At 68.4% G+C, this 111782-nt stretch carries 111 protein-coding genes, 1 tRNA gene and 1 pseudogene (1 of these 113 running past the window's edge); 47 read left to right on the top strand and 66 right to left on the bottom strand.

What is annotated here, in order from left to right; all coding sequences use genetic code 11:
• Both KBZ33_RS08110 and KBZ33_RS21595 read left to right on the top strand, forming a co-directional pair.
• A partial coding sequence (locus KBZ33_RS08110; RefSeq protein WP_254952270.1) for a transposase occupies window positions 1-510 on the top strand: 510 nt, incomplete at its 5' end.
• Window positions 511-631: 121 nt separating this feature from the next.
• A complete protein-coding gene (locus KBZ33_RS21595; RefSeq protein ID WP_254952268.1) occupies window positions 632-1324 on the top strand; it encodes a transposase in 693 nt (230 codons plus the stop codon).
• Between the two features lie 97 nt (window positions 1325-1421).
• Here KBZ33_RS21595 and KBZ33_RS08120 read toward each other — a convergent pair whose 3' ends face one another.
• The 5 genes from KBZ33_RS08120 to cax all read right to left on the bottom strand — a co-directional run bounded on the left by KBZ33_RS08120 (window position 1422) and on the right by cax (window position 5905).
• Window positions 1422-2069, bottom strand: coding sequence for a hypothetical protein (locus KBZ33_RS08120; protein WP_254952267.1), 648 nt, complete (start codon window positions 2067-2069; stop codon window positions 1422-1424).
• Window positions 2044-3258, bottom strand: a complete 1215-nt coding sequence (locus tag KBZ33_RS08125; protein ID WP_254952282.1) for an integrase arm-type DNA-binding domain-containing protein — start codon at window positions 3256-3258, stop codon at window positions 2044-2046. The genes KBZ33_RS08120 and KBZ33_RS08125 overlap by 26 nt, the downstream gene beginning before the upstream one ends.
• Window positions 3259-3508: 250 nt before the next feature.
• Window positions 3509-3593 (bottom strand) — tRNA-Ser (locus KBZ33_RS08130).
• Window positions 3594-3611: 18 nt separating this feature from the next.
• Window positions 3612-4793 carry a pentapeptide repeat-containing protein gene (locus KBZ33_RS08135; RefSeq protein ID WP_254952265.1) on the bottom strand — a complete coding sequence of 394 codons (1182 nt, stop codon included), beginning with the start codon at window positions 4791-4793 and terminating at the stop codon, window positions 3612-3614.
• Window positions 4790-5905, bottom strand: coding sequence for a calcium/proton exchanger (cax, locus tag KBZ33_RS08140; protein ID WP_254952263.1), 1116 nt, complete (start codon window positions 5903-5905; stop codon window positions 4790-4792). The genes KBZ33_RS08135 and cax overlap by 4 nt, the downstream gene beginning before the upstream one ends.
• Before the next feature lie 178 nt (window positions 5906-6083).
• On the opposite strand from cax, the gene KBZ33_RS08145 reads away from it, so the two are divergent.
• The 4 genes from KBZ33_RS08145 to siaD all read left to right on the top strand — a co-directional run bounded on the left by KBZ33_RS08145 (window position 6084) and on the right by siaD (window position 9263).
• Complete coding sequence (locus KBZ33_RS08145; protein ID WP_254952261.1) at window positions 6084-7367, top strand: SpoIIE family protein phosphatase; 1284 nt, start codon at window positions 6084-6086, stop codon at window positions 7365-7367.
• Window positions 7368-7455: 88 nt separating this feature from the next.
• Window positions 7456-8004, top strand: a complete 549-nt coding sequence (gene siaB, locus KBZ33_RS08150) for a biofilm regulation protein kinase SiaB (RefSeq protein ID WP_254952259.1) — start codon at window positions 7456-7458, stop codon at window positions 8002-8004.
• Between the two features lie 4 nt (window positions 8005-8008).
• Window positions 8009-8404, top strand: coding sequence for a biofilm regulation phosphoprotein SiaC (gene siaC / locus KBZ33_RS08155; RefSeq protein WP_254952257.1), 396 nt, complete (start codon window positions 8009-8011; stop codon window positions 8402-8404).
• Window position 8405: 1 nt separating this feature from the next.
• A complete protein-coding gene (siaD, locus tag KBZ33_RS08160; RefSeq protein ID WP_254952255.1) occupies window positions 8406-9263 on the top strand; it encodes a biofilm regulation diguanylate cyclase SiaD in 858 nt (285 codons plus the stop codon).
• A 115-nt stretch (window positions 9264-9378) separates the two neighbouring features.
• Here the strand turns inward: siaD and nrdJ are convergent, their stop codons facing one another.
• Window positions 9379-11736, bottom strand: coding sequence for a ribonucleoside-triphosphate reductase, adenosylcobalamin-dependent (gene nrdJ, locus KBZ33_RS08165; protein WP_396108191.1), 2358 nt, complete (start codon window positions 11734-11736; stop codon window positions 9379-9381).
• Between the two features lie 77 nt (window positions 11737-11813).
• On the opposite strand from nrdJ, the gene KBZ33_RS08170 reads away from it, so the two are divergent.
• The 4 genes from KBZ33_RS08170 to KBZ33_RS08185 all read left to right on the top strand — a co-directional run bounded on the left by KBZ33_RS08170 (window position 11814) and on the right by KBZ33_RS08185 (window position 15249).
• Window positions 11814-12539 (top strand): class I SAM-dependent methyltransferase, encoded by a 726-nt coding sequence (locus tag KBZ33_RS08170; protein ID WP_315859170.1) that lies wholly within the window; start codon window positions 11814-11816, stop codon window positions 12537-12539.
• On the top strand, window positions 12539-14191 hold the full coding sequence (locus KBZ33_RS08175) for a peptide chain release factor 3 (protein WP_254952253.1): 1653 nt from the start codon (window positions 12539-12541) through the stop codon (window positions 14189-14191). The genes KBZ33_RS08170 and KBZ33_RS08175 overlap by 1 nt, the downstream gene beginning before the upstream one ends.
• A 107-nt stretch (window positions 14192-14298) precedes the next feature.
• Window positions 14299-14538 carry a hypothetical protein gene (locus KBZ33_RS08180; RefSeq protein ID WP_254952252.1) on the top strand — a complete coding sequence of 80 codons (240 nt, stop codon included), beginning with the start codon at window positions 14299-14301 and terminating at the stop codon, window positions 14536-14538.
• 24 nt (window positions 14539-14562) lie between these two features.
• The gene (locus KBZ33_RS08185; protein WP_254952251.1) at window positions 14563-15249 is read left to right on the top strand and encodes a CPP1-like family protein; all 687 of its coding nucleotides are present in this window, start codon (window positions 14563-14565) and stop codon (window positions 15247-15249) included.
• Here the strand turns inward: KBZ33_RS08185 and hslO are convergent.
• Together hslO and KBZ33_RS08195 are read right to left on the bottom strand one after the other, a co-directional pair.
• Window positions 15246-16163 carry an Hsp33 family molecular chaperone HslO gene (gene hslO, locus KBZ33_RS08190; protein WP_254952249.1) on the bottom strand — a complete coding sequence of 306 codons (918 nt, stop codon included), beginning with the start codon at window positions 16161-16163 and terminating at the stop codon, window positions 15246-15248. The two genes, KBZ33_RS08185 and hslO, sit on opposite strands and share 4 nt — an antisense overlap.
• 25 nt (window positions 16164-16188) lie before the next feature.
• A complete protein-coding gene (locus KBZ33_RS08195; RefSeq protein WP_254952247.1) occupies window positions 16189-16842 on the bottom strand; it encodes an ABC transporter ATP-binding protein in 654 nt (217 codons plus the stop codon).
• A 79-nt stretch (window positions 16843-16921) separates the two neighbouring features.
• Here KBZ33_RS08195 and KBZ33_RS08200 point away from each other — a divergent pair, with 79 nt between their 5' ends.
• On the top strand, window positions 16922-17368 hold the full coding sequence (locus KBZ33_RS08200; RefSeq protein WP_254952246.1) for a DUF3531 family protein: 447 nt from the start codon (window positions 16922-16924) through the stop codon (window positions 17366-17368).
• Complete coding sequence (locus tag KBZ33_RS08205) at window positions 17368-18171, top strand: 16S rRNA (uracil(1498)-N(3))-methyltransferase (protein WP_254952245.1); 804 nt, start codon at window positions 17368-17370, stop codon at window positions 18169-18171. Before KBZ33_RS08200 ends, KBZ33_RS08205 begins: the two co-directional genes overlap by 1 nt.
• On the opposite strand, the gene KBZ33_RS08210 is transcribed toward KBZ33_RS08205, so the two are convergent.
• A complete protein-coding gene (locus KBZ33_RS08210) occupies window positions 18137-18514 on the bottom strand; it encodes a hypothetical protein (RefSeq protein WP_254952244.1) in 378 nt (125 codons plus the stop codon). The genes KBZ33_RS08205 and KBZ33_RS08210 overlap by 35 nt on opposite strands.
• 91 nt (window positions 18515-18605) lie before the next feature.
• On the opposite strand from KBZ33_RS08210, the gene KBZ33_RS08215 reads away from it, so the two are divergent.
• Window positions 18606-19367, top strand: a complete 762-nt coding sequence (locus tag KBZ33_RS08215) for a TIGR00297 family protein (RefSeq protein WP_254952242.1) — start codon at window positions 18606-18608, stop codon at window positions 19365-19367.
• Here KBZ33_RS08215 and KBZ33_RS08220 read toward each other — a convergent pair.
• From KBZ33_RS08220 to KBZ33_RS08230, 3 genes are all read right to left on the bottom strand, one after another.
• Complete coding sequence (locus KBZ33_RS08220) at window positions 19291-20283, bottom strand: sigma-70 family RNA polymerase sigma factor (RefSeq protein ID WP_254952240.1); 993 nt, start codon at window positions 20281-20283, stop codon at window positions 19291-19293. The two genes, KBZ33_RS08215 and KBZ33_RS08220, sit on opposite strands and share 77 nt — an antisense overlap.
• Window positions 20284-20443: 160 nt before the next feature.
• Window positions 20444-21130 carry a GDSL-type esterase/lipase family protein gene (locus KBZ33_RS08225; protein ID WP_254952238.1) on the bottom strand — a complete coding sequence of 229 codons (687 nt, stop codon included), beginning with the start codon at window positions 21128-21130 and terminating at the stop codon, window positions 20444-20446.
• A 23-nt stretch (window positions 21131-21153) separates the two neighbouring features.
• Complete coding sequence (locus tag KBZ33_RS08230; protein WP_254952236.1) at window positions 21154-22332, bottom strand: pyridoxal phosphate-dependent aminotransferase; 1179 nt, start codon at window positions 22330-22332, stop codon at window positions 21154-21156.
• A 66-nt stretch (window positions 22333-22398) separates the two neighbouring features.
• Here KBZ33_RS08230 and KBZ33_RS08235 point away from each other — a divergent pair, with 66 nt between their 5' ends.
• The 4 genes from KBZ33_RS08235 (at window position 22399) to KBZ33_RS08250 (ending at window position 25990) form a co-directional block, all read left to right on the top strand.
• The gene (locus tag KBZ33_RS08235; RefSeq protein ID WP_254952234.1) at window positions 22399-23070 is read left to right on the top strand and encodes a uracil-DNA glycosylase family protein; all 672 of its coding nucleotides are present in this window, start codon (window positions 22399-22401) and stop codon (window positions 23068-23070) included.
• Between the two features lie 30 nt (window positions 23071-23100).
• On the top strand, window positions 23101-24354 hold the full coding sequence (ispG, locus tag KBZ33_RS08240) for a (E)-4-hydroxy-3-methylbut-2-enyl-diphosphate synthase (protein ID WP_254952232.1): 1254 nt from the start codon (window positions 23101-23103) through the stop codon (window positions 24352-24354).
• Between the two features lie 69 nt (window positions 24355-24423).
• Window positions 24424-25755, top strand: a complete 1332-nt coding sequence (locus KBZ33_RS08245; protein WP_254952230.1) for a S41 family peptidase — start codon at window positions 24424-24426, stop codon at window positions 25753-25755.
• A gap of 19 nt (window positions 25756-25774) precedes the next feature.
• Window positions 25775-25990, top strand: coding sequence for a DUF6737 family protein (locus tag KBZ33_RS08250; RefSeq protein WP_254952228.1), 216 nt, complete (start codon window positions 25775-25777; stop codon window positions 25988-25990).
• Between the two features lie 10 nt (window positions 25991-26000).
• On the opposite strand, the gene KBZ33_RS08255 is transcribed toward KBZ33_RS08250, so the two are convergent.
• The 3 genes from KBZ33_RS08255 to mfd form a co-directional block, all read right to left on the bottom strand.
• On the bottom strand, window positions 26001-26171 hold the full coding sequence (locus tag KBZ33_RS08255) for a hypothetical protein (protein WP_254952226.1): 171 nt from the start codon (window positions 26169-26171) through the stop codon (window positions 26001-26003).
• 59 nt (window positions 26172-26230) lie between these two features.
• Window positions 26231-26935 (bottom strand): hypothetical protein, encoded by a 705-nt coding sequence (locus KBZ33_RS08260; protein ID WP_254952224.1) that lies wholly within the window; start codon window positions 26933-26935, stop codon window positions 26231-26233.
• Window positions 26936-27279: 344 nt separating this feature from the next.
• Entirely contained in the window at window positions 27280-30882 is a 3603-nt protein-coding gene (gene mfd / locus KBZ33_RS08265; protein ID WP_254952222.1) for a transcription-repair coupling factor, read from the bottom strand.
• Window positions 30883-30956: 74 nt separating this feature from the next.
• Here mfd and KBZ33_RS08270 point away from each other — a divergent pair, with 74 nt between their 5' ends.
• The gene (locus tag KBZ33_RS08270; RefSeq protein WP_254952220.1) at window positions 30957-31838 is read left to right on the top strand and encodes a hypothetical protein; all 882 of its coding nucleotides are present in this window, start codon (window positions 30957-30959) and stop codon (window positions 31836-31838) included.
• Between the two features lie 22 nt (window positions 31839-31860).
• Here the strand turns inward: KBZ33_RS08270 and gap are convergent, their stop codons facing one another.
• Together gap and KBZ33_RS08280 are read right to left on the bottom strand one after the other, a co-directional pair.
• Window positions 31861-32856: a type I glyceraldehyde-3-phosphate dehydrogenase gene (gap, locus tag KBZ33_RS08275; protein ID WP_254952219.1), complete on the bottom strand. Its 996-nt coding sequence runs from the start codon at window positions 32854-32856 to the stop codon at window positions 31861-31863.
• Between the two features lie 378 nt (window positions 32857-33234).
• Window positions 33235-34014, bottom strand: coding sequence for a hypothetical protein (locus KBZ33_RS08280; RefSeq protein WP_254952217.1), 780 nt, complete (start codon window positions 34012-34014; stop codon window positions 33235-33237).
• Between the two features lie 75 nt (window positions 34015-34089).
• On the opposite strand from KBZ33_RS08280, the gene KBZ33_RS08285 reads away from it, so the two are divergent.
• The 4 genes from KBZ33_RS08285 (at window position 34090) to KBZ33_RS08300 (ending at window position 36970) form a co-directional block, all read left to right on the top strand.
• On the top strand, window positions 34090-34872 hold the full coding sequence (locus tag KBZ33_RS08285; protein ID WP_254952215.1) for a TerC family protein: 783 nt from the start codon (window positions 34090-34092) through the stop codon (window positions 34870-34872).
• Between the two features lie 13 nt (window positions 34873-34885).
• Window positions 34886-35233: a DUF6464 family protein gene (locus tag KBZ33_RS08290; protein WP_254952214.1), complete on the top strand. Its 348-nt coding sequence runs from the start codon at window positions 34886-34888 to the stop codon at window positions 35231-35233.
• A gap of 178 nt (window positions 35234-35411) precedes the next feature.
• Entirely contained in the window at window positions 35412-36668 is a 1257-nt protein-coding gene (locus KBZ33_RS08295) for a DEAD/DEAH box helicase (RefSeq protein ID WP_254952213.1), read from the top strand.
• A 92-nt stretch (window positions 36669-36760) separates the two neighbouring features.
• Complete coding sequence (locus KBZ33_RS08300) at window positions 36761-36970, top strand: hypothetical protein (protein ID WP_254952211.1); 210 nt, start codon at window positions 36761-36763, stop codon at window positions 36968-36970.
• Window positions 36971-37007: 37 nt separating this feature from the next.
• Here the strand turns inward: KBZ33_RS08300 and KBZ33_RS08305 are convergent, their stop codons facing one another.
• The 12 genes from KBZ33_RS08305 to KBZ33_RS08360 form a co-directional block, all read right to left on the bottom strand.
• The gene (locus KBZ33_RS08305) at window positions 37008-37205 is read right to left on the bottom strand and encodes a hypothetical protein (RefSeq protein WP_254952209.1); all 198 of its coding nucleotides are present in this window, start codon (window positions 37203-37205) and stop codon (window positions 37008-37010) included.
• A gap of 108 nt (window positions 37206-37313) precedes the next feature.
• Window positions 37314-38345, bottom strand: coding sequence for a methionyl-tRNA formyltransferase (gene fmt / locus KBZ33_RS08310; protein ID WP_254952207.1), 1032 nt, complete (start codon window positions 38343-38345; stop codon window positions 37314-37316).
• Window positions 38342-39739, bottom strand: a complete 1398-nt coding sequence (locus KBZ33_RS08315; protein ID WP_254952206.1) for a TldD/PmbA family protein — start codon at window positions 39737-39739, stop codon at window positions 38342-38344. Before KBZ33_RS08315 ends, fmt begins: the two co-directional genes overlap by 4 nt.
• A gap of 2 nt (window positions 39740-39741) precedes the next feature.
• Window positions 39742-41112 carry a TldD/PmbA family protein gene (locus KBZ33_RS08320; RefSeq protein WP_254952279.1) on the bottom strand — a complete coding sequence of 457 codons (1371 nt, stop codon included), beginning with the start codon at window positions 41110-41112 and terminating at the stop codon, window positions 39742-39744.
• 130 nt (window positions 41113-41242) lie between these two features.
• On the bottom strand, window positions 41243-42334 hold the full coding sequence (gene acsF, locus KBZ33_RS08325; protein WP_254952205.1) for a magnesium-protoporphyrin IX monomethyl ester (oxidative) cyclase: 1092 nt from the start codon (window positions 42332-42334) through the stop codon (window positions 41243-41245).
• A 117-nt stretch (window positions 42335-42451) separates the two neighbouring features.
• Window positions 42452-42916, bottom strand: coding sequence for a DUF2996 domain-containing protein (locus tag KBZ33_RS08330; protein ID WP_254952204.1), 465 nt, complete (start codon window positions 42914-42916; stop codon window positions 42452-42454).
• 77 nt (window positions 42917-42993) lie between these two features.
• A complete protein-coding gene (locus KBZ33_RS08335) occupies window positions 42994-43491 on the bottom strand; it encodes a hypothetical protein (protein WP_254952202.1) in 498 nt (165 codons plus the stop codon).
• A 9-nt stretch (window positions 43492-43500) separates the two neighbouring features.
• Window positions 43501-44151 carry a flavin prenyltransferase UbiX gene (locus KBZ33_RS08340; protein WP_254952201.1) on the bottom strand — a complete coding sequence of 217 codons (651 nt, stop codon included), beginning with the start codon at window positions 44149-44151 and terminating at the stop codon, window positions 43501-43503.
• A gap of 7 nt (window positions 44152-44158) precedes the next feature.
• Window positions 44159-46465, bottom strand: a complete 2307-nt coding sequence (locus KBZ33_RS08345) for an RNB domain-containing ribonuclease (protein ID WP_254952199.1) — start codon at window positions 46463-46465, stop codon at window positions 44159-44161.
• A 146-nt stretch (window positions 46466-46611) separates the two neighbouring features.
• Complete coding sequence (locus KBZ33_RS08350) at window positions 46612-46920, bottom strand: TMEM165/GDT1 family protein (RefSeq protein ID WP_254952197.1); 309 nt, start codon at window positions 46918-46920, stop codon at window positions 46612-46614.
• A 22-nt stretch (window positions 46921-46942) separates the two neighbouring features.
• Entirely contained in the window at window positions 46943-47281 is a 339-nt protein-coding gene (locus KBZ33_RS08355; RefSeq protein ID WP_254952196.1) for a TMEM165/GDT1 family protein, read from the bottom strand.
• On the bottom strand, window positions 47278-47637 hold the full coding sequence (locus KBZ33_RS08360) for a YkgJ family cysteine cluster protein (protein ID WP_254952194.1): 360 nt from the start codon (window positions 47635-47637) through the stop codon (window positions 47278-47280). Before KBZ33_RS08360 ends, KBZ33_RS08355 begins: the two co-directional genes overlap by 4 nt.
• Between KBZ33_RS08360 and KBZ33_RS21600 the strand changes: the two are divergent.
• Window positions 47609-47845, top strand: a pseudogene (locus KBZ33_RS21600) (hypothetical protein); the annotation flags it as partial. The gene KBZ33_RS08360 and the pseudogene KBZ33_RS21600 overlap by 29 nt on opposite strands.
• Here the strand turns inward: KBZ33_RS21600 and KBZ33_RS08370 are convergent.
• Together KBZ33_RS08370 and recJ are read right to left on the bottom strand one after the other, a co-directional pair.
• On the bottom strand, window positions 47744-49189 hold the full coding sequence (locus KBZ33_RS08370; RefSeq protein WP_254952192.1) for a chloride channel protein: 1446 nt from the start codon (window positions 49187-49189) through the stop codon (window positions 47744-47746). The pseudogene KBZ33_RS21600 and the gene KBZ33_RS08370 overlap by 102 nt on opposite strands.
• Window positions 49186-51102 (bottom strand): single-stranded-DNA-specific exonuclease RecJ, encoded by a 1917-nt coding sequence (gene recJ, locus KBZ33_RS08375; protein WP_254952190.1) that lies wholly within the window; start codon window positions 51100-51102, stop codon window positions 49186-49188. The genes KBZ33_RS08370 and recJ overlap by 4 nt, the downstream gene beginning before the upstream one ends.
• Window positions 51103-51190: 88 nt before the next feature.
• Between recJ and KBZ33_RS08380 the strand changes: the two genes are divergently transcribed.
• The 3 genes from KBZ33_RS08380 to KBZ33_RS08390 are packed head-to-tail and all read left to right on the top strand — an operon-like array spanning window position 51191 to window position 53227.
• Window positions 51191-51952 (top strand): HAD-IA family hydrolase, encoded by a 762-nt coding sequence (locus KBZ33_RS08380; RefSeq protein WP_254952188.1) that lies wholly within the window; start codon window positions 51191-51193, stop codon window positions 51950-51952.
• Window positions 51949-52296: a DUF565 domain-containing protein gene (locus KBZ33_RS08385; protein ID WP_254952186.1), complete on the top strand. Its 348-nt coding sequence runs from the start codon at window positions 51949-51951 to the stop codon at window positions 52294-52296. Before KBZ33_RS08380 ends, KBZ33_RS08385 begins: the two co-directional genes overlap by 4 nt.
• Window positions 52286-53227, top strand: a complete 942-nt coding sequence (locus KBZ33_RS08390) for a hypothetical protein (RefSeq protein WP_254952185.1) — start codon at window positions 52286-52288, stop codon at window positions 53225-53227. Before KBZ33_RS08385 ends, KBZ33_RS08390 begins: the two co-directional genes overlap by 11 nt.
• Here KBZ33_RS08390 and rpmF read toward each other — a convergent pair.
• On the bottom strand, window positions 53185-53367 hold the full coding sequence (rpmF, locus tag KBZ33_RS08395) for a 50S ribosomal protein L32 (protein WP_216908893.1): 183 nt from the start codon (window positions 53365-53367) through the stop codon (window positions 53185-53187). The genes KBZ33_RS08390 and rpmF overlap by 43 nt on opposite strands.
• 92 nt (window positions 53368-53459) lie before the next feature.
• Between rpmF and ftsH the strand changes: the two genes are divergently transcribed.
• A complete protein-coding gene (ftsH, locus tag KBZ33_RS08400; RefSeq protein WP_396108206.1) occupies window positions 53460-55331 on the top strand; it encodes an ATP-dependent zinc metalloprotease FtsH in 1872 nt (623 codons plus the stop codon).
• Here ftsH and KBZ33_RS08405 read toward each other — a convergent pair.
• The 3 genes from KBZ33_RS08405 to thrC all read right to left on the bottom strand — a co-directional run bounded on the left by KBZ33_RS08405 (window position 55269) and on the right by thrC (window position 57954).
• Complete coding sequence (locus KBZ33_RS08405; RefSeq protein WP_254952183.1) at window positions 55269-56267, bottom strand: cupin; 999 nt, start codon at window positions 56265-56267, stop codon at window positions 55269-55271. The genes ftsH and KBZ33_RS08405 overlap by 63 nt on opposite strands.
• An 89-nt stretch (window positions 56268-56356) precedes the next feature.
• Complete coding sequence (locus KBZ33_RS08410; protein ID WP_254943450.1) at window positions 56357-56632, bottom strand: MoaD/ThiS family protein; 276 nt, start codon at window positions 56630-56632, stop codon at window positions 56357-56359.
• Between the two features lie 41 nt (window positions 56633-56673).
• On the bottom strand, window positions 56674-57954 hold the full coding sequence (thrC, locus tag KBZ33_RS08415; RefSeq protein ID WP_254952181.1) for a threonine synthase: 1281 nt from the start codon (window positions 57952-57954) through the stop codon (window positions 56674-56676).
• Between the two features lie 175 nt (window positions 57955-58129).
• On the opposite strand from thrC, the gene KBZ33_RS08420 reads away from it, so the two are divergent.
• Complete coding sequence (locus tag KBZ33_RS08420; RefSeq protein ID WP_254952179.1) at window positions 58130-61018, top strand: UPF0182 family protein; 2889 nt, start codon at window positions 58130-58132, stop codon at window positions 61016-61018.
• 55 nt (window positions 61019-61073) lie between these two features.
• Here the strand turns inward: KBZ33_RS08420 and fba are convergent, their stop codons facing one another.
• The 10 genes from fba to KBZ33_RS08470 all read right to left on the bottom strand — a co-directional run bounded on the left by fba (window position 61074) and on the right by KBZ33_RS08470 (window position 69830).
• Window positions 61074-62147 (bottom strand): class II fructose-bisphosphate aldolase, encoded by a 1074-nt coding sequence (fba, locus tag KBZ33_RS08425; protein WP_216908898.1) that lies wholly within the window; start codon window positions 62145-62147, stop codon window positions 61074-61076.
• Window positions 62148-62251: 104 nt separating this feature from the next.
• Complete coding sequence (locus tag KBZ33_RS08430; protein WP_254952178.1) at window positions 62252-63334, bottom strand: Gfo/Idh/MocA family protein; 1083 nt, start codon at window positions 63332-63334, stop codon at window positions 62252-62254.
• Window positions 63321-63743: a hypothetical protein gene (locus KBZ33_RS08435; protein ID WP_254952177.1), complete on the bottom strand. Its 423-nt coding sequence runs from the start codon at window positions 63741-63743 to the stop codon at window positions 63321-63323. The genes KBZ33_RS08430 and KBZ33_RS08435 overlap by 14 nt, the downstream gene beginning before the upstream one ends.
• Window positions 63744-63751: 8 nt before the next feature.
• Entirely contained in the window at window positions 63752-64642 is an 891-nt protein-coding gene (gene accD / locus KBZ33_RS08440; protein ID WP_254952175.1) for an acetyl-CoA carboxylase, carboxyltransferase subunit beta, read from the bottom strand.
• A 36-nt stretch (window positions 64643-64678) separates the two neighbouring features.
• The gene (locus tag KBZ33_RS08445) at window positions 64679-65530 is read right to left on the bottom strand and encodes an A24 family peptidase (protein ID WP_254952173.1); all 852 of its coding nucleotides are present in this window, start codon (window positions 65528-65530) and stop codon (window positions 64679-64681) included.
• Entirely contained in the window at window positions 65527-65889 is a 363-nt protein-coding gene (locus KBZ33_RS08450) for a transposase (protein ID WP_254952172.1), read from the bottom strand. The genes KBZ33_RS08445 and KBZ33_RS08450 overlap by 4 nt, the downstream gene beginning before the upstream one ends.
• Window positions 65890-65941: 52 nt before the next feature.
• The gene (locus tag KBZ33_RS08455) at window positions 65942-66844 is read right to left on the bottom strand and encodes a phosphoribulokinase (RefSeq protein WP_254952171.1); all 903 of its coding nucleotides are present in this window, start codon (window positions 66842-66844) and stop codon (window positions 65942-65944) included.
• Between the two features lie 80 nt (window positions 66845-66924).
• Window positions 66925-68007 (bottom strand): 3-isopropylmalate dehydrogenase, encoded by a 1083-nt coding sequence (gene leuB / locus KBZ33_RS08460; RefSeq protein WP_254952170.1) that lies wholly within the window; start codon window positions 68005-68007, stop codon window positions 66925-66927.
• Window positions 68008-68035: 28 nt separating this feature from the next.
• Window positions 68036-69064: a UDP-3-O-(3-hydroxymyristoyl)glucosamine N-acyltransferase gene (gene lpxD / locus KBZ33_RS08465; protein ID WP_254952169.1), complete on the bottom strand. Its 1029-nt coding sequence runs from the start codon at window positions 69062-69064 to the stop codon at window positions 68036-68038.
• Window positions 69065-69101: 37 nt separating this feature from the next.
• The gene (locus KBZ33_RS08470; protein ID WP_254952167.1) at window positions 69102-69830 is read right to left on the bottom strand and encodes a polysaccharide deacetylase family protein; all 729 of its coding nucleotides are present in this window, start codon (window positions 69828-69830) and stop codon (window positions 69102-69104) included.
• Between the two features lie 103 nt (window positions 69831-69933).
• Here KBZ33_RS08470 and KBZ33_RS08475 point away from each other — a divergent pair, with 103 nt between their 5' ends.
• The 6 genes from KBZ33_RS08475 to KBZ33_RS08500 all read left to right on the top strand — a co-directional run bounded on the left by KBZ33_RS08475 (window position 69934) and on the right by KBZ33_RS08500 (window position 75873).
• Window positions 69934-72276 carry a S8 family peptidase gene (locus KBZ33_RS08475; RefSeq protein ID WP_254952166.1) on the top strand — a complete coding sequence of 781 codons (2343 nt, stop codon included), beginning with the start codon at window positions 69934-69936 and terminating at the stop codon, window positions 72274-72276.
• A 140-nt stretch (window positions 72277-72416) separates the two neighbouring features.
• Window positions 72417-72650 (top strand): DUF2282 domain-containing protein, encoded by a 234-nt coding sequence (locus tag KBZ33_RS08480; RefSeq protein WP_254952164.1) that lies wholly within the window; start codon window positions 72417-72419, stop codon window positions 72648-72650.
• A 28-nt stretch (window positions 72651-72678) separates the two neighbouring features.
• Complete coding sequence (locus KBZ33_RS08485) at window positions 72679-73503, top strand: DUF692 domain-containing protein (RefSeq protein ID WP_254952163.1); 825 nt, start codon at window positions 72679-72681, stop codon at window positions 73501-73503.
• Window positions 73504-73585: 82 nt separating this feature from the next.
• On the top strand, window positions 73586-74296 hold the full coding sequence (locus KBZ33_RS08490; RefSeq protein ID WP_396108226.1) for a putative DNA-binding domain-containing protein: 711 nt from the start codon (window positions 73586-73588) through the stop codon (window positions 74294-74296).
• Between the two features lie 210 nt (window positions 74297-74506).
• On the top strand, window positions 74507-75193 hold the full coding sequence (locus tag KBZ33_RS08495) for a phosphatase PAP2 family protein (RefSeq protein WP_254952159.1): 687 nt from the start codon (window positions 74507-74509) through the stop codon (window positions 75191-75193).
• Entirely contained in the window at window positions 75193-75873 is a 681-nt protein-coding gene (locus KBZ33_RS08500; protein WP_254952157.1) for a hypothetical protein, read from the top strand. Before KBZ33_RS08495 ends, KBZ33_RS08500 begins: the two co-directional genes overlap by 1 nt.
• A 166-nt stretch (window positions 75874-76039) precedes the next feature.
• Here KBZ33_RS08500 and proB read toward each other — a convergent pair whose 3' ends face one another.
• From proB to KBZ33_RS08530, 6 genes are all read right to left on the bottom strand, one after another.
• Window positions 76040-77185 carry a glutamate 5-kinase gene (proB, locus tag KBZ33_RS08505; protein WP_254952155.1) on the bottom strand — a complete coding sequence of 382 codons (1146 nt, stop codon included), beginning with the start codon at window positions 77183-77185 and terminating at the stop codon, window positions 76040-76042.
• Entirely contained in the window at window positions 77185-77694 is a 510-nt protein-coding gene (locus tag KBZ33_RS08510; protein ID WP_254952153.1) for a YqeG family HAD IIIA-type phosphatase, read from the bottom strand. Before KBZ33_RS08510 ends, proB begins: the two co-directional genes overlap by 1 nt.
• Complete coding sequence (locus tag KBZ33_RS08515; protein WP_254952151.1) at window positions 77694-78242, bottom strand: DUF3727 domain-containing protein; 549 nt, start codon at window positions 78240-78242, stop codon at window positions 77694-77696. The genes KBZ33_RS08510 and KBZ33_RS08515 overlap by 1 nt, the downstream gene beginning before the upstream one ends.
• Before the next feature lie 19 nt (window positions 78243-78261).
• Window positions 78262-78780 (bottom strand): Holliday junction resolvase RuvX, encoded by a 519-nt coding sequence (gene ruvX / locus KBZ33_RS08520; protein ID WP_254952149.1) that lies wholly within the window; start codon window positions 78778-78780, stop codon window positions 78262-78264.
• Entirely contained in the window at window positions 78781-79887 is a 1107-nt protein-coding gene (locus KBZ33_RS08525; RefSeq protein ID WP_254952147.1) for a hypothetical protein, read from the bottom strand.
• A 96-nt stretch (window positions 79888-79983) separates the two neighbouring features.
• The gene (locus tag KBZ33_RS08530; protein WP_254952146.1) at window positions 79984-81162 is read right to left on the bottom strand and encodes a F420-0:Gamma-glutamyl ligase; all 1179 of its coding nucleotides are present in this window, start codon (window positions 81160-81162) and stop codon (window positions 79984-79986) included.
• Window positions 81163-81247: 85 nt separating this feature from the next.
• Here KBZ33_RS08530 and KBZ33_RS08535 point away from each other — a divergent pair, with 85 nt between their 5' ends.
• On the top strand, window positions 81248-82627 hold the full coding sequence (locus KBZ33_RS08535; RefSeq protein ID WP_254952144.1) for a PhoH family protein: 1380 nt from the start codon (window positions 81248-81250) through the stop codon (window positions 82625-82627).
• A gap of 464 nt (window positions 82628-83091) precedes the next feature.
• Here KBZ33_RS08535 and fumC read toward each other — a convergent pair whose 3' ends face one another.
• The 5 genes from fumC to hisA form a co-directional block, all read right to left on the bottom strand.
• Complete coding sequence (gene fumC, locus KBZ33_RS08540) at window positions 83092-84474, bottom strand: class II fumarate hydratase (protein WP_254952276.1); 1383 nt, start codon at window positions 84472-84474, stop codon at window positions 83092-83094.
• The gene (locus tag KBZ33_RS08545) at window positions 84471-85064 is read right to left on the bottom strand and encodes a thylakoid membrane photosystem I accumulation factor (RefSeq protein ID WP_254952143.1); all 594 of its coding nucleotides are present in this window, start codon (window positions 85062-85064) and stop codon (window positions 84471-84473) included. The genes fumC and KBZ33_RS08545 overlap by 4 nt, the downstream gene beginning before the upstream one ends.
• 22 nt (window positions 85065-85086) lie before the next feature.
• Window positions 85087-86763, bottom strand: coding sequence for a DUF3685 domain-containing protein (locus KBZ33_RS08550; RefSeq protein WP_254952141.1), 1677 nt, complete (start codon window positions 86761-86763; stop codon window positions 85087-85089).
• A 26-nt stretch (window positions 86764-86789) separates the two neighbouring features.
• Window positions 86790-87179: a Fur family transcriptional regulator gene (locus tag KBZ33_RS08555; RefSeq protein WP_254952275.1), complete on the bottom strand. Its 390-nt coding sequence runs from the start codon at window positions 87177-87179 to the stop codon at window positions 86790-86792.
• Window positions 87180-87404: 225 nt separating this feature from the next.
• On the bottom strand, window positions 87405-88166 hold the full coding sequence (gene hisA, locus KBZ33_RS08560) for a 1-(5-phosphoribosyl)-5-[(5-phosphoribosylamino)methylideneamino]imidazole-4-carboxamide isomerase (RefSeq protein ID WP_254952140.1): 762 nt from the start codon (window positions 88164-88166) through the stop codon (window positions 87405-87407).
• A gap of 39 nt (window positions 88167-88205) precedes the next feature.
• Between hisA and KBZ33_RS08565 the strand changes: the two genes are divergently transcribed.
• Genes KBZ33_RS08565 through KBZ33_RS08575 form a run of 3 tightly spaced genes read left to right on the top strand, consistent with a single transcriptional unit; the run spans window position 88206 to window position 90223 of the window.
• Window positions 88206-88460, top strand: a complete 255-nt coding sequence (locus tag KBZ33_RS08565) for a hypothetical protein (RefSeq protein WP_255011629.1) — start codon at window positions 88206-88208, stop codon at window positions 88458-88460.
• 51 nt (window positions 88461-88511) lie between these two features.
• On the top strand, window positions 88512-89261 hold the full coding sequence (locus KBZ33_RS08570) for a hypothetical protein (RefSeq protein ID WP_254952137.1): 750 nt from the start codon (window positions 88512-88514) through the stop codon (window positions 89259-89261).
• Window positions 89262-89305: 44 nt separating this feature from the next.
• The gene (locus KBZ33_RS08575) at window positions 89306-90223 is read left to right on the top strand and encodes an NAD-dependent epimerase/dehydratase family protein (protein WP_254952135.1); all 918 of its coding nucleotides are present in this window, start codon (window positions 89306-89308) and stop codon (window positions 90221-90223) included.
• Here KBZ33_RS08575 and KBZ33_RS08580 read toward each other — a convergent pair.
• On the bottom strand, window positions 90195-90752 hold the full coding sequence (locus KBZ33_RS08580; protein WP_254952273.1) for a CDP-alcohol phosphatidyltransferase family protein: 558 nt from the start codon (window positions 90750-90752) through the stop codon (window positions 90195-90197). The two genes, KBZ33_RS08575 and KBZ33_RS08580, sit on opposite strands and share 29 nt — an antisense overlap.
• A 47-nt stretch (window positions 90753-90799) precedes the next feature.
• On the opposite strand from KBZ33_RS08580, the gene KBZ33_RS08585 reads away from it, so the two are divergent.
• Window positions 90800-91267, top strand: coding sequence for a CBS domain-containing protein (locus KBZ33_RS08585; RefSeq protein WP_254952134.1), 468 nt, complete (start codon window positions 90800-90802; stop codon window positions 91265-91267).
• Here KBZ33_RS08585 and pdeM read toward each other — a convergent pair.
• A complete protein-coding gene (gene pdeM / locus KBZ33_RS08590; RefSeq protein WP_254952132.1) occupies window positions 91224-91928 on the bottom strand; it encodes a ligase-associated DNA damage response endonuclease PdeM in 705 nt (234 codons plus the stop codon). The two genes, KBZ33_RS08585 and pdeM, sit on opposite strands and share 44 nt — an antisense overlap.
• A gap of 89 nt (window positions 91929-92017) precedes the next feature.
• On the opposite strand from pdeM, the gene KBZ33_RS08595 reads away from it, so the two are divergent.
• Complete coding sequence (locus KBZ33_RS08595; RefSeq protein ID WP_254952130.1) at window positions 92018-94138, top strand: 4Fe-4S binding protein; 2121 nt, start codon at window positions 92018-92020, stop codon at window positions 94136-94138.
• 27 nt (window positions 94139-94165) lie between these two features.
• On the opposite strand, the gene KBZ33_RS08600 is transcribed toward KBZ33_RS08595, so the two are convergent.
• The 3 genes from KBZ33_RS08600 to KBZ33_RS08610 all read right to left on the bottom strand — a co-directional run bounded on the left by KBZ33_RS08600 (window position 94166) and on the right by KBZ33_RS08610 (window position 96387).
• Window positions 94166-94618 carry a gamma-glutamylcyclotransferase gene (locus KBZ33_RS08600; protein ID WP_254952128.1) on the bottom strand — a complete coding sequence of 151 codons (453 nt, stop codon included), beginning with the start codon at window positions 94616-94618 and terminating at the stop codon, window positions 94166-94168.
• Window positions 94619-94729: 111 nt separating this feature from the next.
• Window positions 94730-95563, bottom strand: a complete 834-nt coding sequence (locus tag KBZ33_RS08605) for a PhzF family phenazine biosynthesis protein (protein WP_254952127.1) — start codon at window positions 95561-95563, stop codon at window positions 94730-94732.
• A 14-nt stretch (window positions 95564-95577) separates the two neighbouring features.
• A complete protein-coding gene (locus tag KBZ33_RS08610; RefSeq protein ID WP_254952125.1) occupies window positions 95578-96387 on the bottom strand; it encodes an NYN domain-containing protein in 810 nt (269 codons plus the stop codon).
• Between the two features lie 95 nt (window positions 96388-96482).
• Here KBZ33_RS08610 and KBZ33_RS08615 point away from each other — a divergent pair, with 95 nt between their 5' ends.
• Together KBZ33_RS08615 and KBZ33_RS08620 are read left to right on the top strand one after the other, a co-directional pair.
• Entirely contained in the window at window positions 96483-97493 is a 1011-nt protein-coding gene (locus KBZ33_RS08615; protein WP_254952124.1) for an esterase-like activity of phytase family protein, read from the top strand.
• Window positions 97490-99712: a PhoX family phosphatase gene (locus tag KBZ33_RS08620; protein ID WP_254952122.1), complete on the top strand. Its 2223-nt coding sequence runs from the start codon at window positions 97490-97492 to the stop codon at window positions 99710-99712. The genes KBZ33_RS08615 and KBZ33_RS08620 overlap by 4 nt, the downstream gene beginning before the upstream one ends.
• A gap of 460 nt (window positions 99713-100172) precedes the next feature.
• On the opposite strand, the gene KBZ33_RS08625 is transcribed toward KBZ33_RS08620, so the two are convergent.
• Window positions 100173-102017: a VWA domain-containing protein gene (locus KBZ33_RS08625; protein ID WP_254952121.1), complete on the bottom strand. Its 1845-nt coding sequence runs from the start codon at window positions 102015-102017 to the stop codon at window positions 100173-100175.
• 217 nt (window positions 102018-102234) lie between these two features.
• Here KBZ33_RS08625 and KBZ33_RS08630 point away from each other — a divergent pair, with 217 nt between their 5' ends.
• From KBZ33_RS08630 to KBZ33_RS08645, 4 genes are all read left to right on the top strand, one after another.
• Window positions 102235-102930 (top strand): substrate-binding domain-containing protein, encoded by a 696-nt coding sequence (locus KBZ33_RS08630; RefSeq protein WP_254952119.1) that lies wholly within the window; start codon window positions 102235-102237, stop codon window positions 102928-102930.
• Window positions 102931-102990: 60 nt separating this feature from the next.
• Window positions 102991-103158, top strand: coding sequence for a hypothetical protein (locus KBZ33_RS08635; protein ID WP_254952118.1), 168 nt, complete (start codon window positions 102991-102993; stop codon window positions 103156-103158).
• Window positions 103159-103375: 217 nt separating this feature from the next.
• Window positions 103376-104488: a UDP-2,3-diacylglucosamine diphosphatase gene (locus KBZ33_RS08640; RefSeq protein ID WP_254952116.1), complete on the top strand. Its 1113-nt coding sequence runs from the start codon at window positions 103376-103378 to the stop codon at window positions 104486-104488.
• 120 nt (window positions 104489-104608) lie between these two features.
• Window positions 104609-104842 carry a FeoA family protein gene (locus tag KBZ33_RS08645; RefSeq protein WP_254952114.1) on the top strand — a complete coding sequence of 78 codons (234 nt, stop codon included), beginning with the start codon at window positions 104609-104611 and terminating at the stop codon, window positions 104840-104842.
• Between the two features lie 32 nt (window positions 104843-104874).
• Here KBZ33_RS08645 and KBZ33_RS08650 read toward each other — a convergent pair whose 3' ends face one another.
• Together KBZ33_RS08650 and KBZ33_RS08655 are read right to left on the bottom strand one after the other, a co-directional pair.
• Entirely contained in the window at window positions 104875-106752 is a 1878-nt protein-coding gene (locus KBZ33_RS08650) for a ferrous iron transporter B (RefSeq protein ID WP_254952112.1), read from the bottom strand.
• A gap of 7 nt (window positions 106753-106759) precedes the next feature.
• Window positions 106760-107287, bottom strand: coding sequence for a ferritin (locus tag KBZ33_RS08655; protein WP_254952110.1), 528 nt, complete (start codon window positions 107285-107287; stop codon window positions 106760-106762).
• Window positions 107288-107779: 492 nt separating this feature from the next.
• Between KBZ33_RS08655 and pstS the strand changes: the two genes are divergently transcribed.
• On the top strand, window positions 107780-108787 hold the full coding sequence (gene pstS, locus KBZ33_RS08660) for a phosphate ABC transporter substrate-binding protein PstS (RefSeq protein WP_254952109.1): 1008 nt from the start codon (window positions 107780-107782) through the stop codon (window positions 108785-108787).
• Window positions 108788-108975: 188 nt separating this feature from the next.
• On the opposite strand, the gene KBZ33_RS08665 is transcribed toward pstS, so the two are convergent.
• Both KBZ33_RS08665 and KBZ33_RS08670 read right to left on the bottom strand, forming a co-directional pair.
• Complete coding sequence (locus tag KBZ33_RS08665; RefSeq protein ID WP_254952107.1) at window positions 108976-109125, bottom strand: hypothetical protein; 150 nt, start codon at window positions 109123-109125, stop codon at window positions 108976-108978.
• Between the two features lie 453 nt (window positions 109126-109578).
• Window positions 109579-111782, bottom strand: the 3' portion of a protein-coding gene (locus KBZ33_RS08670; RefSeq protein ID WP_254952105.1) for a magnesium chelatase subunit H. 1819 nt of this gene lie beyond the right edge of the window; 2204 of the gene's 4023 nt are visible here — the last part of the coding sequence; the start codon falls outside the window, past its right edge; it ends in the stop codon at window positions 109579-109581.

Genomic DNA, 111782 nt, shown 5'->3' on the forward strand with positions numbered 1-111782 from the left:
GAACGCTCCGGCGTCAGCGCCCCGGTGGGGCGGGATCTGCTGGAGCTGGAGAACCAGTTGTTCCATCAGTGGCATCGCTGGCGAGACGGCGAGATCGACAGGCAAGAACTGCAATCCCTCACGGCGCCGATCCGCCAGGCCTTTGAGAGCAAGCTGCAGGAAGCGAGCGATCTGGGCTTTCACAAAGGGGAGAAGACTCCCTGGGCCACCACGGTGCGCACCTGCCGGCAGATCCTCAACCTGGCGCCAGCCCTATGGACCTTCCTGGAGCATCCCGATGTGGAGCCGACGAACAACGCTGCGGAACGGGCGCTCAGACCGGCAGTGATCCACCGAAAACTCAGTTACGGCGTCCAATCTCGGCGGGGTGGCCTTTGCCAAAGTCGTCTATTGACAGTGACCACAAGCCTGAAACAGCAGGGCCGTGACGTGTTGGAATTTCTGGTTGAGGCATGGAATGCCCATTACCACGGACTGCCGGCGCCAAGCCTGCTGCCTCCAGCAAAATAGGGCACAGGCAGAGCGACCAGAGCAGTGAAAGGTGCGCGCTGAGAGGCTGAGCAAATGAGCTGTGCATCAATCATGAAGTGGTGACTGCCTACGTCATGTCAAGCTCAGGCCGGCACACCCCGTGAACGGTTACCTTGTGGAGATGATCCGCATGTTCAAAGTGGCCAAGGATTCGGCCACCGCGAACCGCACCGCGGCTCTCAATCAGCTGCACGCCATCGTGGTGACGGCGCCGGCAGCGTTGCGGGAACGGCTGCAGCGGCTCAAGAAAAAGGAGCTGGTCGAAAGCTGCGCAGGCCTGCGTTCTGGCGAGATCACCACCCCTCTGGCGGCCGCCAAAATGACCCTGCGCACCCTCGCCCGTCGCATCCAGCAGCTGGATCAGGAGCTCAAGGAAACCATCGCGCAGCTGGATCAGCTGACGATGCAGCTGTGCCCCGAGCTGCGCAACACCTACGGCATCGGTGTGGACATCAGCGCCACCCTGGTCGTGGCCGTCGGCGACAACCAGGAACGGATGAAATCCGAGGCCTCATTCGCTGCTCTCTGTGGCGTCAATCCCCTGCCGGCCAGCTCCGGCAAGGTGGTGAGGCACCGGCTGAACCGCAGCGGTAACCGCCAGGCCAACTGCGCTCTGCACCGCATCGTCGTCTGCCGGTTGCAGCGGCACCAGCAGACCAAGGAATACGTGGAGCGACGGACGGCAGAGGGCCGCTCAATGAAGGAGATCATTCGCTGCCTCAAGCGGTTTGTCGCCCGCGAGGTGTTCGGCATCCTGCGTGGGGGGCCCGCAGTGCGTACAGCAGCGGCCTGATGCGTAGAGGCTGCAGCAGCCCAGGCTCCCGCCAGATCCGTTGCCTGCCGCTCCACGGCGGGCAACGGATCTGGCGGAACGAGAGCCGGTCGGCGGTTCAGCTGTCAACGGGGATCAGCACGTCGAGTAGCTCGGTCCGCCGCGACTGGCCTGGCTGCTCTGGCACGACCAGAACGACGGCCTTGGCCTCGATCAGATCGCTGTCGTCAGCCGTGGCCTCGCCATCGGCCTCCCAGCTCTCCAGCGCCGCATCCAGCCAGCGGGTCTTTGTTTCCAGGAAGGCGATTGCCTCGTCGGGGCTCCAGCGGGCCTCGCTGCCGCGACAGGGATAGCGCTGCAGAAGCTCCAGGATCCCGATCTCCTGCAGCTCAGGGGTGCCGGTGGGATCGCGCACCAGAACGGTGTCGGCATCGGTGGCGTTGTCGATCAGCTTCTGGATGTCGCTGCGATCGTCGTCATCTTCCAGCTCCTGCCAGTCCAGGAGATTCAGCGCCCTCTCCTGAACGGCCTGCACATCGACCACAGGAATCTGCCGAGCGGCGCTCCCTTGGCTGGGATCGTCGGCCAGGTGCAGCAAGCCATCAGCCGCTCTGCAGATCTGCTGCAGCGACAGCGATGAACCGAGAGCGGCCATCACACACTCAGCCAGCTCATCCAGAGAGAGATCAGCACCGTCTTCTGCCCCACGGACTTGGTCGATGGCCTCCCAGAGCGGCAGCTCAGTGGAGGTGGTGACGTGTTCCACGGCGTGGCCAGCGCTGGTTCACGGCCATCGTGCCCGAGCTGGTCAGATCCGGCTTCTCCTGACCCATCAGACGAAGGGCACCCAGGGCTTGACAGTCCATAGGAGTGTCATCGGCATGGGCCAGCTGTTTTTCGGTCACCACCCTGGGAATCTTGAGCTGCTCGATGCAGTTGGTCTGCCCGAAGCCCCTGAATCCATGGGGTGTCTGCCGCCCCTGGAAGCCCATGCGCCGCAGCAGCATCGAGAGGCAGCCATTGCTCATCACCCGCAGTCCTCCATTGCCGCGGTGGTTGGGGGTGTGAAAGACCAGATCGGTGTGGCCACTGATCGGCCGCTGTAGGTCAAACAACAACCGCGCCTGCGAGGAGAGCGGCACGATGTAACGAACGCGGGTCTTCATGCGTTCAGCGGGAATGATCCACTGACGACCTTCGATATCAACTTCGCTCCAACGGGCTTCCCGGAGTTCACTGGGCCGCACCAGGGTGAGCATCATCAGGCGCAGGGCGATGAAGCTGCTGCGCTCGGCCAGGCGTTGACGCTCAAAGCGATCGATCACCTCCAAGAGCTCGGGCAGCTCCACCCAGCTGATGCGGTGGTAGTGGGTGACGCGGGTGGCGGCGATGACCTTGCGGGCTTTGACGGCGGGGTTGTCCTGCCGAAGTTCAAGATCGACGGCGTGCTCGATCACGCAACGGGTGACGTCGTTGCAGCGACGGGCCTGTTCATGGGCGCTCCTGGCGAGGATGGGTGCAAGTAGGCGGGTTTCAATGTCGCTGCGGGTGATCGCCTCGATTTCCAGTTGACCCAGTGCCGGGATCACGAAGTGATCAAGTTTCTCCCGCATGTCCCTGCAATAGCGGGGGCTCCAGCTGGCGCTGTGATGCTCAAACAAGGCCTGGGCGATCTGGACGAAAGGTCGACTGCTGATTTCGACCTGCTTGCGCTGCTGAGTTGGTGCCTGGGTGCGTGGATCGACGCCGGCTTTGATCCAGGTGTTCAGCTCTAGGGCCTGCTTGCGGGCATCGGCGAGCCGCATGGCCGGGTAAGCGCCAATGGTGAAGGTGCGGCGTGCTCCCTGCCAGCGGTAGTTCTTGCGCCAGGTCTTGGAGCCGGAGCGTGCCACCCAGAGGTAGAGGTCGTCCCGGTCGTGGTGCTTGGTGCCCGGGCGTTCCGGGTCGGGCCGCAGGGCCTAGATTGACTTGTCACTGAGCATGGCGGACAGCGCCGGAACGCTGGCGCGGGAGGGGATGTCGGCGGTTGGGCAAGCCAGGTGACGGTATAGACCCGGCCCCGGCTGGCTATACCGTCAAAAATACCGTCATCCGCAGCGGCTGTAGCGGGCTCTAAGCGGATCAGCCCGGACGACCCAAAAGCGCGGATCGACTGCACAGCAAGGGTTTAAGGATTTCCGCGGATCCCTTCGGATCCTATGAAAACGGAGGGGGCGGGATTCGAACCCGCGGAATCTTTCGATTCGCCGGTTTTCAAGACCGGAGCCATCAACCACTCGACCACCCCTCCAGGCTGGACGGCCCGACCCTACAGCCGGTTGGGCAGCCCCTTGCAACCTCCAGGCAGGGTCTGGCGGGAACGGGCGCCTGACCAGGCCGCCAGGTAGGCGCGATTGTCCGGATCCAGCTGGCGCACACCGCTGAGATTGACGTTCTCCACCTGGGCCCCGGTGCCGGCGCCTACGGCGTGGTCCGACTCCATCTGGGCCTGGTGCGGGGTGGCCTCCAGGGCGTCGCCATAGAAGAACCGAGCGGCCTGCAGACAGGCGCCCTGGAGATTGGCACCAGCCAGATTCACCGCCGCCAGATTGGCCTCGGCCAGGTCGGCGCCGGAGAGATCGGCGCCGGAGAGATCAGCGCCGTTGAAGTCGATGGCGCGCAGGTCGGTGCCGGCAAGGTCGGCGCCCCGCAGCATGCTCTGCAGGCGGATCACAGGAACTCCCCGCAAGCGGTCCTCCTCGTAGCTGCCTTCGCCGTCGAGGATGGCGCGCCCCAGGCGCTGGTCACGCCGCAGGGGGGTGAGCAACCTGGCGTGGGAAAGAAAGCGCAGGATCCTGGCCTTGCCGTCAGCATCGATGCTGCTCAGAACGGCGGCCAGGCGGCCCTCCGCCAGCATCCGCTCCAGGGGCCAGTCCTCCAGCAAGCCCTCCTCGTCACTGATCAGCTCGGAGATGCCATGGATGAAGCTGTCGATGGTCTGGGCCTGGGTGATGCGGTTCTGCTGGGTGGTGAGACGCTGATCCACCATCACCTGGCGCCAGGCGATCATCAGAGCGACCAGGGCCACCAGGATCTGGCCGACGGCACCGATGACCCCCTCCCCGAAGGCGCCGATCGCCTCCCAGTCCCCATTGCGGTAGATCGCCAGCAGCGGGTCGAGCCAGCCAAGGGCCAGGGGGATCGACAGCAGGGCCAGGACCAGGGACAGGGCCGCCACCAGCCGAACGGTGGGGGGGTCCTCAAGGTGCCGAACCAGAACCTGCCAGAGGGGTGGGAGCAACTGTCGCAGGGCCAGGGCCACGGTCAGCAGGGCCGCCGGCAGGGCCAGCCAGGCCAGTCCCAGCAGCAGGGCCGCCTGCAGGATCAGGAGCGTCAGCAGCAGCTGCAGACCGGCCCCATGGCGCAGACGCGTCCAGGGACCTCCAGCCCGCAGGGCCAGGGGCGGGGAAGCCGCCGCGGCGAAGGAGCGATCGTCCGGTTTCGTGGTCATGGCAGGGGGCTGGTCTGGAAGAAAAAGCCAGCCGCGAGGATGGCGTAGGCCGCCAGCAGGAGCACGCCCTCGAGCCAGTCGGAGCGTCCATCGAGGCTGACCAGATTGCTCACCAGAACGGCCGTGGCCACCGCGACCACCTCATAGACGTTGAAGCTGAGATCGAGGGGATGGCCGAGCAGGGGAGCCACCAGCAGCAGCACCGGCACCACCAGCAGACCCACCAGCAGGGTGGAGCCGAGGGCCACCGACACGGCCAGGTCCATCTTGTCCTTTCGCGCCATGCTCACCGCTGTGAGGTACTCGGCGACACCGCCCAGCAGGGGCAGCAGCACCACGCCAGTGAACAGGGCCGAGAAACCGAGGGATTCGGTGACGGTCTCCACGACGCCGACGAAGAGCTCGGAGGCATAGGCCAGCCCCACGGTGGCCGCCAGCAGCACGGCGACCCAGGGAAGCAGGGGCGGCCGGTGGGCACGTTCGGCGCCTTGGCCGGGATCCTCAGCATCGACGGTCAGGTCCGCTTCAGCCACCGCGTAAAGCGTGCGATGGGTTTTCAGAGAGAACAGCAGCGTGAGGCCATAGACAGCTAGCAGCACCCAGGCCACAAACAGCGAAAAGGACTCGGCGGCGGCCGCGTCCAGCCCCCCGGCCTCTCCCCCCACCATCCCCCGCAGGCTCGGGATCAGAATCGCCAGAACGGCCAGGGTCATGGCCGAGCCGTTGACCCGTGCCACCACGGGCTGGAAACGTTGCTCACTGCGCCCGAGGCCCCCCACCAGCATCGACAGACCCAGCGCCAGCAGCAGGTTGGCCATGACCGTGCCGGTGATGCTGGCCTTGACGATGTCCACCAGGCCGGCCCGCAGGGCCGCGATGGCAATGATCAGCTCGGTGGCGTTGCCGAACAGGGCATTGAGCAGGGCCCCGATCGAGGGACCGAGGGTGAGGGACAGCTCCTCGGTGGCGGTGCTCAGCAGGATCGCCAAGGGGACGATCGAAAGGATCGAGGTGACGAAGACGATCCCATCGCCCCACTGAAACCGGTCAGCGGCCGCTGCGACCGGCAGCATCGCCAGCAGGCCGATGGCGATACGCAAGCGAGCGGACATGGAGCAGCGCCAACAGCGTGACTCATTGTGACCGACTGTTGACCAGCGGGGCCATGGCCAGGGGCGCCATCAACGTGAACACACCAGAAATGGGTGGTGCCAACTCCCTGCACCGTCGTGCTGTAGACGGCACATCAGGACCTTTCGTCCCAGAATGTCTGCAGCAGCATTCTTCTGTTTGCCCGACACCCTGCAGGCCTCCATGGGCCCAAAGAATCCCCAGGCAATGACGCTCCAAGTCCTGCCACCTGATGCCGGGGAGTCCGAACCCAACACCAACATCGAGAACAAGCCACACAGACAGCATCCGCCATCGAGAAGAACGGTGGCCTCCATTCAGCGCGTCTTCACTCTCATTGCCATTGTCAATGGGCTCGTTTTGCTGTATTTGGTCGTTGCGGCTATCCAGCTGCTGATGGTTTCTGGTGCCCGATCAGCGGAGATCTATGTCTCACTGATTCTCACCCTGCTACTGGTCATCCTGGCGGTCATCTCTTATCAGATCATCACCAGGAGGATCGTCCGTCCGATCGCTCGACTGGTCCGCGAAGCCAGTGAGATCGAGAGCGGTGACAGGACCAGCCTGCTGACGATCAGAAGCAACGATGAAATCTCGAAGCTTGCCCAGACCTTCAACATGGTGCTCGTCAAGATGCGGCAGGCACTCATGGATGGAGAAGCCAGCAATCAGCAATTGCTGGAAGCTAATCGACAGATCGAAGCTTCCATCAACTACGCCGGGCTGCTGCAGAAATCGATCCTTCCGGATCGCCAGCTCCAGGACACCTTCGGCAGCAATCACTTCATCCTCTGGCTGCCCCGCGACACGGTGGGAGGTGACTACTACATCTTCCACTCGGAAGGCGGGCACTGCCTCGCTGGGGTGGCCGACTGCGCTGGGCACGGGGTGGCAGGGGCCATGATGACCATGCTCGCCAGGGCGGGAATTGATCGTTCGATCATGGAGGTGGGGATCACCTCCCCAGCCGCCATCCTGAGCTGCACCGATACGGCCATGCGGACCCTGCTGCATGGGGCCAAGACGAGCAAGTCCATCGCGACCAGCATGGACATTGGACTCGCGCGCCTTGATCTTGAATCCAGAACACTTAGATTTGCTGGCGCAAAAATCAGTCTCTATTGGACTGATGGGCAAACCATGCACATGCTCAGGGGAGACCATCGGGCGATCTGTGATCAACGCGTCGGCGCCTACACGGACCACGACATACCGTTGTTGCCGGACTTCACCTACTACCTGACCACCGATGGTCTGCTCGATCAATCAGGAGGCGAAGATGGTTTCTCCCTGGGCACCCAGCAATTCAAGGAGTGGCTGATTCAGCTGGCGCGCCAACCCCTGGAACACCAGCGTCAAGCCTTGGCCGATGCGCTGGAAGAGTTTCGTGGACGTCACCCGCAGCGGGACGACATCACGATCCTTTCCTTCCGCTTCTCCTAGGAGGTTCCTAGATGTCCCATCTGATCAACAACGCCCCCATGGCTGCTTTGACCATGACAACTCAAGTGGCCGCCTCGGACTTGAAGCGATGATCATCAGCACCACCAGCCTGATTTCGCTGAGAGAGTTTTTCAGCAATCATCAGATCCTCATCTGCTTCAACGGGCCCATCTCCACCAACGTGATTGGGGAAATCGGATCCGCTCTTAAGAAACACATTGAATCCAACCATGCTCCTGAACTGGAGGTGATGGATGTGTTCAGCGTCTATATCGAGATGAGTCAGAATATCAGGAATTATGCAACAAGCAACGGCTTCAGCGATTCCGAGTCCTCGGCCACGGTCGTCATTGCAGCCGTCGAGGCTGGCCATTACGCCGTGTGTGCAGGTAACCTCGTTGAGATGGAAGATGGTAAAGCCCTGCTGAAACGGATCCACGAACTCGCAGACTGCGACAAGGCCCAGCTGAAGCTGCTCTACAAACAGCAGTTGCGCCAGCCCCACACCCAGACCCCTGGCCAGGGAGCCGGCCTAGGACTGATCGAAATCGCCAGGCGCTCGAGCCAACCCTTGGAGGCCTCCCTTGATCCCCTTGGACCAGGGCGTGCCTTCTTCAGCCTTCGGGCCATCATCTGATCCCATGAGCAGCAGCGAAGAACTCAATCTCTCTGTGCCAGGCTCTCAGTCCAGCCCATCGATTCAGGCGGATTGGAAAGCAGGAGTCGTCGTCATGAGTGGCGAGTCGTATCCGGAGAATTCATTTGAGCTTTACGATCAGTTGATTCAATGGATTGAAGCCTACCTTTCAAGTGCCGAACATTCCCTTAGGTTGGAACTGCATTTGAATTATCTCAATACCAGCAGCATTCGATTCATGATCGATATTTTTGACTCGCTGCAAACAGCCTTTGAAAATGGGAAAGAAGTTTTGGTTCAGTGGATGTTTGACGACAGAAACCCACGCTCCGCCGAACTGGGCTCTGAGTTCAAGGAAGATTATACCTTTCCATTCTTGATTCTCTCTATCAACGCCTGAGATGGTTGAGCCTTCCCTCCCAAAGCCTGACGATCAATTGGAACAGGAGGTGATGGCAATTCTAGCCGATCATCGGTATGACAATGATCCCATACGTCATCTACTTTCTCGCTTGTGGCATCGCATCGAAGAACAGGTTGATCGGCTGGAGAGGGTGGCTGACATCTCTGATCTTTACCAGTCGCATGTTCTCGAAAACAACCGCAGTCTAGCGAATCGCTACGAGAAACAATTGCGACAGATCAAACGTGTAGTTAGAATTTCAGACCTGTATCAGTCTTCGCTGAAGGAACTGAATCTGTCGCTCTTTGAGGCCTCTACCCATGATTCACTGACGGGGGTTTCCAACCGACGTTTCATGGCAGAACGCTGCCTTGAGGAAGACCAGCGAGCCTCAAGACATGGCTCCACCTACTCGATGATCATTCTGGATGTGGATCATTTCAAATTGATCAACGACGAGTATGGCCATGCCACCGGAGATCTGATGCTGGTGGACCTCGTCAAGGCCCTCTCCAGCAGCTTGCGTCACTACGACATCATTGCCCGATGGGGAGGCGAAGAATTCATGGCCTTGCTGATTGATGCCGATCTTTCCACTGCCGAAATCGTGGCCAAGCGTATGTTGAGCAATATTCGTGATATGCGCGTTTCTATCGACGACATGGAATTGAATCTCACGGCCAGTTTGGGGCTTACCGAGCACAAGTCCGATGAAAATTACGACACCACTTTCCGTCGAGCTGACAAAGCCCTGCTCATGGCCAAGAACGGTGGCCGCGACAGGCTGGTGGTCATCGACCCAGCCGACCCCCTCAGCCATCGGGAAATCAGCGCCTTGGCGGCTGGAACTGATTGAGTCTTTTTTGGGCTGATCCATCCAGGGACTGCGCCTGAAACCTGAGCTAACCGCGCCGCTGGCCTGAGGAAAGGATTCCGTGCATCAAGATCGCTGCAGCCGCCAAGACCGCCGCTCAACTTTCTGGTTTGGCCAGAGGTAGGAGGCACTTATCAGAATCGCAACCGGCAGGACCGGCTTCAACCAGCTCACCTCCGTCATACTTCTGCAAAGCAAGGAAGAAATCGCCGCACTTACGACGCTGCTCAACGTCACGGACCATCTGGTGATAGGTGGCCTGATCGATCGGCTCAAAGGGCAATCGGGGGAACGTGGCATTGGCATCAAACCGAGCCAGAAGAGCAGCGGAGATGTATCCCTCACCATTCTCGATGGTCTGGTGGATCTTGGCGGCCAGTGCCTCGATTTCATGCTCACGAAACTCAACAGTGGCCGAGGTGTTGTGGGTGGTGAAGTGGCGTTGCACCTGCATGTAGAAATCAAACTGGGCCAGGGCGGAGAAGTTGTTGATCTCCACCTGATCGGCACCAGGCAGGTTGGCCCAGCTGACCTCGGTGGGGATCTCCACCAGCCACTCGGTGCAGCGCGGATCAAACGGATCGTTCAGCAGACATCCCTGCTCGTCCTTATCCGACTGGGACGGAACGATCGCGTAGCCATAGTCCATGCAGGCGAGGGCCACCGGATCGTTCTTGCGGAAAGTGATGCGCCGGATGAATCGCTGGGCCTTGGGAGGATGCCAGCCAGGGCTGGCGCCGGTGAGCAAGCTCTTGGTGCCAGCCGGTTGGACGGTGGTGCAGCGGTTGGGGCGACGCATGTCGTGGCGATCGCAGTAGTCCCACACCGCGTCGTGAACGCACTGCTTCCAGCGCGACAGATAGGCCGCTTCCTCGGCCCGGAAGGCACGCCCCTCTTCAGAGTCAGGACGGCCGGCTTCCCACCACTGCAGCCAAGGGGTGCCGAAGGCATGCACAAAGAAATCGAACAGACCGGTGAAGCTGACACCCACGATCGGATCCCAGGCCCGGCTCTGGCGGTAACGCTCGACCTCGAAGCGGTGATTCAGCAAGCAGGCCACGGCCAGGCCTCCGGCCTTGAAGGCATCCGCCTGGGCCTGGTGGTCGTGCGGATCGATCCGATTGAGGTGGATCTCGGCCAGGTTGCAGTGGAAGTCGGCCCCGAGAATCTCACCGCAAGGGTTGAGCCCGTAGCGGCCAAGCCGATGTTCGAGCTCGGCGTCGCTGATCTGGGGATGGTGCAGCTGCAGCCAGCGGCCGGCCTCCTGCTTGCCCTGGTCGCAGTAGAGGCCGATGAACTCGGTGCGCAACTCGGGGGTGGTGAGCAGGTCGGCATTGGAGCGGGCAATCGCCTCGGGGGCGAACTGGATGGCTCCCTCCCCCGACTGGAACTGCTTGTTGACCGCCTCTAACACCACCTCGCGGCTGGGCCGGACATGGAACACCCGGGTGTGGTTGGCCATGCGCAGGGCATCGCGCTCAGGGTCGATGCGCCAATTGCCCTGGGCATCCTGTTGCCAGAGGTTCTCCTTGGCACCGAGGGCGGAATCATCGTCGGCGCAGAACTGGCGCATGCCGGCGCTGCGGCGGATGTTGCCGGCCACGATGGTCACTGCCGCTTCATCGATCAGCAGACAGCACTCCACCGAGGTGAGCTGGCGGCCCCTGGCCTTGTTGAGGATCTGGGCGACACGGCCGTAGAGATCCCTCAACTTGACGGGGTTGGCCATGCCGCCAAAGCCCTTGAGGGTTTCACCCACGGGACGCACATCGGAGAGATCCACCGACACATGGACGGGGCCGTCAAAGCGCTCATCGCTGCAGAGTTTGAGCAGCAGCCGGTAGCTTTCCACCCAGCCGGCTCGGGTGTCGCCCACCCGCACGCTGACCTGCTGGCCCTCAATCCGGTGGCTGGTCTGCTGCTGACGAGAACCGATCGGCGTCACGCCGATGTCGGTGACCCCATCGATGACGAGGGTGTTGCGCACCTTCGGCAGACGGGCGATCAGGTGGGGCTCGATGATGGCCCCGGTGCCACAGCCCATCATCGCCAGATCCATCATCAGGGCGAAGGCTTCCCAGTCCACCAGATTGGTGGACGTGCAGTTGTAGGCACCGGAGAAGTTTTCGGGTTGCTCGATCCACTCGGTGCCGCCGATCCACAGCCAGCGGCCGGACGGCAGCGCCATCTGATGGCGCTGCATGCGTCGGATCAGTTCCACCTCGTCGGGTGCGAGGGAGCCGAGCACCCGCAGGCCTTCGAGGTTGCGCTCGGCCACCTCATGCCAACTCTCCCGACCGCCGCTGGCGGTCTTGCGGCTGTAAGTGCGATAGAAGACCGGATAGGCCGCCGGGGCGGTGAGCGGAAAATCAGCCGACGGCGTGATGATCCCTTCGCTTCCAGAGGATGTCGCCGCCGTGGCGGGCGTGGCTGGACGGGCGGCGGACAGGGTCACGGTGGGTACGGCCGAGGCGTGCTGGAAACCATAACGCCACCTGTAGGGTCTGCAACGGCACCCTCCCACCAGCCACGGTGCCTACAGAGGCGAACTGGGAGGGTGGCCAGATGGAGCGACGCTGCGAACCGGAGCTGATGGAGGACGCGCTGCAGGCCGAGGCCTATGCAGCGGCGGATTTCTCCCGTAGCGACCAGGCGGTCCTAGGCAGGATCGAAACCCTGCTGGGATCTCGGGGGGAAGGGGACGGGGAAGGTCTGCATGTGGTGGATCTGGGCTGCGGGCCCGGCAACATCGCCTTGCTTCTGGCCCGACGCTGGCCCGAGGCCAACGTGATGGGGATCGATGGCTCCGCCGCGATGCTGGCCATCGCCGAGCGGCGGCGACGCGCCGATCCCGCCGGCACGGGCCGCCTGCAGTTCCGCCAACTGGTCCTGCCCAGCCCACAGCTGGAGGGACCCGTCAGTGCCGTTGTCAGCAACAGCCTGCTGCACCATCTCCATGACCCCGGCGTGTTCTGGCAGAGCGTGCGGCAGCTCTCAGCACCGGGCACGAGCCTCTACGTGAGGGATTTGCGACGGCCCGCGAGCGACACCGAACTGGACGCCCTGGTGCACCGCCATGCCGCTTCGGCACCGGAGGTCTTGCGGCGGGACTATGCCCATTCCCTGCGGGCCGCCTTCACCTGCGCCGAGGTGGTGGGCCAACTTGAGGCCGCCGGGCTCGAAGGCCTGCAGGTGCTGGAGGTGGACGACCGCTATCTGGAGATCCAGGGCCCCAGCCTGCCTGGCAGGCTGGCTTGATGGTCACCAGCTCCTCGTCTGCCCCTGTTCCTGATTTCGACGCCGCGGCCCTGGCGGCGGCGGTGAGTCGGCGGCGCAATTTCGCGATCATTTCCCACCCCGATGCGGGCAAGACCACCCTCACCGAGAAGCTGCTCCTCTACGGCGGTGCCATCCAGCAGGCCGGGGCGGTGAAAGCCAAGGGGGAACAGCGCAAGGTGACCTCCGACTGGATGGAACTGGAGAAGCAGCGCGGCATCTCGATCACCTCGACCGTGCTCCAGTTTGATTACGCCGGCAGCACGATCAACCTGCTCGACACCCCCGGCCACCAGGACTTCTCCGAGGACACCTACCGGACCCTGGCCGCCGCTGACAACGCCGTGATGCTGGTGGATGCGGCCAAGGGTCTCGAACCGCAGACCCGCAAACTGTTCGAGGTCTGCCGAATGCGGCGGATCCCGATCTTTACCTTCATCAACAAGATGGACCGGCCGGGGCGTGACCCCCTAGAGCTGATCGATGAGATCGAGCAGGAGCTGGGCCTGGCCTGCTGGCCGGTCAACTGGCCGATCGGCAGCGGCGACCGTTTCCGGGGCGTGATCGACAGGCGCTCCCAGGATCTGCTGCTGTTCGAACGGGCTGAACGCGGCCGGCAGAGCCTGGAGCGGCGCCTGGCTCCCGGGGATCCCGACCGCGCTCAGCGGGTGGAAGCGGAGTTGCTGGAGCAGGCCCTGGAGGAACTGGAGCTGGTGGAGGGCGCCGGAGCGGCCCTGGATCTGGAGCAGGTGCACGCCGGTGAGCTGAGTCCGGTGTTCTTCGGTTCGGCGATGACCAATTTCGGGGTGCGTCCCTTCCTTGATGCCTTCCTGGGGCTGGCCCAGCCCCCGGTGGCCCGCGAGAGCGACCAGGGGCCGGTGGATCCGCTGCGGCCGGAGTTCAGCGGCTTCGTCTTCAAGCTGCAAGCCAACATGGACCCCCGCCACCGGGACCGGGTGGCCTTCGTTCGGGTCTGCAGTGGCCGCTTCGAAAAGGACATGAACGTGCGCCACGCCCGCAGTGGGCGCACCATCCGCCTGTCGCGGCCCCAGAAGCTGTTTGGCCAGGACCGCGAGGTGGTGGACGACGCCTACCCCGGCGATGTGATCGGCCTCAACAACCCCGGCATGTTCGCCATCGGCGACACCCTCTACACTGGTTCCCGGGTGGAATACGAGGGCATTCCCTGCTTCTCGCCCGAGATCTTCGCCTGGCTGCGCAATCCCAATCCCTCGGCCTTCAAGAGCTTCCGCAAGGGGGTGAACGAGCTGCGCGAGGAGGGGGCCGTTCAGGTGCTCTACGACATCGACCCCAGCAAGCGGGATCCGATCCTGGCGGCGGTGGGCCAGCTGCAGCTTGAAGTGGTCCAGTATCGTCTCGAGAACGAATATGGCGTCACCAGCCGGCTGGAACCGCTGGAATTCAGCGTTGCCCGCTGGGTGAGCGGCGGTTGGCCGGCCCTCGAGAGCGTCGGCCGTCTGTTCAACTGCAAGACGGTTCGCGATGCCTGGGACCGGCCGGTGCTGCTGTTCCGCAACGACTGGAATCTGCACCAACTGCAGGAGGACCATCCGCAGCTGGAGCTGCACGGGGTGGCGCCTGTGGTGAGTGGCGTGGAACCCATCGCCCTCTGAGCCAGGGTCCCGACGGCGCCACGGGAGGAGACCCTCCCTCGCGCCAGGCGATCGGAGAGGGCAGAATGAAGCAACAATTTGTCACGCCGCAGCGGACGGTCACAGCGATGCCTCGATCCGTGACGCCATCCCAGCTCTGGCTGGTGCGTCCCCGCAGCGACGGGGGCAGTGATTACGTCAGTTTCCAGCCCTCGCAAGGGGCCGTGGAGATGCGTGAGGGCAGCCACCTGCCGCCCCAGATGCCTCTGCTCAAACGGCGCCGTTCGCTGGCCATCGAGGAAGCCGAGGCCTGCACCCGCCGACTGCAACAGGAAGCGGGATATCACCGCAGTGAACCGCTTTTTTAGTCCTGGCTCGATACGATCGGTGGTATGAACCAAGGATCTGACCTGGCCCAGCCGTCCCCTGACGCCTCCGATCCGTATGAGCGGCTCGGCGTTGCTCCTGATGCTTCCTTCGACACTGTCCAGGAGGCCAAGCTGGCGCGGCTGGATGAGGCCGGTGACGACCCCATGGTTCGCTCTCGCATCGAGGCCGCCTACGACGCGGTGTTGATGGATCGCTTGAAGGAACGCCAGCAGGGCCGGGTCAGCAGCGCCGCCCGCTCCGCCTCCCAGAGGGAACAGGCCTCACCGCCACCGAGCCGTCCGGCCCTGTCCGCCCTGCCGAGCCTGCCCCAGCTCCCCCCATCCCGGCTTCCCCGTCCCAGCTTCTCCCTGCCCCAGCTGCAGTTGGCCACCGGCCGGGAACTCTGGTTTCCCCTGGCGGCCGATGGGGTGCTGCTGGTGTTGCTCGTGCTGATGCCCGGAGCCGCCCCCGAACTGCTGACGGCGCTGGCCACCGGGGTCACCCTGCTCAACCTGCAGCGGCGCCGTGGCAAGTTCCTGGCAGCGGTGGGCTGGTCCTTCGCCCTGCTTTGCCTGGGTCTGATCCTGGGCGGTCTGCTGGCGAGCGGATTCGGCCCCAGCCTCAGCCAATCCCTGCCGGTGACCAGCCTGCAGCTGCAGAGCATCCCGGCCATCCTGCTGCTGCTGCTCGGCGCCCTGCTGATCGCCTAACTCACAGGGGCCAGCTCATCGATCAGTTCCTGCAACTCGGCGGCCTCCACCCGGTACACCGCATTGCAGAAATGGCAGGTCAGCTCCGCTTGGCCGTCCTGATGGAGCATGTCGGTGAGTTCATCGCGGCCCAGCAGCTTCAGGGCGCTGACGCTGCGGTGGCGGCTGCAGGGACAGTGGAACTGGACGGTCTGCTCGATCGAACCTGCCTCGAGGGGCTGGGGATCGAGGTCCGGAAAGATGTCCTCGAACAGGGCATGGAGCTGGTCGGCATTGGCGGCGAGCCGCTCGCTGAAGCCACTGATTTCCCGGCAGCGCTCCTCCAACAGGGCCACCAGGGCCGGTTCCCGCGCCGCTTTCGGCAGCACCTGCACCAGCACACCCCCGGCGCAACGGACGCCGGTGCTGTCGATCGTCTCGCCGACGAACAGGGCCGAAGGGGTCTGCTCGGAGTGGAGCAGGTAGGAGGCCACGTCCTCGCCGATGCCGCCGCTCACCAGCTCCACGGTGCTGCTGAAGGGTTCCCCCTGGCCCCGGTCCCGCACCACGTGCAGGTAACCGGTGCCGGTGGCGCGGCGGAAGTCGAACTGGTGGCCCCCGGCCGCATCGCTCAGCAGATCCAGCTCCAGCTCGGGCCGGCCCACGTAGCCGCGCACCGTGCCATCCCGGCCCGCATCCACCATCAGACCGCGCAGGGGACCATCGGACTGAATGCGCAGGTTGACCCGACCATGGGCCACCTTCATCGAGCTGGCCAGCAGCAGGCCCGCGCTCATGGCCCTGCCCAGCAGGGCCGTTGTGAGGAAGGAGAGACCATGGCGTTGGCTGGCCTGGCGGCTGGCGGACGTGGTGGTGACCGCCACCATGCGAATGCCACCACCGGCACCGGTGGCCCTCAGCAAGCGATCCCCCATCAAGCCGTTCCCTGTGATCCGGTCGTCATCGTAAGGAGCCGGACTGCAGCGCCTCCAGGGGCCTCAGGGTTCCCTGCTCCAGACGCCAACCTCGCTCGATGACGCCCCGGAACAGTTCGGGTTCGTGGGTGACCACCAGCAGGGCCCGTTCTTTGGCCAGATCCCCCAGCAACTGGAGCACCTCTTCCCGCACGGTCCAGTCGAGGCCGGCGGTGGGTTCATCCAGCAACAACACCCTGGCCTCACGCACCAGCTGGACCGCCAGGGCCAGGCGGCGCTGCTGGCCGCCGCTGAGGCGTTCCGGCGCCTGCTGCAGGGAGAGCCTGCCGAGGCCCACCTGCTCCAGGACAGCCTCGGCCTTCTCGGCGGTGAGGCGGCGCTGGCCCAGCTTCAATTCCTGACCCACCGTCAGGCCGAGGAAATGGCGTTCCGGGAACTGGAACACCAGCCCGCACAGCCAGCGCCGCTGACGGCTGCTGAGGACCTCGCCCTGCCAGAGGAAGCGACCGGCGTCGGCGTCGGCCAAGCCGCAGATCACCTCCAGCAACGTCGTCTTGCCGCTACCGCTGCGGCCGGCCACCAGGGCCGGAGATCCCACCGTCAGCTGCAGCGACACGTCCGCCAGCACCGGCGCCGGCGCCGTGGCGGGGTGGTACCGCAGACCGATGACATCGAGCATGGCACCAGCATGCCGCCCGGCCCTGCGGCGGGGGAGCGTGTTGGATGGGAGGACGTGCGCGCCGTTCGCCCCTTTCCCCATGGATGTCCGATTTCGCGAGGTGGATCCGTTCAACTGCTGGATCTGGCTGCACTTCTCCGACCAGCCCGGTGGCGCCGAGCGGGGCTACGTGGAAACGGCCCTCGACAGCTGGTTCTTCCTGGGCAAGCTGGGCGCCTTCAACGCCGAGAACCTGCAGACCCATGAAGGGGGTGTGGATCTCGGTTGGCTCCCTTACGACACCGAGGCCGCCGAGCGCAGTCTGCCGGCCCTGATGCACAACATGGGGCCGATGGAATACCAGGACGACTGGGCGCGCTGCTGGGTCGACCTGGGCACCAGCGATGCCCTGGCCCTCGATGTGCTGATCAACGCCCTGCGTCAGCTCGACAATGACGTGCTGGAGATCACCGAGCTGGTGATCGGCGGGCTGAACGAGGACTGGCCGATCGAGGAGGAACCCGACAGCCCCTTCTCCAGGGACTGATGGGGCGGGAGTTACGGCGGCTGCTGATCGCCCAGGAGCGAATCGCCGCCCTGGCGGGCGATCGGCAGGAGCTGCCTTGGCTGGACCTGGAGCCCCAGGAAGGCCATTACCTGGAACGGGTGCTGCGCTATCACCCGGGCGATCGGCTGGCGCTGGTTGACGGCGTCGGCCAGCTCTGGACGGCGGTGCTCGAACCGGAGCGGCGGCTGCGGCTGGAGCAGCCGCCAGAGGCGCCCCTGCTGCGGGAGCCGGCCGTCACTCCGCCCCTGGTGCTGGCGATGGCCGTGCCCAAGCGGGAGGCGGATCTGGTCTGGCGCATGGCCACCGAACTGGGCGCCAACCAGCTCCAGCCCCTGCTGGCCCAGCGCAGCGCCCCTGGTGAGCGCTGCCCCCTGGACCGCTGGCGGGGGATCGTGCGGGAGGCCACCGAGCAGTGCGAACGGCTGTGGCATCCGCAGCTGGAATCCCCCTGTGAGACCAGGGCCTGGCTGGCGCGGCCGGCCCCTGGGATCTCCCTGCTGGCGACGACCCGCCGGGACGGCCTACCGCTCTGCAGTCAGCGCCTGCGGCAACTGGCCGAGGGGTCAAGCGACCGCGATCTCGCCGCCGGCATCCGGCTGGCGATCGGTCCGGAAGGGGGCTGGAGCCCCGAGGAAGAGGAACGGGCTGAATCAGCAGGCTGGCACCCCGTGAGCCTGGGGGGATCGATCCTGCGCACGGCCACCGCCGCGGTGGGCGGCTTGGCCTTGCTGGCTGACTGGCGCGCGCTCAGGAGCGCATCATGCCGGCCGCCATCTCCTTGAACACACCCAGATTGGCCCCGGGGGTGCGGCGCTTCATCGGCGTAGCCCCGCCCGCTGTGACGCAGTCGGGGGCGAAGGTGGCCAGCGACGGGGCCGGCCGAAGCGCCTCGGCAGCAGCCAGCTCGGCGGCAATCGCTTCCGCCGTGGTGAAGCCGGGAACGGGCTGGGGGGTTCCCTCGGCGACCGCAGCCATGGCGGTGGGCGCGGCGGTGGACGCAGCGGTCTGGGGAGCGGACGTCGCTTCGGGCTTGGGCTCGGCCTTGGGAGGTGCCACCACCACCGGGGGGGCGTTGCCTTCGCCGCCACCCAGATCGAGGAAGAACTTGGGTCGTTTGAAGACCATTCGCAGCACCACCGGATGCAGGGATTATCCGCCGAGGCCGGCACCCGGGAGCGAGTCGCTTAGATCTGTGCAACACATTCGGGTCCCCGCCATGGTGTCGTTGCCGCCCCAGGACCCTCTGCACTGGCTGGCGGCCCTGGCGATCAACGCTCTGCTGATCGCCGTCGCCCAGCGCCTGCCCCTGCTGACCCGGGCAGGCTGGGTGCACGCCGGCGTGCTTGGCACCCTGCTGTGGGGAAGCCTCGGCTGGCGTGGCTGGCTGGCGGTGGTGGCCTATCTGGCCCTGGGCAGCCTGGTGACCAAGCTGGGCTTCCGCCGCAAGCGGGAGCTGGGCCTGGCGGAGGCCCGCGACGGCAGGCGCGGCCCGGAGAACGTCTGGGGCTCGGCCCTGGTGGGAACCCTGCTGGCCCTGCTGGCCTGCCGGGCGCCAGCGGCCGCGTTGCCCCTGCTGCTGGCCGGCTTTGCCGCCAGCTTCGCCGCCAAGCTCGCTGACACCTTTGGCAGCGAGATCGGCAAACGCTGGGGCCGCCACACCGTGCTGATCACCAGCCTGCGGCCGGTGCCGCCCGGCACCGAGGGGGCCATCAGCCTGGAGGGCACCGCCGCCAGCCTGGCGGGCAGCGTCCTGATGACCCTGACCCTGCTGGCCCTTGGCCTGATCCGTGGCTGGCCCCTGGCGCTTCTGGTCAGCGGCGTCGGGCTGGTGGCCACCCTGGCGGAGAGCGTCGTGGGAGCCAGCCTGCAGCAACGCTGGGGCTGGCTCAGCAACGAGGTGGTCAACGGGCTGCAGACGCTGCTGGCGGCCCTGCTGGCCATGGGCCTGGTGCACTGGCTGGCGCCTGGGGCGGGCTGAGTCCCTGCTCCCGCCAGGCGAGGGCGGCACGGCGCAGGCGATCGAGGGCGGCATCGCAGCGGCGCTGGGCCTGGCGGGCAGGGATCCCAAGCTGCCGGCCCAGCTCCACCCAGGTGCAACCCACATCGATCCGGCCCACCAGCAGCTCCCGTTCCCGGGGGTCGAGATCCGCCAGCTGCTGGCGCAACCATTGTCGCTCGGCGCTGCGGGCTTCGCTGGTGCCCAGCGGCTCTTCCTCCCCACCGGGAGCCGCGGGGGAGGCCAACAGGTCCAGCAGGCAGCCGGCCGCGTCGACCTCGCCCCCACCCTGGCCAAGGGGGGCATCCAGACTGCGCACCCTGCCGGCACTGCGGAGCTGCAGGGCTTCCTCGAGCCTCTCCGGTTCGCAGGCCAGCCGATCGGAGAGGGCGGCCGTAGGCAAGGGATCCAGCCCCTGGCGGCGGCGAGCCTCCTGGAGACTGAGCACCTGCTGGTGCAGATCCCACAGGGGTCGGGGCGGACGTACCAATGCCTGGCGATCCCGCCGCTCCCGCCGCATCGCCCCCTGCACGTATGGCACCGCGAAGCTGCTGAGGCTGACGTTGCGATTGGGGTCGAAGGCCTCGACCGCCCGGATCAGGCCGAGGCTGCCCACCTGGGCCAGGTCCTCGAAAGCCAGGCCGGCTTCGCTGCTCTGGCGTCCGGCGATGGCGTACACCAGCGGCAGGTTGTCCTCCACGAGAAGATTGCGCCAGCGCAGCCGACTGAGGGGATCGGTGGCGGCAGCGAAGGCCTTGAGCCGGCGACGGTTGCGGGTGCGGCGATCCACGATCGCCTCGGGGATCTCGCGGCAGCCCAGGCAGAGATCCGGCTGCGGCGCCCGGCGGCTCGCCAGCAGCGCAGGGGCCGGAGGAGGGAGTGGCGGAGGTCGATCCATGGCAGTGGTTCCAACAGGGTCGGTTTCTTCAGAGTCGCGGCAGGCAGGCGGCACGGGTTCACCGGATGGGGGGAGTTCCCTTCCTCCGATCGGGTGATGCCATCAGAGCCAACTAGGTGCAGCGAACCAGGATCAGTGCGCAGGGATCACTGCGCCGCGATCACGACGCCGCTGTCACGCTGCTGTGGGGATCCAGCTCGGCCCAGTGCAACAGAGCGCCCCAGGCGCGCAGACGTCGGTAGAGCTGGCCGTGGCCGTCGCCATTGAGATGCAGGCCGTCGCTGCACAACCATTGCAACCAGTGAGGGTCGGCCAGCAGGCCATCGAGCAGGGGCAGGAACGGCACATCCGCCTCCATGCAGGCTTCCTCCAGCAGGCCTTCGTAGAGCCGCACGCTGGCCAGGTCGTACCAGAGCATCTCGGCGAAGGGCATCACGGCCTCGTCCACCGGTGTGAGGCCCAGCACGAACACCGGCGCGATCGCCTGCAACCGGGGCAACAACTGCTGCAGGCCGAACAGGAAGGCTTCAGGCGCCAGCTGGAAGCGGCCGTCGGGTCGCCCCACCCGGGCCGTGTCGTTGAGGCCGATCGACAGCAGGATCCCCTGGGGGCGCTGGCGGCGCAGCTCGCCCCGGTGGCTCACTTCCACCTCGGCGCGGGCGGCCAACCGCTCCAGGCCGTCGCCGCGCACCCCCAGGCCGTAGAGGACAGGCCCCTGGGGCAGGTCCATCCAATGGCGGCGCAGACGCTCGCACCAGCCCCCCTGCTCCGGATCACCCCAGCCATACACCCCGCTGTCACCCAGAACCACCAGCTTCCTGGGGACCTGCAGCGATGGGCCCGTCATGGAGCGAACATCCAGCGGGGCGCTCAGAGGCTCTCGCCGAAGCGCCGCAGCCGCTCCAGACCATCGTCGATCGTGGCAGGGGACGCGGCACAGGAGAGCCGGATGCAGCGGTCGTCGCCGAAGGCGGCCCCGGGCACCACTGCCAGGCCCACCTCCTCCAGCAGCCGGCCGCAGAGGCTCATCGAATCAAGGCCCCAGGCGCTCACATCAGGGAAGGCGTAGAAGGCCCCCTCGGGGGATAGCAGGTTCAGGCCCTGAATCGCCATCAGGCCATCGCTGAGCCTGGCGCGCCGCCGACTGAACTCGGCCGCCATCTCCTGGACACAGTCCCGCGAGCCGCTGATGGCGGCCAGGGCGCCGTACTGGGCGAAGGTGCAGACGTTGCTGGTGCTCTGGCTCTGCAGGGCGCTGGCGACGGCCACCACGTGGCGGGCCCCCGCCAGCCAGCCGATGCGCCAGCCCGTCATGGCCCAACCCTTGGCGAAGCCATTAACGATGAAAATGCGCTCGGCCAGGTCGGGGGCCACCGCCGCCAGGCTGTGGTGCACGTGTCCGGGCGACAGCAACATCTCGTAGATCTCGTCGCACACCACCGCCAGGCCGGGATGGCGGCGCAGCACGGAGGCGATCGCCTCCAGCTCAAGGCGGCTGAGCACCATGCCGGTGGGGTTGGAGGGGCTGTTGAGCACCAGCAGACGGCTGGCGGGTGTGATCGCCGCCTCCAGTTGCTCAGGGCTGAAACGAAAGCCGCCGCTGGCATCGGTGCTGAGGCAGCGAACGCTGGCACCGGCCAGCCGAGCCATTTCCGGGTAGCTCAGCCAATAGGGCGCCGGCAGCAGCACCTCGTCGCCGGGATCGAGCAGAACCTGGAACAGGTTGTACAGGGCCTGCTTGCCGCCGTTGGTCACCAACACCTGGTCGGCCCGGGTGGGGACAGCGTTCTCCTGGCTCAGCTTGGCGGCGATCGCCTGGCGCAGCTGCGGTTCGCCGGCTACAGGGCCGTAGCGGGTGTGGCCGGCTTCGAGGGCCTCGGCCGCCGCCTGGCGGATGAAGGCAGGGGTGTCGAAGTCGGGCTCACCGGCACTGAGGCTGCAGATGTCCTTGCCATCGGCGCGCAGCTCACGGGCCTTGGCGGTGATGGCGAGGGTGAGCGATGGCTGCAACGCCTGCGCCCGGGCGGAGAGCGACAACGGGGCCGGCATGGCGGTGGGCGGCGTCTGGAGGGCGCGATTCGGCAATCCGGCCATCTTGCCCTACGCCCCGCGGCCATGGCCAAGAATGGCGCGATGCCCGGCGACCCCCTGCAACCGTCCCTCCTGGGTGAGGCCGTCGCCGCCGGAGACGCGCCCGGCCTCGAGGGACTGCCGCGGAGCTGCCAGGACTGCCGCCGCTGCGGCCTGGCCGCAGGCCGCCAGCAGGTGGTGATCAGCCGGGGCGATCCGTCGGCACGGCTGATGGTGATCGGCGAAGGCCCCGGGGCCCAGGAGGATGCCAGTGGCCGACCGTTCGTTGGACGGGCCGGCCAGTTGCTCGACCAGATGCTGGCCAGCGTGGGGCTGGACAGCGAGCGCGACGCCTACGTCTGCAACGTGGTGAAGTGCCGCCCCCCCGACAACCGCAAACCGACGGCCCAGGAGATGGCGGCCTGCGCCCCCTGGCTCGCCGTTCAGATCGCCGAGGTGGATCCCGCCGTGGTGCTGCTCACCGGTGCCACGGCCCTGGAGGGGGTGCTCGGTATCAAGGGGGGCATCTCCAGGCTCCGCGGCCAGTGGCACCCCTGGCAGGGCCGCTGGGTGATGCCGGTGTTCCATCCCTCCTATCTGCTTCGCAATCCCTCACGGGAGCAGGGTTCGCCCAAATGGCTCACCTGGCAGGACCTCAAGCAGGTGCAGCGGCAGCTGGAGCAGGAGCAGGACCAGCCGCCGTCACCGACTTTGTGACAGGCTTTGGCCACCACCGGCCCACGCGCGATGACCGGCAGCCTGGCCACACCCACCACCACCGCCCCGGGGACCGCCCCCCTCCCGGCCGACTGGGCCCGTGATCCCCGCTTCGAGACGGTGATCCGTCGCCGGCCCACCCGCAGCGTCCGGGTCGGCGCCATGTGGGTGGGCAGCGACCACCCCGTGGTGGTGCAGTCGATGATCAACGAGGACACCCTCGATGTGGAGGGGGCCACCGCCGGCATCCGCCGGCTGCACGAGGCGGGCTGCGAGATCGTGCGCCTCACCGTGCCGAGCCTCGCCCACGCCAAGGCGGTGAAGGAGATCCGCCAGCGGCTGGAGGACAGCTACCAGCCGGTGCCCCTGGTGGCGGACGTGCACCACAACGGCATGAAGATCGCCCTGGAGGTGGCCCAGCACGTCGACAAGGTGCGCATCAATCCGGGCCTGTACGTGTTCGACAAGCCCGATCGCCACCGCACGGAGTTCACCCCGGAGGAGGTGGCGGCGATCGGGGCGCGCATCCAGACCACCCTCGAACCGCTGGTGAGCCTGCTCAAGGAGCAGGACAAGGCCCTGCGCATCGGCGTCAACCACGGCTCCCTGGCCGAGCGGATGCTGTTCACCTACGGCGACACCCCCCTGGGGATGGTGGAGAGCGCCATGGAGTTCATCCGCCTCTGCGACCGGCTCGCGTTTCACAACATCGTCGTGTCGATGAAGGCCTCGCGGGCCCCGGTGATGCTGGCGGCCTACCGGATGATGGCGTTCCGCATGGACGCCGAGGGTTTCCACTACCCCCTGCACCTGGGGGTCACCGAGGCGGGCGACGGGGACTACGGCCGCATCAAGAGCACCGCCGGCATCGCCACCCTGCTGGCCGAGGGCCTGGGCGACACGATCAGGGTGTCGCTCACCGAGGCACCGGAGAAGGAGATCCCCGTCTGCTATTCGATCCTGCAGGCCATGGGGCTGCGCAAGACGATGGTGGAGTACGTGGCTTGCCCCAGCTGCGGCCGCACCCTGTTCAACCTGGAGGAGGTGCTGCATGTGGTGCGCAACGCCACCGCCCACCTGACAGGGCTGGATATCGCCGTGATGGGTTGCATCGTCAACGGCCCCGGCGAGATGGCCGATGCCGACTACGGCTATGTGGGCAAGACCCCCGGCACCATTTCCCTGTATCGCGGGCGGGAGGAGATTCGCCGGGTGCCGGAGGCCGAGGGGGTGGAGGCGCTGATCGCCCTGATCAAGGAGGACGGTCGCTGGGTCGACCCCTGAACGGGGGGCCCTGCCCCGGCAGCGGCGCTACGTTAGATCTACATTTCTGCCCTCTTGAGGATCCCCACCATGGGAAGAGCTCGCGCCACCGTCGTGGTGCTGGTTGGTCTCGGTGCCTGCGCCGCCACCGCGGTGATGGCCCGGGAGATGGTGCTGGCCCCCACCGGAACCGTGTCGATCAGCGACAGCCCCAAGGAGGTGATGGACCAGGCCTGGCAGATCGTCTTCCGCGACTACCTGGACACCACGGGCAAGTACACACCAGAACAGTGGCGCAAGCTGCGGCGCAGCCTGCTGTCCAAGAGCTACAGCACCCCCAAGGATGCCTATGAGGGCATCCGCGGCATGCTCGGCACTCTCGATGATCCCTACACCCGCTTCCTGGATCCGCGGGAATTCAAGGAGATGCAGATCGACACCTCCGGGGAGCTCTCCGGAGTGGGCATCCAGTTGAGCGTCGACAAGGAGACCAAGGAATTGGTGGTGATCTCGCCGATCGAGGGCTCACCCGCCTCCCGGGCCGGCGTGCAACCCAAGGATGTGATCGTCTCGATCGACGGCAAGAGCACCAAGGGGATGAGCACCGAGGATGCGGTGAAGCTGATCCGCGGCAAGGCCGGCACGACAGTCAATCTGGTGCTGCGCCGCAAGGGCCAGAACCTCGACACCCCCCTCACCCGGGAGCTGATCGAGATTCATGCGGTCAACCACCAGGTCAACACCGCCCCCGACGGCAGCAAGATCGGCTACATCCGCCTCAAGCAGTTCAGCGCCACCGCCACCAAGGACATGCGGGCGGCGGTGCGGGACCTGGAGGCCCAGGGGGTGCAGGGCTACGTGCTCGACCTGCGCAGCAACCCCGGTGGTCTGCTGGTGGCGAGCGTCGAAATCGCCCGCCAGTGGATCAATGAAGGAATCATCGTCTCCACCAAGACCCGCGACGGCATCCAGGACATCAAGCGGGCCACCGGCCAGGCCCTGACGACCAAGCCGATGGTGGTGCTGGTCAACGAGGGTTCAGCCAGCGCCAGCGAGATCCTCTCCGGCGCCCTGCAGGACAACAGCCGCGCCGTTCTGGTGGGTCAGAAGACCTTCGGCAAGGGTCTGGTGCAGTCGGTGCGCGGCCTTTCCGATGGCTCCGGCATGACCGTGACCATCGCCAAGTATCTGACACCCCGCAACCGGGATATCCACAAACACGGCATCAACCCGGACGTGCCGGTGAAGATGACTGAGCAGGAGGTGCAGCGGCTCAAGCTGGAAGACATCGGCACCAACCGGGACAGCCAGTACCGGGCGGCCGAATCCACCCTGCGTAAACAGTTGCAGGCCAGCACGGTGGTTGAGAAGGCCTTCCAGCCCGGTAGTGTCAATTTGCCGGCGGCCCTTGCCAAACCCTGATCTGGACGGGCCGGGCGCCTTGCCGGACTCTGTCTGGGACCTCAAGCCTTGGTGGTGTCAGCCCTGGAGCATCCTGCTCACGGGTGTGGCCATCGTGGCCGGCAGCTGGCTTGTGCTGCACCTCTGGTGGCTCACCACTGGGGTCTCGGTGGTGATCGGCGCTTGGTGGCTGTTGTTCCTGGTGCTGATGCCGGCAGCCTGGAAACGGTCGCAGGGCAGCGGCGGCGGTAGCTGAGCCCCCGGGCTCAGGCGACGGGCTGCATCAGCCCGCCACCGGGGGAGGAGTCATCGTCGTCGTTGTTGTTGCCGGCGTCGGACTGGAAGAGGGCGAAGAAACCAAGGCCGAGGACCCCCAGGAAGGCCGGCAGCAGCAGGGGATTCTGGGTGGCGCCCGCGACCTCGATCAACTCACCCATGGGGCCACGTAACGAAAGATGTCGCCATCTTAACGTTCCTTCTCATTCCCGTGGCCGGTTCAGTCAAAGACGTGGCCGTGCTCGTAGCGCTCGGCGTGGCCCGCGGCCTCGGTGAGGGCCGCCACGTTCTCCCGGGTGAAGAAACCGTCGTAGCCGAGGCAGCGCTCCACGTACTCGGTGATCAGCAGGGAGTAGGCGGAGCTGCGCGAGAAGATCTGGCGCAGGTTCGGCTCGTCGCCGCCTTCCCCCACCATGTCGGCAAGGAAGGGGATGCCCAGGTCGCGAAGGGTACGCACCACCACGTCCACGTTCTTTTCACCGTTGCGCTCGCCATCGGCCACCTCGTAGGCGATGTGGTGCGTGCGCCGCCCGAAATTGCGCACGAAATCCTCGGTGGACATGGGCAGGTTGGCCAGGTGCTCGATGCCCAGGATCTTGCCCTCCAGCCCGTGCTCCCGGTGGCAGCGGGCGGCGTCGGTGAGGGGCGCCAGGCCATCGAGGGGCCGGTCGACATCGCCAACCCGGTTGCAGGTGTAGTCGGAAAGAAACGTGAAGCAGAGGTGCCTGAAGGCATCGAAAGGGTTAGCGGTCTCCCCTGGGTAGGCAAAGCGGATGTTCTGGGGTTCGAGGATGGCGCGCAACTCAGAGCAGGAGGACACCTGGAAGATCTCGCCGATGTAGCGGGCGTTGGGCTTGTCCACCTCATACATCGCGTTCCAGCGCGTCACCTCATCCTCGAAATCGTCAAGCAGCGGCTCCAGCACGATCAGGCGCGGAAAGGCTGCGCCCCCCTTGAGCAGGTAGAGGCGGTGGGTGGCGTTGATCCAGCACTCCTAGTCGCGGTAGGGACCGGTGAGCGCCAGCTCCGCCAGGTAGGGCAAGCCGTTGCCGTGGTCCATCTGGATCACCAGGGCCGCCATCGGCCCCACCACCTGCTCCAGCCCTGAATCGGCCCGCCGGGCATAGACGCGAGGCCGAAACTCCTCGAAGAAGGTGGTGTTCCGCTTCTCCCCCTTGGACCGCTAGCTGGCGAGATCGATCATCGGCTTGGGGGACAGACCATCTGCCAGAAAAAAGCGGGCCCGGCCCCAAGCCTCAGCGTTCCCCCTCACACCACCAGCACCGCCGCGTTCGTCGTCGCCTGCTCCGCTTCGCGCTGCTCCGGCGTGAGCCCATCGGCGTCCGGAATCTGGCCTGCCATGGCGGCGAGCCACTCCATCAGCTGCTCCAGCTGCTGGGCGGGGGACAGGGCCCCCAGGCCCCGGGCCAGCACCTTGGCGGTGCTGCCGGCACCGCCCTGATACACCAGCCGGCCATGCAGATGCTGGGGCAGGGCCTGGCGCAGGCGGCGGAAGGCGGGTTCCTCCATCGGCGTTTCCAGGGCGATGTTGGGCTTCTCCGGCTTGATGCGGGAGAAGCCGCAGCGGCGCGCCAACAGCTTCAGTTCCATCAGCTGCAGCAAGCTCTGCACCGGCGCCGGGATGGGTCCGTAGCGGTCGGTCCAGCCGGCGGCCAGCTCAATGAGGGCCGCCTTGCCGCCACACTCGGCGGCGGCCCGGTAGGCGGCCATCTTCTCGTCGGCTTCGGTGATCCAGTCGGCCGGGATGAAGGCCGTCACCGGCAGGTCGATCTGGGTCTCGTCCACCGCCGGGATGTCCTGCCCCTGGATCTCGGCCAGACAGTCCTGCAGCATCTCCATGTAGAGATCGAAGCCGATCGCCTCCATCTGGCCGCTCTGCTCCACCCCCAGCAGGTTGCCGACGCCGCGGATCTCCATGTCGCGCATGGCCAGCTGGTAGCCGGAGCCCAGCTGGGCGAACTCCTGGATCGCCCGCAGGCGCTGGCGGGCCGCCTCACTCAGGGAGGCATCGCCCGGATAGAACAGCCAGGCGTGGGCCTGGATGCCGCTGCGGCCCACCCGCCCCCGCAGCTGGTACAGCTGGGCCAGGCCGAACTTGTGGGCGTCCTCCACCAGGATCGTGTTTACCCGGGGGATGTCGAGGCCCGATTCGATGATCGTGGTGCAGAGCATCACGTCGGCCTCGCCGGCGTTGAAGGCCACCATGGCGCTCTCCAGCTCCCCCTCCGGCATCTGGCCGTGGGCCACCTGGAGCCGCAACCCCGGCAGCATCGTCCGCAGCTGGCCCGCCACCTCCTCGATACCCTCCACCCGCGGCACCACATAGAACACCTGGCCGCCGCGGTCGAGCTCCTGGCGGATGGCGCTGCGCACCGCCTCCTCATCCAGGCTGGCCAGGTGGGTCTTGATCGGGCGTCGCAGCGGTGGCGGCGTGGTGATCAGGCTCATCTCCCGCACCCCCGACAGGCTCATGTAAAGGGTGCGCGGGATCGGCGTGGCGCTCAAGGTGAGCACGTCCACATCCTTTCTGAGCGCCTTGATCTTTTCCTTCTGATTGACCCCGAAGCGCTGCTCCTCGTCCACCACCAGCAGCCCCAGCGCTCGGAAGCCCGTGCCCTTGCCCAGCAGCTGGTGGGTGCCCACCACCACGTCGGTGGCGCCACTGGCCAGGCTCTCGAGGATCGTCTTGCGCTCGGCGGCGGTGCGGAAGCGGTTGAGCAGGGCCACCTTGAGCGGGTAGGGGGCGAAGCGCTCACTCAGGGTGCGCCAGTGCTGCTGGGCCAGCACGGTGGTGGGGGCCAGCAGGGCGCACTGCTTGCCGGCGGTGACCGCCTTGAAGATCGCCCGGATCGCGACTTCCGTCTTGCCGAAGCCCACATCCCCGCAGACCAGCCGGTCCATCGGCTGCACCCGCTCCATGTCGCGCTTGACGTCCACGATCGCCTTGAGCTGGTCGGGGGTGGGGTCGTAGGGGAAGGAATCCTCCAGTTCGCTCTGCCAGGGGCCATCGGCGGGGAAAGCGAAGCCCGGCGCCTGGTGGCGCTCGGCGTAGAGCTTGACCAGATCCATCGCCACCTTGGCCACCGCCTTGCGGGCCCGCTCCTTGGCCTTGGTCCAGGCCGTGCCGCCCATGCGGTTGAGCTCCGGCGGGCTGTCGCTGCTGGCCCGGTAGCGGCCGAGGCTGCCCAGCTGGTCGGCGGCCACCCGCAGCAAGCCATCGGCGTACTGCACCACCAGGTAATCGCGGGCCTCGCCGCCGATGGCCAGCTTCTCCAGCTTCAGGAAGCGGCCGATGCCGTGGTTGCGGTGCACGACGAAGTCGCCGGGGAGCATCTTGCCCGGATCCACCGTGCGGCTGGCGGCCTTGCGGCGCCGGCGCACGTAGCCGCCGCCAGCCAGGCTGTGCTGGCCGAAGATCTCCCGGTCGGTGAACAGCACCAGCTTCCAGGCCGGCAGCTGGAACCCCTCCAGTTCGGCGGTGCCGCGCAGCTTGAGCGCCACCGGGGTGGCCTGCTCCACCAGCCGCTCGATGGCCGGGAAGTCGCGGGCATTGGGCACGAAACGGGTGACGCACTCGTGCTCCTCCAGCAAGGCCACGGCACGGGAGGGCTGGGCGGAGACGATCCAGAGCCGGGCCTTGTCGCGCAGGTGCCCCTTGATCTGCTCAGCCAGGCGGCCGAACTGGTTGGGATGGGCCGGCAGCGGCCGGCTGGCCAGATCGAGATCGTTGGGATGGCGGTCGCTCTCGTGCAGCTCCGCCAGATCGAAGCCCGGGAAGGCCTCCGCCTCCGCCAGGGCCGCCGCGATCGGCCGGTGCAGCAGGCCGGGCAGGGGCAGGGGGGGCTCGCCGCCACCGTCGCCGTCCCCTGTGGCTTTCACCACCTCCCCGTGGTGGTCGGCGGCATGGTCGAACCACTGCTGGCCATGGGCCAGGCACTGGCGCCGCTCATCGATCGCCACCAGGGTGCCGGCCGGCAAATAGTCGAGCAGCGACGCCGGCTGCTGCCAGGCCAGGCCCATCAGCCGCCGCATCCCCTCCGGCGTGCCGCCCTCCAGCAGCTGGTCGAGGGCGGCGGGATCCAGCAGTCGCTCCAGGCCCTCGGGCATCTGATCCCGCAGGGCCTCGGCGATCAGGGGGGCATAGCTGGTGGGGGTGAGGCGCACCCGCTCAATCACATCGAGGGAACGCTGGGTGGCGGGATCAAACTCCCGCAGCTTCTCGAGGTCTTCACCAAAGAGCTCCAGTCGCACCGGCAACTCGGCGCTGACCGGGAACACATCGACAATGTCGCCGCGGCGGCTCCAGGTGCCCTCCTGCTCGATCGTGGGCACCTTCTCGTAGCCCAGGCCGGCCAGGCTGAGGGCCAGCTGCTCGAGATCGAGGCGGTCGCCCCGGCGCAGGGTGAGGCAGCGGGCCGCCAGCAGCGGTGGCGGCGGAAGGTGGGGCTGGAGGGCCCGCTCGGTGGCCACCACGGCGAAGCGGCCACCGCTGGCCGCTGGGGCGCCGTCCCCGTCGCCCAGCAGTTCGGCGAGCACCTGCAACTGGCCCCAGGTGATCTCGCTGGTGGGGTCGAAGGGCTCGTAGGGGGAGCCCTCGCTGGTGGGATAGAGCTGACACAGGGGCCAGCCCATCAGCTCCAGCAGGGAGGCCCAGCGCCCCGCCTCCTCCAGGCTGGGCACGATCACCAGCAGGGGGGCGTCATCGCAGCCCGCCAGGGCACTGGCCACCAGCGCCCGCGCCGCCCGTCCCGCCCCGCTCAGCCGCAGCCGCTCGGGCCGCTCGCAGCGCGCCCTCACCTCAGCGGTGAGGGTGGCGGCCTGCAGCTGGCGCACGAGGGCGTGGAGGGGCATCGCAAGGCGGGATCAAACCAAAGCTGATCTTGGCAACCCGTTTGCGTCCATGCTGGGAGTCGGTTCGCCCTGAGATGGCCCGCTTCCGCTGTCCCACCTGCCGTAGCCTGCCCCTGAGGCGGCAGCATCCCTTCACCGGGATCCCCCGTTGCGGGCGCTGCGGCGACCTGCTGGAGCCGAAGCCCCGCCACGGGCGCGCCTGGGGCCTGGCCCTGGGGGTGGCGGCCCTGGTTTTGGGGGGGGCTGCCTTCCCCGCCTTGCTGGAGCAGGTCGGCAGCCTGCCCGAGCAGGCCCCTGAGGTCACCACACGCCTGCTGGAGCGGTTCGAGCCGGCTCCAGATCCACGTCTGCGGCCGCGGGCCCTGCTCGAGGGCGGGCTGCTGGCCAGCCTCCAGGAGGCCGATCGGCAGTGGATTCCCACCGCCGAGCCCCTGGCGGGCGGTGGCACCCGCTTTCTCTACCGGCGTCGGGCCGGCGAACCCGAGCTGTCCGTGGACGAGCTGCAGGCCCTGATCGACTCCCCCCCCGACCACGGCGAGAAACTCCGGGCGATCGCCGACATGCTCAGCGTGCTGGAGCAGGTGGGGGTGCAGGTGCAGCTGGTGGAGCCCAGAAAGACCGGGGCCGCCGGGGAATGGGATCACGCCGCCCGCACCCTGCGGATCAAGCCCGCCGTGGTGGAGAAGGGAACGGTGGACTTCGCCCAGGTGCTCAACCACGAGGCGATCCACGTGGCCCAGAGCTGTGCGGCCGGCGGCCTGCGCGCCGTTCCCAGAACCCTCGGCCTGGGCCAGGAGGTCCCGCCGGAGCTGCAGGTCCATCTTGATGATCCCCTCTATGCCGGCGCCTCCGACTGGGAGAAGGCCCTGGAGAGGGAGGCCTACGCCAACCAGCGGCGGCTGGAGATCGGCGCCAGCCTGGTCCGCACCCATTGCCGAGCCCGCGCGGCGGGCTGACGGCAGATCCAGGCTCTGGAGTTCAGCCGGAGATGTGGGCGATGAGGTCGAGGCACTTGCTCGAATAGCCCCATTCGTTGTCGTACCAGGCCACCACCTTCACGAAGGTGTCGGTGAGGGCGATGCCGGCCGAAGCATCGAAGATCGAGGTGCAGGTCTCACCGATGAAGTCGGTGGAGACCACCGCATCCTCCGTATAGCCGAGGACGCCGGCCATCGGCCCGTCTGCGGCGGCCCGCATGGCGGCCTTGATGGCGTCATAGCTGGCCCCCCGCTCCAGATTCACGGTCAGATCCACCACGGACACGTTGGGGGTGGGGACCCGGAAGGCCATGCCGGTGAGCTTGCCACTCAAGGCCGGGATCACCTTGCCCACCGCCCTGGCCGCACCAGTGGACGAGGGAATGATGTTCTGGCCAGCACCGCGGCCGCCACGCCAGTCCTTGACCGAGGGGGCATCCACGGTCTTCTGCGTGGCCGTGGTGGCATGCACGGTGGTCATCAGGCCGTCGCGGATGCCGAAGTTGTCGTTGAGCACCTTGGCGATCGGCGCCAGGCAGTTGGTGGTGCAGGAGGCGTTGGAGACGATGGCCTGCCCCGCATAGGTGGTGTGGTTCACCCCCATCACGAACATCGGCGTGTCGTCCTTGGAGGGGGCCGACATCACCACCTTGGTGGCCCCGGCGCTGATGTGGGCCCTGGCCCGCTCGTCGGTGAGGAACAGGCCGGTGGATTCGAGCACCACGTCGGCACCGACGTCCCCCCAGTGCAGGGCGCCGGGATCCCGCTCCGCGGAGATGCGGATGCGACGGCCATTCACCACCAAGGCACCGTCAGCGACGGCCACCTCACCGGCGAAGCGGCCATGGGTGGAGTCGTAACGGAGCATGTAAGCGATGTAATCGACGTCGATCAGATCGTTGATGCCCACCACTTCGATGTCATCGCGTCCGCAGGCGATGCGGAAGACGAGGCGTCCGATGCGTCCAAAACCGTTGATGCCGATCCTGATGGTCACCGGTGCGTCTCCCGAGTCAGAACAGGAACTTCAGCGTGGCACAGGGCTGGTAACGGCAGCCTGACGACGGCTGACCATTGTCGCCAGATGAAACGGGCTCAGCTCTCGGCGGGCTGCTGGGTTTCACACCCCACCCCGATGAACCTTCATGCCCCGAACCATGGCCTACGGGGTGACGGTGCTGAACACAATTGGGACGCCGGCTGTCCTGCCACCGGCCTGGCTAGTCACCCTGATCAGCCCCCCCCTCGCCCTGGAATCCAGGTCTCTTGGCGATCGCGCAGCGCACTCCCCGCCGACATGGCCTATTTCCACCAGCTCAGTGAGGAAAGGGAGCAGACGCAGGCGCTGGAACCTTTCTTGAACCTGCGCTTGGGATTAGTCAGGGGCCCCGGAGTCCGCTGGCCCGTTGGCGCCGCCCAGCAGGGTTTCCTCCTCCAGGAGCATGTTGAAGCGCAGCAGATCAGCATCCTTGAGCTGCTGCCGGCTGCTCACGCCCAGATGCTTCTCCAGAAAGCCGCGACCCCTGCTGCCATCCCAGCCCAGCTGCTGCAGGAGCAGATTGCACTGGTCGAGCAGGTCGGCCCGGCGCAACGGCACGGCCGCCGTGGCCGGATCGCATCCGGGCTCAAGGACCTCGATCGCCTGCAGGTAGGCGATCAGATCGGCGTAAACGGTGATGCGGTCCCGGCTGGGGTGGCCGAAGGATCGCTGCAGATAGAGGGCTTCCCGGTCCCTGTCCCATCCCAACCGCCGCATCTGCAGATCCAGGTGGGTCAGTTCAGCACTCCAGTCCTGGGGATCCTCCGGTGCGGGCTGGGGCTCTGGAGAGGGCTGGGGCTCTGAAGGGGGTTCTGGCTGCAGCGATGTCTCCTGTTGTGGCAAGGGCTGGGGCTCTGGCGGAGCAGCCGGCGTTGCGGGCTCAGGGGCCGGCGGTGGCGACGGCCTGGAGGGCTGGGCCGGAGCCTGCCGCGGCGGACGCGGGGGGCTGGTGCTCTGCAGGCTGGCCAGAAGGCGTGCCCTGGCCCGGTCCTCCGCTTCCTCGGCATCGCCCGCCTCCCCCAGGGCGCTGCCCAGGAAGCGCTCCCCTTCCCGGGCCGAGACCAGCACGACCCGGCGCCCGCCCTCGCAGCGCAGCAACTGAACCTGAAGTTGCATGGGAAGTGTGAGGAGGGGCCGGCGGTCTTTCTAGAGTGCTTCTTTGAAGGCGCCAGGGCCGAGAGAACGCCAGGAATGGAAGTGGAAACGGTGGAGAGCCTCACGCCCCTGCTGCAGCAGGCGGACCAATGGGGGGAAGTGCTGCTGCTGTTGCCGCTGCTGGTCGGGCTCGAAGCGGTGCTCTCCGCCGACAACGCCATTGCCCTGGCCGCCATCTCCCGGCGGCTGCACGATCCGGCACGCCAACGCCAGGCCCTGAACCTCGGCCTGGTGCTGGCCCTGGTTTTTCGGCTGGCTCTGATCGCCCTGGCCAGCTATGTGCTCAATTTCTGGCCCCTGCAGCTGCTGGCTTCCGCCTATCTGCTCTGGCTCTGCGGCCGCCATCTGCTGGGTCAGGACGAGGCCAAGGACGACGTGGTGGAGACGAGCCTCTCCGCCCAGGCCCCGGGCTCCCAACCCCACGATCCCGGCCATCCCCACCACGGCGCCTCCCTGAGTTCGATCGTGGCCACCCTGGCCCTCACCGATCTGGCCTTCTCCCTCGACAGCGTCTCCGCGGCGGTGGCAGTCACCGACCGGCTCCCCCTGGTGATGGCGGGAGGCGTGATCGGCATCATCGCCCTGCGGCTAACCGCCGAATTGTTCCTGCGCTGGCTGGAAATCTTCCCCCATCTGGAAACCGCCGGCTACCTGGCGGTGGGTCTGGTGGGCCTGCGGCTGCTGCTGCGCCTGCTGCTGCCGGCGGTGGAGGTGCCGGAATGGGCCCTGCTGCTGGTGGTGGCGGCCCTGTTCGCCTGGGGTTTCTCGCTGCGCACAGCGGCCTCCCCCCTGCCCGAGCAGGGCAGCGGCGAGGCTTGAGGGTCAGCGAACGATGCGGATTGAACTGCGCCAGATCGACTCGGACAAGTTGATCACCAGCATCGAGATCGACAACCTCGGCGATGTCCCCCATCCCGGTCGCTGGCTGACCACGGGCGATCGGAGTTTTCTGGTGCTGCAGCGACGCCACCGTTACCGGCTGCGGCAGGGCCGCTACGAACTGGCGGCCGTGGCGCTGCAGGTCAAGTCCCAGCAGCAACCGGCCGATGCCCTCTGGTGGGACGGACGCTGGGTGATCGGCGATCCCCACTGCCGCTTCAACGCCCGCAGCCCGCTGCTGCGTTGTGCCGTCTTGCCTGAGGGACCCTGCGAGCGCTGCAGCCACCGCAGCCCACGCTGAGGCGGCCGCAGCACCCACCGGTCCTAGGCTGGTCCCAAGTCCGTTTCAGCGCCCGATCACCGCCCCTTCTTCCAGGCCCGAGGCCAAGGTCACCCGCAGCCGATCCAGCGGCAACGGCTCCGCCCCCGCCCCTGAACCGCTCACCCCCAGCCACACCGCCACCGGCCTGAATCCGCCGGTGGCCGGCCTGGCGACGGATTTTGCTGTGCTGGGCCTGTCGGAGCCGATCCTCAAGGCCGTGGCCGCCAAGGGCTACAGCAGCCCCTCGCCGATCCAGCTGCAGTGCATCCCGGCGGTGCTGGAGGGCCACGACGTGATGGCCGCCGCCCAGACGGGCACCGGCAAGACGGCCGGATTCACCCTGCCGATGCTGGAGCGGCTGCGCCACGGCCCCCACGCCCGGGCGGGTGTGGTGCGGGCCCTGGTGCTGACCCCTACCCGGGAGCTGGCCGCCCAGGTGGCCGAAAGCGTCACCGCCTACGGCCGCTACCTGGATCTGCGCTCCGATGTCGTCTTCGGCGGAGTCAGCGCCAACCCCCAGATGCAGCGGCTGCGCAAAGGCGCCGACGTGCTGGTGGCCACCCCCGGCCGGCTGATGGACCTGCATCAGCAGAACGCCCTGCGGCTCGACCGGGTCGAGATTCTGGTGCTGGATGAGGCCGACCGGATGCTCGACATGGGCTTCATCCGTGACATCCGCCGGATCCTGTCCCTGCTGCCGCCGAAGCGCCAGAACCTGCTGTTCTCCGCCACCTTCTCCAGCGAGATCCGCCGCCTGGCGACCGGCCTGCTGCACCAGCCGGTGCAGCTGCAGGCCAGCCCGGAGAACCAGGCCACCCCCCTGGTCGACCAGGTGATCCATCCCTGTGACATGGACCGCAAGGGGGATCTGCTCAGCCATCTGATTCGCAGCAATGACTGGCGCCAGGTGCTGGTGTTCTCGCGAACGAAACACGGCGCCAACCGACTGGCGGAGCGGCTCGAGAAGGAGGGCCTGGGGGCGGCAGCGATCCACGGCAACAAGAGCCAGGGGGCACGCACCCGGGCGCTGGCGGAGTTCAAGAGCGGCGAGGTGCGGGTGTTGGTCGCCACCGACATCGCTGCCCGCGGCATCGACATCCACCAACTGCCCCACGTGGTCAACCTCGACCTGCCCAACGTGGCCGAGGACTACGTGCACCGCATCGGCCGCACCGGCCGGGCGGGCCAGAACGGCCATGCCATTTCCCTGGTGGCAGCCGAGGAGCACGAGCTGCTGCGGGCCATCGAGCGCCTGGTCGGCTCCCCCCTGCCCCGCCAGGAGGTGTCGGGCTTCGAGCCCACCGTGCTCTCCGCCCCACCGCTGGATCTCAGCGGCGGCCGGGGCCGCAGGAGCCAGGGGCCGCGCCAGGGCCAGGGCCACGACCGGGGCCGGCGTCGCACCGGACCCCGCTGAACAGAGTCCAAGCCCCTGTCGCGGGAATGGCAGTGGTTGTGACAACCTCCGCTGCCGCCCTACGGTGAACTGAGGATCCGCCTCTTTCCCTCATGCCCTACGAACCCGGATCCACCCAGTGCCGCGTACTGATTGACTGCAAGGCCCAGATTGAGGCCATGCTCCTCTCCCTGGAGCGCATCGAGAACAGCCGCCACATCCGCGATCAGCTGGTCGCTGTCCACAACCAACTGGAAGGCCTGCACGAACTGCATCGCAGCCAGCCCGAAGAGCTCAGCTCCAACAGCGGGACTGCAGGCTGAGCTCGCCGTTCGGGCCGCTGTCCCATCCGCCCCTGTCTCATCCAACTCGGCTTGCCGCCTCCGACTGGGAGCGGGACTCCCATCCCTGGCAGGCCGCATAGGCGCCGGCCAGGGTCGGGCGCATCGCCCGCTCGCCGGGGCGGAGCTCGTGGCTCACCACATAGCACCCCAGCCGGTCCCGGAAGATCTGGCACCCCGAGCCGGTGCTGTTGACGAAGGAAAGTTCCGTGGCCATGACATCCGCACCCGTTCACTGGTTTTGGTCTAATGCCTGCATCACAGGTCCAACACTGAGACGTCCCTAAGGGAACAAAACGTCAACAATCCTTGCCGAAAGGGAGGCTCAGGGGGTATTTACACCGATTCGTTGGCCCGGAACCAATCCGAGCTGCTGGATCAGGGCCTGACCCTCGCTGGCTCGACGGCCCGGCAACTGGGCCTGACGCAGCAGCACAGGGCAGCCGCCGCTGGCCAGCACCAGTCCTTCTCCCTCCACCAGCTCAAGCACGGTGCCCGGGTCCACGGCTGGCGTGGCCTCCCCGCCCCAGCGGGCCGCCAGGGCCGCGCCCACCGGCGTGAGCTGGTCGGCCAGGCGGCTCACCAGGGGTTCGGTGGCGAGCAGCTTCAGGCGCTCGGCCCCCCAGGGACAGGACGCCTGAGGGAAGAGCCCCATCACCCGGCGATGAATGGACAGGGCGGGGGCGTCCCAGAGCACCAGGGTGTCCTCCTTGGTCAGTTGACGGGCATAGGTGGCGTCCTCGTCCTGCGGGCGGACCCCCAGACGGGCCAGGCGCTCCGCCTCCGGTCCGGGGCCCGCCGCCTGGATCCGCGGCAGGACCTCCACCAGCAGGTTGGCGGTGAGCTGGGCCAGCCGCTCGCCCAGCTGGCTGGCGTTCTGCAGCAGGGGGATGGGTAGGCGCCGCTCCAGCAGCACCGGGCCGGTGTCGAGGCCCTCCTCCATGGCCATGATGCCGACGCCGGTGTCGGCGTCCCCCTCCAGCAGGGCCCACTGGATCGGTGCGGCACCCCGCCAGCGGGGCAGAAGGGAACCATGGCCGTTCCAGCAGCCCAAGGGAGGCTGGGCCAGCACGGCCGGCGGCAGGATCTGGCCGAAGGCCACCACCACCGAAACATCGGCCCCCAGGGCCGCCAGCTCCTGCTGGCAGGCCAGATCACGGCGGATCCGCTCGGGGGTGAACACCGGCAGGCCCAGTTCCAGGGCCCGCTGCTTGACGGGCGAGGCCAGCAGGGACTTGCCCCGGCCGCGGCGGCGGTCGGGTTGGCTGACCACCCCGACCAGCTCATGGCCGGCCCGCTGCAGGGCGTCGAGGCTGGCCACGGCGTAGGCCGGGGTGCCCCAGAACAGGATCCTCAAGCGTCGCCAGTGATCGAGAGCCCCTCCACCCAGACGTGGGGGCAGAGGCCATCGGGGGTCACCTTGGCCGGACCCTCGAAGCCGAGGATGGCGTTGAGCAGGGTGCGGACGTCACCGGCCACCGTGGCCGCCTCGATCGAGCGGGGGACACCGTCCTGCACCAGCCAGCCGTCGAAGGGGAGGGAGAAAGAGCCCTGGCTGGCCTTGACCCCGGCATGGAGGGCCGAGAGGGAATCGATCACCACCAGTCCGCGATCATCGCCGCTGGCGCCGGGCGCGAAGCGATCCAGACCGGGGGCACCGCCGCCGCTGCCAGGGGTGGGGCCGATCTCGAACCAGTCGGGGCCCACCGAGACCTTGGCCCCGAGGCCCGCATGGCCGGTGGGGGACACTCCGAAGGCCCGAGCCGTGGCCTCGGAATGGAGGAAATGGCGCAGCACCCCGCCCTCAAGCAGCGCCAGACGACGGGTGGGGGTGCCCTCCCCGTCGAAGGCGGCCGCGCCCACGTTGGCCGGGTTCAGGCCGTTGTCGTGCAGGGACAGGAAGGGCACGGCCAGCTGCTCGCCGAGGGACTCGCGCCGGCTGAGGCTGACGCCATCGAGCACGGCACGGGCGTTGAACAGACTGCTGAAGGCGCCGATCAGATCGAGGAAGGCCTCGGGGCTGAAGACGCAGGTGTAGCGGCCGGTGGCGATGGGGGCGTAATCGAGGTGGGCGATGGTGCGCTCCGCCGCCTCCTGGATGCAGCCGGCCACGTCGAGGCCAGAGGCGCCGTAGGCCAGTCGCACCGCGCCGCTGCTGCGGGGCTTGCGGCCCGCCTGCTCGGCCCGGGCATAGAGGTAGAGGGAGGCGGTGCTGAGGCGCTGCTGGCGGCAGGCCCCGTCACTGTTGATGTAGAGCCGGTCGCTGCTGCGTTGGGCCAGGCCGTTGTAAGGAACCGTGCCGATGGCGGGATGGCGGCCAAGCAGGTCGCGCTCCGCGTCCCGCAAAGTGTCGAGCAGGGTGAGGATGCTCAGCGGGGTGCTGAGGGGCTGCTCCAGGACCGGCAGCGGGGCGGTGGCCAGGGGGGAGAAGTCGGGAATCTCATCGACGTTGCCGTAGGCACTGGCGTCGCGGGCGCCGGCCAGGGCCCGGGCCAGGCCGGCATCGGAGAGGTCGGAGGTGCTGGTGATGCCCACCAGACCGTCATCGTTCCAGACCCGCAGGGTGATGGCGCTGCGCTGGGCGCCCTTCATCTGCTTGGCCACGCCGCGGTCGACCTGCACGGAGGTGTCGGTGCTGCAGGAGGCGCCCAGGTCCCAGCGACGGACACCCTCGGCAAGGGCCAGGCTGGCGAGCCGTTGGCGCAGCACCTCGGCATCGAGGCTGGTGGTGAGAGATTCGTTGCTTGCCATGCTCAGCGTCCTCCCACGGTGATGGTGTCGACCTTGATGTGGGGCTGGCCCACGGTGACGAAGATGCTGCCGCTGACCGAGCCGCAGAAGCCAGCGGCCAGTTCGAGATCGTTGGCACACATCGAGATTCTGGGCATCACCTCCTTGGCGTCACCGATCAGGGTGGCGCCCTTCACCGGCCGGGTGAGGCTGCCGTTTTCGATCAGGTAGCCCTCCTCAACGGCGAAGTTGAACTGGCCCGTGGGGCCGACACTGCCACCGCCCATCGACTTGCAGTAGAGCCCCCGGTCGACGGAGGCGATCAGCTGCTCCGGGGTGTGGGGGCCAGCGGCGATGAAGGTGTTGCGCATGCGGCTGGCGGCGGCGAAGGCATGGCTCTGGCGGCGGCCACTGCCGGTGCGGGGATGGCCGGTACGGCGTTCGCCGGCCCGGTCGCTGAGGAAGCGCTGCAGGATGCCGTTCTCGATCAGCACCGTGCGCTGGGGTTCCATGCCCTCATCGTCCATCGCCAGGGAGCCGAAGGCGCCAGCGGTGAGGCCCTCGTCGATGGCGGTGAGGGAGGGGTGGGCGATGGGCTGGCCCACCATCTCGGCGAAGGGGGTGGTGGCCCGCTCCACCTGGGTGGTTTCCAGCAGGTGGCCGCAGGCTTCGTGGAAGATCACACCGCCGAAACGGTTGGCCAGCACAACCGGAAACTGGCCGGCCTCGACGTAGTCGGCCCGCAGCATGGTACCGGCGCTGGAGCAGACATCGACGGCGGCGGCTTCCGCATCCCACTGGCGCAGGTCGTCGGGGCTGTCGGAGGTGCCGTAGCGCCTTCCCAGGCTGGCCCTGTGGTCACCGTCGGCGGCCAGCACATTCAGGCCCACCGACTGGTGCAGGCGCACGTCGCGGGCGAAGGTGCCATCACTGGCCGCCACCAGCACCTCCTGCCAGTCGCGGGCATAACTGCCCCGGCGCACCTGCAGATGCTGGCCGTGGGCCTGGAGCCGGTCGGTGCCTTCCAGCAGCCGGCCCGTGGCTTCAGCCAGGGAAGGGCAGGACGGTAGCCAGCCCTCCTTGGTGACGCCGAAGTCCCGCAGTTGCGGCAGGCCATCGAAACTGCCACCGGCCTGTCGTGGCAACACCAGCCCCAGCATGCCGAGCGCCTGCTCCAGGGCGGCCCGCAGGCCGGCGGCGCTCAGATCATTGGTGGATACAAAGCCGTCCCGATCACCCAGAAACACCCGCAGGCCCGCCCCGGCGCCAAAGGCGGGGCTGACACTGGTGATGGCATCCTGCTCGGCGAGCAGGCCGAGGTGGTCGGAACGCTCCAGGAACACCTCGACAAGATCGGCGCCCGCCGATCGGCCACAGGCCAGCAGGGGTTCCAGAACGGAACGCCAGGCTGGATCCCCGAGGGCCGCCGGAGAAGCGGACCGCTCGGTGGCGGCAACGGCGCCGGTGGGAGGGGAGACGACCAAGCGGCAAAAAGAAGAACTGGGCCGATTCTGGCGGGTCGGCTCAGCGCACGGCGGGCTGGAAGCGCTCGCTGCGGATCGGCGCCATCAGGAACAGGCGGGCCATCTGGACGCCGTTGCCGATCCAATGGGGAAGCTTGCGCAGGGCCCGCACCGGCGCCGGGCCGCCAGAACGGTCGGCCCGATCCAGGGCGGCGTTGTTCTGCACAAGCTTCTCCAGCCGTTCGTAGAACTCGGGGTGCTCGACGTTGAGCACCACGGGAAACACCCGGGCGGAGGTTTCGTTGGTCTTGGCGATCACGTACTTGTCGTAGGTGCGGGCATCGAGCCCGAGGGCCTCGTAGAACTCCTTGCGGGCCACGTCGCGCACATACATGGTGGCGAACACGGCCAGCAGGAAAAAGCGGCACCAGAGGCGGGCCGTGAAGCCGCGCACTGTGGCCGGCTGGGCTTTCATCAGGGCATCGAAGAAATCGCCGTGGCGGTTCTCGTCCTGACACCAGTTCTCGAAGAAGTTGAAGATCGGGAAGATCTTGCTTTCGGGGTGCTGCTCCAGATGGCGGTAGATGGCGATGTAGCGCCAGTAACCGATCTTCTCGGAGAGGTAGGTGGCGTAGAAGATGAACTTGGGCTGGAAGTGGGTGTAGGCCTTGCTGGCCGTCAGGAAGCCCAGATCAAGCTGGAGGCCGAAGTCGGCCATGGACTTGTTGAGAAAGCCAGCGTGGCGGGCCTCATCGCGGGCCATGTGGGCGAAGCATTCCGCCAGCAGGGGGTTGCGCTCCTTGATGCGACGGCTGAGTTCCTTGTAGAGCAGGAAACCGGAGAATTCCGAGGTGCAGCTCTGCTCCAGGAACTCGACGAACACCCGGCGCGTCTCCGGGTCGAGCTTGTCGGCGGCGCCTTCGAACTGGGCGTCACGGACGAAGTGGTGGCGGTTGTAGTCCTTGCGGAACTCCTCGCAGATGGCCTCCAGTTCCACTTCGTTGGGCCGCAGATCCATCGCCGCCATGGCGTCGAAATCCGTGGTGTAGAAGCGAGGGGTAAGGATTGTGTCCTTGACCGGGTCCTTGATGGCCGGGGCATCAGGGCTGCCCACCCGGGGGGCGGTGGGGGCTTGGGTGGTGGGAGGCACCATCGCGCTGGACGTTCAGAGAGCTCGGCCGTCATCGTAGGCATCGATCCCGGCCATCGGCCCGGTTGTGAAGCCATGGATGCGAAGCCGTGGATGTGAAGCCAGCGGGGGTTCGGAAGCTCAGTTGGGGCCGAGCCACTTCTGGCCATTGAGGCGTTGCACGACCCGGGACACCAGCAGCTGGAGCGTCATCTTCTTCTCGTCGATCAGGAACGACTCCAGCAGGCTGGGGCTCCCCCCCCCCTCCGTCAGGGCGATGGTCTTGGCGGAGCTGATGTCCGGCTGGGTGAAACAGAGCCAGAAACGCCGCTCGCCGGGAAGCCGGCCGCGGACCATCCAGCAGTCCGCCCCCACCACGGGCATGGCGCCCTGCTCAAAGACCAGCTCGGGGGAGGGTCCGCCGTAGGCCTCGATCTCCTTGGTCAGGGCCGGCAACAGCCATTCCGGCACGAAGGCATCGAAGGGCTTGTCTTCAGGGGCGGGGGGCTTCGGCTTCGGCTGTGTGGCCTTCGCTTCCGGTTGGGCGCTCTTCGCCTCCGGCGGGGTAGCGACAGGGTCGGGTGTGTTGCTGGGGGTCTCGGTCACCGGAGCGATCCCTGGGCGCGATGGTGCGGGAACTTTAGGCAGCGTCCTCAGGCCTCAGGTGTGCGCGCAAACGGGACTCACCACTCCTCGCCATCGCTCTCCCCCCAGTCCTCCTCAGTGGTGGCCACGGCCGCAGGCCGCGACGCCGCCGCGGCGGGTTCAGGACGGAAGGGCCTGGGAGCGCCGCCCTCGGGGCGGTGCAGCACGCGGTAGGGCACCGAAACCGTTGGGGCAGGCTCGCCGGGGGCACGGCTGGGGCCGGCAGGAGTCTGGGAGGCAGGGGCGACGGTGGTTGCAGCTGCGGGCGTGGATGGCGTTTCGGCGCTGTCGCCACCCCACGGGGGCGTCCAGGCGTGGCGCGGCCGCTCCCCCTGGCGCAGGGCCAGGGCCGTGGCGCTGGCGCTGAGGGCCGCGCCACCCCCGGCGGCGATCGCCATCCACAGGCCGATGGGGAGGGAAGGGGTCTGCCAGGTGAGCAACCGCAGGGCCACCGAAGGGCTCGGGTTGAGGGCCGCCACCAGGACCGTCACCAGCAGGGGGGACAGCAGGGGCAGCAGCAACAGGCGGTGCAACACGGTCCAGCGTCAGGGGATGGAGGCTTCGTCCGCTGGAGAGCGGGCCACAGGCCCCTGCCAGCGCTGCAGGGAACCCAGCTGGAGGCCGAGGGTGTCGAAGACGCGGATCACCAGGAAATCCACCATCTCACCGATCGTGGTGGGCTGGTGGTACCAGGCAGGCACGGGGGGGGCAATGCGGGCACCGGCCTCGGCCAGGCTGGTGAGGTTGCGGAGGTGGACCAGGTTCCAGGGCAGTTCCCGCGGCGCGATCACCAGGGGACGGGCTTCCTTGAGGTGGACATCAGCCGCCCGCTCAATCAGATCCAGGGCCACCCCGGAGGCGATCCGCCCCACCGTTCCCATGCTGGCCGGCAGGATCACCATGCCACGGGTGAGGTAGCTGCCACTGGCGATGGCGGCGGCCTGGTCGTTCCAGCGATGGCAGTGCAGCTGGCCGCTGTTGCAGCCGGTGCGATCGCGCCAGAAATGCTCCTGGGCCTCGGGCTCCGATGGCACCCGCAGGCCCATCTCCGCCTGCCAGACGCCGATGGCGCCCCGGCTGGTCACCATTTCCACCGACTGGTTGTCCTCAAGGAGCAATTGCAGGGCCCTCTCGGCCAGGGGCTGGGCGGAGGCGCCGGACACCGCCAGCACCACGGGAAGCGAGGACGGCAGCATCCGTGGCTCAGCCCTCGCTCTCGGGACGTACCGGGTCGCCGTCGACATCAGCGTCGGTGGCGTTGGTGGCCTCGGAGCCGTCCTGATCGAATCTCTCCGGCTGGAGCACGGCCAGATCGATCTGATGGCGCAGGGGATCGACCTTCTGGATCTCCACATCCACCCCATCCCCCACCATGTAGGTGCGACGGAATTTGCGTCCCACCAGACGGTTCTGGCGGGAGCGGTATTCGTACCAGTCGTCCTTGAGGGAGCTGACATGCACCAGGCCCTCCACCTGGGAGGGGGGGACCTCCACGAAGAAGCCGTAGCTCTGCACGCCGCTGATCACCCCCGGCAGGGTCTGACCCACCAGGGGCTCGGTGTGGCGGGCCTGGGCCAGGGCCAGGGCATCGGACTGCAGTTCCTGCAGAAAGCGGCTGCGGCCGTTGAGGCGCTGGGCCAGACCATGGGCCAGGCCCTGCTGGTAAGGGGCCAGCTGGGTTTGGGTCAGCAAGGGCCAGTCGGTGCTGCCATGGCAGGTGTCGCTGGCCAGGTCGGTGCTGATCTTGTGGCGCACGCTGGGCCGGTCCTTGCCATCCACCAGCAGGGTCACCAACACCTGTTGGTTCCAGAGGTCGGTGTAGTGCAGGCCAGGGCAGCACCAGGGCGCCAGGGCGATCTCCTCACCGGCCACCGCGTGGGCGCCGGCTTCGGCCGCCAGCTGCACCGGCCTCAGGGCATCACGCAGCTGCTGCTGCAGGGGGCGGCCCCGGTCGGTGGCGGCGAAAACGGCGGCCAACTCGGCGGCGCTGGCATTGCCATCGGCGCTGAGCTCCATCGGGATGTCCAGGGCCAGGGCTGCCTTGGCGACGTCATTGATCTCGGTGGCTTCCGGGGCCGGGTTAAGGGCGAACAGGCCGGGCAGCTCGAGGGCCAGCAGGTGGCGGCCCAGGGCCCGGTGCGCCACCAGGACGGCTTCTCGAAGGATCGCCACCGGATCCTCAGCGGGCAGCTCCACCAGCCAGCCCTGGTGGGCCGCATCCGGGGCGGGCACCTGCAGGTCGCCCAGGCTGTCGATCGCGGGCATGGGCAGATCGAGATCGATCGAGCCCGCCGCCAGCCGCCGCTGGCGCAGCAGGCCGCTCAGCTGGACCAGGTTCTCCAGCAGGGGGAGGTGGTCCTTGAGGGCCTTGAGGGGCGCCGGGGTGGAGCGGGCCTTGGGCTTGCGCTCGGCCAGGGCCTGCAGAGCAGCCCGGTCGACCCGGGCCGCAGGCGTGATCTGGCTCAGGCTGAAGCGGAAATGCTCGAGGTTCCCTTGCCCATCCAGCTCCAGGGCCACCGAGACGGCCGCCTGGCTTTCACCGGGGCTGAAGCCGCTGGCCTTGGCCAGAGCCGGGGGCAGCAGGGGAAGCCAGCGGCGTCCCACACAGATCGCCTCACCCTGGTCCCGCAACCAGGAGTCGAGGCTGTTGCCCAGGCCGATCCGCTCGGCGATCGCTGGGCTGTGCACCCACAGCCGCCAGCCCCCCTCCCGTTCCTCCAGGGACACGGCCGGCAGGCCGGGGGCCTCAGCGCCGTCCCAGGCCTCCAGGAGCAAGGTCGGTAACGCCGTCAGATCGGCACGGCCCTTGGCGACGGGCTGCTTCAGGGTCGTACGGGGGCAGGCCGGCCGTTCCTGCAGGCGGTGCTTGGCCAGGAGCAGATCGGTGTCAGCGGCCTCACCGCCATGCACCGGCAGGCTTCGGGCAACATGGCCAGCCGGACCGAACTGGGCCACGGGGAAGCGGTCGATCTTCACTTCCACCACCGCGTCCTCGGCCGGGTCGAGGTGGACCGCATCGTCCTCCGGCAAGGCCACGGAGGTCAGCAGCCTGTCGTCGAGGGGAACGGCGACCAGCTGCCCATCCTGACGTTCGACCTGGGCCAGCAGGCTGGGGGTGTGGCGCTCGAGGATGCACTGCACTCCCCCTTCCGGAGATCGGCGCCGGCCCCCCTCACGGGTGATCTTGACCAGAACCCGGTCCCCGTTCCAGGCATGGTTGAGCTGGTGGTCACGGATGTAGATGTCCTCGCCGCCGTCTTCCCTCAGGGCGAAGCAGAAGCCCTTGCTGGAGCAACGCAGGCGGGCCGGAATCAGCTCGGGGGTCTCGCGAGAGCGCAGGCCTTCGCTGTCCTCTTCCACCAGCCCCAGACGCTGCAGGGCCTCCAGGCCGATGCGCAACTGCTGCTTGCAGGACTTGGTGGTCAAACCCAGCGACTTCTCCAGCTTGGCGAGGGCCACCGCATCGGTCGTCGAGAGATGGTCGAGCAGATCGGCGACCGTGAACTTCATCGGATGGGGGGTTACGCAGGGGATGGCGCTGCCTGGGCAGCGCGGTGGCCAGGGTGGTCCGGAGCGCGACGGGGTTCGGCGGCCCCGCTGATGGCTGGATGGCCCGAGGCGGCGCACGCCATCGCGGCGGACGTCATACGCCGACTCTAAGGAGCGGAGGTGTCGGAGTCTTCGCTGGTCTCGGCGCCGGATCGGACGATGAGGCGGGTGCCGATGATCAGGAAGCCGGCGGCGGCGGCAAGCTGCAGGCCATCGGTGGGGATGACGCTGGAGAGAGAACCACCCGCCGCCGCCCCCACCAGACTGGCCAGCACCAAAGCCGCGGCACTGCCAGCAAAGACGGCCCCGGGCCGGTTGGAGGTGCCGCTGATGCTGACGATGGCCAGCTGGGTTTTGTCGCCGAGCTCAGCCAGAAAGACGGTGGCGAAGGTGGAAGCGAGCAGGGCGAACGGCATGGCGTGCTTCGGGGTGACGATCTCAGGAGTTGAGCAGGTGCAAGGGCGCCAGGTGCAGCACCGCCTGGCGGCCAAGCCACAGGCCCAGGGCCACCATCAGCACCCCCGCCGCCCGCTCGAGCTGGTGGGCGGGCATGACGGTGGAGAGCCAGCGACCCAGCAGCACCCCCACCAGACTGGAGCAGATCAGGGCCAGCGAGGCCCCCACAAACACCGTGAATGGGCGGCCGGACTCGGCCGACAGCAACAGGGCGGCCAGCTGGGTCTTGTCGCCCAGTTCCGCCAGGAACACGGTGGTGGCGGTGCTCAGGAACACGCTGATCCAGGTGGAGGCGGCCGGGGTGTCCGGGTTGCTGCTCATGACGGCTGAGCGATGGTCCGCAGAAAACGGTGCATGACAGTGTGACGGCCCCCCAGCTCGGCGCGGATCTGCTGCTTGCAGGAGGCGATCGCCAAGGCCTCGGGGTCATCACCGGGCTGGCCGAACAGGGCGACCAACTGATCCACCCGGCAGAAGTCGGGTCGCTCCGCGTAGATGCGGCAACGGCGGGAGCCGGTGTCGAAGTGGCGGCACCAGCCGTCCTCACCCACCATCGAAAGATAAAGCTGTTGCTGCTCGGGATTGAGGGCCTCGATCGCGTCGCCCCTGAGGGCCGGGTCGAGACGGCAGCAGGAGCCACAGCCACTGATGCATTGCCAGTGCTCGGATCGGGGCAATGGAGCGGTACGGGGAGTTCCATTCACTCACACCCCCGGCACCGCGCCAGCCATCACAACCGATCACGGCAGCCGGCAGCAGGCTCGGAAGACCCCCGCAGGCGACCTACACTCCATGGCGATCGTCCCCTTCGCCAGCTGTCGCCCCATGGGTATCGACTTTCATCTCATCTCCAACTTTGGTGCTCTTGCCCTGATCACCCTGGCCGGTCCGGCCGTGATCTTCATCCTTTACTACCGCCGCGGCGCCCTCTGAGCCCTCCGGCATCAGCAAATCGGCCAAGGCGTGATACACCGGCCTGCCTTGCATGAAATGGCCGGTGTAGGCCGCGATCGCAGCGGCCGCCACCAGTCCTGGCATCAGCTGCTGATCGCCCGCCATGCGGATGGCGAAGGCGATCGTCATCACGGGCAGCTGGGTGGCACCCGCCAGCCCAGCCGCCATGCCCAGGGCCAGGCCCAGGTGCGGATCGCCGGCCAGGGCTCGCACGACCCCCGCTCCGAACACCCCCCCCAGGGCAAAGGCCGGGTCGATCAGGCCTCCAGGAATCCCTGTTGACAGCGCCAGAACGGGTCCGAGCAGCCGTGCGGCCAGCAGGGCCCCCCAATGCCAGTCGAGCGTCGTGTCGGCGTCCTGGTCGAGAACCAGGCGCATCAAGGCTTCCCCGTCTCCGCCACTGGCGCCGCCGGTAAGCAGGGCCAGCAGGGCCAGCGCCAGTCCCGCCGCCAGGCCGAGGCCCAGGGGCCGTAGGCGGGCGATCGGGGTGATCAAGGCCGTGGCCCGCACCAACAACCAGGCGAAGCCGCCGCCGAGCAGGCCGCCGCCCAGGCCGATCGGGACCGCCCACAGCAGCTGGTCGAGCTCCGACACCGGGCTGGCGTTGATGCCAAGGGCGAACATCGGCTGACCGCCCAGGTTGCTCACCAGCGCCGCCGCGCTGGCCAGCACCAACGCCGGCCACACCAGCCGCTGCTGGAAGCTGCCGGTGAGCTCCTCGACCACGAAGATCACCCCCATCAGCGGTGTGTTGAAGCCGCCGGCCAGGCCGGCACCGGCCGCACCCGCCAGCAGATGGCCCCGACTGGCCCGGTGCAGCAGCCCCGGCCAACGCCGCAGCAGGGCCTGGCCCAGCGAAGCGCCCACCTCCACCACGGGGCCCTCCCGGCCCAGCGGCAGCAGGGCCAGGCTGGCCAGGGTCCAGAGCCCCAGCCGTTCCCCCGTGGGGGCGACGCTGAGCAGCTGGGCGCCCCGGTGGGGATCTTCCAGACAAAGCATCACCTGGGGGATGCCCGAGCCGGCACCGCGGCGCCAGGGGCCCTGCTGGAACCAGAGCAACAGCGGCACCAAAGGGATCGGCGCCAGGGCCAGCAGCCACCCGGCGGTGCTCCAGGTGCCGCCACTGAACGCCGGCAGGGCGGAGAGCAGCCGGTCCTGCAGCACGTCGATGCGATTGAGGGGCCAGCAGGCCAGTCCCACCAGGCCCCCCAACAGAGCCAGCTGGGCCAGGGAGCGAAGCAGGCGGAAGCGATGGCGGCTGTGGTGACGGCTCATCCTTCCGCCATCCCCAGGGCCATGGCCGCCTCCCGCAGCAGGCCCTGCACGTAGGGGTGGGGCGAAACCGCTGCATCGGCGAGTGCGCCGGAATCCTGGTGGATGGCTGAGCGCAACTCCTCGCCGGCGGCATTGGTGATCACCAGGGTGTCGCCCTGGCGCCGGCACCAGTAGGTGCGATCCCGCCGCTGCAGGACCACCCCGTCGCCGCCGCTGCAGCGGATCGCCTCCAGCTCGAGCTGGAACCGTTCCACCCCCTGCCAGTCATCGCGGCGCAGCCGGAAGGCCACATCCACCGGCCCGGCCCACTGGCTGGGTCCCTGCCAGCGCCAGCCGATCGCCCGCAGCCGCACGTCCCCCTGGGCCAGCTGCAGTTGAAGGTGGCCGCCACGCAGCACCTTCTGCTCCACCACCTGGCAGCGACTGGTCCAGAACAGGGGTGTGGGGTTACCAATGCCGAAGGGGGCCAGCCGTTGCAGCTGATGCCAGAACTCACGGTCGATGCGCCCCAACCGCAACAGGGCCTCGGGTTCCACGGTGCGACCATCCCCCGCCGCCTCCAGCCAGGCGCCGGCCAGGGCATCGAGCCGTTCCTGCAAGGCGGCGACGTTCTCGGCCCGCACCGTGAAGCCACCGGCGGCCGGATGGCCGCCGTGGCGCTCCAGCAGCTCGGCGCAGGCCATCAGGGCCGCATCCACGGCAAAGCCCTTGGGAGCCCGCACCGAAGCCCGCAGTCGACCGCCCCCCTCCGCCGCCAGCAGGGCCACCGGACGGCCGAAACGCTCCACCAGCCGGGAGGCGACGATGCCGATGACGCCATGGTGCCAGTGGCCCTGGGCGAGCAGCAGGAAGGCGGGCCGCTGGGGTCCGTCGGCCTCCAGCAGGGCCAGGGCCTCCGCCTCGATCGCACCGCAGAGCTCCCGCCGCTGGCGGTTGAGGGCTTCACAGGAGCGGGCCAGCTCCAAGGCCCGCTCCGGATCCTCCGTGGTGAGCAGGTCGACCACCAGCTGGGGATCCCCCAGCCGGCCCACGGCATTGATGCGGGGGGCCAACTGGAAGCCCACCGCCTCCGCATCGACCCGGTGCTTCTCCAGGCCCGCCAGTTGCCGCAGGGCCTGCAGACCCGGCAGGGGGCTGCTGCCCAGCAAGGGCAGGCCATCGAGCAACCAGCGGCGGTTCACCCCCTGCAGTGGTGCCATGTCGGCGATGGTGCCGATGCAGAACAGGTTGAGGGCGATCTCCAGCCCCTGGCGGTTCTTCAGCCGCCGGCAAAGGGCGGTGGCCAGCACGTGGGCCAGCCCCACGCCCGCCAGGCCCCGGTAGGGGGAGCCCACGGGGGTGACGGCCGGATGCAGCAGGGCCAGGTGCGGCGGTAGCTGGGGCGGCAGGGTGTGGTGATCGGTGAGGATCACCCCCACCTCAAGGGCGGCGGCGCGCTCCAAGGCCTCGATGGCGGCCACCCCGTTATCCACGGTGATCAGCAGCCGCACCCCCTCGGCCGCCAGCCGCTCCACCATGGCGACGTTGAGGCCGTAGCCGTCCTCCATGCGGCTGGGAATGGCGGCCCGGGGCCGGGCGCCGAGGCGCTGCAGCACCCCAACCAGCAGGGCGGTGCTGGTCATGCCGTCGGCGTCGTAGTCACCGCAGATGGCCACCGCCTCGCCCGCCTGGCAGCAGCGCACCAGCCGCTCGACAGCCACCGCCAGGCCGGGGAAATGGGCCTGGGGGTCGGGGGCGACCTCGGGTTCGAGCAGCCGGCGCACCGCCGCCGCCGTCCGCAGGCCACGACGCCGCAGGATCGTCAGCAATTCATCGGGCAGCGCGCCAGCAGAATCTGCGGCGCCCTCTGCCGGGTCATCGCCGCCCAGCGGAGTGGGCAGCAGCCAACGTCGCTCGTCGATGGCAGGGAGCAACGATGGGCGGGCGGGGCCTCCGCATTGTGGGAGGCGGGGTTGCGTGACGCACCCCTTAGCCTTGCGATGGCAACACGTGTGGCATCCGATGGCCCCGGCCCTGACGGCCCTGCTCTGGGACGTGGATGGCACCCTGGCCGAAACGGAGTTCGAGGGCCACAGGGTGGCGTTCAACCACAGCTTCGCGGCCGCGGGTCTGCCCTGGCGATGGGATCGCCCCACCTACGCCCGGCTGCTGGCGGTGAGTGGCGGCCACGAAAGGATCACCCATTTTCTGGAGCAGGCAGAAGGCCGCGCCCCCGAGCCGGAGCGGGTGGCGGAGCTGCAGCGCCACAAGCAGACCCTCTACACGGCTCTGGTGCGCCAGGGCGGGCTGGCCCTCAGGCCGGGGGTGGCCCGCCTGGTGCAGGCCGCCGCTGCCGCAGGCCTGCGGCAGGCGATCGTCACCACCAGCGGCCGCAGCGCCGTGACCTCCCTGCTCGAAGGGGCGCCGCCAGGGGTAGCTGGGGCCTTCGACTTCTGGATCTGCGGCGAGGACGTGGCAGCCAAAAAACCCGATCCGGAGGCCTACCGGCTGGCCCTGCAGCGCCTGGAGGCGAGTGATCAGGGCGTTTTGGTGCTGGAGGACTCCCCGGCCGGCCTGGCGGCCGCCAGCGGCGCCGGCCTGCCCTGTCTGGTCTGCAGAAGTGTGGCGACCCGGGAGCAACCGGCCAGCGCCTTCAGCGCCGCCCGGGCCGTGGTCGAGAACCTGGAGGAAGCTGAGGGCACAATCGTCGTGCGAAAGGGGCCGGCTTGCCCCGGCCCCCAGGTGACGCTGTCGTGGCTGCAGCGCCTGCTCGATCCGCCATGACCCGCCTCCCCGTGCAGCGGACCCGCTTTCAGGGACTGATCAGCCGGCTGGGGGGGCGGACGGTTGGCCTGGTGCGACGCAGCTGGCGGAGTGCCAGCCTGGCCGCCCTGGCCCTGCTGCTGGGTTTCTTCGCCGGTCAGAATCTCACAAGTTTGCTTCTGATCGCCTCTCCAGGGGGGAGGCCGGCCGTGGTGCTCGCCCTGCTACTGGTGATGGAAACGCTGGTGCGGCTGCGCAGCCGGTTGGTGCAGGCCGAGCCCTCCCTGACCTGGGTGATCGTCGACAACCTCCGCATCGGCGCCACCTACTCCATCGTGCTGGAGGCCTTCAAGCTTGGAACCTGAGCCGGCGGCGGATACCTGGGGGCGGCGGCTGGAGCAGGCTGGCGACCTCGGCCCGGTGCACCCCACCCTGCTGCGGCACCTGGCCCTGCCGCTGCTGCGGCGGCTGGAGAACAGCCTGGTCAGTGGAGCGGCCCAGCGGCGACCGGTCCTGGCCCTGAATGGGCCGGTGGGTGCCGGCAAAACCAGCATCGGCCGCGCCCTCGAGCGCCTTGCCGCCCAGGGCGGCCTGAAGCTCGTGGTGGCCTCGATCGACGACCTCTACTTACCCGCCGACCGACGGCGCCAGGTGCTGGCGGACAATCCCTTCGGTGTCAACCGGGTACCGCCCGGATGCCACGACCTGCCGCTGCTGCTGAGGGCGCTGAAGGCCTGGCGGGCTGGGGGGCCGCTGCGGCTGCCCCGCTTCGACAAGACCCTGGCCGGAGGCGAAGGGGAGCGGGCCGGCTGGCGTGAGCAGCCCGCGGACGCCCTGGTGATCGAAGGCTGGCTGATGGGCTGCCGTTCGCTTGGGCCGCTCGTCTTGGGCACGTGCCTGAAGAACGGTGCCGGACTCGAGGCCCTGACGGCCGCGGAGCGCGACTGGTTGCCCCTCTGGGACCACCATCTGGCGGCCTATGGGGAACTCTGGGACGCCTGTGACGGCCTCTGGCTGCTGCGTCCCGAGCGGTGGAGCCTGCCCCGACGCTGGCGCTTCCAGGCGGAGGCCCGACAGCGGCGTTCGGGTGGGGGCTGGCTCAAGGCTGACCAACTCGATGGTCTGGTGCGAGCCACACTCCATTCGCTGCCCCCCGCCCTCTATCAGGACCCCTTGCTCAAGCAGGACCCGTGTCTGGCGCTGAAGGGCGGCGTGTTCCTTGATGGCAGAAGGCGTTGCCGCCCCCTGCAGGCTCAGCTCTCTTCGCTGGCTTCGGCGTCTTCAGCGATCGGGTAGACGAAGCCCTGGGCGCGACCGCTGAGAACGGCTTTGCCCAGCGACATGGCCTTCTGGGCCGCTACACCGGCTTTGGCCTTCCAATGGGCATGGCGTTGATTGCGCTTGCCCTTGGAGGTTTTCTTCTTGGGTACAGCCATCCTGCTATCTCGTTGCCAAACGTTGATCCTGCGTCGCCGACTCGCCTTTCGTCAAATCGCTACAGTCAACTCCTGTCAAGGACGCCAGGCCTGTGAGCAGCAGTTCTCCTCCGGAGCCGGCCAAACCAGCCCCGCCGGTCCAACCGGGTTTCAGCCTGGGGGGCCAGTCCTCCGCGGCACCCTCCTACAGCCAGCTGTTGCGGGACATTGAAGCCGGCAAGGTGAAGAGCCTGGAGCTCTCCCCCGCCCAGCGGGTGGTGACCGCCACCTTCGCCGACGGCCGCAGCCGCCAGGTGGCGGTCTTCAGCGACAACCAGCAGCTGTTGCGCACCGCCGAACAGGCCAGGGTGCCCCTGGCGGTGCGGGATGAGCGGCGCGATGACGCCATGGCCGGGCTGGTCACCAACGGCCTGCTGGTGGTGCTGCTGATCGCCGGCCTGGTGCTGCTGGTGCGGCGCTCCGCCCAGGTGGCCAACAAGGCGATGGGATTCGGCCGCAGCCAGCCCCGTCTGCAGGAGGAAGGGGCGATCACGACGCGCTTCGAGGACGTGGCCGGCATCGCTGAGGCCAAGGAGGAACTGCAGGAGGTGGTGACCTTCCTCAAGACCCCGGAACGGTTCACCGCCATCGGCGCCCGCATCCCCAAAGGGGTGCTGCTGGTCGGCCCCCCCGGCACCGGCAAGACGCTGCTGGCCCGGGCCATCGCCGGTGAAGCCGGTGTGCCCTTCTTCTCCATGGCCGCCACCGAGTTCGTCGAGATGTTCGTGGGCGTGGGTGCCAGCCGGGTACGCGATCTGTTCCGTCAGGCGAAGGCCAAGGCCCCTTGCATCATTTTCATCGACGAGATCGATGCCGTGGGACGCCAGCGGGGGGCGGGGATCGGCGGCGGCAACGACGAACGGGAGCAGACCCTCAACCAGCTGCTGACCGAGATGGATGGCTTCGAGGACAACTCGGGGGTGATCCTGCTGGCCGCCACCAACCGCCTCGATGTGCTGGATACGGCCCTGCTGCGTCCCGGCCGTTTCGATCGCCGCATCAGCGTCGACCTGCCGGACCGCTCGGGTCGCGAAGAGATCCTCTCGGTTCACGCCCGCACCCGGCCCCTGGCCGAAGAGGTGTCCCTGGCCGACTGGGCGCGCCGCACCCCCGGTTTCTCCGGTGCCGACCTGGCCAACCTGCTCAACGAGGCGGCCATCCTCACGGCCCGGCGCCAGAAGAGCCAGGTGGACGACGAGGCCATCGGTGACGCCCTCGAACGCATCACCATGGGGCTGACCGCCGCCCCGCTGCAGGACAGCGCCAAGAAGCGGCTGATCGCCTATCACGAGATCGGCCACGCCCTGCTGACCACTCTGGTCCCCCCAGCCGACAAGCTCGACAAGGTGACGCTGTTGCCCCGGGCCGGTGGCGTGGGCGGTTTCGCCCGCACCATGCCCGATGAAGACATCCTCGATTCCGGCCTGATCAGCAAGGCCTACCTGCGGGCCCGGCTGGTGGTGGCCCTCGGCGGCCGTGCCGCCGAACTGGTGGTGTTCGGCCCCAGCGAGGTGACCCAGGGGGCCAGCAGCGACCTGCAACTGGTGCGGCGCATCTGCCGCGACATGGTGATGCGCTACGGCTTCTCCAGCCTCGGCCACTTCGCCCTCGAGGAAGAGGGGGAGGAGGTGTTTTTAGGCCGCGACTGGATCCGCTCCAGTCCCCACACCTCCGTACGCACTGGCAATCGCATCGACGAGCAGGTGCGCCAGCTGGCCAACGAGGCCCTGGAAAGGGCTGTGGCGGTGCTGACGCCCCGCCGCGAGCTGCTCGATGAGCTGGTCAACCGGCTGATCGAGATGGAAACCATCGATGGCGACAGCTTCCGCGCCTTGGTGGACGCCCACGAGGCCTCTGGCGGCTCAGCCCTCGCCGCCCAGGCCGGAGGCAAAGCGGATGTCGAGGCTGCGCAGGTGGGTGTGTAGGCCGGCGTCCTGAATCGGCAGCAGCCGTGCCATCCGGCCGCTCTCGTTGCCGTGGGCATGCCAGTGGCCCGGAGGGGTGATGAAAGCTCCCCCCGGCTCCCAATCGATCCGGGTGGGGTTGAGGATGGCACCATCGGCGCCAAGCTCACTGCCCACCAGGCTGTAGCAGCCAGGGTCGCAGTCGATGATCAGGTCGAGGGCCACCGACTGATGCCGGTGCGGCGGCTGAATGGCGCCATCGGGCACCACACCGAGCATCGCCCAGAGGGTATGGGTCACGGTGCGGGTGGCGGGCAGATCGGCGTGGGCCAGCAGGATGCTCAGCCGGTTGGAGCGGGCGGCGCTGGGGTCGGCCAACAGCTGCTGCAGGGCCTCCTCCTGGCGGGCGGCCGGGTAATGGATGGCACTGAAGCGGGGGCTGGCGGGCCGCACCCCCAGGTAGCGCAGCAGGGGGGCGTCATGCACCCAGTACAGAACGCTCTCCTCTGTGGCGTGAAGGAGGGGGTCGGCACCGGCGGGCAGCACGAACAGATCACCCTCGGCCCAGCTGAGACTGAGCGCTGGGCCGAGGGCGTCACCCGGGCGCTCCAGCCGGCCGGCGCCGCGCAGCACGTAAAACAGAGAGCTGGTGGCGGCCGCCGCCGCCTTGAGCCCCTCACCCGGCAGCAGGCGCAGGAAGTGGGCCGCCAGGCCCGGGCTGGTGGCGGGCCCGTCGCAACCCAGGGCGCCGCTGAGATCGAGGGGCAACACCGCCGTGGGCCCCTGGCCATGGAGCTCAGCGCCCCACTGGTGATAGCGGATCGGCTCGGTCAGCCCAGGCCGCACCGGATTGGCGGCCTGGCGGTAGTCGTAATAGAGGCCGGCCGACAGCCAGTCGTGGACAGCGCCGTTGCTTTCGGCAGGAACCGTGGGGCTGGGGGCCTGGATCGGTTCCATGGGAGGAAAGCGGATGGGTGGAAAAGCCTATGGAATCCACGGCGGCACCGCCGAACCCGCGGCGGCGGGCGCTGTGAGGCCATCCGGACTCAGCCGCCTGCGACCGCCGGCACGATGCTCACCTCATCCCCATCGCTGAGGACGGTGGCCTGGTTGTCCAGGAAGCGAATGTCCTCGCTGTTCACGTAGAGATTGAGGAAGCGACGCAGCTTGCCGTTCTCATCACACAGGCGGGCCTGGATGCCGGGATAACGACCTTCCAGAGCCTGGAGCAGGCCGTCGATGCTGGCGGCCTCGAGGCTGACGCTGGCCTCGTCGTTGGTGAATTTCTGCAGAGGGGTGGGGATCAGAACCTGGATGGCCATGGAGAACGTCGGTGGGACTGGAAACGATGGAAGGGGGCAGCTCAGGCCGGCGTGGCCTTGCTGCCGTGGGAGGCCTGGGACTGCGCCCAGGCGGCATTGAAACTGGCCAGCTGGGGCTCGATGGTGTAGGGGGCGCCGATGCAGGAAGCGATCGCTTCGGTGGTCTTGAGTCCGTTGCCGGTGATGTAGGCGACGGTGGTTTCCGAGGGGTCGATCTTGCCCTGTTCCACCAGCTTCTTGAGCACGGCGATGGTGGTGCCACCGGCGGTTTCGGTGAACACGCCCTCCATCTCGGCCAGCAGCTTGATGCCGTCGATGATCTCCTCATCGCTGACCGCCGCGATGGTGCCACCGGTGCGGTTGGCGATGTCGATGGCGTAGGGGCCGTCGGCGGGGTTGCCGATGGCGATCGACTTGGCGATGGTGTTCGGCTTCACCGGGGTGATGAAGTCGCGGCCGGCGGCGAAGGCCTGGGCGATCGGGGAGCAGCCCTCGGCCTGGGCGCCGCTGAAGCGCACCGGCTTCTCGTCGACGAGGCCCACCTTGATGAACTCGTCGAAGCCCTTGCGGATCTTGGTGAACAGGGAGCCGGAGGCCAGCGGAGCGACGATGTGGTCGGGAAGCTGCCAGCCGAGCTGCTCAATCACCTCGTAGCCGAGGGTCTTGGAGCCTTCGGAGTAGTAGGGGCGCAGGTTGATGTTGACGAAACCCCAGCCGTAGGTGTTGGCCACCTCGGAGCAGAGCCGGTTGACCTGGTCGTAATTGCCCTTCACCGCCATCAGGGTGGGGTTGTAGACGAGGGTGCCCAGCACCTTGCCCAGTTCGAGATCGCTGGGGATGAAGACGCAGCACTCCAGGCCGGCGTGGGCGGCGATGGCGGCGGTGGAGTTGGCCAGGTTGCCGGTGGAGGCGCAGCTGACGGTGGTGAAGCCCAGCTCACGGGCGCGGGTGAGGGCCACCGAGACGACGCGGTCCTTGAAGGACAGCGTCGGCATGTTGACGCCGTCGTTCTTGATGTAGAGCGAGGAGAGGCCGAGGCGCCTGGCCAGGCGATCGGCCTTGAGCAGGGGGGTGAAGCCGGTGCCCACGTCGATGGGGTCGCCTTCGACGGGCAGAAATTCCCGGTACCGCCAGATGGAGGTGGGGCCAGCCTCAATCGTGGCGCGGCTGACCCGGCTGCGGATGGCGTCGTAGTCGTAGACCACCTCAAGGGGGCCGAAGCAGACGTCTTCACAGACATGGCGAGCTCCGGCCTCATAGGGATGACCGCATTCCTTGCAGCGCAGGCCCGTGAAGGTGGAGCGGGAAAGGGTGGCGGTCAAAGCGATCCCGGACACTTTTCAGAAAGCTAACAGCGGTGGCCGGCGCCTGCCTTTAAAGCCGATCTCTGGGATCGGGTAATGAGTCTGCCGTCGTAATGCGGTGACCGAGGCGGTGGCAGTCGCTGGCCTGGAGCCGGCACCTTGTCGCCCGCAGGGTTCTGCCTACGCTCCGCTTGTGCCCGATTCCTCCCCCCAGCCGGCCCGCCTGGGGCCACGGCTTGCCGTCGGCCTCGCCATCGCCTTCGGGCTGCTGCTCGCCCTGTGGGCGGCGGCCCGGCTGGGCATCGAATGGCTCTGGTTCGCCCAGTTCGATTTCCAGGGAATCCTGGTGCGGCGCTGGATGTTGCAGATCTCGGCCTTCGGGTTGGTCTTCGGTCTGGGCTCGGCGCTGCAGCTGGCCCAGCTGCAGCGCTGCTGGCGTCTGCGGAAGCAGAACGCCGAGGCTCCCCGGCCCAGCGAACCCCTACTACGGCTGGGGAACGGCGCCCTGGTGGTGGTGCTGATCGGCCTGGTGCTGCTGCTGGCGGGAGGCCTGAGCTACCTGATGGTGCAGGCCCGGGGACTGATCGCGAACCCCTTCAACGGCGATGTGATCACCGGCTTCTCCGTGCTCCGGGATCTGCCGCCCCTGCTGGTGGCGGGCCTGGCGGGGGGGCTGTTGCTGCCGCTGCTGCTCTGGCCCCTCACCACCCTGCGCATCACCCTGGCGGCCTCCCTGGCGGGCTCGGCCACGGCGGTGGCGCGGGGCTGGAGCCTTTGGCTGCCGGCCCTGCTGGCGACGCCCTTCGGCGAAGGCGATCCCCTCACCGGTCTTGATCTGTCCTTCACCGTGCTGCGCCTGCCGGCCCTGCGGCTGGTGCTCAGCGTGATCCTTGCCCAGGGGCTGGTGGGGCTGGCGGCCTGCCTGCTGCTCACCATGGGCAAGAGCCGCATCCTGTCGGATCTGCGCTTCGATGGCCTCAGCAAGGCCCAGCAGCGGGTGCTGCAGCCCCAGGTGGCGGCGCTGGCAGTCGTGTTGGCCCTGAGCAACGCCCTGGCGCCCTTCGATCTGATGGTGCAGGGCAGCGGCGTGGCCTCGGGGGCGGGCTTCGTGGATCTGCATGTGCGGCTGCCGCTGCGGCTGCTGTTCGCCGTGCTGCTGCTGCTGACGGCCTTCGCCCTGCTGGTGCCCCTGCCCCGGGGCTGGCTGCGGCGCGGCGCCCTGCTGCCCCTGGCCGGCACGGCCCTGCTGGTGCCCATCAGTGAGTGGGTGCTGTCGCCCCTGGCCCAGCGCTTCTGGGTGCAGCCGAGGGAGCTGGTGGTGGAGGCCCCCTACCTGGAGCGCAGCATCAAAGCCACCCGCCGCGCCTTCGGCCTGGAGCACGTGCGCAACCTGCGGCTCGAACCCCGCCAGGGGCTCACGGCCGCGGATCTGGCCAAGGCCCCCGGCACCCTCGACAACATCCGCCTCTGGGACAGCCAGCCCCTGCTGGCCGCGAACCGGCAGCTGCAGCAGTTGCGCCTCTTCTACTACTTTCCTTCGGCGGATGTCGATCGCTATCCGCTCCAGGGCAAGACCGCCCGCGACGGCTCCCAGCAGGTGCTGATCTCGGCCCGGGAGCTGGACAGCAGCGCCCTTCCCCCCGGCTCGCGCACCTGGCTGAACCGCCATCTGGTGTTCACCAACGGCCACGGCTTCACTGTTTCGCCGGTGAATGCCTTCGGCGCTGACGGCCTGCCCCTGTTCTTCGTCAAGGACCTGGGCAGCAGCGGCCGGGTGCAGGGCCTTCCGGAGCTGGGCGTCACCGACCAGGAAGCCCAGGCGGCCCTGCCGGTGGGCAGCCCGAGCCTCTACTTCGCCTCCGGCCCCTCCCCTTACGCCATTGCGCCCACCAAGGTGAAGGAGTTCTCCTATCCGGAAGGCGAACTCAACGTCTACACCCACTACAACGGCACGATTGGCATCTCCCTCGCCCATCCACTGCAGCGGCTTGCCGCCTCGGTCTATCTGCGGGAACCACGGCTGCTGTTCACCGGCTCCTTCACCGACCGGTCGCTGCTGTTGCTGCGGCGGCAGGTGAACCAGCGCCTGACGGCCCTGGCGCCGTTCCTGCGCTTCGAAAGCCAGCCCTACCTGGTCACGGCCCGGGTGGCCGGCAGCAAGGGCTACCGGCCGGAGCAATACCAGTACTGGCTCCTGGATGGCTTCACCACCAGCCGCTCCTACCCCTACAGCGATCCCAATCCCCAGGGCCTGCGCTACTTCCGCAATCCGGTGAAGGCGGTAGTGGATGCCCACGACGGCCGGCTCTGGCTTTACGTGAACGACGCCAGAGATCCGGTGCTGCGCACCTGGGTGCGCGCCTTTCCGGAACTGTTCCGGCCCCTCGCGGCCATGCCTCCGGGGCTGCTGGCCCACATCCGGGTGCCCAAGAGCCAGTTCGACATCCAGGCGGAACGGCTGCTGAGATATCACGTCACCGACGTGCGCACCTTCTACAACGGTGACGACGTCTGGGCGGTGCCTAACGAGATCTACGGCGAAAGCAGCATGCCGGTGTCGCCCTATCACCTGACCCTGCAACTGCCCGGCGAGCAGCGCTCCGAGTTCGTGCTGCTGCTGCCCTTCACCCCGCTGAAGCGCTCCAACCTGGTGGGCTGGCTGGCGGCCCGCAACGATCCGCCCCACTACGGGGAGCTGATGCTGGTGCGCTTCCCCCAGCAGCGGCTGCTGCTCGGCCCCCAGCAGGTCACGGCCTTGATCGATCAGGACCCGACGATCAGCTTCCAGTTCGGCCTCTGGAACCGGCTCGGCTCGCGCCTGTTCCGCGGCAATTTGCTGGTGCTGCCGGTGGGCGAAGGCCTGCTCTACGTGGAGCCGATCTACCTGCAGTCGAAGAGCAACGATCTGCCCACCCTGGTGCGGGTGGTGGTCACCGACGGCAGGCGCTTCGTGATGGAGCGCAGCCTGCGCCGGGCCTTGGAGCGGCTGGTGGACGAGGAGACCAGCGGCAAGGAGGCGGGCAGCGCCAGCCCACCCCTGCCCCTGCCCGCAGGAACACCGGTGCCGCTGCCACTGCCTTGAGCGCCATGAAAAAGGGGGCCCAAGGCCCCCCGGAGGATCACTGGATGGACGCTGTTCAGGCGGCCACGGCGGTCTTGGGATCCAGGGCGCCCTTGGCGTAGAGGGCGGCGTAGTAGTTGATGTCGCGCTGCTTGATCTTGCTGGCGTTGCCGGCGCACCAGAACTGCTGGTAACGGTCGAGGCAGACCTTCTTCATGTAGGCCCGGGCGGGCTTGTTGAAGTGGCGGGGATCGAAGTTGGCGGGATCCTTGGCGGCGGCTTCCCGCACGGCGGCGGTGAAGGCGAGGCGGTTGTCGGTGTCGATGTTGACCTTGCGGACGCCATTGCGGATGCCTTCCTGGATCTCTTCGACGGGAACGCCGTAGGTCTCGGGGATGGCACCGCCGTACTTGTTGATCATGTCCAGCCATTCCTGGGGAACAGAGCTGGAACCGTGCATCACCAGGTGGGTGTTGGGGATGGCCTTGTGGATCTCAGCGATCCGGGAGATGGCCAGCACCTCACCGGTGGGCTTGCGGGTGAACTTGTAGGCGCCATGGCTGGTGCCGATGGCGATGGCCAGGGCGTCGACCTTGGTCTTGGCGACGAAGTCGGCCGCCTCGGCGGGGTCGGTGAGCAGCTGGGAATGGTCGAGGGAGCCCTCGAAACCATGGCCGTCCTCGGCTTCACCCTTGCCGGTTTCCAAAGAACCCAGGCAACCCAGTTCGCCTTCCACACTCACGCCGATGGCGTGGGCCACATCCACCACTTCCTTGGTGACGGCCACGTTGTAGTCGTAGCTGGCGGGGGTCTTGGCGTCGGCCTCAAGGGAGCCGTCCATCATCACCGAGGTGAAACCGTTGGCGGCGGCGCCGTAGCAGGTGGCAGGGCTGTTGCCGTGGTCCTGGTGCATCACCACCGGGATGTCGGGATAGGTTTCCACCGCGGCCAGGATCAGGTGGCGCAGGAAACTTTCGCCGGCGTACTGACGGGCGCCACGGGAGGCCTGCAGGATCACCGGGCTGTCGGTTTCATAGGCAGCCTCCATGATCGACTGCACCTGCTCCAGGTTATTGACGTTGAAGGCAGGAATGCCGTAGCCGTTTTCTGCGGCGTGATCGAGCAGCAGACGAAGCGGTACGAGCGCCATGGGAAATCTCGCGGTTTTGGGTGGGTACGGTTGGGGAGAACCGTGGTCGAAGGACGGCTGGCGGGATCCTCCCGCCGGGTCTGACGGGGAGTCTAGGGGATGCCCTACGGGCCTCCTGTGCCCAGGCGAGCCCAGTCGCAGCAGCGCTGGCTGGTCACCGCCTCGGCGAGCCCCGGCAGCATCGGCCGGCGCTCCCGCACCGCCTGCGACCACCAGCCCAGCAGCCGTCGCACCGGGGCGATGCGGCCGTCCTCCCAGGTGCGGCCATAGGCGAGGGTCGGATCGGCCTGGATGGGCCTCAGGGCCTCACCCGGCCGGGCCATCCACAGCTGCATGCCGTGCACGTAGTCAGCCTGGTTGCTGGAGCCCAGCACCAGGGTGGCCTCGCTGCCGTAGAGCTCGATCCAGTAGCCCCGTCCCGCCCGAGCCACCGAGGAGAGGGTCAGCTGGGCGGGGACGGCCCGGCCCCGATGGTCTTCGAGGTCGAGCTGGATCAGGGCGCTGTCCTCGGCATCCACCGTTGCCATGACGCTGGAGCCGGGGAGGGGCCGCTCGCCGATGGCGGTGCTCAGCCGGGCCCTGAGGCCGCGACTGGGGCCGACCAGCCAGTGCAGGGTGTCGAAGGCATGGGTACCGAGGGCACCGAGCACGCCGCCGCCGGCGGCCGCCTGGGAGTACCAGGTGTGGGGGCGGCGCGGATCGGCGCGACTGCTCATCAGCCAGTCAAATTTCACCAGCCAAAGATCCCCCAGCACCCCCTGGGCGACCAGGGCCGCCAGCTGCTGGACATGGGGCACGGCCCGGTACTCGAAGTCCACCGCCACCCCCAGGCCCCGTTCGATGGCGAGGCGCTGCAGCTCCTCCACCTGCTCGGCGTTCAGCGCCACCGGCTTCTCCAGCAGCAGGTGCTTGCCGGCCTCCAGGGCCGCCCTGGCCAGGGCGAAACGGGGCTCAGGGGGGGTGGCGATCACCACCGCCTCCACGGCCGGATCGGCCAGCAGGGCGGCGAAATCGTCAAAAGCGGGCAGTTCCGCCGCCTCTCCGGCGGCGGCGGCCCGCTCAGGGCGTGGATGCCAGAGGGCCACCGGGTCGGTGCCCGGGCAATCGCGCAGGGCCGGCAGGATCACTTTCTCGCCGAAGCCAAGGCCAGCGACGGCAACCCGCAGGGGAGCGTCAGGCCGTCGCATCGCTCTCCTGGGACAGGCGGGCGGCCGCGCAGGCGGCGTGCAAGACCCGGATTGTGAGGTTGTCGCCGGCGGCGGCTTCCCAGGTGGCGCCCCAGCGGGGCAGGCCGTTGACCGACGTGTCGCGGTAGAGCTCCTCATCGCAGTCGAGCTGCATCACATACAGCTGCCCGACAGGGGCGCGATCGTCCTCGGCCGCATCGGGGGCGGCGGCGGGCTGGAAGCGGCTGAGCACCGAGAGGCGACCCTCGCGATCGAAGCGCAGGCTGCCGGAGTCCCACCACTGGCGGCCCTCAGGGCTGGCCTCCACCTCCTGCCAGTCGACCGGACCGGCCCAGACGGCAGCGGGAGCGGCGAACCAGAGGCCGAGCACCAGCAGGGCAGCGAACAGCCGGCCTGCGCCGCTTTTCATGGCGCCCCTCACGGTGCGACGGGCAGGGCCAGCCGCACGCTGCCGTGCAGGCGCAGCAGGGTGGCCAGGGTGACGCGCAGCTGGGGCCGGGGCACGATCGTGTCCACGAAGCCGTGGTCCTGGAGGTACTCGGCGGTCTGGAAACCGTCGGGCAGCTTTTCGCCCAGGGTCTGCTCGATCACGCGCCTGCCGGCGAAGGCGATCATGGCCTTGGGCTCAGCCAGAATCAGATCGCCCAGCATGGCGAAGCTGGCCGTGACCCCACCAGTGGTGGGATGGGTGAGCAGGGGCAGGTAGAGCAGCTCGGCGCTGCGGTGGCGCTGCAAGGCGCCGGACACCTTGGCCATCTGCATCAGGCTCAGCATCCCCTCCTGCATGCGGGCGCCGCCGGAGGCGCAGACGATCAGCAACGGGTAGCGGCGGGCTGTGGCCAGTTCCACCAGGCGGGTGAGCTTCTCGCCCACCACCGAGCCCATGGAGCCGCCCATGAAACGGAAATCCATCACCCCCAGGGCCAGGGGCATACCTTCCAGCCGGCAGAGGCCGGTGACCACCGCATCGCGCAGGCCCGTGGCCCGCTGGGTGTCCCGCAGCCGGTCGGCATAGCTGCGCCGGTCCTTGAAGGCGAGGGGATCGGTGGGGGCCAGATCGGCATCGATGGGCTCGAAGCTGCCCTCATCGGCGATCAGGCGGATGCGCTCGCTGCTATCGATGCGGTGATGGTGGCCGCAGCCCTTGCAGACGCTGGCGTTGGCGATCAGATCCTTGCGATAGACCACCAGGCCGCATTCGGCGCACTTGCTCCAGAGGCCATCCCCCTCGTCGGCTTCAGGCCCCTTGCTGGCCCGCACGGCCGGGGCGTTCTTGCGGCGATCGGCGAACCAGTCGAACAGAGACATGGGGCGACGGAAGCAAGGGTGACGGCAGATCAGTCATTAAAGACCCAGACCCCACAAGCGCAGCCAGGGGGCGTGGCCGCCGATCCAGACGGCCAGGGCACCGGCGGCGAGAAAGGGGCCGAAGGGGAAGGGCTGCTGGCGGCCGAGCCGACCGGTGAGGCGGGCCAGGCCGCCGATGATGGCGCCACCGAGCACAGACAGGCTGACGGCCAGGCCCAGGCCCAGCGGTCCGAGCCAGGCCCCCATCAGGGCCGCGAGCTTGGCGTCCCCCAGGCCCAGGGCCGGCCGGCCCATCGCCTTCTCGGCCAGGGCGCTGAGGGCCTCGAAGCCGAGCAGACCGACGGCCACAGCCAGCAGGTGGGAGAACAGCAGGGTGCGTCCGACCACGGCCCCCTGCTGGAAGCCGACGGCGGCGGTGAGCGCCAGGCCGAGCAGCACCCCCCAGCGGCAGAGGGGTTCCGGCAGCCAGAGGCTGTCGAGGTCGATCAGGGCCAGGGGCAGCAGCCAGCTGGCCAGCAGCCAACCCGCCGCCAGCAGCAGCCAGGGGCTGGGATCGGGGCCCATCGCCGCGGGGCGGGCGAAGAGCATCGCCACCCAGAGGCCGGCGGTGAGCAACTCCACCAGGGGATAGCGGACGGCGATGGCCGCCTGGCAGTGGCGGCAGCGGCCGCGCAGCAGCAGCCAGCTGAGCAGCGGCAGGTTCTCGAACCAGGCCAGCGAGGCACCGCAGCGGGGGCAGTGGCTGCCGGGGAACACCAGCGATTCCTCCCGCGGCAGCCGCCAGACCACCACGTTCAGGAAACTGCCGATGCAGGCGCCGGCCAGGGCCACGACGGGGGCCAGCAGGAAGAGTGGCAGAGCCGAAGACAGGGACGGGGCTGGGGTCATGGCAGCGGGCGGCTGCCCCCCCCTCGGGCGCTGCGGCCACGGGCAGAGCGGGGACGCAGCAAGTCCAACGGCACGAACTGCTCATCCGGCAGGAGGATCGGCGCTTCGAACACCACCCGTCCCTGGGGACCGGCGCCGAGAAGGACCACGCCCAGTGGCTCAGGCGCCGTGGGGCAGGACTCCAGGAAGCGGAAATAGACCCGGCGGGCGTGGCGCAGGAGCTCAGCGCTGTTGATGCGATCGAAGCGCAGGGAGCCCAGGGACGCTGTCGCCGAGGACTCCCCGCCACGGATCTGGAAGGAGGGACTGCCGGATCCGGAGGAGGTGATGGTGGGGGGCTGGGCGGTGATGGGATTCACCGATTCCTTTCCGGCGATCTTAGGGCCGAAAGGAAGATCAAGAGGTTGATCTTCAGCCGAGTTTCTTCTGCTCCTCGATCATCTTGTGGATGATCGGAGTGAGGATGATCTCCATCGCGAAGCCCATCTTGCCGCCGTTCACCACAATGCTGGTGGGGCTCGACATGAAGGAGTCGTGGATCATGCTCAGCAGGTAGGAGAAGTCGATGCCCCACTTCTCCCGGGCACCCTTGCGGAAGTGAATGATGACGAAGCTCTCGTCAGGAGTGGGGATGTTGCGGCAAATGAACGGGTTGGAGGTGTCCACCGTGGGCACCCGCTGGAAGTTGATGTCAGTGAGGCTGAACTGGGGGCAGATGTGGTTGATGTAGTCGGGCATGCGACGCAGGATCGTGTCGACGATCGCTTCGGCCGAGTAGCCGCGCTCGGCGTTGTCGCGGGAGATCTTCTGGATCCACTCCAGGTTGGCGATCGGCACCACACCGATCAGCAGATCCACCATCGAGGCCACGTCGTAACCTTCGCCCACCACGCCGCCGTGGAGGCCTTCATAGAAAAGAAGGTGGGTGTCGGAGGGGATGGATTCCCAGGGAGTGAATTGGCCGGGCTCCAGGCTGGTGCCCAGGCGAGCGTTGTGCTCTGCCGCCTCCTCCACCGAGTGGAGGTAGTAACGGCGGTCGCCGCTGCCGGTCTGGCTGTAGGTGCGGAACAGCTCTTCGAGCTTGTCGAAGATGTTGGCCTCGGGGCCGAAGTGGGAGAAGTTCTCCCCGCGGGACTGGGCTTCGGCCATCGCCTGCTTCATCGGGCCGCGCTCGAAGCGGTGGAAGCTGTCGCCTTCCACGACCGCCGGGACGATGCCCTCGCGGGAGAAGATGTGCTCGAAGGCCCGTTTGACGGTGCTGGTCCCCGCTCCCGAGGAACCGGTGACTGCCACGACCGGGTGACGCTTCGACATCGACTCAGGGGGGTTCAGAGGGTGTGAGTTTGGCAGGTCGCCGGTCCGTACCCCCCACAGCCGTTACCTGGCAGGGGACTTCAGGCGGCCAGGGCCGCCAGCAGCTGTTCGCCCATGGCCTGACAGCCCACCCGGGTGCAGCCTTCGCCCATCAGCAGGTCGCCGGTGCGGTAACCGGCGGCCAGGACTCGGTCGACGGCGGTCTCGAGGTCGGCGGCGGCGGCCTCCTGCTGCAGGCCCACCCGCAGCAGCATGGCGGCCGACAGCACCATGGCGATCGGGTTGGCCAGGTCCTGGCCGGCGATGTCGGGGGCGGAGCCGTGTACCGGCTCGAACAGGCCGGGGCCCTCAGAGCCGAGGGAGGCCGACGGCAGCATGCCGATCGAGCCGGTGAGCATGGCGGCCTCATCCGAGAGGATGTCGCCGAAGAGGTTGCCGGTGAGCAGCACGTCGAACTGACGGGGGTTGCGCACCAGCTGCATGGCGGCGTTGTCGACGTACATGTGGCTGAGCGCGACCGCGGGGAACTCGGCGTGGATGGCCTCCACCCGGTCACGCCACAGCTGGCTCACATCGAGCACGTTGGCCTTGTCGACCGAACAGAGCCGTCCGCGGCGGCCCGCCGCCAGACGGAAGCCCACCCGGGCGATCCGGTCCACTTCGTGGTCGGTGTAGACCATGGTGTTGAAGGCCCGCACGCCGCCATCCACCGCGATGCGCCCCTTGGGGGTGCCGAAGTAGATGCCGCCGATGAGTTCGCGCACCACCAGCAGATCCACCCCTTCGATCACCTCGGGCCGCAGGCTGCTGGCACCGGCCAGGGCCGGGATGATCTTCACGGGCCGCAGGTTGGCGAACAGCCCCAGGCCCGAGCGCAGGGCCAGCAGGCCGCTCTCAGGGCGCTGCTCCCGCGGCAGGGCATCGAAGCGGGGGGCACCGATGGCGGCGAGCAGCACCGCATCGGCGGCCCGGCAGGCGGCCAGGGTGCTCGCCGGCAGGGGCTCACCGGTGGCGTCAATGGCGGCGCCGCCGACGGGCTGGGGATCGAACGTGAGGCTGAAGCCGTGGCGGCCGCTCACCACCTCCAGCAGGGTGCGGGCCACTGCGGTGATCTCCGGACCGATGCCGTCCCCCGCGAGCAGGGTGATCCTGTAACTGGTCATCGCGAGGGGGGCCGCTCAGGAGGCGAGGCTACTTCTGCAACTGCCGCAGGGTACGGGCCATGTCGGGCAGCTTGTTGAAGACGGCGGAGCAGCGCAGCCAGAGGCGGTTGGGGATGGCGGGGTAGCCGCTGACCACCTCGCCGGCGGCGATCTCGCCGTGGATGCCGGACTTGGAGGAGGCGATGGCCCGGTCGCCGATCACGGCCCGGTTGGCCACGCCCACCTGGCCGGCGAGGATCACACCGTTGCCGAGCACGGCACCGCCGGCGATGCCCACCTGGGCGGCCAGGGCACAGCCCTGGCCCGTGATGACGCCATGGCCGACATGAACGAGGTTGTCAATCTTGGTGCCGGCGCCGATGCGGGTCTCTCCCACGGAGGGACGATCGATGGTGGAGCCGCAGCCCACCTCGACGCCGTCCTCGAGCACCACCTGGCCGGTCTGGGGCATCTTCACCCACCCCGAAGCGGTGGGCACGAAACCGAAGCCCTCGGCGCCGATCACCGCCTGCGACTGCACCACGCACCCCGCCCCGAGGCGGCTGCCGGGGTGGAGCACCGCCTGGGCATGGATTTCGCAGCCTTCGCCGAGCTGCACATCCTCATAAAGGACGACCCCGGGATGGAGCACGCAGCCGCTTGCCACAACGCAATCGGTACCGACCACCACGTGGGCACCCACATGCACCTCGGCAGCCACAGCAGCGCTGGGGTCGACCACGGCGCTCGGGTGGATCCCCGGGGGCTTCGGGGTGGCCGGATGCAGGGCGGTGAGGGCCTCAGCGAAGCCGAGACGCGGATTGGCGAGCGCCACCCAGGCCAGGCCACGCTCGCTGGCCAGCTGCTGCAGCTCCCCGTCGAGGGGCAGCAGCAGGGCGGCGGCACCGCTGGCGGAAAGGGCCGCCGCCAGAGCGTTGCCGGGCTCGAGGAAGGCCAGCTGGCCGGGGCCGGCGCGATCCAGCGCTTCGGCGCCCGAGATCTCTGGATCCCCTGCCAGGTGCCGGGGGCTGCCGTCCTGCACGGCGCCGATCCGGGTGAGCAGGCTGCTGAAGCGCATTCCCCAGGGGGCGGACGTCCCGGATCGTAGGCCCCACTCAGGGAGACGGATCGAGCAGCTCCTGCAGCGGAACGAAGCGGTAGCCGCGCTGACGCAGCTCAGGAACGATCTGGCGCAGGGTTTCCAGGGTGCGGCTGCTGAGGGCCGGGGTGTCGTGCAGCACCAGGATGCCGCCGGGGTGGGCATTGAGGCGCACGAACAGGCGCACGAACCAGAGGGGCGGTCGCAGGGTGTCCCAGGGGAAGATCGAGCCCAGCACCAGGCGATAGGAGCGGTCCGACAGCCAGCCGAGCATGGCCCGGTGGAACCAGCCGCCACCGGGGCGGAACCAGCGCCACTGAAGTTGGTCTGGGGCGGCGCCCCGGCCGATCGCCCGTTCGGTGTCGCTGAGCTGCTTCTTGAAGGCGGCCGGCGCCAGGGCGGCGGAGCGTTCGTCGCGCCAGAGGTGGTTGCCGAGGTCGTGGCCCTGCTGCAGGGCCCGGCGCGGGAAACGGTGGTCGCGCTGCAGGTGGGAACCAATCAGAAAGAAGGTGGCCGGCACCTCCAGCTCCCGCAGCAGGGCCAGCAGGGCCTCCGAACCGGGGCCGCTGGGGCCGTCGTCGATGGTGAGAGCGAGCCGCTTCTGCCGCCCCCGGCCGCCGCAGAAGACCACACCGGGAAACAAGGGCGCCAGCAGGCCGCGAATCAGCAGAGAAGGCAGCAGCACCACGACCACCACCAGATCCACTAACAGGATCAGGGCCAGGAAGGCGAGCAACAGGGTCATGGCGGGACCTAGCTGAAGAACGATGACACCGGCGGCGCGCCAGGGTCCAGCGGCGGCTGGGCTGGCTAGGGCGGGAGTGGGTTCCCTTCTTCTCCGCGCCACCATGACCGCCCCGAAGAAAGCCGCCACCGCCGGCAGCGCCAGCGCCCCGATCGCGCGGGGTCAGTCCCGCACGGTGATCTACTGCCACGGCATCTCCAACATGCCCCCCGAGGGGGTACTGCGCTCGGAGTGGGACCGGGCCCTGTTCGGCGCCGACCAGGGGGAGCGCACCCGCATGGCCTACTGGGTCGATCGGGAGCGCTATCCCGAGACAGCGGGCTTCTCCACCCGGGCGATCGGTGACGACCGGGCGACGCTGCAGCCGGAGGCGGAGGTGCTGCTGGCCGCCTCGATCCAGGACAGCGATTCGCCGGAAGAGTCGCAGGCGTTCGTGGACGCGCTGACGGCGCAGCTGGACGCGGCCGCCCAGACGGCGGCCCATCGGGGTGCACCGATGGGGGGGCCGGCGGCGCTTTCGGTGGAAGCCAAGGGGCTGTGGAGTCCGGTGACGGCGATGTTCACCAAGGCGTTCCTGGCGGATGTGAACGACTTCCTGTTCAACAAGAAGAAGCGTGAGCGGATGGTGCAGACGGTGAAGGATCGGATCAGCACCGGCGGCGGGCCGTTCGTGGTGATCGGCCACAGCCAGGGGAGCATGGTCACTTACCAGGCGTTGATGGAGTTGGGCACCGCCCTTGAGGTGGATCTGTACGTCACCATCGGCTCGCCCCTGGGGCTGCCCCAGGTGACCGACGTTCTGCACAAGTGGCACGGCAAAAAGCTTCCGATCCCGCCCGGCGTCAAGCGCTGGGTCAACATCGCCCAGGACGGCGACATCGTCTGCCTGGACCAGACCCTGGCCGACGAGTACAGCGCCACCGGCAAACCGCCCATCGTTGATGAACGGGTGGAAGGGGTGGTGTGGCCGCCCAGCAAGGCCCATTCCGCCAGCCGCTATCTCTCGCGCCACGCCACCCAGGAAACGGTGATGGCGGCGGTGGATCGCTCCCGTTTCCAGCCGGTGAGTCCGATGACGGTGGCCCGCAGTCTGGCCGATGCGCTGGATGTGGAGGCCAGCGCGCGGCAGCCGGTGCTGATCGAACTGGTGGACCGCTCCACGGCGGCGGGCGAGGAGGGCGATTCATTGCAGGACGCCCGCGACACGGTGCTGCGCTGGATCCGCACCAACGTGCTCAAGGAGCCGATCACCGCTGAGACGGTGTTTCTGGAGGACCAACTCGATCGCTACGTGGCGGTGAACCTGACCCGCACCGAGGTGGAAACCCTGGCGGGTGCCATGGGCGAGCAATACGGCGCCGCCACGCCAGCGGTGTATCGGATGTTCTGCAACAGCAGGAAGAAAGCGCTGATGCACGATTCCATCCACACGGTGCAGGCCCGAACAGCCCAGCTGGGCTACAACGCCTGCGGCCAGGGGATCACCTGGGCGGTGCTGGACACGGGCATCGACAGCCGCCATCCCCATTTCCACAACGCCAACTTCGCGCCGAAAGGAACGATCGCCGCCGACTGGGATTGCACCACCAGGGGCCCGGTTCAGTCTGGCAGCGGCAACGATGCCAATGGCCACGGCACCCATGTGGCCGGCGTGATCGCCGGCGGATTGCAGGCGTTGGGTGGTGACGACGGCCCCGACATGCTGGCGATGGCGCCCCGGGCCCGGATCGTCAGTTACAAGGTGCTGGCCGACAACGGCAGTGGCTACGACGCCTGGATCATCAAGGCGATCGACCACATCTGGAAACAGAACCAGGACGGACGGCGCCTGACGATCCAGGGGGTGAACCTGAGCCTGGGGGGACCGTTCGATCCGGCCAGCTTCGGTTGCGGCGATTCACCGCTGTGCGCCTCGTTGCTGCGACTGGTGCGCCAGGGGGTGCTGGCAGCGGGAAACGAGGGCAGCGGCGACATTGTGGTGGACGGATTCAATGCCACCCGCTCCTTTGATCTCTCCATCGGCGATCCCGCCAACCTGGACGAGGCGATCGCCGTGGGCTCGGTGCATCCCACCCTGCCACACCGCTACGGCACCTCTTACTTCTCCTCGCGGGGCCCGACCGCCGATGGCCGCCTGAAGCCCGACGTGGTGGGTCCGGGGGAGCGGATCCTCTCCTGCCGCAGCAGCAGCGACCCCAAGCGCACCCCAGAGCGCGACAAGGGCAAGAGCCTCGAAGATCTTTACATCGCCCTGTCCGGCACCAGCATGGCGGCACCGCATATCTCCGGCCTGCTGGCCGCCTTCCTGTCGGTACGTACCGAGTTCATCGGCTATCCCGACCGGGTGAAGCGGATCCTGCTGGAGCACTGCACCGACCTCAAGCGCGACCCGTATCACCAGGGGGCAGGCCTGCCGAATCTGGCGAAGATGCTGCTGGAGACATGAGATGGAATGGAGACGCCGTTACAGATCACTGGCTTGGGGAGACCTGACATCCAATCGACGGACTCAGCGGTATCCCTTTGACCGGCGAGCGTTCCGCTCCGTCGGCCCCGCGTGATCCTCCGTTTTCTATCCCCAATCCGATGAACACTCCTCAGACACCCCGCGCAGTGGTTAACACCGCCATCACCGGCCTTCTGGCCCTCGGTCTGGTGGCAGCAACCAGCTCCGAAGCCCTGGCCGGCATGAACGACTGCGGCACCAGCAAGCACTCCTGCGCCGGCAAGGCCACGGTGTCCGGTGCCCCCGAAGAGTGGGTCTACGTTCCCCAAGGCACCTGCAACAAGATCGTGGGAGGAACGCTGAAGAAGTCGTGAGCCTGCGGTGATTCGGGGGGCTGGTGTTGTGGCTGATTCCAACATCCAGGGCGTGGGCCTAGGCCTGCGTCCGCCCCACTACGCCGACATCCTCAGCAGCTGGCCGGCCATTCCATGGTTCGAAGCCCTCTCCGACAACTACCTCGGGGGTGGATTGCCCCTGCATCACCTCACGCGCATCCGCGAGCGCTATCCGATCACCCTGCATGGGGTGGGTCTCTCGTTCGGTTCGGTGGATCCGCTCAATCAGGCCTATCTCAAGCGCTTGAATGCATTGGTGGATCGGGTCGAGCCCAGCTTCGTGTCGGATCATCTGGCCTGGGTGTCCCAGGGAGGCCGCTATTTCCATGAACTCGCTCCACTTCCTTACACCGAGGAGGCGTTGGAGCACGTGGCAGAGCGAATTCAGCGCGTGCAGGACGTGCTGGGGCGTCAGATCCTGATCGAGAATCTCTCGCCCTATGTACGCTTCGCCGGAAGCGACTACCTCGAATGGGAGTTTCTGAGCGAGCTGGCCAGGAGGGCCGATTGTTTCCTGCTGCTGGATGTGAATAATGTGTTTGTCAATGCCTTCAATCACGACTTCGACCCCCTGGCCTATCTCGATGCCCTGCCCGCCGAGAGGGTGAAGGAGCTGCATCTCGCCGGCCATGAAGAGGAGGGCAGCTTCCTCTTCGATATCCATGGCCGTGCCGTGCAGGATGGGGTCTGGGCGTTGTACCGGCAGGCCTTGCAGCGTTTCGAGCAGGTACCGGCGCTGATCGAGTGGGACACCGACATCCCGGCTCTCGAGGTGCTGATGACCGAGGCCGCCAAGGCGGAGGCGCTGCGATCGGGTCGACCCGTGCCATGAAGCTTGCCGCGCTCCAACAGCTGTTCGCGGCGGCGGCCTTGGGCACGGCCAGCGCCTAGAGCAGGCCCACCTGGAAGCGCAGCTGCAAGCCAGCCGGGTGCTGCCGGCCCGGCAGAGAATCGGGGCCTACCACACCAGTGTGGACGGCAAACTGGGGCGCAGTCTTGAGCAGATCTATCCGGTCCGCCACAGGCTGGTGGGCGAGAATTTCGTCCAGGCCATGGCGTCCGCCATCCTGGAACATGGCGTCTCCCGCTCTCCCGGCCTCGGAGACTACGGCGCCGCGTTCCCCGCTTTCCTGTCTACTTTCAGACCTGTCCAGAGTCTTGCATACCTCACGGATGTGGCACGGCTGGAATGGCTCTGGCACCGGGCCTTCAATGCCCCTGATCAGCCCAGGTTGAATCTGGAGGCCCTGGCCCGGGTGCCTCCCGAGCACTGGGATCGACTCGTGTTTCGGTTGCCCGCCGGGGCCGCCCTGATCGCCTCCGACTACCCCATCCACCGAATCTGGGAGATCAACACCATCCCCACGCCAAGCCATGACGTGATCGATCTCGACCAGGGAGGGATCAGAATCCTGGTATGGGGAGATGGCCACAGCACCCGACTGGATCTTCCCAGCGAGACTGGGTGGCAGCTTCTCCAGGCCTTCGCCTCGGGGGTGCCCTTCGGCGAACTCTGCCGCCAGGACTTTGACCACTCCGGCACCACGATGGCCGAGCTACTTCCGGTCTGGGTGCAGTGCGGCTGGCTGCGCGACTTCGTTCTGCAGGAGGAGGTAGACCCCTGAGACTCCAGGTGACGTGGACCCCAGAAACCAAACCAGTCCTTACGAGAGCTTCCCTACCGGCCACACGCCGTTCAGTGTCAGATGCCTTTCCAGAGACCATCGCTTACCTTCTGCACCCTTAGCCTTTCGTCCTGGTTTGATTCGATAACAATGATCCACATGCAACTGAGGATCTGGCTGACCGGCTTGTTGGTGATACCAGGCTCAGTCATGTTTGGGCTGCAGGCGCTGGCGCAGCCCAATGATCCTGCTGCGGGGCTGGAACTCAATCCGGCCCCTTACCACGCTGTGATCGGCAACCCACCAGCTCCAGCGAGCCGCCAAGACCTTGACGACCTGGCCATCCTGCGCTGGAACCAACGCACCCGCACCCCTGAGGGAGTCCTGCACAGCTGGCGCTTCCTGAACAGGAACCTGAGTGTCTTTGATGCCGCCATCGGCACCGACCTAGCCAAGACCGCACCCACCCTGTACGAAGGCCTGCCTGCCTTCCTGGTGCGCGTGGATGCCCTCAAGGACCAGCTCAAGAACGCTGTGGCAAGACCACGTCCCTTTGTGAGCCATCAGGATCTGCAGCCCTGCCTGCCCTTGGAAACGACCTGGTCCTATCCCAGTGGCCACGCCACCTGGTTTGCTGCCGCGGCCTTGCTGCTGGCCGATCTGGTGCCGGAACGTCGTGACCGGCTTATGCCAGTGGGCCTGCAGGGGGGCTATGTCCGTGCCTACTGCGGCGCGCACTACCCCAGTGATGTGGAGGCCAGTCAGCGCCTTGCCCAGGCCATCAGCAAGGAGCTGATCGCTTCTCCCCAATGGCGCACGTTCAAGCAGCAGCTGGCCGGAGAGCGCAGCAAGTTGGTGGTGCCGCCTCCGGCCGGGATCCCCCTGCTGACGGATTGATGGTGGGTGGTGCGGTCTCAGCGGCGATGCGGCTGGCAGGGCTTGCTGGTCTGGCGGCTTCTGCCTTGCTGCCTGCAGCGGCGCGGGCCGTCCCTGAGCTTGTGGTGCTCGTTCGCCATGGGCACAAGGATGTGCCGGTGGACGGTGGGGACAACTACAACCTTTCCGAAACGGGGCTTCTGCAGGCCTTGCGCCTGAGTCACCTGTTGCCTGCCTGCCTGGTGCCGCGGCAGCGGTTGCATCTGGCCAGTTATGGCTTCGATCGCACCACGGGCAAGAACGCACGCAGCTATCAGACCTTGATTCCCCTGGCCGTGGCCACAGGGGTCAACATTCAACTGTTTCAGGAGGCCGACCATCGCTCCGAGCAGATCGGCCGCCAGCTGCTCGCCGATCCCCAGTTGAACGGCGGCGTGCTGGTGGTGGCCTGGGAGCATCGACGCCTGCCGCTGCTCGCCCGGGGGCTTGGCTGGACGCAAATGCCCAGGATCGATGACGACGACTTCGATCGGGTCTGGCTTCTGCGCTATCGCCCGTCCGTCCCTACCCCTGAGGTCACTCTGCTCTCCCAGGCCAGCCTGTTGCAGCAGGACTGCTACCGAACGGTGACGGCCGAAGGCCATCCCCTGCAGCGCCTGGCTGAGCAGCTGCTGGAATCCCTGCACCAGGGGCCTCGCTGAGGCCGCTCATCGCGTTGGTTGAGCCCGGTGTCGCTGGTACGTTCGTGCGCCTTGCGGCGGCTACGGGCCATGACCCGAAAACCCCGTCCCTGGCGCAACGACAAATTCTGCCTGAACTGCGCCTGGTTCCGTCAGCACGGCTGGAGCACAACACCCCGCAGCCGACTCAGGCCGGCAGGCAGGTGAGCACCAGCTGGTCGCGGTGCACCACCGCATCGCCCACCGGCCCCAGCCGGCGGCGCACCTCCTCGCTGCTGAGGCCCATGATGCGGCGCAGCTCCTCGCTGCTCAGGGTGCTCAGGCCCCGTCCCAGTTCGCGGCCATCGCTGGCCAGCACCCGCACGGCGTCACGGCGGGAGAAGTGGCCCTCCACCGCGCGGATGCCCACCGCCAGCAGGGAGGCCCCCTGCTGCAACAGGGCTCGCTCGGCGCCTGCGTCCACCTGCACGCTGCCCTTCACCAGCAGGGCATGGGCCAGCCAGCTCTTGCGGTCGGCCAGGGGGGTGGCGCTGGGCTGGAACACCGTGCCCACCTTCTCGCCGGCGAACAGGGCCTCGAGCACCGCCGGATCGCGGCCATCGGCCAGGCGCACCCGGATGCCGCTGGAGGTGGCGATACGGGCCGCCGCCAGCTTGGTGGTCATGCCACCGGTGCCCCACTGCCCGCCCCCCTCGGCCACGTGGCTGAGGCGCTCCAGTTCGGCCAGGTCGCGCACCTCCTCGATCGGGCTGGCGTCGGCATCGGTGCGGGGGTTGCCGGAGTAGAGGCGGTCGACATCGGTGAGCAGCACCAGTTCATCGGCGCCGATCGCCACCGCCACCAGGGCCGAGAGGGTGTCGTTGTCACCGAAGCGCAGTTCGTCGGTGGCCAGGGTGTCGTTCTCGTTCACCACCGGCAGCACGCCCCAGGCCAGCAGCTGCTCCAGGGTGCGGCAGGCATTCTGGTAACGGCGCCGGGAGGCCAGATCGCTGCGGGTGAGCAGCACCTGGGCCACCGCCAGCCCCCGCACGGCGAAGGCCTCCTGGTACAGGCCCATCAGCCGGCCCTGGCCCACGGCGGCGGCGGCCTGCAGGGCCACCACCTCGGTTGGGCGCCGACTGAAGCGGAGCGCCTCGCAGCCCAGGCCCACCGCCCCACTGGTCACCAGGGCCAGGCGGTCGCCCCGGCGCTGCTGCCGGCCGAAGCTGGCCGCCAGATCGGCGATCACCGCCGCCGTGGGCCGCTCAGGGGAGCCCCGCAGCAGACTGGTTCCCACCTTGATCACGCGCCGCAGTCCCCCGCCGGCGCTCGCAAACGTGCTGGAGCTTGCCATCAGCCGGGAACCGAACCCATCCAGCGGGCCATGCGCAGCTCCAGGTTCTGCAGTCGGTCCTGGCGGCAGGGCTCGCCGTCGGGGTCGATGGGCTTGACCAGCACGGTGAACAGACCCATGCGGTTGCCCACCAGCACATCGGTGAACAGCCGATCTCCCACCAGGGCCACCTGGCCGGGGGCGAGGTCGAGTTCCAAGAGCACCTTGCGCAGGGCCGCCCGCCGCGGCTTGCCCGCTGAAGTGGTGTAGGGAAGACCCATCGTGTCGGCCACCGCACCGATGCGGCGCCGGGAGGGGTTGTTGCTGAGCAGATGCAGGGGCATACGCTCGCGGGCATGGCGCAGCCACAGCTCAGCCTGGACGGGCATGGTGGCCTGGCGGCGGGGCAACAGGGTGCGGTCCACGTCCAGAACCAGGGCGCGAATGCCACGGTCGACCAGCTCCTGCAGGGGCAGGTGGGCCAGGGATGTCCCCGGCAGCCAGTCGGGCGTGAGCAGGTCGCGCAACATCAGTCGTCGCTCTCCCGTTCGTCGAGCTCGGCCTCGATGCGGGGCTGGACCCGCTCGAATTCCTCTCCTTCCACCATCACCGCGTCGGCCCCCTCCATGCGGGCCACCACGAAGAACGGATCCAGGGGGATGTAGAGGCCGTACTCCTCATCGCCGGCCATGAAGCTCACCAGCAGTTCGTAGGTCTCGCTGTCGTCGTCACCCTCCTCATCCTCGAGTTCATCGGGATCGGGTTCTTCCAGTTCTCCGCTGACGGTGAGGGTGACGGCGGAACGGACCAGGATCAGGTCGTGTTCCTGCAGCACCACATCCGCCACTGACAGGATCGGCTCGGTGGCCGCGAGGGTCTCGATCAATTCGGGGTCATCCTCCTCCCGCAGCCGAAACAGGCAGACCGGGGTGTCCACCGGCGTCAGCAGGGCGTAATCGTGGCCATCAAGGGGAATCAGCTGCTCCAGGAAACACAGCAGCTGCCGGCCGCTGCCGTCCCGCACCTGCACGGTGGGCACGTCGCCGGAGCCCGTCATCGCAGGGGGATCGGAGGCCATCAAGAACAAGCGGGTGCACTCAGGATGAATCAGCACCGGCCCAAGTGCCTACAGCAATGGCCGCCGGGGCGACCGGATCGTCCGTGAGCGCCGTCAGGTTGAGCGGTTCAGGGCCCTCCCGCAGCCATTGCTCCAGCAGCAGCAACGCCGCGGCGCTGTCGAGTCGGCCGCTGCGGTCGCCGTGCAGCCCGAAGCGCTCGCCCGCCGCCCAGCTGCTGGCGTGCTCATCCACCCAGGCCAGGGGCAGGGGCTGTCCAAGGGCCTGCAGGGCCCGGGCGAGCCGCAGGCCGTAGCGGCGGCAATGGATCCCCTGCGGGGTGGGCCGCTGGCTGGCATCCAGGGGCAGCCCCACCACCAGCGCCTCGACCCGCCGCTGGCGCAGCAGGGCCAGCAGTTGGGTGAGGTCGGCCTGGAACTCACCCCGGGCCAGGGCCGGCAGCGGCGTCACCGTGACCCCCAGCGGATCGCAGCCGGCCAGGCCGATGCGGCGGCGCCCCACATCAAGGGCCAGCACCGATCGCGGCCGGGGCGGGGCCATTCAGCGCGGCAGCAGGGGCGCCGTGGGCAGGCTGCCGAGGGGACCGCTGGGGGTGGGCATGGGCCGCCGCCGAGGCTGAAGTTGCTCCAGAACCGCTTCGAGGCGCCGGGCCGCTCGCTTGGCCGGCTGGCCCTCCTGGCGCCGCCAGACGCTGCGAGCCATCAACACCTCCTCGCCATGGGCCTCGGCCCCGAGGGCCTGCAGCCAGCTCTGGCGGTCGCCGTCGCTCACCTCGCAGCGCAGCCAGAGGCTCGTGCCCCCCTTGGCGAGGCTGTGCAGCAACGATTCGGCCGCCGCCCCGAGCAGGTGGCCCCAGCCGGGGTGGATGCTCAGCTCCACCGCCTGGCCGCCGCCGGGGTGCTCATCGAGCCAGCGCACGCCCGCCACCGCCTCATTGCGCACGGCATCCACCAGCATCCAGCCATGGCTGCGGCTCTGGTCGAGCAGGTCTTCGATGCGCCGGTCCTGGAGCTGGCGCAGATGGGCCGGGCAGGTGGCCTGCTCCAGGTGCCACAGCAACGGGGCCGTGCGGCGGTTGAGTTGACGCAGCTGCAGATCGGCAGGGGGAAGCGGGACGGCGCGATCCACCCCTGGCTGCCAGCGCCAGAGGCGATCGGTGCGCTGGGGCTGGAAGCCCTGCTCCCGCAGGGTCGCCAGCCGGGACGTGTCGAGGCTGGAGGCGGTGGCGATCCAGCTGGCGGCGCCCTTCACCCGACCGATGGCCTGGCGCAGCAGATCCCCAGCCAGGGCCGCCCTGCCGGGGGCGGAGAAGTCTGGAGACGCCCCTTGCGTGGCAGCCAAGGCCAGGCGCAGATGCTGTACCTGCCAGCAGCTGCCGCTGCGGTTGAGCCGCCGGGAGACGATCAACCCCAAGGCTTGCTGGCGGGTGAGCCCCTGGCGTTGCAGCGCCACCAGCACCTGGGCAGCCAGGGGGCGGCGGCTGGTGAGCGCCTTCAGCAACTGCTCCGGCAGGGCCAGCAGCAGCGAGCGCTGCAACAGCGGCTGCAGGGGCAGGAAGCCCGGATCATCCAGCAAGGGAAGGTGCCAGCCCTGCAGGGGCTCCACCGTCCAGCTCGGGGAGGGTCTGCCCTGGGCAGGCACTGGCACGGCAGGCACTGGCACGGCAGACGACGAAGGGGTGGGGGGCGGCGCGGGAACGCGAAACGTGACGTGGGCGTTGAACGCACCATGGTCATGGACACTCTACGCGGGACGCACCAAAACGAGGGGCGTGCGCTCGTTGGCATTGCCGGCAGGGTTGGGACGCAGGGCCCGCATCAGCAGGGCCTCGTCGGTGCCGCCGCTGGCGGCCAGCACCTTCACCCGTCCCAGGTCGTTCACGTCCACCACCGCCACGGCCACCCCGAGGGCCGCCGCCATCCGCTCGCACCAGGCCGCCGGCTGGTCCGGGCCCAGCACGATCGTCTGGTCGTAGGGGGGAGTGGTGCCGGTGATGTCATCGATCAGGCGGGCCTGCTCCCCGGCCAGGCGATAGAACCAGCCCTTGCTGCCCACCAGCTTCAGGGCGGTGCCCACCAACCAGGCCCCCAGCACCCGGACCGGACCCGACACATCGATCAAGCTCTGCAGCCCGCAGGCCGTGGCCAGGGAGCTGGTGGGGTGAAACGCCCGGCACAGCAAGCGGGCCAGGCAGGAGGGCTCCACCGTCGACGGATGGTGGTACCGCCCCTGGATCACCGCCAGGGGGGTCTCGCCGATGGTGAGCACGTCACCGGGCTGCAGCAGGCCATCGGTGTAGCGCCGCAGCACGTCGAGGGAGTCGTCGAGCACGCCCAGGAGATGGGTACGCACCGGCAGCACCCGGCAGCCCTCCCCCTGGCGCCAGCCGGGGGCGGCCGGGTCGCCCGGTTCTGGCTTTTGCAGGGGCATCAGGATCCCCTGGCGCCGCTGCAACCGGCCGAAGGGTCCGTAGTTCACCCAGTGGATGTCCATCCAGAGGGTGTCGAGCACGCTTTCGAGATCCACGCCGGCGGGTCCGGTGAGGTTGAGGCGGATATGGGCGGCGGTGGTCTTGCGGCCCTTGACGATGTAAGCGGCCCAGTAACCGTCGGGGCGGGCTTCCTCATCCGGATGCTGAGGCGTGATGCGCAGCTCGTGGCGCACCTGGCTCGCATCACTGCGGCCCAGCACGGTGGGCACCAGCGTGATCTCCGGCACCATCACCTCCATGCGGGGATGGGGGTTGCGGATGCGGATCTCCCCGGTGATCTCCAGGCCCTGGGCCCGGCGGCGCACCTGGAAGGCGCCGGGCAGCAGCTGCAGCGGGGAGGCCGGCCGCAGGCGGTGGCGCAGTTCGAGCACCACCAGCCCCAGGCCGAGGAGCAGCAGCAGAACCAGCAGGAAAGAAACGGGGAACGGCAAGCCGATACGTCAGGGAATGTCCGGCCGGAGCGTAGATGCACCCGTGGACCTAGTTTCGGCCCCATGCAACCGGCAGGGCCCTGGCATGCGCAAGACCTTCGTGCTCGACACCAATGTGCTGCTGCATGACCCCCAGGCCCTGAACCGCTTCGAAGACAACCAGGTGGTGATCCCGATCGAGGTGGTCGAGGAGATCGACCGCTTCAAGCGGGACCCTTCCGAGAAGGGCCGCAACGCCCGTCAGGTGTCCCGCCTGCTCGACCAGCTGCGCGAGAAGGGAAACCTGGCCGAGGGCGTGCCGATCAATGACAACAGCGGCGGCACCTTGAAGGTGGTGTTCTGCCGCAGCGAGACCCTGCGCCAGCTGCCCCCCGAGCTGAAGGCGGGCAACGGCGACAACAACATCCTGGCGGTGGCGCTGGAGCAGCGGCTGCAGGAGGTGGTGGGCGGCCAGGCGCCGGTGGTGCTCGTCACCAAGGACACCAACCTGCGCATCAAGGCCGATGCGGTGGGCTTGATCGCCCAGGACTACACCACCGACAAGGTGGACATGGCCGACCTCTATCCCGGCTTCAGCGAGCGCTGGGTGGATGCCGAGCTGATGGACCAGGTGAAGGCCGGCGACGGCCTGCCGGCGGACGCCATCCCCGAACAGTCCGTTCCCGTCTCACCGCTGCAGGCCAACGAAGGGGTGACCCTCGTCGACCTGGCCCAGCCGGCGCACACCCTGCTGGCCCGCTACAACGGCCGCACCGGAACCCTGCAACCGCTGCAGAAGTCAGCCAAGGCCAAGATGGGGCGCATCCAGCCCCGCAACCGGGAGCAGGCCTTCGCCCTCGATCTGCTGCTCGATCCGGCGGTGGCCCTGGTGACGCTGGTGGGCAAGGCCGGCACCGGCAAGACCCTGCTCGCCCTGGCGGCGGGCCTGCATCAGGTGGCCGATGAGCACCTCTACGAACGCCTGCTGGTGACCCGCCCGGTGATCTCCCTGGGTAAGGAGATGGGCTTCCTGCCCGGGGATCTCGAGGAGAAGATGGCCCCCTGGATGCAACCGATCGTCGACAATCTCGACTTCCTCCTCGGTGGCGAGGACGCCCAGCCCGCCCGGGGCAGCCACCGGCCGGCGCGCAGCAACTGGAGCGACCTCAAGGGCATGGGCCTGCTGGAAGTGGAGGCGATCAGCTACATCCGTGGCCGCTCGATCCCCCGGCAGTTCATGGTGGTGGATGAGGCCCAGAACCTCACCCCCCATGAAGTCAAGACGATCGTCACCAGGGTGGGCGAAGGCACCAAGATCGTGCTCACCGGCGACCCCTACCAGATCGACAATCCCTACGTGGATGCGGAGAGCAATGGGCTCACCTGGCTGGTGGAACGCTTCAAGGGCCAGCTGCTTTCGGGCCACATCACCCTGATGCGGGGGGAACGCTCCGAGCTGGCGGAACTGGCGGCCAATCTGCTCTGAGACCCCTCACGGCTGGAGTCACGGAGAGCGGCAACGCCACGCGGTGACAGCAATTGAGAAAGGTGCAGGTGATGGCGCCTGTCACGGCGACATGCATCCTGGCCTGGCGGTGAGTCTGGCCTGCTGGCAATCCCATGCAGAGGACTCCTGTGGCGTCTCCCGACCAGCGACGACTGTCAATCTGTCTGGTTAAAACACCATTACAGAACTGGCTCGCCCCGCCGGAGGGTTGCGCAACCATGACCGGCAGCTGCACGAGTGAGAACCCAGAAGATCAGGAAAAGTGGAAGCAGGAGATCTCAGGCAGGCCCCAGTCCTGTCCAACCATCGGCCGTAACGCCGACTACCGCAGCATCGATCGCCTGAGCAGGGAACCCACTGGAGACGTTACCCCCGGTGGGTGCATCATTTCAAAGTCCTGCACAATTCACGGTTGATCCAGGGGAAATCAAGGCAGGCCGTCCTCAGACCATCTGCTCGGGCCTGACCCAGCGATCGAACTCCTCGCCACTGATCTCCCCCAGCACCAGGGCCGCCTCCCGCAGGCTGAGCCGGTGCTGGTGGGCATGGCGGGCGATGGCGCAGGCGCGGTCATAGCCGATGGCCGGGGTCAGGGCGGTCACCAGCATCAGGCTGCGGTCGCGTTGGGCTTCGATGTGCTCCACATCCGCCCGCAATCCCTCGATGCAGAGTTCCCGGAACGTGCCACAACTCCCCGCCAGCAGGTCAATGCTCTCCAGCAGGTTGTGGGCGATCAGGGGCTTGAACACATTCAGTTCGAAGTTCCCCTGACTGGCGGCCATCTGGACGGCGGTGTTGTTGCCCATCACCTGCACGGCCACCATGGTGAGGCTCTCACATTGGGTGGGATTCACCTTGCCGGGCATGATGCTGGAGCCTGGTTCGTTTTCAGGCAGCACCAGCTCCCCAAGGCCGCAGCGAGGCCCGCTGGCCAGCCAGCGGATGTCATTGGCGATCTTCATCAAGCTGCCCGCCAGCACCGTCAGGGCCCCATGGGCCGCCGCCAGCCCCTCCTGGCCGGCGAGGGCCTGGAACTTGTCGGGGGCACTGGTGAACGGCAGGCCGATACGCTCCGCCAGCTGGGCCGCCACGGCTTCGCCGAAGCCGGCCGGAGCATTCAGCCCGGTGCCCACCGCCGTACCCCCGATGGCCAGTTGCAGCACCTGGGGCAGGGTGGCCCGCAGACTGGCCAGTCCCAGCTCCAGCTGGGAGGCGTAGCCACCGAATTCCTGGCCAAGGCTGAGGGGGACCGCGTCCTGGAGGTGGGTGCGCCCGATCTTGACCAGGCCAGCGTAGGCCGTCGCCTTGGTCCGCAGGGCGGCGATCAGGGCCTCCAGGCTGGGGATCAGGCGCTGGTGCAGCGCTAGCGCCACGGCGATGTGCATCGCCGTGGGAAAGGTGTCGTTGCTCGACTGGCTCAGGTTGACGTGGTCGTTCGGGTGGACCGGCAGCTTGCTGCCAAGAACGCCGCCAGTGGCGGCGATCGCCCGGTTGGCGATCACCTCGTTGACGTTCATGTTGGTCTGGGTGCCCGATCCGGTTTGCCAGACCCGCAACGGGAACTCAGCATCAAGCCGGCCACCGCTCACCTCGTCAGCTGCCGCCACGATCAGCGCCGCCAGGAGATCGGGGAGCACGCCTTTTGCGGCGTTCACCTCAGCGCAGGCGGCCTTGAGCTGGCCAAAGGCGTGGACCACCGCGATCGGCATCGGCGCGCCGAAGGGGAAGTTGCGCAACGAACGCTGGGTCTGGGCCCCCCAGTAGTGGTCGGCCGGCACCTCCACCGGGCCGAGGCTATCGGTTTCGGTGCGGGTGGCCGGCATCAGCGGGAGGCCACCACTTCGCTGTTGAGTTCGTTGAAGCTCATGGTGGCGCTGTTGCCCGAGCCAGGCGCCATCGGGAGGCCGGTGGCCTCGCTGACGGCGGCGTTGATGGCATCGACACTCACCTGACCGTGGCGATCGAAGACCACCCGGCCATCGCTGCCGATCACCACCACCTGGGGAATCAACCCGTCCCAGTAATGGGCCGGATCCGCAGCGCCGCCATCGGGCCGATTCTGGAGCGGATCGGTGACCAGGGGGATCAGGTCGATGCCGTTGCCCCAGAGGCGCTGCAGCTCCGACACCACCGGGGCGAACTGCTTACTGACGCTGCTGTCGTCGAGGTAGTAGACGACCACTGCCACCCGATGGTCCGCCAGGGACCGGGCCAGGCTGCTGCGGGGCGGCACCAGGGAGCCGTTGCCGGCGTAGAGGGCGAAAATATTGCCGTCGTAGTGGTCGTTCTCGAGGCTGGCCGCCGCCGGGCCAGGGGACCAGACCAGGCCCATCGCCACGATCAGCAGCAGGGCCAAGAGGCTGGCGAAGGGCCGGGACAGCAAACGGGGCAAGGGGAAGCGGGCGTCTGGGGTCATTGTGCCCTGCACACAGGCCGCCTCAGTTGCGGTTGAGGCTCCGGCCCATGCCCTGGACGATGCCGCGACCCACCAGGCCGATCGCCTTGCCCAGCACCTGGGTCAGCAGCACCACCAGCAGATCACCCAGGCGCTTCAACAGGCTCTGGAGCTGGGGACCCAGGGCATCGCGGGCTTCCAGGGCCAGCGTGACCGCCTGCTGCACCCAGCCAAGCTGACGCAGTTCGGCGTCGCGGGGCTCGGTGAGATCGACAGAATCGATCGCGCCGGCCCCGAGGCGGAACAGGGGGCGCCGGCTCTCATAGAGGTGGACCGGCCGGTCGAACCAGCTGGTCCAACGCTGCTGGGCATTGAGCTGGTTGCGCAGCCGCTCCAGGTTGCGGGTGGCCAGCAGCTCAGGACGCAACAGATAGCGGCGCAGTTCCGGCCATTCGGCACAGGCCGCCAGCACCTCGGCGCTGATCAGCTCGGCACTGCGCACCAGCCAATTGCTGAGCAGCAGTTCCAGGTAAAGAACGGCCTGGGGTTCATCCGGGGCCAGCAACTGGCCATCCACCAGCAGCGGACGGGCCTGCAGCAGAGGCGTCAGCATGGCCAGCGGATCGGGCAGCTCCAGGTCCTCGGCGGCAAACTCGCTGCGATGCAGAAGCGTCTCCGCCACGGGGCAGAGCTGGCCGGCCATGGGCAGCTGCACGTAAGAGCCGGCCATGTGGCGCAGGGCCTGCTGGCGCAGCTCCGGTTGCAACTCCTTCCAGAGCCGCTCCAACTGCTCGCCGCGGGGATCGTCCTGCAGCAGTCGGCGGCGCAGCCGGTCGAACTGCTCCAGCAGTCCCAGCAGCAGATCGCTGCGACGGGAGGCGTGGAGACCGTCAAGGGCCAGGAGCTGGCCGCTGTTGTTGCTGGGGCCGGCGGCAGCGGCCTGCGTCAGCCGTTCCCGCAGGGCCTCCCAGAGTCCCTCGGCCGTGCGCTGGCGCAGGGTGATCGCCACTGCATGGCCTGAGCCCGAAGCCTGGCTGCCCGTCGTGGTGGGGGAAACGGGCTCCTCGACAATGGGCTGGCTCCAGGCCAGGCTGACCGGCCCCCAAAGCCACTGCAACAATCGACGGGCCTGCCGTAGTTCCCGCACCCGGCCCTCCAGCAGCAGCAGCGGCAGCAGCTGGGCCGGCGGTGGATCAAGCAGGCGCAGACAGAGGCGAAGCTCAGCATCGATCTGCTGCAGGCCACTCAGAAGCAACCACTGACCCAGGCCCATGGGCATGGCATGGGTGGCGTCAGAAGTCTGGTGGGCAGCACCGATGGCCAGCACCCGTCCGCCGGCCAGCACGGTGCTGACGGCCTCCCGCAGGCTGTCGGCGTCGGCCTGCTCGATCAGGCCCTGGGCCGGCAGCTGCAGCAGAACATCGCTGGCATAGGGATGGTGATCCGGCAGCAGCAGCAGCAGCGGCGCCGGATGCCAGCGTTCCAGCAGGCGGCGGCTCTCGGCGTCGAGCGCCTGGGGTTCAGGGAGGACGCCGAGGCACCAGACGATGAGCTGGGGTGAGCCCTGCAACGCGTCAGCGTCCACCACCCGACAACCGCTCCATCCGCTGGCCTCGCCGCCGGTGGCGGGGGCCTCAAGCCAGCTGGTCAGGCCCGCCCGCTGCAGGGGTTCGGCGAACAGCAGCAGCTGGGGGAGGGGCTGTGCCGGACGTCGAGGCACGTTGTCAGGGGAAGAATGGGCCGACCTTAACCAAGCCGGCCGCTTTTCTCCAGTGCTGGCCGGGGATGGCCGGAGAGGTGCAAGGTGTACGACTCGATCGCGAACCCGGTCTGCGCTTCGATCTGCTGCAGGAGGTTGGCGGGAAGCAGCACATCCAGGTCAAGAATCTCACCCGATTGGGTGCAGGTGAGATGGCTGTGGGGGTCGGCGCGATAGCCATAAAGTCGGCCATTGGCCCGCTCGAGGCATTCGATCACGCCGGCCGATTGCAAGGCTTCAAGATTCTGATAAACAGAGGTGTGGCCGATGTGGCGCCCCTGATCGTTGAGCTTCTCGAAAATATCCCGGGCGGAAAGATGGCTTTTATCGGCCCACAACAGATCGAGCACCATGCGCCGCTGGCGGCTCAGGCGCATGCCCAGATCGCGGCAGCGCCGGTAGGCCTCCTCCACGTGGCTCGGAGCTGGCGGCACCAATGGACGATCACCAGCCTCGCCACGGCGGTTGCCGCCCGTGGAGGAGGAGGTGGTCGTGGTGGGATGCAACCGCTGCCTCCGTAAATGCTTGGTCTGTTATAGGGCAGATGCACCAACACCTGCTTAGGCCACGCCTACTGCCGGCGGCTCTGCCAGCGACCGCTTTCAGGCGATCGGCAGCTGCAAGGGATCCTGGAGCCGCTGCTCCCCGATGGCCTGCAGGGCCTCGGCCAGATCCACCCGGCCGTCGTACAGAGCCCGTCCCACGATCACCCCCGTCACACCGTGGGGTTCCAGGCTCAGCAGGCTGAGCAGATCGGTGAGACAGCCCACGCCCCCTGAAGCGATCACCGGCAGGGAGGAGGCCTGGGCCATGGCCCGCAGGGCCGCCAGGTTGGGGCCCTCGAGGGTGCCGTCGGTGGCGATGTCGGTGCTGATGATCGCCGCCACGCCCGTGCCCTCAAGGCTGGCGGCCAGCACGGTGGCTTCCATCGTGCTCTGCTCGATCCAGCCGCGGGTGGCCACCATGCCCTCCTTGGCATCGATTCCCACCACGATCCGGCCGGGATGGCGGCCGGCCAGGCGGCGCACCAGCTCCGGATCCTCCACGGCGACCGTGCCGAGGATCACCCGGTCCAGACCCCAGCCCAGAAGCTGCTCGACCCGTTCCGCCGAGCGCACGCCTCCCCCCAGCTGCACCGGAATCGAGAGGGCCGCGGCGATGGCCTGCACGGCGCCGTCGTTCCCGGCGGTTCCGCTCCTGGCCCCATCGAGATCCACCAGGTGCAGCCGCGTGGCCCCCTGGCGCTGCCACTCCAGGGCCTGGGCCACGGGGTCGTCGTTGAAGCGGGTGACACGGTCGTAGTCGCCCTGATGCAAACGCACGCAATGCCCGTCGAGCAGATCAATGGCAGGAATGACTTGCATGACCAGGGGACAGGGCCGCTCGTGGATCCATCCTGTGCCATGACGCTGCCCAAGCGCCCTGACCCGATGACGCTCTCCGCTCCCGCGCTCGCAGCTGATGACTGGCGCCGCCTCAGGGATGCGCTCCGCTACCAGGGCAGAGATCTGCATCACCGCTCCTATGCGGTGACATCCCGGCGACGGGAGCTGCTCTGGGAGGAAATGGACCGCTGCCTGGCGCTGGCCGATCGCATCGAGGCCCACCTGGAGCAGCTCAGCACGACCGGAGCCGATCCGCAGCCGGAAACGACGTAACTTGCCCCCATCCGCGGGCGACCTCACTCGCCAGGCCCCCATCCCTCCCCGATGTCGCCGCTGCGGCTGCTCGCTGTCCTGCTGCTGATCGCCTGCTGCCGGCCGGCCCGGGCCCAGCCCCTGGCGCCCCCTCCGCTGGCGCCACCGGCGCCGCCGCCGCGCTCCCTGCTGGGTCCCGACGGTCCCGATCCCCGCGACCGGCCGCCCCCTCTGGCGCCCCCCAGTTCGGTGATTGCACCGATCAACCGTCCCGATGCCCGTCTGGAGGCGGCGCTGCGGGCTCGCTTGTTTGCCGGCCCGGTGGCAGCCAGCCCGGCGGCGTCCGGCGATCCCGATCAGACCGAGTGGGAGCAGGCCCGAGCCACGGCCCAGCGCCCCGCCTGCGCCGATGTGGGGCCCCTGCGCTACCTGCACAACCGCATCGATCTCGACGGCGACGGCCGGCTGGAGACCGTGGCGGTGGTGGTGGGCTCCTTCGCCTGTGCCAGCGGCGGCTGCAGCCTGCTGGTGTTCCGTGACGTCGACGGCGCGCTGGAACTGGTGGCGGAGAGCGGCCTGTTCCAGTCGCCCCTGAAGGTGATCAGCAACCGCCACCGCGGCTGGCTGGATCTCACCCTGCCCGCCAGCCTGCACGGCGCCCCCGACGGGGTGATGGAGCTGCGCTTCGATGGCCGCACCTACCAGCCCGTGCCGCTGCCAGGGACAGAAGGCCCCGCCTCCGGGCCACCGGGAACGGTGGTGCTGGAACTGCTGCCCCTGCCCTTCGAGCGACTGGGCCACCCCCTCCCCTGCGGACCCTGATCCCGGCCGGCCGCTTGAATGGCGCTCACCGATGCGGCTTGGCGATGAGGATCCTGGTGATGGGCGGTACCCGCTTCGTGGGTCGCCCCCTGGTCGGCCGCCTGCTGGCCGCCGGCCACCAGCTCAGCCTGTTCACCCGCGGGCGCCAGCCCGTACCGGAAGGGATTGAACACCTGCAGGGCGACCGCAGCAGCGCCGAGGGCCTGGAGGTTCTGCAGGATCGCCCCTTCGATGTGATCATCGACAGCTCCGGCCGCGCCCTGGAGGACACCCGCCAGGTGATCGCGCGCACCGGCCCCCCTGCCCACCGGCTGGTGTACGTGAGCTCGGCCGGTGTGTACGCCGACAGCGAGCTCTGGCCCCTCGACGAGGAATCGCCCACCGATCCCCAGAGCCGCCACGCCGGCAAGCTGGACACGGAAGCCTGGCTGCGCCTGGAGGGCATCCCCTTCACCAGCTTCCGGCCCACCTACATCGTGGGGCCGGGCAACTACAACCCGGTGGAGAGCTGGTTCTTCGATCGGATCGTGCACGGCCGGCCGGTGCCCCTCCCCGGTGACGGCAGCACCATCACCCAGCTGGGCCATGTGGCCGACCTGGCCGCCGCCATGGCCCGCTGCATTGAGGTGGAGGCCGCCACCAATCGGATCTACAACTGCACCGGCTCCCAGGGCATCAGCTTTCGGGGCTTGGTGGCCGCCGCCGCCCGGGCCTGCGGCACCGATCCGCAGAGGGTGGAGATCCGCAGCTTCGATCCCGCCGGCCTCGACAAGAAGGCCCGCAAGGCGTTCCCGCTGCGCCTGGCCCATTTCCTCACCGACACGCACCGGGTGCGGCGGGAGCTGGCCTGGGAGCCGGCCTTCGACCTGGAGGCCACCCTCGCCGACAGCTACACCAACGACTACGCCCTGCGCCCCGCCGCCAGCCCCGATTTCAGCGCTGATGCGGCGTTTCTGGGGTGAAGGTCTGACGGGCCCGCAGGTACCCCAGGGCCGAGCTGAGCGCCAGCAGCAGCGACGGCCAGAACAGCCACCAGCCGGCGTTATGCAGCAGGCGCACCAGTGGAGCGCCCTGGCCCAGGCCCCAGGCGGGCGGCCAGAGCAGAAGCAGCAGGGAGAGGAACTGCAGGATCGTCTTGGCCTTGCCCCCCAGCGAGGCGGGGCCGCCGCTGCCCTGGCCGGCCCTCCAGCCGGAGATCAGCAGCTCCCGGGCCAGCAGCAGCCACACCGCCCACAGGGGCAGGCCGCCCGTGTGCGCCAGCCACAGCAGCGGGGCGCTGATCAGGATCTTGTCGGTGAGCGGATCAAGCCGGGCCCCCCACACCGACCCACCGCCGGCCCGACGGGCCAGGGCGCCATCGGCCCAGTCGCTGAGGCCGCCCAGCAGCAGCAGCACCCAGGCCAGGGCGGGCCGGCCGCCGGCCAGGGCCAGCAGCAGGGGCAACCCCAGCACGGCCCGGGCAAGCGTCAGCAGGTCGGCGAGGCGTCGCAGGGGAGGGTCCCGTTCACCAGCAGAATGCCATCACCGAGGAGATCCGCATGGTCGTCGAGCGCAGCGTGGCCGAAGTGATGACCAGCCCCGTGCTGAGTGTCGCCACCACCACGCCCCTGCAGGAGGCCGTGCAGCTGATGAGCGACCACCACATCAGCGGCCTGCCGGTGCTCGATGAGCTCGGAGCGCTGGTGGGGGAACTCAGCGAGCAGGACCTGATGGTGCGCGAGAGCGGCTTCGATGCCGGGCCCTACGTGATGCTGCTCGATGCCGTGATCTACCTGCGCAACCCGCTCGACTGGGACAAGCAGGTGCACCAGGTGCTGGGCAGCACCGTGGGCGACGTGATGGGCTCCAAGCCGCACAGCTGCCCCGCCAGCACCTCCCTGCCCCAGGCCGCCCGCCAGCTGCACGACCGCGGCACCCAGCGGCTGTTCGTGGTCGATGAGCAGGAGGGCCTGGTGGGGGTGCTCACCCGCGGCGACGTGGTGCGGGCGCTGGCCGCCGAAAGCTGAGGCCACTCCGTCGGGGGGTGGGGCCCCAGGGCACCACCGTGCCCTCGGCCACCAGCCAGAGCACCTCGCCCTCCGGGCAGGGGTGGCCGCCGGTGAGCTGGCCGAAGGCCGGCAGCACCAGCTGCTCGGCCGTTGGGTCGTAGGCGAAGCAGGGAAGACGCAGTCGGTCGGATCCGCCACCGATCAGAGCGACCGGGTGGCGATGGCCGCAGAGATTCAGGTGGCCGGCCCGGGGCTCGGGGGCATGGCTCAGCCACAGGGGTCCCAGGGCCAGCGACGGCTCCTGCTCCAGACCCTCGAGCCAGCAACCCCGCTCGTGGTTGCCACCGATCAGCCGCAGGGGGCAGCCCAGCAGCTCAGGCAGGGCCCGCAGCTTCTGGCGCAGGTCGGCCGTCAGGCCCAGCCGGCTGTGGATCAGATCCCCCAGCACCAGCACCTGGGCGGGCCCGTGGGTGTGGGCCAGCGCCAGCAGGGCGTTGAAAGTGGCCCCGTCGCCATCGCTGGGGAGCGGGATGCCCTGGCTCTGGAAGCTCTCCGCCTTGCCCAGGTGCAGATCCGCCACCAGCAGGACCCCTAGCTGCGGATCCCACACGGCCCGTTCAGCCAGCAGCTGCAGCCGGTGACCCCGCCAGAGAAACTCGGCCGAACCTGACGCGTTCATGGTGAATCCGTCAACGTGCCGATGGGACCGGGCAAGGAGAGAGCCCCCCCATCGTCTCCGACGACAATCAACACAGCGCGTGGTCTCCGATGACGTCAAGCCAGCCGGAGGCCAGCACCGACCCGAGGGCCTGCCTGCTGCGGCTGGCCCCCTACCTGCTGGGCCGCACCCGCCGCGGGGTGGTCGGCAGCAGCCGCTATGCCCAGAAGCTGCGGGACGCCATCCGCGCCGCCTCCGCCGATGCCAGCGGGCGGGCCGTGCTGATCAGCGGCGAGCCTGGCCTCGAGAAGGACAACCTGGTCGCCCTGATCCACTTCGGCTCAAAGGCGCGCAAGCAATTGCTGGTGCGCCTCAACTGCGCCCTGCTCCGCCCCGATGGTGCCGAACTGTTCGCGGCCCCCGCCGGCGGCGTCGCCCTGATCGACTGCATCGGCGCTGGCGGGCTGCTGCTGGATCAGGTCGACCGTGCCGCCCCGGCCCTGCGGCCCGCCCTGCTGGAGCTGGCCCGCAGCGGCCGCTGGCGCTCCCCGGATGGGGACCACGCCGAGCATGTCTTCGCCGGCCGCGTGTTCCTCACCGCCGAGACGAGCGCACCTGATTTCGATGCCCTCGGCTGCCAGATCCGCGTGCCGCCTTTGCGGGTGCGGCGCCAGGACCTGGGTGAATGGCTCCGCTACGGCGTACGCCAGAAGGCCCTCAGCCTCGGCTGGAGCCAACCGCCGGCCGTGGGGGAGGGGCTGGTGAAGCGCCTTCAGACCTACGACTTCCCGGGCAACGTGCGGGAGCTGCTGGAGCTGATCGAACGGGCCCTGCGCCAGTGCAGCGGCGACCACCCGGAAGAGCTGCCCGAGGACGTGTTCTGGACCCTGCGGCGGCCCCAGCGGGCCCGCTTCGATCTCTGGCGCTGGAAACCCTGGTTGCGCAACGCCATGCGCTCACCCCTGCTCTGGAACGCCGTGCTGTTCGGGGTGGTGAGCTGGGTGTTCGTCCTGGTGAACCTGTGGCTCTGGTGGGGGCCCCAGGACCGCGGCCACAACCTCTTCTGGGCCTGGTGGTGGCCCCTGATCCTGCTGGGCTATCCCGTGGTGGGCCGCCTTTGGTGCTCCTTCTGCCCGTTCATGGTCTGGGGTGAGATCAGCCAGCGGCTGGCCAAGCGGTTGGGCTGGCAGCCGGCCCGCTGGCCGCGGGGCGACACCGACCGCTGGGCGGCGCCCCTGCTGGCGGCCGGCTTCGCGGCGATCCTGCTGTGGGAGGAACTGGGCGACTTGCGCAACAGCGCCCGGCAGAGCAGCGCCCTGCTGCTGCTGATCACCGCCGGGGCCGTGGTCGGCTCGCTGCGCTTCGAGAAGCGTTTCTGGTGCCGTTACCTCTGTCCGGTGGGGGGCATGAACGGCCTGTTCGCCAAGCTGGCGATCAGCGAGCTGCGGGCGGAGGCGGGCACCTGCAGCGGCAGTTGCAGCAGCTACGCCTGCTTCAAGGGGGGCCCGGCGGAAGGGGAAGGACTGGCTACCGCCGGCTGCCCCCTGGCCACCCATCCGGCCCACCTCACGGACAACCGCAACTGTGTGTTGTGCCTCACCTGTGCCCAGGCCTGCCCGCACCGCTCGGTGCAGCTGCGCCTGCGCCCCCCCGCCGCCGATCTGCAGCGGGACATGGCGCCACCGGCCGGGGAGGCCGGGCTGATCCTGGTGCTGGCGGGCGGTGTCTGCCTGCGGCACTTGCAGCGGTTGCTGGGCTGGCTGCCCCTGGCGCCGGATCTGCTGGAGCAGGGTCCGCTGCTGGCTCGTCTGGCCTTCGCCGCCCTGGCACTGACCCTGCCGGCGGGGCTGTGGCTGCTGCTGCGGCCCCTGCTAGGGCGGCTGCGCCCGGCCAGCTCCAGCTGGCTGCTGCTCTACGCCCTGCTGCCGTTGCTGTGGGCCCTGCTGCTGGCCCAGCATCTGCCGATGGGAATGGCGGAAGGCGGCCAGTTGCTGCCGGTGAGCGCCGTAACCCTCTGGCCCGCCCTGGCCGCCCGGTTGCCCGCCTGGAGCGCCGATGGGCATGTGATCGCCTTCTGCCAGAGCCTGGCGGTGCTCCTGGGAGTGGGCGGCTCCTTGCTGCTGCTGCGCCGCCTGCTGCAGCTGGCCTTCTGGAGTGGCCCCTCCTTTGCCCTGTCAGGCCTGGTGATCGTCCTGGGCACGGGGGGGCGCTGGCTGGTGGCAGGGGGCTGACGCCCGCAGAGCCGCGACGGTACCGCGCTAGGGATTCCGTTTGACAAGGGGGGCAAGGCCCATCTGGCTGCGGCGCACCGCGGCTCCCGGCGCTGGCCCCCGCCAGCAACCATCGGTGATGGCGGGCACATAACGCACCTGGTGCGGTCGGCCCAGGTACACCCAGGCGTGGCGGCCATCGGCCAGAGGCAACCGCCGACGGTCGTAGAGGCGCGGATAACCCTCGAGGCGATCGAGGCGGGCCAGGCCTCCGGCCTCCACGGCATACACCTCACCCCGCACCGACCCCTCTCCAGGCACGGCCATCGGAAAGGGGCCCAGGTCGTGGAGCACCACATCCGGCAGAACCGCCTCCCCCAGGAAGCTCGCATCGCTGAGCCAGTGGTGGTTGCCGTGCCCGCGCTTGAGCGTGCCGTAGACAAAGACCAGGGCGGGATGGCTTTGCACGGCTAGGGCCAGGGCAGCGGGGCCAGTGGTCATAATGCGACGGAAATGCACCCGGTTCCATGACGATCGCCCTACTTGCGGCGCTGCTGGGTTCGCTGGTGTTGATGGGCTGGATCGTCAAGCGGCTCGAAAAGGCCTCCTGATTCAGGCCTCCAGGGGGCGCACCTGGCCCGCCACCCGGATTGAGCCCCCCGGCTGCGCCGGAATCTCAGCGAGCAGCCGGGAGCGGCAACCCATGTCCTCCCCCTGCACCACAGCGATCCTGCCGCCGTGGGGCCAGCCGAGGCTCTGCAGGTAGCCGGCCAGCGCCGCGGTGGCCGAACCGGTGGCCGGATCCTCGTAGACGCCGCCGATGGCGAAGGCATTGCGGCTATGGAACGACTGGGGCCCTTCCGCCCAGACCAACAGGAGCGTCAGCAGCCCCGCCGCAGCCATCAGCCGGGCCCCGTCTTCCATCGAATAGCGCATGGCCGCCAGGTCCTCGCGGCGGCGCAGAGCCAGCAGCAGATGGTCGGCGCCGCCATGGACGATGGCCGGTGGCAGGGAGGGATCCAGGTCCCGGGGGCCGTAGCCGAACAGCTCCAGGCCGGCCGTGAGCAGGTCCGGCGCCACGGGGCGCTGCTGGGTGGGGGGCGACTGCAGGGCGGCACTCCAGCGCTGTCCCTGCCGCTGGCCCTCCACGCTGATCTCGGCCCCGTTGAGCACCAGGGGGAACACCCCATCGCCGCAGTGTTCGGCCAAGGCAGCCCCGAGGGCGACGGTGGCGTGGCCGCAGAAGGGCACCTCGGCGGCCGGGGAAAAGTAGCGCACCCGCCAGCCGTTCCCCTGGGGAGCGGCGAACGCCGTTTCCGAATCGCCCACCTCGGCGGCGATCCGCTGCATCTGGGCGGCGTCAGGCAACTGCTCGCCGATGAAGACGCCGGCGGGATTGCCGCCGTGATCGCCATCGCAGAAGGCCGCCAGGCGCCGCAGAGTCATGGCCGGTTCAGGGTTCAGAGGTCCTCCCGGGCCCGCACATAGACGATCGTGCGGTTGCCGCTGGGGGCCTCCCGCTCCTCCATCACGAACAGGGAGGGACAGCCCCGCACCAGATCGGAGAGCTTCTTGAAGCCATAGAGACGGGTGTCGAAGTCGGGCTGGATTTTCTGCAGGTAGCTGCCGAAGGTGCCCAGCTGGGTCCAGCCCGATTCCTCCACCGAGCGATCCAGCGCCTCCATCAGAAAATCGGCCGGGATGACGGGATGGCCGCTGGCAGTGGGATCACTCTCCTGGGGCCGGCGGGCACTGTCCGCGGCAGCGGCCTCTTCCCCGTGACGGGCGGCGGTCCGCAGCACCTCGGTGAACAGGAACTTGTGGCAGGCGTTGCGGAAGGCCGCCGGGGTCTTCTCCTCACCGAAGCCGTACACCAGCAGGCCCTCCTCCCGCAGCCGCACGGCCAGGCCGGTGAAATCACTGTCGCTGGTCACCAGGCAGAAGCCATCGAAGCGGCGGGTGTACAGCAGATCCATCGCATCGATGATCATCGTGCTGTCGGTGGCGTTCTTGCCCACGGTGTAGGCGAACTGCTGCATCGGCTTGATCGAGAACTTGTTGAGCAACTTCTTCCAGGACGCGCTCTCCGGTGAGGTGAAGTCGCCGTAGATGCGCCGCACGATCGCCTCCCCGAAACGGGCCACCTCCTCCAGCACCGCCTCGATCACCGCCGCCCGGGCGTTGTCGGCGTCAATGAGCACCGCCAGGCGCTTACCGCTGTCCTCTCCCAGGCCGCCGGCCGGGGGCTGGGCTCCCGATGGGGATCGCATCACACATCCCCTGATCCTCCCTTGACCCTACCCGCCCCGTACCCGGGTGTCCCCGGATGCCGCCGCCGCCCCCCGGCGGCGGGAGAATTCCGTCCATGGTTGTGCCCCTGATCGCTGTCTCGCCGCCGCCCCTGCTGCCCTGCCCGGCCGAGGCGGGCTGGGATCTGGTCGCCCGGGGGCGCCTGCCGCGGAGGGACGCGAACGGGCAGCCGTCGGGAGGCTTCTCCGCCGCCAGCTACCGGAGCGACACCGATGCGCTGCTGCTGCTCAGCGATGCCCCCCGGGGCCGACTGGGCGCCTGGGGCGGTGTGCGCCAGCTGGGGCGCGTGCCGCTCCAGCCCCTGTTCCAGCTCGACCTGACGGGATCCCCCGCGGCGCCGCTGCCGGCGGAGATTGATGGCGAGGGGATGGTGGTGCTGGGCGAGCGGCTCTGGCTGGCCAGCGAAGGCCGGCGCCGCCCCGAGCGACCGGCCCAGCTGCTGAGCTTCAATCCGGCCAGCGGCCAGCTGGTGCGCGCCTACCCCCTGCCCGCCGACTGGCAGCCGGCCCCGGGGAAAGGCCTGGGTGCCAACCAGGGTCCGGAATCCCTGGCCCTGCTGCGCCGGCCCGGCCAGGCGGACACGCTGCTGATGGCCTCGGAATCACCCCTGCAGCAGGATCCCCCGGCCCAGGTGCGGCTGCTGGGCTGGAGCCTCGGTCCATCCGGAGCCACCGCCCGGCCCCTGGCCCGCCTGGCCATCCCCGCGGGCGAGGGCTGGGGACTGACCGACCTGCTGGTGATCGACGCGGGCACCCCGCAGCCCGGATTGCTGGCCCTGCTGCGGCGCTTCCAGGCCCCATGGCACTGGCAGGTGCTCCTGGCCCACTACCCCCTGCCCGATGGCCAGGCCGACCCGGACAGCGTGCTGCAGCCGATCCGCCAGTGGGACCTGATCGAAGCCGGCCTGCCACCCGACAACTGGGAGGCCCTGACGCCGGGGCCGATCCAGGCCGATGGCCGCCCCAGCCTGCTGCTGGCCTCGGACGACAACTTCAGCGCCTTGCAGGACAACCACCTGGCCCTGCTGGTGCCGCGCCGCAGCGAACCCTGCCCCCCGAACCGATGAACCGCCGCGACCTGCTCTCCCTGCTCGGCATCGGTGCCTGCTCCTTCGCCCATGCGGCCCTGCCCTCGGCGGCAGCGGGTTCGGCGGCGGCGGGGCGGTCAGCAGGTCCCAGACAGGGTGAAAGCCCCTTCCCGACGGTTCCCACCCCCCTGCCGGTGCCCAGCGACGGGCTCGACGCGGCCGAGCAGCGGCGCCGCTATGCCCGCATCGAACTGGAGGACCGGCTGGTGCTCCCCGACGGCTTCCGGGCCGATCTGATCGCGGTCTGGGGGGATCCGCTGGCCGACGGTCGCTTCGGCTTCAACAACGACCATCTGTCGTTCCTGGCCCTGGCGCCGGATCGGGCCCTGCTCACGGTGAACTTCGAGTACATCAGCGCCCGGGCCTGGCGGCAGGGCTACGCCGAAGCGGTGGGGGGGGGGCTGCCGTTCGACGCCGTGATCGACTCCCTGGCCGCCCGGGCCGGCCGGGTGGATGCCGCCAGCCTGGCGGCGGACGACCCGCTGCTGGCGAGCATCCGCCAGCTGGCGGAAGCGGCGATGGCCGATCTGGGTGTGGGCGTGATCGAACTGGAGCGGGAGGAGGGCGGCCCCTGGCGGCGCCGGCCCGGCCGCTTCGATCGGCGCATCACCGGCCTGAGCGGCTGGCGCGACCCCGCCCGGCGCCTGCGCAGCTCGGGGCCCGCGGCGGCCGTGTTCCGGCGCCGCGGGCGGCTCGGCTACGACGACGGACTCGGGGACGCGATCATCGGCAGCTTCGCCAACTGCGCCGGCGGCGAGACCCCCTGGGGCACGGTGCTGAGCGCCGAGGAGAACATGCAGAGCCAGGTGCCCGAGGCCGTCCACGCCGACGGCTCCTCCGTCTCGCCCGCCGCCCGCCCCTTCGCCTACGACGGCCAGCGCCTCGACGGCCTCGGCAACCCCTTCGGCCTGGCGGGCAACAAGTACGGCTGGATGGTGGAGCTCGACCCGCGCCGGCCCGAACGCCCCGCCGTCAAGCACAGCTGGCTGGGCCGCTTCCGCCACGAGGCGGTGGCCGTGAAGGCCGTCGCCGGCCAGCCCCTGGTGGTCTATTCCGGCTGCGACCGCCACGGCGGCCACCTCTACCGCTTCGTCAGCGACGCGCTGATCCGCGATCCGGCCGACCCGGCCAATTCGGAGCTGTTCAGCGCCGGCCGGCTCGAGGTGGCCCGCTTCGATCCGCCCGGCCCGGACGGCATCGAGGGCCGGGGCCGCTGGCTGCCCCTGGAGCCCACCACCCCGGTGGAGCCGCTGGGGCCCGGCCACTTCGCCCGCCACGGCGTGGAGCAGGCGGTTCTGCTGCCCCACAGCGACCGCCGCAGGCCCGGCGCCGAAGCCTTCAGCAGCGACGCGGCCGTGGCGGCCTACCGGCGCCGGTTCGCCACCCTGGCCGACCTCTATCCCGGCGAGGGGCAGGAGCGGATGGGGGCGATCCTGATCGATGCCCATCTGGCCGCCTGCGCCATCGGCGCCACCCCCGCAGCCCGGCCCGAGGACACGGTGATCGATCCGCTCAGCGGCGACCTGCTGATCGCCTTCACCGCCGGCGGCGGCAGCGACGACGGCCGGGCCGACCCGGCCATCTTTCGCGGGCCCAAAGGGCAGGCCAGCTGGCCCTACGGCTGGATCATGCGCCTGGTCGACGACGAACCGACCCGGGCCGGCTCCTTCCGCTGGCGGCTGGTGGCCACCGGCGGGGCTCCTTGGCAGGGGGGCCTGGGCTTCGCCAATCCCGACAACCTCGCCATCGACAGGCTCGGGACCATCTGGATGGTGACCGACCGCTCGACCAAATCAGCCGATCTCGATCTGTTCGGCAACAACAGCTGCTGGGTGCTGCCATCCCGTGGCCCGGCCGCCGGTGAGGCCTTCTGCTTCGCCACCGGGCCGATGGAGTGCGAGCTCACCGGTCCCTGCTTCGACGGCGGCGAATCCACCCTGTTCCTGGCGGTGCAGCACCCGGGCGAGGACCATGGCACCCGCCCATCGGCGGAGGCCCGTGAGGCCCAGGCCCACCGGCTGGTGGATCGCTCCGGGCGGCCCTTCGAGCAGCTTCGCTGGGTGCCCCTGGGCTCCAACTGGCCCTCCGGCGTCCCCGGCCGGGCCCCCCGCCCCGGGGTGGTGGCGATCCGGCGCCTGGCGGGCGGGCCCCTGCTGGGGCCTCAGGCGGTGCCGGCGTCGAGGGAACGCTCGATCTGATCGAGGGCCTCATCGAGCGGCTCGATCGCCGACGCCATGGCGGCATCGCTGGCTTCGGTGCTGGGCCACTGGTGGTCGACCTGGCGGCGCAGCTGCTGCAAGCCGCCGTCGATGGCCTCCAGCCGGTGGGCCAGGGCCAGCAGCCGGGCCTCCCGTTCATCCATCCCCTGGTGCGCCGCATGCAGGTTGCGGCGCAGCTGGTCCACCAGCCGCCGCCGTTCCTGGCGCAGGGGACCCTCCGCCTCCCGTTGCAGGGCCTTCTCTTCCCGGGTCAGGCGGCGGGCCAGGTCGTCGGGATCGAGGCGCCGCCCGCCGCCCGACTCCAGCAGGGGCCACCGTTCCCGCAGCCGCTCCGGCAGCTGCTGCAGCCGCTCGCAGCAGAGCTGGACGCTGCCCAGGGCCTCCAGATGGCCCGGGTCCGTGAACCGGGCCACGGCCTGCTCCCGCAACGCCAGCGCCGTCACAGCCAGGCCGCCGGCCCGCTCCAAGGCCTCCTCCAGGCCCGCATCGAGGCGCTGGTCATGGAGCCGCTGGCTGCGGCTGCGGCGCCCGGCCGCTCCCTCCCGGGCCAGCAGTGCCGCGCCGGCCACGCTGAGGCCAACGGCCGGCAGGAGCGCCAGGGGCAGGGCCACTCCGGCGCCACGCACCAGCAGCACCAGGCAGATGCCGCCGGCGGCGACCGCCAGGGGATGGTCGAGGGGGTTGGTCCAGCCCGGTGCCGCCATGAGAACGCCATCTGCAGATCTTCCATGCGGCGCCGGATGCTGTCCGCGGTGCCGGTGGTGAAATCGCCGCCGTTGCTCTCGGCGATGCGGCGCAGCACGTCGGCGTCGAAATCCCCCTGGTTGCCGTAGCCCAGCGTGAACACGCCGATGCGCTCATCACTGGCGAAGCCGCTGCGCTTGAGCTCACCGCCGAGAGCCTCCAGGGAGAGGCGCGAGCCGTTGTCCTGGCCATCGGTGAGCACCACCACCGCCAGGATCTCGCCGGGGCGCCGGGTGGAGCGCAGCCAGTCACGGCCCTGGCGGATGGCGTCGTAGAGGACGGTGCCACCCTCCGCCTCCAGCGAAGCGATGAAACGGCCGGCAAGGTCCGCCCCAGCGCCACCACCGCTCACCACCACCGGCGGCCGCAGCCGGTTGTCGCAGTCGAACAGGCCCACGGTGTCCCGCGGACCGATCTGGGCCAGGTAAGCCTGCAGGCTGCGCTGGGCCGCCGGCAGCTTCTCCCCCTTCATCGACCCGGAGCTGTCCACCACCAGGGCCACCCGGGAGGGCTTCTTGGCCTGGTTGCGCCAGAGGACGATGATCGCCTCCACCACCTCCGGCTTCGGCGCCCGCAGGGAGTCGTACACCACCCGGGGGTCGGCGCCGTAGGCCGCCGTGACGCGGCTGGGCGGCACCGCCGGGTTGGCCGGCCGCAGCCCCTGGTCGGCCGCCAGGCGCTGGATATCCTCGCGCTGGAGGCGCTCGATGAGCAGCAGGGCCGCCTGCTTCTCCTTCGGCGACACCCAGGGGGCCTGCGGCAGGATCGCCCGCATCGTGCTGGCGTAAGTGGCCCTGGGGTACACCGCCTTGAGGGGGTCCTGGTCGCCCTGGCGGGAGGCGTTGACCGCCACCACCGACGACTCGTAGACCGAACCCACCGAGGCCCAGAAGGTGCCGTTGCGCTGCATGGCCCGGGCGAGTTCATCGGTGGAGCTGCCATAGCGGGTCACATGGCGCTGGATCGCCGCCACCTGGTCGGCATGGGCCTGCACATCCGCCAGGGTCAGCGCTTCGGGTCGCTGGCCGGCCACCTCGGCCACCATCGCCACCAGGGTCTGCAGGCCCGAGTTGGAGCGGGTCGGGGCGGTGTGGACGAAGCGGATCGGCTGGGAGGGGCCGGCCGGATCGAGCTGGCGGTGGTCGCTGCTGCGCGCCAGGGCGGTGAAGGGATCGGGGCGGTCGAGTCCCCTGGCGAGGGCCGGGGTGGTCATGAACACCATCGGACTGGAGGCCAGGGCCGGCGCATCGGCCGGTGGCGGAATCAGCTCCCGGGTGGGGGCCAGGCGCTGCAGCCGGTGCCGCAGCAGGTCGAGATAGATCTCGCCGTCCACGGAAACCAGGGTGGGGATGCGGGGATCCTCGGCCGCCTGGCCGCCCTGGAGCACCCCCCGGGCATGGGTTTCCATCTCACTGACCACATCCCCACTGCCGGCGGCGCGGCAGCGCAGCAGCACCGGGGTGCGATCGGCCAGCCGTGGCGGCGACTGGGCGATGACCTTGGCCGCCTCCTGGCAGAAGCCCCTCAGGGCACTGCCCACCAGCATCTCCAGCTCCAGGGGTGGCGGGGCCAGGAGCTGGCAGCCGCTGATCGGCAGGCCGAGGGCCAGGCGCTGAGGCCGGCCAGCCGCAGGGGCCGTGCCATGGAGAGGTACGGAATGATGCGCTCATTCTGCTGGCCTGAGCCGGTGGCCCCGGGGAGGCCGGTGGCGGCAGCCGGTGCCGCGGTCAGACTGCAGGGCACCGTGACGGCCCCCCTTGGAAGCGACCCTGAGCCGCAGGCGCCTGCTGTCGCTCCTGATCGCTTCTGTTTCCTTGGCCCTGGCGATGGCGCCCCTGCCCGGGCTGCGGCGGCCGCTGCTGGTGGCGGTGGGGTCGGAGCTGGCCGGTGCCATGGGCGAACTCGAACCCATCTTCGAGCGCCACCAGGGCGGCATCGACCTGACCTGGAAGGTGCAGGGCTCCCAGGACATGGTCAACCTTGCCAGGGAGGAGGGGCCGGAGCGTCCGCGGGTGCTGATCCCCGCCAACCGGGACCTGCTCAACCAGTTGGCCGGTGAGCTCCAGGCCCAGGGGGCGCCAGCTCCGTTCCTGCAACCCCCCGTTCCCGTCGCCCGCACCCTGCTGGTGGCTGTGGCCTGGCCGGAGCGGGCCCAGCGGCTGTTCCCGGACGGCCGCTTCTCCTGGCCCCAGCTGCGGCGCGCCACGGCGGCGGGCCAATGGGGGGCCCTGGGCGCCCCGGCCAGCTGGGGCAGCGTCGATCTGCGCAGCGCTGATCCGATGCGCTCCAATTCCGGCCAGCTGACCCTGGCCCTCTGGTGCCGGGGCCAGAACGGTGCCGACTGTGCCGCCGACCTGCGCCGCGCCGTCTACCGGCCGGCCCGCTCCACCGACATCCTGCTGCAGGAATTCATCAGCGGCGGCCCCAACGAAGGCGACCTGGCGCTGGTCTAAGAAGCTTCGGCCCTGACGCGGCAGCCGGAGGCCGGCGGGCAGCAGGATGGCGAGCGATTCGTGGCGTTCCTGCTCTCCCCGGACGGCCAGGCTGTGCTCCGGCGCCAAGGGTTCCGCGGCGCCGACGGCGGCGGCGGCAGCCCGGCCGCCAGCGGCGTAAAGCGCCTGCAGCCTCCCTCGCCCGAGGAACGGGACGAGCTGCTGCGGCTCTGGCAACAGGCTGGCTGACCATGGGGCGGTATTGCTGCTCACCAGAGCTGGTGCGGCAGACAACGGACGGGGGCGAGGAGACGGCCGACGCCGCAACGAAGCCCAGAAAACGGGATTCGACATCTATTTCTGATGCTGACTCCGCCGTGATCCGTGCCGGGATCGTGTCACCATGGCGGAGCCAAAGGCCAGAGCGCGCCCTGCCTCCGGGCGCCGATCCACCTGCCGGAAGGTTGTGCTCAGCTGCGACGCCCTGTTCATCTCGGATCTGCATCTGGGCTCCAATCAGTGCGAAGCCAGCCACCTGGCGGCGTTCCTGGAGTGCATCCGGCCCAGGCAGCTGTTTCTCGTTGGCGACATCATCGATCTGCAGGCGATTCGCTTCAACGCCAACGTCGATGCCGACTTTCTCACCGACCTGATCGATTCCCTCCTCCTGGCCCGGGAGGATGGGGACCCCCTCACCAGCGAGACCCTGCTCAAGGCCCAGCTGCTGCGGGCCTCGCACCGGCGCGTGCTGGAGCGGTTCCAGGCCCTGCACCGGGACGGGGTGGCGATCACCTACATCCCCGGCAACCACGACGCCTACCTGCGCCGCCACGCCGGCCTGGAGCGGCCCGGCTTCGCCATCCGCCGTCAGGATGTGTACGGCACGCCCTCCGGCCAGAGGCTGCTGGTGCGCCACGGCGACGAGTACGACCGGCTGATCCGCTTCCACGCCGGTGCGGCCGAGGGGCTCGCCCGGCTGCAGGAGCACTACAGCGCCGGCATCAATGGCCTGCTGTCCCCGTTCACACGGCCGGCCAACGGGCCACTGCCGGCCGGCTGGAATGCGGAGGGAATCCTGCAGAGCGCCGTCGATCTGCTGGCCAGCCACCGGGAATGGCCGATCCCGATCAGCCGTGGTCTCAACTCCTCAGGAGGGTTCTCCCTGGCCTTCGTGCTCGAGAGCGCCCTCAAGAGCCGCACCGGGCACGACCGGCTGATCAAGCGCGGGATTGTCCAGCACCTGCAGCGGGAGGGACGGGGCCCTCAGGCCTTTGACGGGCTGATCAACGGCCACACCCACATCCCCGAAGCCACGCCCCTGGCCCTGCCGGAACCCTCCGGTGACGATCAGGGCCCCTGCCACATCACCTACTACAACACCGGCAGCTGGGCCCGCAGCCAGCGCCGGCTGGGGCGCACGGCGCTGGTGGTGGCCCACAGCGGCAGTATCGGCATGGTGCGCTTCGACCGGCGCCGGGGCATCGAGCCCTTCCAGCCCCCCCGCTTCCCCTTCAACACCTATCCGATGCGACCCTGCCGGGGCTGCGGCCTGGGGGTGGCGCACCTGCAGGGGGAGTGAACCTTCACCTGCATCAAACTGAACCACGGCCGGGCACAAACGGCCCGTCCAGCAGGGAGTTCTCCGATCGGAGATCGCGTGAATCTCTCCTACAGTCTTGCATTGGAGACCAGGGATTTGATGTCTCTCAGCCAGGTTCCGGAGGGTGCACGTGTATGGCTCCGCAGTTTGCCCCTGCATCCGGAACTGCAACGGCGTCTGCTGGCGATGGGGATCAGGCCGGGGGTGGAGATTGAGGTGCTGCGCCGGGGGAAACCCGGCGGCCTACTGCACCTTTCCAGTGGCCTGATGGAATTCATGCTTCGGGGCGAACAGGCGGCCGAGATGGAGGTGACCTTGATCCCCCCTGGTTGAGCGATCGCCACCAGTGCGCCGGCGTTGGTCGATCAGCGCAGGGACAGGATCCAGCCACCCCCCTGAAACACCACAAGGGCCATTACCCAGGCAAGCGACAACGACCAGCCCAGGGACAGCAAGGCGAAGGTGCGACTCCGGGATTCCTGCAGCTGGGCCGCCACGGTTCCCAGGCACGGGGTGTACAGAAGGACGAAGGTCATGAAGCTGAGCGACTGCAGCGGTGTGATGGCGGTCTGGATCGCCCCACCGAGGCCGGAGGCGGTGGTGCCATAGATCACCGCCATCGCCCCCAGCAGGATTTCCTTGGCAATGAAGCCGAAGAAGAGAGAAACGCTGAGCTCGGGGTTCATGCCGATCGGCCCCAGCAGCGGCTGGAAGAATCGGCCGATCCCCGCCGCCAGCGACAGGCCGGAGGCCTCCGTTGCCCCCGGGGGCAGGTTGGTGAGCAGCCAGATCGCCGCCACACCCACGAGGATGAACACCCGCGTGGTCACCATGAAATTCAGCATCGACGTCCAGCCACGGCGCAGGATGGTGATCAGGCTGGGGGCCCGATAGGGCGGAAGTTCCAGCACGAAAGCCCCATCGCTGGGGTAGGCCCGCTTGAACACCAGGCCCGTGATCACGGCGGCTGCAAAACTCATCACATAGAAGCCGAACAGCACCAGTCCGGGCGCCCACCAGGGCCTGGGGAAGAACACCCCGGCCATGAAGATGAACACGGTGAGCCGAGCCTGACAGAGGGCAAAGGGAATGCACAGCATCGCCAGCAGGCGCATGCCCCGATCCCGGATCACCCGGGTACCCAGAATTGAGGGAACGTTGCAGCCGAAGCCCATCACCTGCAGCACGAAGGCCCGCCCATCCAGCCCCAGCCAGTGCATGAACCCATCCATCAGAAAGGCGGCCCGTGGCAGATAGCCGGAGTCTTCGATGATGCCGATGAGCACGTAGAACACGAAGATCAGCGGCAGGAACGTGGCCACCGTGCCCACGCCCAGCCAGAGGCCATCCACCAGGAAGTGCCGCAGCCCGTCCGGACAGCCCAGACTCTGCAGACCCGGCACCAACCAGCTCGTCTGGATCCAGTCGAGAGCGGCTCCCAGCAGATCCTGCAGGGGCGTGGTCACCGCGTAGAGAAGCTGGAACACCGCCAGCACCATCACCAGGAAGAGCCCAACTCCCAGCAGCGGATGCAGCAGGAAGCGGTCAACCAGGCGAGTGCGGTGATTGAGCAATCCCTCCGGAAGGGTCACGTAGCGGGCCACCAACTCCTGCTGCCACCCATCCGGCACCGGAACCTGCGGCTGGGGGGAGCCTTGGAGGGCCACCTCGGCAGGCTTGGGCGCTTCCCCCCACTGGTGCAGCTGGTCGAGCAGTTCGGCGATTCCCTGGTTGCGCTTGGCACTCACCGGCAGCACCGGCAGGCCGAGGGCCAGGGACAACCCCTGATGGTCAACCGTGATGCCGAATCGCCCGGCCTCATCGCTCATGTTGAGTGCCGCCAGCATCGGCAGGCCCAGCTGCCGCACCTGCAGCAGCAGCCGCAACTGGCTGCTGATCTGGCTGGCATTCAGAACCACAACCAGCAGATCGGGCGGGGTGTCGCGCAGGAAGCGTTGCACCACGGCCTCGTCCTCACTGCTGCCGCTGAGGTCGTGGATCCCCGGCAGGTCCACCAGCTCGTAGGTGCTGCCGTGGCCGTCGTCCGGCAGCGGACCCCGTTGCAGCTCCACCGTCAGGCCAGGCCAGTTGGCGATCTGCGCATGGCCGCCGGTGAGTCGGTTGAAGAGCGTCGACTTGCCGGTGTTGGGCATCCCCACCAGGGCCAGCTGAAAGCCCGGGCCATGGCTTTGGCCACTCTGCACCTGGGAGCCGTGGCAGGACGGGGAAAGGGATGACGGCATCGAGGCCTCAGGCCCCCCTGGTGCCACTGAGACCGCCCTTGACATGGGTCAGGGCGGTCCCCTCCAGGAACTGCTGGTCAAGCAGCAACAAGGCGGCGCTGTTGTCGCCAGCCAGGCGCAGGCGCTTGCGCACGAAGCGGGCTTCGGCCTCCTCCTGGAGCTGCTCGGCCACAAACCAATCGAGCATGGCGGTGGCGCTGCGTTCGCCAACGGTTTCGGCCATGGCATAGAGCCGGTTGATCGAGGCGGTGACCCCCTTTTCCATGTCATACACCTGGTCGAACAGGGTCTGCACCGACGGCCAGCTGCGTTCCGGCGCTTCGATGGTGGGCAATTCCACCTGTTCGTCACTGTCCACCAGATAGGTAATCATGCGGGCCGCGTGGTCGCGCTCCTCCTGGCTCTTGCCGTGCATATAGGTGGAGAAACCGGCCAGATCCTTCTCCCGCAGCCAGATCGACATGGCGAGATAGGTGTGGCCGGCCTGGAACTCAGCGGCCAGGTGTTGGTTGATGGCGCTGGTGAGCTCTTTCACGTGGACGGCAGGGAACACACACCTATCCATAGCCAGGGCCGGATGGCATGGCCGTTCCATTCCCACGACCCGATGAAAGCCGCTGACACCTGGAAGAAGCCCGGTCCATCAAGACTGGGCGCTGGACCATCTGGTGGACGTTGTGGTGGGCCCTCCACACCCAGGGCGGATCCCACAGGAGACGATCAAGGAGGGTCAGAACAGGAGCGGCCGAGCCGACCGATGGGCGGCTTCGACGGCGACCTGGCCAGGGGCTGGGCCACGGGGCGAGTCAGGCCGCCAACCACCCGACTGGAGGTTTCACCACCGCTGGAGGGCCTCGCCAGGACCCGCCGGCAACGGTGGCAGAACCCTGTACACGCGCAGATTTTTCCTTCCAGACGCACCAAGGGCCCAGTCCAGAGCAATCCTTGAAGACCCGTTAACCTGCCCATAACACGATTGGGCTGAGCGGGTTGCTATTCATAACTTGCTCCACAATTGGCATTTCTGATGACCTTCGCGAAGAAGGCCCTGATTCTCTCCGCCGCCGGTGCTGTCACCGCTGGACTGGCGGTTCCGGTGATCGCCCAGAGCAATTCCATCAGTGGCGCCGGGGCCACCTTCCCCGCTCCGGCCTACCAGCGCTGGGCCGTGGAGTTCGCCAAGGAAACCAAGAGGCAGGTGAATTACCAGTCGGTGGGATCCGGCGCCGGTGTTCGCCAGTTCCACGCCGGCAGTGTCGACTTTGGGGCCACCGATGAAGAGCTGAACGCCTCCAAGGGTGAGTTCACCAAGGGCGTGACCGCCCAGCGCGGTGCCCTGCAGATCCCGATGATGGGCGGCACCGTCACCCCCGCCTACAACAATCCCAGCTGCAAGAACCTCAAGCTCACGCAGACCCAGGTCGCCGACATCTTCCTCGGCAAGATCAAGACCTGGGATCAGCTGAAGTGCGGCAAGGGCCCGATCACGGTGGCCCACCGTTCCGATGGTTCCGGCACCACCTTCGTGTTCACCAACTCCCTCTCCTGCTTCTCGCCGGAATGGAAATCCAAGGTGGGCACCGGCAAGGCCGTCAAGTGGCCGGTTGGTGTGGGTGGCAAGGGTAACGAAGGCGTGGCCGGCGTGATCCAGAACACCCCCGGCTCGATCGGCTACCTCAACCAGGCCTACGTGAAAGGCAAAATCGTCGCTGCTGCCGTACAGAACAAGGCCGGCAAGTTTGTGATGGCCAACGACGTCAGCGGTGCTGCCGCTCTCAACAGCGTCAAGCTGGATGCGCGCCTCGGTGGTGAGGACTGCAACCCGGCCGGCGCCAACTCCTTCCCGATCGCGGCCTTCACCTGGATCCTGGCCTACCAGAAGGGCAATGGCGACAAGGCTTCCACCGTCCGGCAGTTCCTGACCTGGGGCCTCTCTCCCAAAGGTCAGGCGATCGCCAAGCAGCTGGATTACGTGCCCCTCACCGGTGCCGTTCTGGCCCGTGCCCGTGCCGAAGTGGCCAAGATCGGTAAGTGATTCCGATCAACTCACTCACCCCTTAGGGGTGAATCGGGGGGCTTAGGCCCCCCTTTTTTGGGCACATCGTTCCACTCGCGCAACACAGGCAGAGAGGCCTCTGCCATGGCCCCAGGCCCGCTTGAGGAAAAAGCCTGGGAGTGAATGAACGACTCCCCGGCATGGCCTTGGCAACGGATGATTAGGTGCTACTTAGTCCGTTGGCGATCAATCGGCCTGGCACGGGATGGCTGGCACTCATCAGGATCTTGCTGGCCCTTGTCGCCGGTGATGGAGCCGACGGCGGACTGGATTTTGCCTTCAGCATCTTTGGCTGCGGCGTCGATTTTGGTGGACATGGTTCTCAGGGGGTTAGGGAGTGGAGCCGGGGGTGATCGTCCATGCCATTGCCGGTGGCTGCGATGGGTTGAGCCTGCCGATCAACTCTCACGGTTCTTTTCCCGTGCAATGGCATGGCTCAGTCCTACGCAGGAATCGGAGCAGCAGACGGCTGATCCCCAACCTGCGGGGGCTGCAGCCATCGCCATGGCGGCAAACCTCAGCGCCCACGGCCCCTGCGGGAGCGGTGAAGCGTTGTATTCATAGTCCCTTATCACTTCTTGGTACAGCGCATCTGCTGTTTCCAGCTGCGGGATAAACGACGGTTCACGACAGCCGACGCGTCCTCCTTTCGCCAGGTGCAGGCAGCCATCAGCCTCCCAGGAGCTACTGCCGCCGATTGCATCCCCATGGGTCGACGGCCGAAGCAGGGGCGAAAGGACCACCGGCCCCTGGCCCGTGGCGCAGATGGATCAGGCCTCCTTTGTCACCCCCTCGATCCGGTCCTCAATCTCCTGATAGATCTCCTGCAGCTGGGCGATGTTCTCGTCTGAAGTCTGCCAGTAACCGCGGCCGTTCACCTCCAGCAGGGTGCCGACAATGCGGCGGAAGCTGTGGGGGTTGAGGTCCATCAGCCGCTGGCGCATCTCCGGGTCATTGATGAAGGTGTCGTTGGCCTCCTCGTACACAAAGTTGTCGACGGCGCCGCTGGTGGCACTCCAGCCCAAGGTGAAGTTGAGCCGCTTGGCCACCTCCCGCACCCCCTCGTAGCCGGAATTCAGCATGCCCTCATACCACTTGGGGTTGAGCAGCTTGGTGCGGGAATCGAGGCGGATCGTTTCGCTCAAGGAACGCACCTGGGCGTTGGCCGTGGTGGTGTCGGCGATGTAGCTGGTGGGGGCCTTACCGTCGTCGCGCAGACCGGCGATCAGCTTGGTGGGGTCGGAATCGAAGTAGTGGCTCACATCGGTGAGCGAGATCTCGGCCGAATCCAGGTTCTGGAAGGTGACATCGGCCGTCTTCATCGCCGATTCGAACACCTCACGGTTCTGGTTCATCTCGCCGGGGTTGTCGGCGTTGAAGGCAAACGTCTTGCGGCTGAGGTACATCTCCTGCAGCTCGCCCTCCTCCTCCCAGGTGCTGTTCTCCACCGCCAGGTTGACGTTGGAGCTGTAGCTGCCGCTGGCATTGGAGAACACCCGGGTGGCGGCGTCCCGCAGGGAAATGCCCTGTTCGGCAGCCTGCTCCTGACTGTGCTTGCGCACGAAGTTCATCTCCAGGGGCTCATCGGCCTCGGCGGCCATCTTGACGCCCTGGTCGATCAGGCCCATCTGGTTGATGAACAGGTCGCGGAACACGCCCGAGCAGTTCACCACCACATCGATGCGGGGCCGGCCCAGCTCTTCGAGCGACAGCAATTCCAGTTTGTTGACCCGGCCGAGGGAATCGGCCACGGGACGCACGCCGATGAACCAGAGGATCTGGGCGAGGGATTCGCCGTAGGTCTTGATGTTGTCGGTGCCCCAGAGGACGCAGGCGATGGTTTCCGGCCAGGTGCCCTGCTCGGCCTTCTGGCGCTCGATCAGCCGGTCGACCACCACCTTGGCCGCCGCGATGGCCGCCCGGGTGGGGATGGCCTGGGGATCGAGGGCATGGATGTTCTTGCCGCTGGGCAGCACCCCGGGGTTGCGGATCGGATCCCCACCGGGTCCGGGCAGCACGTACTCGCCATCGAGGGCCCGCAGCAGGCTCTCCATCTCCATGTCGGCGCAGATCTGCTCGAGGCAGAAACGCAGGTAGGCGAACTGGCGATCCAGCTCGGTGATGTCCACATCGGGGAACCCGGCCTGCCGGCAGGCGCTCAGCCAGGGGGAGGGGAGGCGGTAGCCGACGCGCTCCAGCAGGTCGAAGAACCAGACGAAGCGGCGCTGCAGGCTCACCCGCCCATCGCTGCCGGTGACCTGGCGCACCATGGCCCCCACGGCCGAACGGCAGGCCTCGGTGATCACCCGGTTGAGCTCCACATCCGCCAGCACACCCGCGTCGTTGCCGCTATATACCTCGGCGATGGTGCGGCCGCGGCTCTCGGCCAGCAGAGCCGGCAGGGAACGCAGGCCTTCCTCCTCCCGTTCCAGGGCGGAGATGCTCACCAGGGTGGCGATCGCCTCCTCGGCGGTGGGCGGCTTGCCGATGGTGTGCAGGCCGCAGGGCAGCAGCCGGCTCTCGATCTCCATCAGCTGGCGGTACACCGCCCCCACCACGCCGTCACGCCCGTCAAGGTCGAGCGCCGCCGCATCGGCATCGCCCTCGGGCAACACCACATCTTTATCGAGGTTGCACTGGCGGGCCGTTTCGATGATCGCGTTGACGATCTGCACACCCCTGGAGCTCTCGCGCAGCTGCTGGTAGGACCCCACCAGCTCACCCAGCTCCTTGAGGCCCTTGTAGAGGCCGGCGTTCTCGGCCGGCGGGGTGAGGTAGCTGATCGTGGAGGCATAGCCCCGCCGCTTGGCGATGGTGGCCTCCGAGGGGTTGTTGGCGGCGTAGTAATAGAGGTTGGGCAGGGCGCCGATGAGCGAATCGGGGTAGCAGGTTTCGCTCATGCCCATCTGCTTGCCGGGCATGAACTCGAGCGAGCCATGGGTGCCGAAATGGAGCACCGCATCGGCGCCCCAGA

Origin of the sequence: Cyanobium sp. Cruz-8D1, from assembly GCF_024345975.1 — a bacterium.
Lineage (GTDB): Bacteria > Cyanobacteriota > Cyanobacteriia > PCC-6307 > Cyanobiaceae > Cyanobium.

Coding starts and splice junctions, on each gene's coding strand:
- KBZ33_RS08355 (WP_254952196.1), bottom strand. CDS start 47,281: ATGAGCAGCAACCCGGACACCCCGGCCGCCTCCACCTGGATCAGCGTG.
- KBZ33_RS08545 (WP_254952143.1), bottom strand. CDS start 85,064: ATGACCCCAGACGCCCGCTTCCCCTTGCCCCGTTTGCTGTCCCGGCCC.
- KBZ33_RS08370 (WP_254952192.1), bottom strand. CDS start 49,189: ATGAGCCGTCACCACAGCCGCCATCGCTTCCGCCTGCTTCGCTCCCTG.
- siaB (WP_254952259.1), top strand. CDS start 7,456: ATGATCATCAGCACCACCAGCCTGATTTCGCTGAGAGAGTTTTTCAGC.
- KBZ33_RS08455 (WP_254952171.1), bottom strand. CDS start 66,844: ATGTCGAAGCGTCACCCGGTCGTGGCAGTCACCGGTTCCTCGGGAGCG.
- KBZ33_RS08600 (WP_254952128.1), bottom strand. CDS start 94,618: ATGACCACTGGCCCCGCTGCCCTGGCCCTAGCCGTGCAAAGCCATCCC.
- KBZ33_RS08205 (WP_254952245.1), top strand. CDS start 17,368: ATGGGGCGGGAGTTACGGCGGCTGCTGATCGCCCAGGAGCGAATCGCC.
- KBZ33_RS08480 (WP_254952164.1), top strand. CDS start 72,417: ATGAACACTCCTCAGACACCCCGCGCAGTGGTTAACACCGCCATCACC.
- ruvX (WP_254952149.1), bottom strand. CDS start 78,780: ATGGCCCCGCCCCGGCCGCGATCGGTGCTGGCCCTTGATGTGGGGCGC.
- fba (WP_216908898.1), bottom strand. CDS start 62,147: ATGGCGCTCGTACCGCTTCGTCTGCTGCTCGATCACGCCGCAGAAAAC.
- KBZ33_RS08430 (WP_254952178.1), bottom strand. CDS start 63,334: ATGCGACGGCCTGACGCTCCCCTGCGGGTTGCCGTCGCTGGCCTTGGC.
- hisA (WP_254952140.1), bottom strand. CDS start 88,166: ATGCAAGTCATTCCTGCCATTGATCTGCTCGACGGGCATTGCGTGCGT.
- KBZ33_RS08220 (WP_254952240.1), bottom strand. CDS start 20,283: ATGGATCGACCTCCGCCACTCCCTCCTCCGGCCCCTGCGCTGCTGGCG.
- ispG (WP_254952232.1), top strand. CDS start 23,101: ATGACCGGCAGCCTGGCCACACCCACCACCACCGCCCCGGGGACCGCC.
- KBZ33_RS08405 (WP_254952183.1), bottom strand. CDS start 56,267: ATGGAACCGATCCAGGCCCCCAGCCCCACGGTTCCTGCCGAAAGCAAC.
- KBZ33_RS08605 (WP_254952127.1), bottom strand. CDS start 95,563: ATGACTCTGCGGCGCCTGGCGGCCTTCTGCGATGGCGATCACGGCGGC.
- KBZ33_RS08385 (WP_254952186.1), top strand. CDS start 51,949: ATGACCCGCCTCCCCGTGCAGCGGACCCGCTTTCAGGGACTGATCAGC.
- KBZ33_RS08445 (WP_254952173.1), bottom strand. CDS start 65,530: ATGACCCCAGCCCCGTCCCTGTCTTCGGCTCTGCCACTCTTCCTGCTG.
- KBZ33_RS08615 (WP_254952124.1), top strand. CDS start 96,483: ATGGTTGTGCCCCTGATCGCTGTCTCGCCGCCGCCCCTGCTGCCCTGC.
- KBZ33_RS08300 (WP_254952211.1), top strand. CDS start 36,761: ATGCCCTACGAACCCGGATCCACCCAGTGCCGCGTACTGATTGACTGC.
- KBZ33_RS08290 (WP_254952214.1), top strand. CDS start 34,886: ATGCGGATTGAACTGCGCCAGATCGACTCGGACAAGTTGATCACCAGC.
- siaC (WP_254952257.1), top strand. CDS start 8,009: ATGAGCAGCAGCGAAGAACTCAATCTCTCTGTGCCAGGCTCTCAGTCC.
- KBZ33_RS08175 (WP_254952253.1), top strand. CDS start 12,539: ATGGTCACCAGCTCCTCGTCTGCCCCTGTTCCTGATTTCGACGCCGCG.
- KBZ33_RS08135 (WP_254952265.1), bottom strand. CDS start 4,793: ATGACCACGAAACCGGACGATCGCTCCTTCGCCGCGGCGGCTTCCCCG.
- KBZ33_RS08500 (WP_254952157.1), top strand. CDS start 75,193: ATGGTGGGTGGTGCGGTCTCAGCGGCGATGCGGCTGGCAGGGCTTGCT.
- KBZ33_RS08515 (WP_254952151.1), bottom strand. CDS start 78,242: ATGGCCTCCGATCCCCCTGCGATGACGGGCTCCGGCGACGTGCCCACC.
- pstS (WP_254952109.1), top strand. CDS start 107,780: ATGACCTTCGCGAAGAAGGCCCTGATTCTCTCCGCCGCCGGTGCTGTC.
- KBZ33_RS08620 (WP_254952122.1), top strand. CDS start 97,490: ATGAACCGCCGCGACCTGCTCTCCCTGCTCGGCATCGGTGCCTGCTCC.
- KBZ33_RS08210 (WP_254952244.1), bottom strand. CDS start 18,514: ATGGTCTTCAAACGACCCAAGTTCTTCCTCGATCTGGGTGGCGGCGAA.
- KBZ33_RS08225 (WP_254952238.1), bottom strand. CDS start 21,130: ATGACGGGCCCATCGCTGCAGGTCCCCAGGAAGCTGGTGGTTCTGGGT.
- pdeM (WP_254952132.1), bottom strand. CDS start 91,928: ATGAACGCGTCAGGTTCGGCCGAGTTTCTCTGGCGGGGTCACCGGCTG.
- KBZ33_RS08350 (WP_254952197.1), bottom strand. CDS start 46,920: ATGCCGTTCGCCCTGCTCGCTTCCACCTTCGCCACCGTCTTTCTGGCT.
- accD (WP_254952175.1), bottom strand. CDS start 64,642: ATGTCTCTGTTCGACTGGTTCGCCGATCGCCGCAAGAACGCCCCGGCC.
- KBZ33_RS08435 (WP_254952177.1), bottom strand. CDS start 63,743: ATGAAAAGCGGCGCAGGCCGGCTGTTCGCTGCCCTGCTGGTGCTCGGC.
- KBZ33_RS08230 (WP_254952236.1), bottom strand. CDS start 22,332: ATGCCGGCCCCGTTGTCGCTCTCCGCCCGGGCGCAGGCGTTGCAGCCA.
- KBZ33_RS08575 (WP_254952135.1), top strand. CDS start 89,306: ATGAGGATCCTGGTGATGGGCGGTACCCGCTTCGTGGGTCGCCCCCTG.
- KBZ33_RS08280 (WP_254952217.1), bottom strand. CDS start 34,014: ATGCAACTTCAGGTTCAGTTGCTGCGCTGCGAGGGCGGGCGCCGGGTC.
- KBZ33_RS08180 (WP_254952252.1), top strand. CDS start 14,299: ATGCCTCGATCCGTGACGCCATCCCAGCTCTGGCTGGTGCGTCCCCGC.
- KBZ33_RS08200 (WP_254952246.1), top strand. CDS start 16,922: ATGGATGTCCGATTTCGCGAGGTGGATCCGTTCAACTGCTGGATCTGG.
- hslO (WP_254952249.1), bottom strand. CDS start 16,163: ATGGGGGATCGCTTGCTGAGGGCCACCGGTGCCGGTGGTGGCATTCGC.
- KBZ33_RS08570 (WP_254952137.1), top strand. CDS start 88,512: ATGTCGCCGCTGCGGCTGCTCGCTGTCCTGCTGCTGATCGCCTGCTGC.
- lpxD (WP_254952169.1), bottom strand. CDS start 69,064: ATGCGCTTCAGCAGCCTGCTCACCCGGATCGGCGCCGTGCAGGACGGC.
- KBZ33_RS08195 (WP_254952247.1), bottom strand. CDS start 16,842: ATGCTCGATGTCATCGGTCTGCGGTACCACCCCGCCACGGCGCCGGCG.
- KBZ33_RS08495 (WP_254952159.1), top strand. CDS start 74,507: ATGTTTGGGCTGCAGGCGCTGGCGCAGCCCAATGATCCTGCTGCGGGG.
- KBZ33_RS08410 (WP_254943450.1), bottom strand. CDS start 56,632: ATGGCCATCCAGGTTCTGATCCCCACCCCTCTGCAGAAATTCACCAAC.
- KBZ33_RS08565 (WP_255011629.1), top strand. CDS start 88,206: ATGACGCTGCCCAAGCGCCCTGACCCGATGACGCTCTCCGCTCCCGCG.
- rpmF (WP_216908893.1), bottom strand. CDS start 53,367: ATGGCTGTACCCAAGAAGAAAACCTCCAAGGGCAAGCGCAATCAACGC.
- KBZ33_RS08255 (WP_254952226.1), bottom strand. CDS start 26,171: ATGGGTGAGTTGATCGAGGTCGCGGGCGCCACCCAGAATCCCCTGCTG.
- KBZ33_RS08315 (WP_254952206.1), bottom strand. CDS start 39,739: ATGGCAAGCAACGAATCTCTCACCACCAGCCTCGATGCCGAGGTGCTG.
- KBZ33_RS08305 (WP_254952209.1), bottom strand. CDS start 37,205: ATGGCCACGGAACTTTCCTTCGTCAACAGCACCGGCTCGGGGTGCCAG.
- mfd (WP_254952222.1), bottom strand. CDS start 30,882: ATGCCCCTCCACGCCCTCGTGCGCCAGCTGCAGGCCGCCACCCTCACC.
- leuB (WP_254952170.1), bottom strand. CDS start 68,007: ATGACCAGTTACAGGATCACCCTGCTCGCGGGGGACGGCATCGGTCCG.
- KBZ33_RS08215 (WP_254952242.1), top strand. CDS start 18,606: ATGGTGTCGTTGCCGCCCCAGGACCCTCTGCACTGGCTGGCGGCCCTG.
- KBZ33_RS08610 (WP_254952125.1), bottom strand. CDS start 96,387: ATGCGATCCCCATCGGGAGCCCAGCCCCCGGCCGGCGGCCTGGGAGAG.
- KBZ33_RS08645 (WP_254952114.1), top strand. CDS start 104,609: ATGTCTCTCAGCCAGGTTCCGGAGGGTGCACGTGTATGGCTCCGCAGT.
- siaD (WP_254952255.1), top strand. CDS start 8,406: ATGGTTGAGCCTTCCCTCCCAAAGCCTGACGATCAATTGGAACAGGAG.
- acsF (WP_254952205.1), bottom strand. CDS start 42,334: ATGGTGCCTCCCACCACCCAAGCCCCCACCGCCCCCCGGGTGGGCAGC.
- KBZ33_RS08470 (WP_254952167.1), bottom strand. CDS start 69,830: ATGACCCTGTTGCTCGCCTTCCTGGCCCTGATCCTGTTAGTGGATCTG.
- KBZ33_RS08340 (WP_254952201.1), bottom strand. CDS start 44,151: ATGCTGCCGTCCTCGCTTCCCGTGGTGCTGGCGGTGTCCGGCGCCTCC.
- KBZ33_RS08380 (WP_254952188.1), top strand. CDS start 51,191: ATGGCCCCGGCCCTGACGGCCCTGCTCTGGGACGTGGATGGCACCCTG.
- KBZ33_RS08555 (WP_254952275.1), bottom strand. CDS start 87,179: ATGCGCCTGAGCCGCCAGCGGCGCATGGTGCTCGATCTGTTGTGGGCC.
- KBZ33_RS08595 (WP_254952130.1), top strand. CDS start 92,018: ATGACGTCAAGCCAGCCGGAGGCCAGCACCGACCCGAGGGCCTGCCTG.
- KBZ33_RS08585 (WP_254952134.1), top strand. CDS start 90,800: ATGGTCGTCGAGCGCAGCGTGGCCGAAGTGATGACCAGCCCCGTGCTG.
- cax (WP_254952263.1), bottom strand. CDS start 5,905: ATGTCCGCTCGCTTGCGTATCGCCATCGGCCTGCTGGCGATGCTGCCG.
- KBZ33_RS08270 (WP_254952220.1), top strand. CDS start 30,957: ATGGCCCGCTTCCGCTGTCCCACCTGCCGTAGCCTGCCCCTGAGGCGG.
- KBZ33_RS08345 (WP_254952199.1), bottom strand. CDS start 46,465: ATGAAGTTCACGGTCGCCGATCTGCTCGACCATCTCTCGACGACCGAT.
- KBZ33_RS08235 (WP_254952234.1), top strand. CDS start 22,399: ATGGCCAAGAATGGCGCGATGCCCGGCGACCCCCTGCAACCGTCCCTC.
- KBZ33_RS08510 (WP_254952153.1), bottom strand. CDS start 77,694: ATGTTGCGCGACCTGCTCACGCCCGACTGGCTGCCGGGGACATCCCTG.
- KBZ33_RS08185 (WP_254952251.1), top strand. CDS start 14,563: ATGAACCAAGGATCTGACCTGGCCCAGCCGTCCCCTGACGCCTCCGAT.
- KBZ33_RS08650 (WP_254952112.1), bottom strand. CDS start 106,752: ATGCCGTCATCCCTTTCCCCGTCCTGCCACGGCTCCCAGGTGCAGAGT.
- KBZ33_RS08285 (WP_254952215.1), top strand. CDS start 34,090: ATGGAAGTGGAAACGGTGGAGAGCCTCACGCCCCTGCTGCAGCAGGCG.
- KBZ33_RS08245 (WP_254952230.1), top strand. CDS start 24,424: ATGGGAAGAGCTCGCGCCACCGTCGTGGTGCTGGTTGGTCTCGGTGCC.
- KBZ33_RS08535 (WP_254952144.1), top strand. CDS start 81,248: ATGCGCAAGACCTTCGTGCTCGACACCAATGTGCTGCTGCATGACCCC.
- KBZ33_RS08665 (WP_254952107.1), bottom strand. CDS start 109,125: ATGTCCACCAAAATCGACGCCGCAGCCAAAGATGCTGAAGGCAAAATC.
- KBZ33_RS08475 (WP_254952166.1), top strand. CDS start 69,934: ATGACCGCCCCGAAGAAAGCCGCCACCGCCGGCAGCGCCAGCGCCCCG.
- proB (WP_254952155.1), bottom strand. CDS start 77,185: ATGGCAAGCTCCAGCACGTTTGCGAGCGCCGGCGGGGGACTGCGGCGC.